Here is a 114957-nt window from a genome sequence, read left to right on the forward strand (position 1 = left end):
GCGGCGGCGCCCGAACGCGACCCTGCGGAATCACGCATGCGGGTCGCCGCCGTGCACTCGATGATCTATTTCGTCGCCCACTCCAGGGCGGGGAAGCCGCCGTGGCCCGGACTCGACGACTGGCTGACCCGGCTCGGCGTGTCCGCACTCCTGGACAGCTGAATCCTCGACTCCGTCCTGCGCGCTGGTCCGCGCGCCACGAGGTGTGACGTCACTCGGCTCGGGAACCCGCGGCCGGCCTCGTATCGCGCCCACACCTGGATCGTGACAATGCGCACATTAAGCAAGTCGACATTTACATACTTTGCTATAGTCGCAGTTGGCCGCCGTAAGACGGCTGCGGAAGAAGTATTCGAACTTTTCGCTCTGTGCGGCCCGTCGTCGCTGTCTCCGCGGGATAGATCCGGTATAGCCGTCTCGGCGTGAACCGGATCGCCGCGGTGCTCGCAGCAGGTCCTCCAGTCAGGAGCAACGCTCATGAACAATGCAGCCGCCATCGGTGATGGCATCTTCCGGATCGCGGTCCCCATCACAGGCAGCCCCCTCGGTCACACCCTGGTGTACGCGATGGAGTCCCCGAACGGTGTCGTGCTGGTGGACGCCGGCTGGGATGACGACGCCGCCTGGGATGCACTGTCCGCGGGCCTCGAGGACATCGGCCACGGCGTGGCGGACGTAGAGGGTGTCGTCCTCACCCACTTCCATCCCGACCATGTCGGACTCTGCGGCCGGGTGCGCGAGGCATCCGGGGCGTGGATCGCCATGCACGAATCCGATCGGGTGCATTTCGACGAGATGGTCGTGCCCCGGGACACGGGCTGGGTCGCCTCGGAGAAGAAGACGCTGCGACTGGCGGGTGCCGCCGCCGCGGATCTCGCGGAGTTCGAGCGCGACGTCCGGCGCACGCCGCCGGCCCGCCCCCAGGCCGCACCGGACCGGACGCTGATGGACGGCGAAATCATCGCGCTCGCCGGGCGTGGGCTCCGAACCGTGCACACACCGGGGCACACACCCGGGCACGTGTGCTTCTACCTCGAGGACATCGACGTCATGTTCACCGGCGACCACGTGCTGCAGAAGACGAGTCCGCACGTCGGCACCGCCACCGTGCCGTTGGCGGAGCGCGACGCTCTGGCCGAGTTCATGGACTCGCTGCGCCGGGTCGCATCGTTGGGGGTGACCCGCGGTTTGGGTGCGCATGGCGCCGTGATCGACGATGTCGCCGGCCGGGCGAAAGCGCTGATCGGCCATCACGACGAACAGCTCGATCACCTGTATGCGGCCTTCGGCGACGACCCGATCACGCTGTGGCAGACCGCGAATCTGATGCGGTGGTACAAGCCGTGGGCCGAGTTGCCGTGGACCGGCAAGAGCCTTGCGCTGTCGGAGGCGGCCGCGCACCTGCGCCACCTGGTCGCGCGTGGGCTGATCGTGCCGGAGCCGGGGGAGGGTCCCGCCCTGTTCCGGCGTGCCGATCCGGCGGTTCCGTCATCGGATTCCATTGCCCAGCCACGGGAATGCGTCGCGGATCCGCTCCGGGCATGACCCGCCGGCGGTGGCCGCCGGCGCCTGAGTTTCCCAGTTCCACTGTGAACATTTCACCGAAGGGATGTGTTGTGACGATTTCGACGAAACGTGGCGCCGAGCGTGTTGGCGTGGAGGGCGCCCCGGTGCTGACTTCGTGCGCCGACGGCGTGCTCACGATCACACTCAACCGGCCTCATCGACGCAATGCCCTGCCGCGCGCAGGCTTCGACGCGCTTGGTGCGGCTCTGCGGTCCGCCGAACGTGATCCCGCCGTTCGGGTGATCGTGCTCCGGGGCGCTGAGGGCCATTTCTGCAGCGGGGCCGATCTCGAGTCGGCGGGTGGTTCCGGGCATCCGCTCGACGGGATGCGCCTGGTCAACTCGACCGCCCGGGCGCTCGCCGAGATGCCCAAGCCGGTCATCGCGTGCGTAGAGGGCTATGCGGTGGGTGCGGGCTGTAACCTCGCGTTGCTCTGTGATCTGGTGATCGCCACTCCGACAGCGAAGTTCAGTCAGATCTTTGCCAACCGAGGGGTGTCCGTCGATTTCGGCGGATCCTGGATACTGCCGCGGCTGGTCGGGCTCCAGCAGGCCAAGCGCCTGGTCATGCTCGCCGAGACGATCGAGGCCGGCGAGGCGCTCGAGCTGGGTCTGGTCACATGGGTCAAGGAGTCCGAGGAGATCGATGCCTTTGTCGGCGACGTTGCGCGGCGCCTCGCGGATGGTCCGCCGGTGGCACTCGCCCTGTCGAAGTCGCTGCTCGATCAGGGTTCGGGCCGGACGTTGGGGGAGGCGCTCGAGGGTGAGGCACACGCGTTCACGATCAACTTCGCCACCGACGCACCCAACGCGATCCGTGCATTCGTCGAGCGGCGGCCCGCCGTCTTCGACGGCGAGTGGAAGGTGCGGTAGCCGGACGCCGGCAATCCGTCGTGGTGGCGGCTCCGGCGCCCACCGACTCCATCAGGCGCCGTCCACCACGCTCACAGATGTCCTGGGTACCGCAACAGTGGGGTGGTGAGCTCGATCAGGCGTTCGCGCAAATCTGTTCGTGCCCGTGCCGCCCGCATCCGCACCAGGCTATTCACCACCATGAACACCGTGTCGATGACGATCTTCGCGGCTTCGGGTCCTAGATCCGGCCGGTACTCGCGCAGCAGGCGCTTCCAGACGTTGAGGTAGTCCCGCTGGGAGCGGTGCGAGTGCTTGCGTTCCTTCTCAGGGAGCTCATCGCGCTCGCTGGTCAGGATCCCGATCAGGCGGCTGTGGTCGAGCGCGAAGTCAATGTGTGAACGCAGCAGCAGGCCCAGTGTCTCCTCGGGTGCGCCGCCCTGCTGCAGGGCGGCCGCCATCCCGGAGTGCATCCGCTCGTCCCCCCGGATGAGGGCGATCGAGAGGATGTCCTCCTTGGTGGGAAAGTGCTTGTACACACTGGATCCGGTGATGCCGGCCGCGGCGCCGATGTCGTCCATCCGGACCGATTGGAACCCGCGCTCGTCGAACAGCCGGGTGGCGTGCTTGATCAGCTGTTCCCGTCGGGGCAGCTCGACTCCGGCGTAGGCTTCCGCGGCGGAGGACTGCTCGGCGGTGGCCGAGCCCTCGCTCAGCTCGCAGTGCACCAGGGTCGACAGCAGTTCGTAGCGGATCCGGAGAAACTCGCCCTTGGGCAGCGTGATGCGGTGCAGGCCGAAGGAACCGAAAGCCGCGATGAGTGCCCAGGTGAGCAGCTCGCTGTTGGCCTCGTCCAGATCAGGTCGTTCGCCGGCGACGAGCACGCGCACCAGGGCGGCGTTCTCAATCAGGCGTTGCCTCAGTACTGCCCGCTGCTCGTCCGGAAGGTGGCGTGACTCACGCTGCCACAGCGCGGGCAGGCCCCGGCGCTCGAGCGCGACGATCCCCGTCGCGTGCAGGTACGCGTCGATGTCCTCGGCGGCTCGGACGGTCGAATCCATCACCTCGAGTCCGTCGAGGACCGCCTGTAGCAGCAGGTCCTCCTTGCTGCGGAAGTGCCGGTACAACGCCCCGGCCGTGATGTCCACCTCCGCCGCGACATCCGCCATCGACACGTTGTGGTAGCCGCGATCGCGGAAGAGCCGCGAGGCGGCGACCACGATCAACTGCTTGCGGTCACGAGGCCGACGGGCGCGCGGCTTGGCCACCACCGACTGAGTCACGGAATCCCTCCCTTGTCGAAGCATCCGCCCGGCCTCCAGACAAAACCACTGAGGCCGGAAGTGAATCTTCACCGGCCCATTGGAGTCAGTGGCTGGGCATGTTCATCATGTTATACGACACTCCATGTGAACGATCACCTGCAATCAGCGGATACTCGGGAAGTCGGGGCGGGTGGGTGGCCCGTCGCTCGCCAGTGCCAGACCGGGCGTCAGGCCGTCCGTCCGATGACGATAGGCCGGTTGGCGGGCCGACCGGTTCGACCCGGTGCGCGGGGATCAATACCGGCCCGCGGTCGGTGCGGCTATCCTCGGATCGCTCCGTCGATCCGGATGGTCTCGCCGTTGATCATGGGGTTGTCGACTACGGATAGGGCCAACCGGGCGAATTCCGGGTCTGCCGAGCCGCGCGGGGTGCGGGATCCGGTCGGGCACGCGCCCGACCCGATCCTCGGAGAGCAGCCCGAGGATCGGGGTGTCGAAGACGCCCGGCGCGATCGTAACGGCGCAGACGAGCCGGCTCGCCAGGTTGCGGGCAGCGACGAGCGTCAGCCCCACCACGCCCGCCTTGGCAGCGGTGTAGGACGCCTGCCCGATCCGTCCCTCGAACGCGGCGATCGACGAGGTCATCACGACGCCGCCGCGTTCGCTGTCGACGGACTCATTCCGGGCCATCCGGGCCGCGGCCAGGCGCTGCACTTGAAGGTGCCGACTAGGTTGCGCTCGACATCGTCGGTGAACAGGTCCAGGTCGCCGGGGGCACCGTCCTTGTCGACCACTCGCACTCCGTGGCCGCCGCTGGCGCAGTTGGATCCCAGTTCCTTGGCGACGATCTCGCCGTCGGAGCGAGGGCGATCGAGGATGACGGTGGGCGCGCGACGAGCGCCTGCGCGCTCGCGCGGCCGAGGCCGGAGGCGCCGCCGGTCACCAGCGCGGAGCAATCGGTCAGGGTCATGCTCGAGTCTCCCACATATTGTTGTGCCGCAGCATTACTGGTCCCTAGCCTCGCGCCGGACGATCGCCTCACCGCGCGGGTCGATTAGGCGGTCGAACTGTTTGAGGTTGTGCGCGTGTCCGAGGTTGTGCAGGGCGAGTGCGGAATCGAGGGCGACCGACTGGCCCTGGGCGTCGAGGCTGCGATTGACCGCCTCCTTGGCCAGGTGCAGGGGGAACGCCGGTCGGATGGCGATTCGCTGGGCGAGTTCCAGGCCCGTGGCGTCGAGCTCGGAACGCGGCGCGACCCTGTTGACCATGCCCGCCGGGTAGGCCTCGTGGGCGTCGACGTCGCCTCCGGTGAAGAGCAGTTCCTTGGCGCGTCGGGCGTCGAGTTCCCAGGCGTGGGTGAAGTATTCGCCTCCGTTCACGCCGAAGATGGTGACCGGGTCCGAGAAGGTGGCGTCGCCCGCGGCGGGGATGATGTCCATCGGCCACAGCAGCATCAGCGCGCCTCCGATGGCGCTGCGCCCGTGCGCGAGGGCGATGGTCGGCTTGGGGATATCGCGCCAGCGCTTGCACAGCCCGAGGTAGGCCTTCTACCCGAAGGCGTAGTGACCGGCGGCGCCGGGTTCGTCGAGGCCGGACTGAATGGTGGCGGTAGGCCGGCAGGGGAGCGCGGTGCCGGCGCCGATCTCGTGGCCAGAGGAGAAGTTGGGGCCGTCCGCGGCGAGGATGATCACCTTCACCGCGGGATCAAGCGCGGCCTGGGCCAACGCATCGTCCAGTTCGTAGAGCATCGTCGGGGTTTTGTGCGTTGTGTTTCTCGGGTCGGGACAGAACGATTCGTGCCACACCCTCGGCGGGGTTCTCGCGGCGAATGGTCGGCGCAGCGACCGCGGTGACTTCTGAACTCGTCATGACATTCCTGATCTTCCATGCTAGCTCGGGGGACGACACGACGCCGTGGGCTTTTGGGGTGCCGATCCTGCCGTGGCGCCCGTGAGGGCGGTGCGGGTGTGACGAGCCGGGTCTGGAATGGACGGTGGCGCCAGTGGCGGACTACCACTGGCGCCACTTCGAAGGTGTGCCGGCCGCGCCGGACGTCAGACCGCCATGTCCTTGGCGATGATCGTCTTGAGCACCTCGCTGGTCCCGCCGTAGATGCGGTTGACGCGAGTGTCTGCGTACAGACGGGCGATCGGGTACTCGCGGATGTAGCCGTAACCACCGTGCAGCTGCAGGCACTTGTCGATCACCCGGCCGGCGACCTCGGTGCAAAACAGCTTTATCCGTGCCGCGTCCGCCGCGGTGAGTTCGCCGGTGTCCTCGAGCTCGAGGCCCTTGTCCACCATCGCCTGCGCGGCCGACACCTCGGTCTTGCATTCGGCCAGAACGAACTTCGTGTTCTGGAACGACGCGACCGGCTTGCCGAACACCGTGCGCTCCTTGGTGTACGCGAGCGCGAACTCGATCGCGGCTGTCGCCCGGGAGACACCCTCAACCCCCATCGAGAGCCGCTCGCGCGGCAGGTTCTGGCCGAGATAGGAGAATCCGGCCCCCTCCTGCCCGAGCAGATTCTCCACCGGGACCCGGATATCGGTGAACGTGAGTTCGTTCGTGTCGCTCGCCAGGTGGCCGATCTTGTCCAGCTTGCGCCCATACGTGAATCCCGCACTGCCGGTGGGGACCACCAAGAGGCTCAGGCCCGCGCGGCGGTCCTCGGCGGTGGCCGCCGAAGTGCGAGCCGCGACGACGCACAGCTCGGAGTTGCGGGCCCCGGAGATGAAGGTCTTGGAGCCGTTGAGCACATAGTGCGTGCCGTCGTCGGACAGCCTTGCCGTGGTGCGGATTCCGGCCAGGTCCGATCCGGTGCCGGGCTCGGTCATCGCGATGCACAGCAGGATGTCGCCGACGGCGATCCCGGGGAACCATCGCGCGCGCTGCTCGGCGTTCGCGAGGTTGAGCAGGTACGGGAGCACCACGCCCTGGCTGATGCCGTAGTTGTACATCGCGACGGCGGACAACGCCGACTCCTCGGCGATGATGGCCTGGTACTTGAAGCTGACGTCGCCGGCCCCGCCGAACTCCTCGGGGATGTCGAAGCCGGTCACGCCGAGGCCGGCCAGCTTGCGGAACAGCTCGCGCGGCGGGTGACCCACCTCCTCCCACTCCGCGAAGTAGGGGGTTACCTCCTTCGCGAGGAAGTCGCGGATGGTGGTCCGGAAGGCGTCGTGGTCGTCGTTGTAGATGGTGCGCTTCATTCGGTTCTCATTCCGGTCGGGAGACCTGCGTGGGGGCCGTGGCCGTGCGAGCGGTGCGCAGATCGCGCTTGAGGATCTTGCCCGCCGCCGACATCGGGAGGGTCTCGACGAATTCGATGCTGCGGGGGATCTTGTACCCCGAGATGAACTTCCTTGTGTGTGCCTGAACTTCCTCGGCGGTGGCGTGAGCCCCGGGCTGGAGGACGATCAAAGCGTGGACGCGTTCGCCCCACTTCTCGTCGGGCACTCCGATGACCGCGCAGGAAGAGACGCCGGGATAAGTGGCGATGGTGTTCTCCACCTCGGCGGAGTAGACGTTCTCGCCGCCGGTGATGATCATGTCCTTGATCCGATCGACGACGTAGAGGTAGCCGTCCTTGTCGAGATACCCGAGATCGCCGGTGTGCATCCAACCGCCGCGCAGCGCCTCGGCGGTTGCCTCGGGCTTGTTCCAGTACCCCATCATGACGTGGTCGCCGCGGGTGACGACCTCGCCGACCTCGCCGATGGGCACGACGTTATCGTCCGGGTCGTGGATCTCCAGTTCCACGTGGGCGACGGTGCGCCCGGTTGCCTTCTGTTGGGGGCCCTCGCGGGGGTCGAGGATGGTCAGCACTGCCGTTTCGGTCATGCCGTAGCCCTGTCCGAATCCGGCCGCGGGGAACGCCTTCATGGCTCGTTGGCGGAGCCCGTCGGAAAAGGCGGACCCGCCGCAGGTGATGCGACGGAGGCTGGTGAGGTCGTAGGAGTGGATGTCCGGGTGGTCGCAGATCATCTGCATCATCGAGGGGATCAGGATGCACGTGGTCACCTGGTACCGCTGGACGGCGTCGAGGAAGGCCTTGGCGGTGAACGAGGGTAGGAACACGTGTGTGCCGCCCAGGATGTTCTGGGTGTGCCAGCTGCTGATCGCGGCGATGTGGAACAGCGGGGCGGTGTGCACGGAGACGCCGCCGGCCAGGGCCGCGAGGTTGACGGCGTGCGTCCCCAGCAGGGACGTGAACAGCCCCTGGTGGCTGATCATGACGCCCTTGGGCTGTCCGGTGGTGCCGCCGGTGTAGAGCAGCAGTGCCAGGGTGTCGCCTCCCCGTCGGACATCCGGCACCGGTGCCGCGCCCGCGATCAGGTCCTCGTAGTCGAGCATGCCGGCCGGGGTGGACTCGTCGCCGCAGTGCACCACCGCACGCAGCTGCGGACAGTGCTCGCGTAGCTGCACGGCCGCGGACACGTGCGCGTCGTCGACGAGCAGCACCTCGGTGCCGGAATCGTTGATCGCGTAAGCGATCTCGGGGACGCTCCACCGGGTGTTGATCGGAAGCGCTGCGGCTCCCGTCCACCAGGAGCCCAGGAAGCATTCTTGGTGCCGGTCGGAGTTGAGCGCGAGCAGCCCGACGCGGTCACCCTCGCGCACCCCGATGCCGCGCAGGGCGCCGGCCAGACGGGCGACGCGGTCGGCCACCTCGGTCGTGGTCCGGACGCGGTCGCCGCAGATCGTCATGATCCCGTTGGGCCGCTGCTGGAGGGCGCGGTGCAGGGGGAGTGTGAGGTACACGAAGTGCTCCTGATGTGAAGGTGTGCGGGTGCTGATGCCTCGGATTGATGGGCTGGGACTCCCGCCCGCCCGGCCGATCACCGCGTCACCGGGCGGGCGGGTGCCGGGATCAGTGTGTACCGGCGTCGACGACCAGGCACTGGCCGCTGACGTAGTTCGCATCCTGGGTGCACAGCAGGTAGGCGGCGCCGGCCGCCTCGGACGGGGTGCCCGGCCGGCCCAGCGGGATGCGGGTCGCGGCGCTGTCGGCGATCTTCTGGTTGATGCCGACGGGGAGCTTGCGCCCCTCCACCTCGATGAACGCGTCGCCGCCGGCCACAGCCTCGGTCATCCGGGTGAGGATCCAGCCGTACGCGACGGCGTTCACGTTGACCTTGTACCGGCCCCACTCGCGCGCCAGGGACTTGGTCAGACCGATCACGCCCGCCTTCGCCGAGGAGTAGTTGGCCTGACCCGCGCCGCCCTTCGTACCGGACACGGAGGACACGTTGACGACCTTGCGGTGGTGTTCCACCGGGGTGGTCTTCAGGTACGGCTGCGCCGCGCGCAGGATCTGGAACGGCGCCTTGAGGTGGACCTCCAGGATGGCGTCCCACTGCTCGTCGCTCATCTTCTGGATGACGCTGTCCCAGGTGTATCCGGCGTTGTTGACGATGATGTCGAGGCCACCGAAGGTGTCGATCGAGGTCTGCACGAACCGGTCGGCGAAGCCTTCCTCGACGACGGAGCCGGCGCACACGACCGCGTTGCCGCCCGCGGCACGGATCTCGGCCGCGGTCTCCTCGGCCGGTGTCGGGTCGAGGTCGTTGATGACGATGCTCGCGCCCTCGGACGCCAGCTTCAGGGCGATTTCCCGCCCGATTCCGCGCCCGGATCCGGACACGATTGCAGACCTACCGTCCAGAGTTCCCATTGATTTCTCCTTGTTGCTAGTTGATGGTGACGACGGCGGTGCCCCGCAGGGTCACGGTGCCGTCGGGAAGGGTTGTCGTCAGATCCAGGTGGGCCTGCGAGCCATCGACGCGCACCACGGTGCCGTGGCAGGTCGGTTCGGCGTTGACCGGGGTCACTGCGGCGAAACGCACTGAGTACGAAAGGATCTTGTCCTGCGGCACCCAGTCGGTGAGCAGGCGGCCGAGGTACGCCATCGACAGCATGCCGTGCACGAACACGTCGTCGATGCCGACCTCTCGGCAGGCGTCGATGTCGATGTGCGCGGGATTGTGATCGCCGGAGGCGCCTGCGTAGAGCGCGAGGGTGGTCCGGCTGACCCGGGGTAGCTCGAGGGTGCGGGTGTCTCCGATGTTCATGCCGACTCGCTCCCCACTACCTCGCGCAGTACAACGGTACTGCGCAGCGTCGCGACGAGGTCGCCGTCGCGGGTCGCGTCGGTGGTGCGCACCAGGAACTCGAGCGCACCACCCTTCTTGTCGTAGACATCGGTGATCGCGGTGGAGAAGGTTATCGAGTCGCCCGCGTACACCGGCTGGTGGTACTCGAAGGCCTGCTCGGCGTGCAGGATGGTCACCGGGTCGATCCCGAGTTCCTCGAGGAATGCGAACGGGTTAGGCACCTCGGAGTTCAGGCAGAGCAGGAACGTCGGCGGCACCGGCAGGTCGCGATGGCCCGCCGCGTTCGCGGCCGCGAGGTCGGAGTAGGCGGGGTCCAGCTGGCCCGTGGCCTTGGCGAAGAAGCGCAGCCGGCCGCGTTCGACGAACACGGTGTGCTCGGGCGAGCGCCTGCCGATGATCGATCGATCCAGTCTCATCTCACGACACCTTCTCGTAGAGGGTGACGACGCCGGCGCCGCCGAGGCCGAGGTTGTGCTGCAGGGCCAGGGTGGCCCCCTCGACCTGCCGGGCCGCGGCCTCGCCGCGCAGCTGCCAGACCAGCTCGGCGCACTGCGCGAGTCCGGTGGCGCCGAGCGGGTGGCCCTTCGACATCAGGCCGCCCGACGGGTTGACGACCACCCGGCCGCCGTAGGTGTTGTCGCCGGCGAGTACGAATTTCTCCGCCTCACCCTCGCCCACCAGGCCGAGGGCCTCGTAGCAGAGCACCTCGTTGACGGTGAAGCAGTCGTGCAGCTCGACCACCGCGATGTCGCGGGGGTCGACGCCCGCCGCCTCGTACACCTGGTGCGCGGCCGTCGAGGTCAGGCCCGCGCCGACGGCCTGGATCATGCTCTTCTCGAACGAGGACGGCTTGTCCGTGACCATTGCCTGAGCGCTGATTACCACGTCCGCGCGCAGCGAGTGCTTGCGTGCGAATTCCTCGCTGCACACGACGGCCGCGGCGGCTCCGCAGGTCGGGGGGCAGGCCTGCAGGCGCGTGACCGGGCCGAACAGGTGCGGCGAATCGAGTACCTGCTGTTCGGTGATTGGGTCACGGAACACCGAATAGGGGTTGTTCGCGGCGTGTGTGCGGGACTTGACGGCGACCTTGGCGAACACGGACGGGTCGGCGGAGTACCTGTCGAGGTATTCCATGCCGGCGCCGCCGAACAGCCGGGCGGTCATCGGGACGGTGCTGTCCTGCCCGTGCATCTCGTCGAGCAACGCCGTCACGCGGCCCATCGGGCTGGGACGATCGGTCCACTGCGAGGACAGGGCGCCGGGGCGCATCTGCTCGAAGCCGATCGCGAGCACGCACTCGGCCGCGCCCGAGGCGACCGCCTGCCGGGCCAGCCACAGCGCGGTCGACCCGGTGGCGCAGTTGTTGTTGACGTTGACCACCGGCACGCCCGTCAGTCCCACGCGGTAGAGCGCGCGCTGCCCGCTGCACGAGTCGCCGTACACGTACCCGGTGTACGCCTGCTGGACAAGCTCGTACGCGATCCCGGCGTCCTCGAGGGCCGCGCGCGCCGCGCGCTCACCCATGACGTCGTAGTCGTCGCTCTTGCCTGGTTTGGTGAATGGCACCATCCCAACGCCGACGACGTGAACCCTGTCTCCCATCGCTCTCCTCTCCGAGACTATGTGAATTGGTTTTGAGTTTTTAGGTCATTTCCCCACTTGTCAAGTGTCAATGTTTGCGGGTATCCAGGACAGCGCGATATACATGATGCGATCGGGGAGGGGCGGGCTCCCAACATGTACGCACCTCGACAAGCGGCGGCTGACCGTGATCGTGAGCGCGCGTTGTGGCCCGGTCTGGAGCCGGACGTGCGATCGGAGGTCCGTCCGGATCTCGTTCTCGAGGAGATTCCATGCGTGAGGCGGTCATCGTTGACGAGGTGCGGGCACCGGCCGCAAGGGCAACGGCGTCGTTGTCCGCGCACATGCTCGATGCGCTCGTCGAGGACCGGTCTGGACGCCGTGGACCGTGAGGCGGCGCGCGGAGACCTCGGGACGCAGTCGCCGCCGTAGGGTGATGGCGAGTCAGATCCCGGCTGCCGCCCGACATGATCAGGGTTTCCCGGCGAGGCTTTCCGGCCATGACGTGTCCGTTCCTGGGAAGAATGTCAGTCAACGGTGATCGCACCCGCGGTCATGACGGGTTTCCACCCGCCGCGATCGATAGGAATCACCTATCCGCCGGACTGGAATTTGGTCATGGTGGGCGGTCCGGATTCGCTGCATCGTTGTCGGGGAACCGAACCGAGGCGAGGACGGCACGTGAGCGCACTGCTACCGGCGTGGCAAGGCAAGGGCGAGACCCCCGACTACCGGCTCTCCCTCGCCCCGAGCTTCTCCCTCGCCCCGAGCGCACCTTCCTCGCGTGGGTGCACACCTCACTTGCCCCTGCTGGCGGGCGCGGGCGGAGTCACCCCTCGACCGCTGACCTCCGCCGCACTGCCGTGTTGGTCGGCCGTGGACGAAGTCGCGCTGACGCCGTGTGCGCGAGTAGCCGCACGCACGCCGACCTGGGTGGGCGGTCCGGGACGGTTCGGAAGGTGGATTTGTGAGGTGAGCATCGAGTGACGATCCTGATCGCGGGCGTGGGATGCCTCGCGCTGGCCTCGGTCATCGGTGGGGCGACCGGATTCGGCAGCGCCCTGGTTGCGACACCGTTGATGCTGCTGATCGGCATGGACGTCACCGTGGTGGTGGTGGTCAACCTTGCCGCCGGGTTCATCACCCGGATTGCCGTGGCGATCCGCATGCGGGAGTACATGAACCGGCCTCGGGTGTGCCTGCTGTGCGCGGGCAGCATCCCGGGGGCGTGGGCGGGGACGATGCTGATCGCTCATCTGCCCGAGCACTGGCTGACACCGGCCGCCGGGGTGACGGTGATGCTGTGCGGGATCTGGCTGGCGGTTCCGGGTCGTGCCGAATCGGGCGAACCGACACGCGCGGCGCAGGCGGTGACCGGGGTTGTGGGCGGCTTCATGACGGCCACGACCTCGCTCGGCGGGCCGCCGCCGGTACTGCTGATGCAGCGAGCCCGGGTGCCCCACTGACCTTCATTGCCGATCTTGCCGGGTATTTCGTTGTGACCAACGCCGTTACGCTGGTGCTGCTCTCCGTCAAGGGGGATGTGCCGCAAGACATGGTATGGGGGCTCGTACCGGTGTTCGTTCTGGCCGCCCTCCTCGGCAATGCCGTCGGGCTGGGAGTGGCACGGCGCATGTCGACGACCGCCTTTCGGTCTGTGGTCATCGCCCTGGTGATCGTTGCTGGCGCCGCAACCCTGATCCCATCCTGACTGTCCTTGGGTCTCCACACCGGTGACGGTCGCATCCCGACCATTCGGCCGCCCGGACGGCGACCGAGGACGTACCACGTCCACTGTGGCGCCAGCACGGTGATGACAACCATCGCAGCGAATTCTCCAGCCGGCAGAAGAATGCACATGGCCGATGCTGTGCAGCTCGATCACGTAGTCGAACTCTGTCTCGAATCGTCATCGCTTTGCCATTGCGTGAACGAATTTTAAGTTGCTAGTGCATTGTGCCTACTAAATAGGGTCGATGGTAGGTAGCATCAAGGGCGAAGTTATGTACATAATGCGAACAGGGTCTGGCTCGAACACGTGCGCGCCTCGACGAGACGTAGGGCGGCGGCCGACCCCTCGCGACACCGATCCGGATGTCCGTCCGGATCTCGTTACCTTCGAGGAGATTCCATGCGTGATGCTGTCATCGTCGACGCGGTCCGGGCACCGGTCGGCAAGCGCAACGGCGCCCTGTCGCGGACACACGCGGCGTCGCTGTCCGCGCACGTGCTCAATGCACTCGTCGAGAGAACCGGTCTGGATCCCTCGGTCGTGGACGATGTGATCTGGGGTTGCGTGGAGACCCTCGGCATGCAGTCCCAGTGCATCGCCCGTTCGGCGGTGCTGTCGGCAGGCTGGCCCGAGCACGTCCCTGGCGTCACGGTCGACAGGCAGTGCGGTTCGTCCCAGCAGGCCGTCCACCAGGCCGCGGCCGGGGTGATCGCCGGTCAGTACGACATCGCCGTCGCCGGCGGCGTCGAGTTGATGAGCGCCGTTCCGCTCGGCACGGCGGCGACTGTCGGCGACTTCGGAGATCCGTACGCGCCGCTGGCCAGGGAGCGCTACCACGGCACCAACTACGCGAAGGGCCTCGGCCCGCAGTCGATCGCCGACGAGTACGGCATCAGCCGGACCGAGATGGACCAGCACGCGCTCGACTCGCACGCCCGCGCCGCTGATGCGATCGACGAGGGTCGTTTCAAGGGTCAGATCGCGCCCATTCGGGTGGTCGACGAGTCGGGCGCGCAACGGTTGTTCGACACGGACGAGGGTGTCCGGCGCGGCGGAACCCTCGAGTCGCTGGCCGGGCTGCGGCCGGCTTTCGCCGCGGACGGCACCATCACCGCGGCCACCTCCTCGCAGATCTCCGACGGTTCGGCCGCTGTCCTGGTCACCACCAGCGAGATCGCCCGTGCGAACGGCTGGGTTCCGATGGCGCGCATCCACACCGCGGTGGTGACGGGAACCGATCCCGTCACCAACCTCAAGGGAGCGATCCCCGCCACCGCCAAGGCGCTGGCGAAGTCGGGGTTGTCGCTGTCCGACATCGGGACATTCGAGATCAACGAGGCCTTTGCCTCGGTGACACTGTCGTGGCTGCGCGAGACCGGGACCGACCGCGCACTGCTCAATCCCTACGGCGGCGCGATGGCGATCGGGCACCCGGTCGGCGGGTCCGGCGCGCGCCTGATGACCACGCTGGTGCACCGGATGCGGGACGAGGGCATCCGGTACGGCCTGCAGTCGATGTGCGAGGGTGGCGGCATGGCAAACGCCACCATCCTCGAGCTGCTCTGACGATTCTGGGCCGCTTCGACCACCGTGTCGGTCGACGGACACGGTCGTCGGTGGCGCGGTCGTCACGCATCTCTGTCGTTCCGGTATGCCGAGTCCATGTCTAGGACCGGACGAGTTTCACCGTCACCGAACAGGGTTCCGCCCCGGAGTGGATCTCCCCCGGCGTAAACGGTGAGCCCGATTTCGTCAAGGTGCCCTGGCGCATCCACTCCCCGCTGTCCGCGCCAGTGACGAACACCTGACCCGTCACCCCTCGAGACAGGCCGCTGGCCAGATAACCCACCATCGGCGAATTGTTCTCGAGGCCGCCGACGCTTTCGATGACTTGGCCGATCAGGGCGGCAGAGTCGGCTTCGTCCGCGACGCCTCCTCCGGCACGTGTGGATATGGCACCCCAGCATTCGCCGGGAACCACGAGGAGCGGGAGGCCCCGCCCTTTTCATCGGCTCAGGTCTCACAAAGTGGGTCTTGGCGAAAACCAACGAACCGACACGTTGTCGACCGAACCACATCGATCACCACCGCTCGGCCTCAACAGCGATATCCTGAGTGCACGCTGGCCGTGAGTTGCACGTATGAACACACGTCGCGGCTGGTCTCCGGATGAAGTGAGTTGTGCAGCCGATGGACCGAGATGATCCGCTCGACACGCAGCGTTCCGGGCTCCTTTCGGTCGCCGCGGAACTCGAGGCGGCCGGATTCGAGAAGGCCCAACAGATCGGGCGTGGCGGATTCGGGGTGGTGTACCGCTGCACGCAGCCGGATCTGGACCGCACGGTGGCCGTGAAAGTTCTCGGCACGGAACTGGACGAGGAGAACCGGGAGCGGTTCTACCGGGAACAACGGGCGATGGGTCAACTCACCGAGCACCCGAACGTCGGCACCGTCCTGCAGGTCGGCACCACATCCAGCGGCCTGCCCTACATCGTCATGCCCTACTACCCGCAGGGCACGCTCGACATGCGGATCCGGCGGCAGGGACGACTCCCGCTGGACGAACTGCTGCGGCTCGGGGTGAAGACGGCCGGCGCCGTCGAAGCCGCGCACCAGCTCGGCATTTTGCACAGGGACATCAAACCTGCGAACATCCTGTTCACCGAGTACGACGAGCCGGTACTGACGGACTTCGGCATCGCACACATCTCCGGCGGCTACGAAACCGCCGCCGGCACCATTATCGGCTCACCTGCGTACACCGCGCCGGAGGGGCTCAGCGGACACGCGCCGACGCCGGCATCCGATATTTATGGTCTCGGCGCGACACTGTTCAGTGCCCTGACCGGTCACGCCGCCTTCGAACGCCGCAGCGGCGAGCAAATTGTGGCTCAGTTCGTGCGCATCACCACCGACCCGGTTCCGGATCTGCGTGAGCACGGCATCCCCGCGGATGTATCCGCCATCGTCGAACAAGCAATGGCGGCCCGCCCACAGGACCGCCCACCGACCGCGGCCGCGCTCGGCGACCAACTCCGCGGTGCTCAGCTCGGCCACGGTTTCCCTGTCGACCAGATGGCCCTGCATCGCAAGTCAGGTGCCACGCGGGTCCCGGTGCTGCGAGTTTCGGGCGGCTCGGGGCACACGTTGCTCGGTCAGCGCCCGTCCCCCCTGCACGTGATCCCCGGATCTAAGGGAAATCTTCCCGTGGAGCTGACCAGCTTCGTCGGGCGGCGCGCCGAGCTCGGCGACGCGAAGACGCTCTTGACGGCCTCCCATCTGGTGACGTTGACCGGGTTCGGGGGTGTCGGGAAAACGCGTCTCGCGCTGCGGGTGGCGGACAGCCTGAAACGCGCGTTCGCCGACGGAGTGTGGCTGGTCGAACTCGGCGAACTGTCCGACGGATCGATGGTGGTTAACGTGGCGGCTGCCGCGCTCGGGTTGCGGGATCAGCCGGCGCGACCACTATTCGACGTTCTGCTCGAATTCCTGGCAGCGCGGCAACTGCTGCTGGTTCTGGACAATTGCGAACAACTCGTCGGGGCGGCCGCCGAGTTCGTCGAGACACTCCTACGAGGATGCCCTCGTTTGCGGGTTCTCGCGACAAGTCGTGAGCCACTTGGGGTCGGGGGAGAATCGGTTCTCCGTGTGCCCCCTCTGACCGCGCCCGACCCCGACCGCCAGCCATCAGTGCAGGCGATGCCCCGCTACGATGCAGTGACCTTGTTCGTTGAGCGTGCCGCCACCGCAGTACCCACCTTCGCGCTCACCGACCGCAACAAGAACGCGGTCACTCGGATCTGCCACCGGCTCGATGGATTGCCGCTACCGATCGAGTTGGCCGCCGCCCGGCTGCCGGTGTTGTCACCGGAGCAGATCCTGCAGCGGCTCACCGACCGTTACACCCTCCTGACCCGCGGCACCCGACGCGCGCCGTCGCGGCAGCAAACTCTCCGGCTGTGTATCGACTGGAGCCACGAGTTATGCACGGAACAAGAGCAATTGGTGTGGAGCCGGTTGTCGGTATTTGCGGGCAGTGTGGACCTCGCCGCCGCCGAGCCTGTCTGTGGTGGGGGTCTCGCTCCGGAAGAGTTGCTCGATGCGGTCGCCTCGTTGGTGGACAAGTCCATCCTGAACCGAGAGGAATCCGGTTCGGCAGTGCGCTTTCGCATGCTCGATACACTGCGCGACTACGGCCGCGAAAGACTTCAGCAGGGAGGCGAAGACCTACTAGTGCGACGCAAGCACCGGGACTATTACCGGCAGTTGGTGCTCGACGCAGAGGCCGAATGGATCAGCTCCCGCCAACTCGACTGGCTCGCCCGCCTCGAGCGAGAACAACCCAATCTGCGGGAGGCGTTGGAATTCTGTGTTTCCGATGGCGCCGCTATCGGACTGGAGATCGCGGCGGCGCTCTATCCGTATTGGAGCGCGCGGGGCCTTTTCAGCGAGGGGCGACACTGGCTGGATCGGCTCCTGGCTTGCCAGACCGCACCATCCACGGCCGAGCAGGTAAAGGCGCTTTATGCCGGTAGCGCGTTGGCCGAGATACAGGGCGACCTCGAGGCCGAGACCGCCCTGGTGGCCAGGGCTCGCGCACTGGCCACAACCCACGACTCCAACGCCCAGGCGCTGATCGCGCGTGCTGATGGGTTCCTCGCTTTGACCAAGGGTGATTTCCCCCGCGCGACCGCATCGCTCGAGCGTGCACTACACCTGATCGGAACCCAGGAGGACTTCCAGGCGATCAGTGCAACGGTGTTACTCGGTATGGCGTATGACCAACTCGGCGACACGAAGCGGGCGATCGACTGCTTCGAGCGGGTGCTCGCAGTTACCGAGGCGCGTGGCGAAACGATCTATCGGTCGTATGCGCTGCGGGCCGCAGCTGTCGCGATGTGGAGGCAGGGTGAGCGGAGCGGCGCGGCACCGCTGCTCGAACAGGCACTGCGATTGGCCCACCGTGTGGGGGACCCCCGCACCGCCGCCTCCTGCCTAGAGTTACTGGCCTGGATAGCCGACAGCAAGCAGGGCGCACGCCGAGCCGTCGTGCTGATGGCAGCCGCGCAGGAGTTGGCGCTGTCCATCGGTAGCTTTACAGTCTGGTTTCCTGACATGCGCGTCCACCACGAGGAATGCATGCACAGTACCCGTCGGGTGCTGGGAGACCGCCGGTTCGACGAAGCCTGGTGCGAAGGGCAGGCCTTGGATCTAAATGCTGCCGTCGCCTACGCCCTGAACGAACCCCTCGCCGCGAAATCTGCTTCGCCTCAATCAATTACGCAGCCAGCGCTGACCAAGCGAGAGTTGCAGGTCGCCGAACTAGTCGCCACAGGGCTAACCAACAGGGCAATCGCCGAGCGCCTGGTCATTTCGCCCCGCACCGCGCAAGGACACGTCGAACACGTACTCGCCAAGCTCGGCTTCACATCCCGCGCGCAAGTCGCTGCATGGATCGCCGACCGGGACTCGCCGGGGTAGCGTCCCGGATCCTCCGAGGACAGTGTTGATGTTCACTTCCGGCTCCCAGGTGACCCCGATTTCCTCTGGCACATCACCGACTGCCAACCCAGCCCCGCGGAGGAACATGAGCGCGCGGCCCATACCAGCCGCCGCACCACGTCCGTCGGGCCGACCGCGAAGTACCAGCTCGACTGGTTCCGCCTCGACAGTGGCAGGGCAGTCGGGTTCGACGTGCTTGTGGCCGTTGATCCCTGGTATGGGTACGGTCCGGCCGATCTGCCGATGGCGGTGGCGTTGTCGAGGAACGCCTGGTCGACCGCGGTGACTTCGTCGATGCCGTCGTTGAACTTCCGGCGGCGGTGTGATGACCGGGGCCTCGTCGGCGATGGTCGAGCTATGAGGGTGTTCGCGGAGCCGATGACCGCTCGCCGGTTGGTGGCGATGACGCCTGTGTGCAGGTTCGGAGACGACAGCACCCGGCCACCGGCGTCCACGCAGCGGGCGAGCGCGGCCGGTGAGGTCGCGTGGATGCGGAAGGCGGCCCTGGAGGCGTCGACGACGAGGATGTCACCGGCACGCAGTGGCAGCAGTGTGGGGCGTCTTCGCCGAGGTGGGCGATGGCTGCGTGCCGAGGTCCCCGCGTCCGGATGGCGCGGGTGACGTGCGGCCAGGGGTTCGCCCTGGAATGTGGTCCCATATCTCGGACGGAGCGGGAAGTGTGGACCGCTCGTCGATCTTGAGGGGACATTGATCCATGGGTTCCGAGTTGGTGGTGCGCTGATGGCGGTTGTTGCGTTCTCTACGGCTCTCTACTGCGGCGCGGCGCGGAGGTACCTGCCCCGTCCAACACTTGACGACGATGCCGGGATGACGGTCGCAGAGGGTGCTCACGAGCTGGGCAACGGGTCGACGGCGAGTGACAAGAGTGCCGCGACATCGAGGCGTCCGAAGATACGGTCGCGGACCGAACTGCCCTTCGCCACTTCGACGTCGGCGAGAATTTGTCGCGCCGGACGGCGACGGCCACGCCGCACGGCGTCAAGGTGAACTGGCGGTCCGACCGGTCGACGAGTTGGACGCCGAGCCGACGCTCCAGGTTGCGGATAGCCATGCGGCTTGGAGGGTTGGGAGATGTACAGTGCATGCGCCGCTTTGGTTCATACCGCCATGATCGATCACGCCACTAAGAACTCCTCGCAGGTCCACAGCCGCGCCCCACGGCATCGCCGGTCGAACAAACCTTGCTCGTGGCCTGCTGTCATAGGTTTTCGTGATACAACCGAACACTTCTCGATCTTGGTGTGGGTCCCGTTGGTGATGGTGGACTAGAGGTCACCGATTCTCAGCCCGAGCGGAGCGGAGTGGACGATGGACCTTGGATTGCGCGAGCGGGTCTTGTGGTGACCGCTTCGGGCGGGCTCGGGTACGCAGCAGCCACGTCGTTGCTGGGCGAGGCGCGCGCGGCGGTCAGAGGGCGCGACACAACGCGCCTCGACGCCGTGACCCGTGTACTCGCGGAGTCCGGCGGCGAGGTGCTGCCGGTGCCCACCGATTTGCCGCGGAACGAGGACCTCGAATCCCTCATCGCAGCGACGGCGGATCGCTCGGGGCGCATTGAAAGAATAGTCAACGCCGCCGGCGTGGACACCGGGAACCGGTTCGAGAAGATCACCGACGAAGAATGGATAGCGGACTACGAGCGCGAGTTCCTTGCAGCGTCCGTGCCCTCCGTTATGCCCCGCCACACCTTCGAGAGACCGGGATGCAGTGGTCAATGTGCTTAGCACCGCGGCGCGCGCGCCCGGCAAGAAGCCACTTCGCCGCTACGGACAGCGGAACTCAACATGACCAAGTCGGCAGCGAACGAGGTTGCGCGCGAAGACATCCGCCATGCTCTGGGAAATCATCCGCAGCGGGCAGATCATGCCGGCCGTCGCTGCGCGCCGTGACGTCGCGGACTATCTGAACGAAAAGGCGGCTCCGCTGGGGATTCCGCTGGGGAGGGTAAGTGAACCCGAGGAGTCGGCGACACCGCCGCCGCCTCAGTCCCGCAATCTGACCCGAGCAACGACACGACAGGAACGTAATGAAGACTTTCGAGGTAGCGGCGCAAACTCTGTCCAAGCAGGGAATTCAGACGATCTTCGGGCTGATGGGGGACGCGAACCTCGCGTATCTCGGTGCGTATGTCGAGAACGAGGGCGGCGAGTTCGTCGCAGCGGTCGCGGAGGGCAGCGCAGTATCAATGGCCGACGGGTTCCATCGGATGACCGGTAAGGTCGGGGTCGCGTCGGTAACGCACGGCCCGGCCGTGACGAACTGCCTGACCGCGATCACCGAGGCCGTGCGAGCACGTAGCCAGGTTCTCCTGATCGTGGGGGACACCCCGAACGTCCACCACCACTTTCAGAACCTGGACATCGAAGGATTCGCGCGGGCCGCGGGCGCACAGTACTTGAGGGTGCGCACCCCTGACGTCGTGTCGGCAGATATCGCGCAGGCACTCACGCGGATCAGATCCGAGCACCGTCCGCTGCTGCTCGACATTCCGTACGACTTATTGGAGAAGCCCGCGCAATACGCGGCGGCACCGCAACCAAGCGCGGCGCGGCCGACGAGCCATCCCGACCCGGACGTGATCGACGATGTGCTCGGGATTCTACTGAGCACCCAGCGTCCGCTGATCGTGGCGGGGCGCGGGGCGGTCTCCGCCGGCGCACGCGAGAATCTGCTACGGCTCGCACGTCTGCTCGACGCCCCGGTGATGACGACGCTGCTCGCGAAGGATCTGTTCGCCGGTGTGCCGGAGAACCTGGGGGTTCACGGGAACCTGTCCCACGAAGTGGGTGCGGCGGAGATCGCACGGGCAGACTGCGTCATCACGTTCGGGGCGAGCCTGAACACCTTCACCACCGACAGCAATACCCTGGCCAAGGGCAAGACCGTGATTCAGTGCGACGACCGGCTCGAGGCGATTGCGCGGTTCGGCCCGGTGTCGGTGGGGGTGATCGCCGATGCCGCGCTGGCGGCGGGCGCGATGTGCGAGCGACTCGAGGACGCGGGACACACTCCGGCCACCGGCAGGGTCACTGCCCTCGCGCAGGAAGTAGCTGCGGCACAACGTCACCCGTATCGCAGCATCACCGGAAACGGGACGGTCGACATGCGCGACGCGATGGCGTGGCTCAGCGAGGCCGTCCCGGCCGGTGCGCAGGTGGTCACCGACATCGGGCGCTTCTGCCTCGCGGCATGGAAGCATCTGGAGGTGACGCCGGGTAGGTTCACGGTGCCGGGCACTTTCGGGTCGATCGGGCTCGGGATCGCCACAGCGGTGGGCGCGGCAACGGCCCGCCGGGACGTGCCCACGGTCTGCGTGGCCGGGGACGGCGGCGCGATGATGGGATTGATGGAACTGTCCACCGCGGTGCGGTATCAGCTGCCCTTGGTGCTCGTCGTCCTCAATGACAACTGTTACGGCGCGGAGTATCGGAAGCTGGCCGAGGTCGGCCTGGATCCGTGCCATTCGCAGGTGCGGTGGCCCGAACTCGCGGATATGGGCCGATCCCTAGGCGCTCACTCGGTCGTCGTCCGGGAGCGTGACGACTTCACGGGGGTGGCGGCGGCGATCTCCGCGGGCCGGTACCCGCTACTGGTGGAGGTGAAGGCCGACCCGGCCCGGCGCAGACCGGCGAGCGGAGACGTCGACCCGCACTCGTAGGTTTCGTGAATAACCCAGGCGGGTCTACATCGTTGTGGTGTTCGTCACCTCGGTAATGGACTGCATGCCAGGCACGATGAAGGGGCAGGCTCATGGAGGTGACTGGAGTACGACAATCGGACGCGTGGCGCCGGAGCGTCATGCCACCGATGGAGGCGGTGCGTCCCGGGCTGTGGTCGATTCCCGTGCCCATTCCCGACAGTCCCCTGCGGTTGCACGGTCATCGAACTGTATCTGGGGCGGGAAACCCCTCTGCGCGAGGGACGCTCGGCGCCCTGCAAAGTTGGCACCCGGAGCTACCCGGTGAGTGCGTCCATCAGTTCGGTGGCCAGCAGTGAGGTGCGAATCGAAAACCCGTCTCGGGCGGCGACGCTCCCGCGCTGACTCGCCCCAGGCGCCCGCCTGGGCCTCGACGAGCAACGGCGACTCCGACTCCATCGCCTGCATCGCCGGCGGAATCATCGGCTCTGCGCACCCTGAGCCCGACTACTGGGCGGCGAACGGACTCAATCCGACTTTCGAGCCCCGCTACAGGAGCTCGCCGCTGCGGCACGTCAGGGGACGTGTCGTCTGCACTGGTAAACGCGATATCGACGATCCGCCACCAGCTCGTTGATCGGGATTCGCTCCAGCGCTTTGCCCGTCGGCACGACCTGTGCCGGCGGGTATTTCGCTATCTAGGCGCCACCCCGGCCGCCCTGCCGGTGTGATCTGTTGAACTTCTCGCGCCGCCAGGAGGCACTTCCCTAGGTTTGACATAACAGCGTGACGCTGTCAGGTGATTCTTGAATGAACCACGAAGACAACGGGGGAGCCGCCATCTATGACCTGCCTATGACCAACCTGCACGAGGCCTTGGCGCAGATCGACAAAGCGAATGCACGCCTGGCACGCAACAACATCGCCGAGCGGTTCACCTACGACCTCGACCCCTACACCCGCGAGGAGACCAACGCCTCGGCATCACCACCGCACAGGAACGCGTGCGTCTGATCCTGTCCGCCCCGCGGATCGGATTCGACGGCTGGGTATTCGTCGCCCGCCTGGTCGAGGAGGAAGCCGGTTACGTGACCTTCTGCGCACCAGGGCAGAACCTCGTCGGCTGGGCCCGACCGGACACCCCGCACTGCGACTACTGCGGCAAGTCCGCCGCCGCGCCAAGCTGTACGTGCTGCGCCACACCGACACCGGCGAGATCAGGCAGGTCGGCGCCAGCTGCATCACCGAAGTTCCTCGGCGTGAAGGTCGCCGGGCTGTGGACCCTCGAATACGACCTTCGGCGAGCACCTGCCCGCACTGGGCGGCGAGGAATGGGGCGACCCGGTAACCCGTGGAGATCGGTCGCTGCACAAGCGCGACACCATCGCCCTCGCACTGGCCTTTTCCGAGGGCGGGCGCGGCTACATCTCCCGCGCCCGGGCCCGCGACCGCGAGATCCCCGCGACCGCAGACACCATCGCGACCGCGGTGTGGGGACTGCAGTTCATCCGCAACCAGGAGGTGCGCCGCGAACTCGCAGAAGGGGTGACCGAGGCCCGCCGGATCCGGACCGAGCAGCCCGAGCTGATCGACGCAGTCCTGGCCTCCGTCGAGACCGTCGACCAGGCCAGCGATTACGGGATGAACCTGCGGACCCTCCTCGCCGGAGAGTACGTTTCGGCGAAGTCGGTGGGTATCGCCGCGTCGCTGGTGGCGGTCTACGCCCGGCAGCAGCAGCACGAGGCTGAACGCGCCACCATCGCTCCGGGTTTCGTCGCCCCGACGGGTGCCAAGGTCACCGACCTCGATGCCACCGTCACCGTCTCCCGCATCATTCCCGGCCACTACGGCGCGAAGACCCTGCTGGTGCTGCGGACCGAGGGAAACCAGCTGGTCAAGTGGTTCGCCACCGGCCTGCGTGACTTCTCGCCCGGCCAGCGGGTGCGGATCCTGCGCGCCACCGTCAAGGACCACGAAACGTTCCGCGGCCAGGACCAGACAGTGGTCACCCGCGCCAAGCTCGAGGACCTCGAACCCGCCGTGTAGTGGGCACTCCAGAGCAGACCCCAGGCACGGCGCGGAAACCGGAACATCCAGGGCCTCCCGCCGTCGCCGCCCCCGGAAGGACTCCGCCATGCCTCCAATGATTCGCCCGCACTTCAGTTACAACGACCCCACTCTCACCCCGCCGGAACCGGGCAAGGACCTGGTTCTCGAAGTAGGCCTGATCTTCTCCCGTCCCGGCATCGGCCCCAAAGGTGGTGGCCAGTACGCCGGCATCCCTCTGTCTGTCGGCCCAACCACAACCCTGTTCCGTCGTCACGACGGTATTGAGATGCGCCTGCCGAATACCGATTTGTTGCTGTGGCACACGCCGTTCCTCACACAAGCCCACTACCGCGGCGTCACAGGCCTGCACCGACGACCTGGGTGGGAATGGCTGACATGGACCCTCGCCGACCATGTCGCCTACGACACGGCCGTCGCAGCGGTCCCCGCGCATGGCGTCGTCCCCGTCACCGACCGGGCGGAGGCTTCGCCTCTGGTGATCGTGCCGTGCGGTGGACGCAAACGCGGCGAGCCAGCCCCCGCTGGAGCTCTCTATACTGGCTCCTACCACCGACTTTGCCAAGAGGCTGCCCGCCGACTGGCACCCCTCGAGGACATCCGCATACTCTCCGGACTGCACGGCTTACTCGACCTCGACACAGTCGTCGCCCCGTATGAGATGCGCCTCGGCCGCCCGGGTTCCGTCACCGCCGACACCGTCCTCGCTCAGGCCTCTGACCGAGGACTCCTCGGCGCGCCGGACGTCGTCGTGCTGGCTGGGCGGGACTACACCCGGATCGTCACCGCCGTATGGCCACACTCCCGCACTCCGCTGGCCGGCAGCCGCAGCATGGGTGAGCAGCTGCAGCGCCTTGCAGCAATCGCTGCTGGTGGGAGTCTCGACCGCATTGGCCTGCATCAGAAGTCGGCATGAGCGAGAAATGTGGGTATGCCGCGCTACATTTCCCACTGGGCAACTCATGCCCGGTCTTGGTAGGGAGGAGACAAGAATGCTGATCGTTGCAATGCTCGCTCTGGGGGTGGCATTTCTGGGCGGGGCGCTGTATCCGCTGCTGGGGGTCGTTCGGAGCTGGAGTGATGGGGATCGATCCAAGAACCAGTCGATGGTCGCAGCCATGTCGCTCGTCGCCCTCTACGGCCTGCTGTTCCTCTACTCCGGGGTAGCAGGGCTTTTCGGCGCGCGGCTGTCCGCCACAACCATCCTCACCTTCTTCGCGGTAACTGTGTTGGTCGGTACGGTCTTCGCGGCCGCGAGCGTGTATACGAAACGCCGCGCATGGTCGTTGGACAACGAATTACGGGCCGCGTCCGGCCGCCCCGACCGACGTCACTGGATGCCGCCGCTGTTGGTTGGACTCGTGTGGCTCATGGGCGGATTCATTGCCCAGTTCGGCGTGCTGCTGCTGGTGGCCAGCCTGAGTGTTGGGGAAAGCTCGGCTGAGTCATCGCCGGACGACCTCGGCGTGATCGTTGCGCTTGTGTGCATGGCTGCCGTCATGGTGATAGCGGCTGGTGCTGCAGGCATCCAGAAGTGGCGGTTGGACCGAGAAGAGAGCCGACTGCGGGTATCTGACCGCGTGATGGCGCAGCGAGGACACGGAGGCGGAAGAGGATGAATGAAGACGACAGCATCGCGGCAACCGGCCACCCTGACGACGCCGGCCACGGCGATCACCGACCTCAGCGAGACGATCACCACCCGGACTGTTGCATACAGGGAACTGCGTAAGGCCTGACCTGGAATAACGAAACCCCAGCCCCTCCCAGGGCTGGGGTTTCGTCATGTGGTGGGCGAGGATCGCGTCAGCTGAGTCGTCTGGACCCCAGATGTGCGGGGGACGTGTCATCACGGCAGGTCAACCGATGTTGTTGGCGCAAACTGAGCTTCCCGGTGAACTACGTCGCAGGGGTGCGGGCGTCGACGAATCGGCGGATGACCTTGTCCCATCCCAATGACTCGAGGAGTTCCGCGGCGGCGGCACGTGAGGTGAGTGACCTCATTACGTCGATGTCGAGGTCGCCGGTGGTGCCCAGGACGTCGTCGAGGCGTAGGCAATCGACGTACCCGTAGTCCGTCCAGGGTTCGACGTGGCTGTCCCAGTCTGCGGTGTCGGCGTACGGCCCACCGAGACGCAGCTTTCCGCTGCGGTGGATCATCACGTACCGGGGAACGACCTGCATCGTCTCGTCGGCATTGGCCAGGGTCACCTCGGGGTCGGCGGCGGGATCTGCGCTCGCGAGTCGGCGGTCGTAGGACGCCGTCTTGACCGTTGCGACCTCGACCAGCGCCCGCACGTAGACCCAGCGGGCCCGCTCGACCGAGTCCGCCCACGCCGATTCCTCGTCCGCGCAGGAGAACATGTTCTCGGCTGGAGTGTGTATCAGCAGCCGCGTCCCCACCCGCTCGTGATCGACAACCAGATCCGCGTCGACGATCAATTTGTCGTCGTGCTCGCGGGCCCCGGTGATCGTCGCCACCGCGAGCACCTCGCCATCAGGGGCGGTGATGAACAGTTCACGCTCGGAGCGGACGCTGTCGGCATCACCGGGAAACGGGCCGCGACCTCTGGCGAACGCTTCGTGCTGGGTCAATCCGGCCCGAAACCCCGCTTCGGTCACCCCCAACGGATGATCGCGCACCTCTCGCAGGTCACCGAGCCGGACCCTCGACGTCACAGGTCGATCCTCCCCAATTCATCGCCGGCACACCGCCGGAGCACCGTTGGATGGTAGCTATTGACCTGCGGCGATGCCCGATAAGTGTGGCCTAACCGGTGTGAAAAGATGTGGGCCGAGCTCAGCCCCTCGAACTCGGCCACGCCGATGATCGTGTCCCACCTCAACCACTTCTGGGGCGCTCCGTTCGTGTCGACGACACCGCCGAACCATTGTTTCCCAGTAGGGTCGCAGGCAATGTACGACCGACCGAGGGGGACCGGTGACAGGTTCTGCATCCGAAAAGGCCATCTCGTCCGCATCACGCGTGTTCTGGGATCGCAGTTTTGCGGGCCGTCGCGCGATGTTCGAGGAGCTTCGTCAGCGGTCGCCGATCGAGTTCCACACGGAAACAGCCGGTCCGGGCTTCTGGTCGGTCGTCGGATACGACGACGTGGTGGCGGTGAGCCGGAACCCGGAGGTCTTCTCCTCGGCCAAGGGCTTCACCATCGACGACATCCCAATCGAGATCCTCGAGTTCGCCATGTCGATGATCGCCATGGACGACCCCCGTCACCGGCGTCTGCGGGGCATCGTGCAATCGGCGTTCACCGCGGCCTCGGTGCGGGGCATCGCCGACCGGGTGCGCGGCTATGCTGCGCAGATCGCCGCGGACCTGCCCCGAGATGCCGAGTTCGACTTCATCCCCGACGTCGCGACCCGGTTACCGGTGCAGGTGATCTGCGAGTTGATCGGGATCCCGGAGAGCGACCGGCCGATGATCGTCGCCGCGGCGGCCGACGTCATTGCCGGAGGCGGTGATCAGGAGTTCGTCACCGCACCCGGCGGCGCGGCCGGCCTCGGCCAGATCTACGGCTACGCCCTCGAACTGGGCGAGAAACGCAAGGCGGATCCCGGCGAGGATCTGACGTCCCGGCTGGTGTCGACGGTGGTGGACGGCGAGGCCCTCACCCCGGCCGAGTTCGGTTCGTTCGTCATCCTGTTGATCACCGCGGGTTTCGAGACCACCCGGCAAGCGTTGGCCTGGGCGTTGCATCTGCTCAGCGAGCACCCCGGCCAGAAAGAATTGCTGCTCGCCGATTTCGCCGGCCACATCGACAACACGATCGACGAGGTGATCCGCTTCGCTTCCCCGGTGCCCTACATGCGGCGCACCGCGACCGTCGACACCGAGCTCGGCGGCGCCCATATCGCGGCGGGGGACAAGGTCGTCATGTGGTACCTGTCCGCGAACCACGACGAACGCATCTTCGACGGTCCGGGCCGGTTCGACATCACCCGGGCGAACGCCGGCAAGCATCTGGGTTTCGGCGCGAAAGACATCCACCACTGCCTGGGTATGAACCTCGCACGGCTGGAGCTGCGTGTCATGCTCGGAGAACTTTTCACCGCCCACCCCGCACTCCACGCGGTGGGCGAACCGGAACTGCTGCTCTCCGCGTTCGTCAGCGGCATCGATTCACTTCCAGTCCGGACACGTGCCTGACGGTGCCCGAGGCGTCACCTCGACCACAGGATGAAAGAAGCCTGACCTGCGAAGATGACATGTCCCCTCCGCTCTGACTCCCAACGGGACATCGAAGAGTCACCGGGGTCACTCGCGCACTCCGGTATCCGACTTCGGAGAATCGTCTAGCGGCAGAGTCTCCGAACGCCGAAACGCCCCGTCCTCGCAGTGAGGACGGGGGCGTTCTGGGTCGGAAGAGATAGCCGGCGGGGCAGGGACATGTCATCTGTGCAGCTCAGGGCAAAATTCTGACTCCAGTGTCATCGAATGCGGGCGAACGCCAATCACTCTGAGCGTCGGCGCCGAGGCTTCTGTACATCGGTGCGCGCGCCCTGTCCGGGTCTGTTGTTGGCCCACTCGATGACTTCGCCGCGCTTCCACAGCGGCGTTCGCCCGATCTTTTCGACCGGGGCCGGTGCCTGCCCCCGGGTGACATACGAGCGCCACGTCGAGGCGGAGATCTCGGTGCCGGACTCGGCCTTGATCAGGTCGATGCACTCCTGCGAGGTGAGCCTGTTCGGGTTGGCCATCTCAGATCTCCGGATGGGTAGTGGCCTGCACCGCGGAGTCGCAGACATACGGCCGAGTGAACGATGACGACTTACGGGTGCAGGGCGGCCTGCAGCCGGGCGTAGTCCGGTGACGCGGGGGTTCCATGCGTTAGACCCTACAGCTCGAGGATGTAACGCCAGCGTGCCCGCCTGGGGCATGTGGTATCTCTTCATACTTGCAACAATACAGCGTCACAATGTAAGGTAGTGCTCGAAGGTGAACCTCGCCAAGGGAAGACGGTGCGAAATTACGCAGGCAGCAGATGTGAATACGCGTCCGATCGAGTTCGCGAAGGGAGACCTGGTCGCGTGGGCCGTGCGCCCAGGCGTCTACACCGTGGTCACGCGGTCGCGGGCATCGGTGGTCCTGCTGCCAGTGGTGCCCGAGCCGTACGCCACGCCTGACGGCGGATGGATCACCCATCCGTCCACATTGCGCCCCGTCGACTTCGTCGAGGTCGGACGCGCCGCACACGCGGAGGGGGAGACCCTTTCTCCCGCCCTGAGTGCGGTAGTGCGCCGCGCACTCGAAGGCCTGACCCTCGGCGACGGACTCGGCCGCAAGATCATGTCCGACTTCGTCGACGGATGGACGGCCGCGAGCCTCGCCGAGCGCTGAACAGCAATGCCAGCAATCGAGGGGGAACCATGACCGATCAACTCGTCCAGGACCGCAATGTGTTGGACCTGCGCCCCGGCGACGTCGTGCGCGAACGCAATGTCGACTGGCCAGAGCCGTTCACCGTGGGGGAGTTCTACGACTACACCGTCGCCGAAATCGACCGCGTCAACACCACCACTGTGCACGTCGCCATCGTCACCGACGGATTCCCCGGCGCCGTGCCCTACAGCCCCGACCAGTGGGTGACCGTCGTCGAGGAGGCGAAGGCATCCCGATGACCCGAACTGCATGTCGGAGGGTGCCGTCACGATGGCCACCGAGGAGAAGACGATGACCGCAGCAGAGAATGGTCCCCGGGAATGGGCGAGGCGCATGCTCGCCCCGGGCCGTGCGGTCATCCTCGATACCGAGACCAGCGACCTCGACGGATCGATCCTCGAGGTGGCCGTCATCGACGCGGCCACCGGCGCCGTCCTCCTCGACACCCTCGTTGATCCCGGCGACGTGCAGATTCACCCCGCGGCGGCGGCCGTGCACGGCATCAGTGCCGCCCAGCTCATCGGGGCTCCGGACTGGCCCACCGTGTTCTCCGCCCTCGCGGCGGTCACCGCGGGCCGGGTCGTACTCGCCTACAACGCATTCACTAGGCAAGTCGTTTGTCGGACGGCGGTTTGTCGGCTCGCGGAAGCTACTGACGGCCGATGAGTCTGTTCGTTGGCCTCGGGCGTCAGGTCCCCCGGATCAATCGTGTCCGTGGGTGCGCAGTCTGGCGACGTTGCCGAGATCAGTGAGTTCCTCGCGTGCTTGCTGCAGCTCGAGGGACAGTTCGGCGATGATCTTTCGGAGAATTTCGATCGTGGCTCTTTCGTCCGCCAGTTGCTGTTTCGCATCGGTCAGGGCCTCTTTCAGGGCGTCGTGCTGCTCGGAGAGTTGCTGGTGAGAGACGGGTGTGCAGTTCTGAGCTCTGAGTCGGGCCTTGTACTCGTCGACGAGATCGCGGTGGTCGTAGACGACGTCCCGCCGTAACCCGGACTCGGTGATCAATTCTGTGGCGGTGAGTTTGCCGGAGGTGGAACGCAGTGGGATTCCTTCCAATAACCGGGTCGCGGCTGCACCAATCGCTGCCCGTTCTTCGTCACGATCGCGGAACTTGCGGTTCGTCACTGGTTTTCCTCTCGCGACTGCTCGTGTTTTTCGATGGTCGTTCTGAGCGCGGCGGCTTGGGCTGCGGCGCGATCGCGTAGTGGCCGTGGCGCGAGTGGGTCGTCGGCGTGGGTAGTCAGCGTCGGGAGCCGCTCGCGCAGGTGCTGGATATCGCGATCGGTGTAGGCAAGGTTGACGCAGTTCGTCCGGCACTCGCTGTCGTCGGGTGCGTCGCTGTCGGGAAGTCCCATCGCCAGCTTTGCCTTTCGGCAGGCCGCTGTTTCCTTTGTCCACACGCAGGTCATGCCGTCGCCGTGGTGGACATTCGGGTCGGCGTGGGCGAGCAGCCGCTCGGAATTGCGGACGCCGGTGACCACTTGGCCCGCGAAGGCAGCCGCCCGTGCGACACGCGTCTTGTATTCCTCGGCTGCGGGGCCGCTGACGTGCTCGCCGTCGTCCAGGAACGCCCGGTCCTGACCGATCTGCTCGAGCACGAGTTCGAGTCGTTCGATGGCCAGGCTGTCCATCCAGCCGGTGTCGGCGTCTCCGGCGTACGAGAGGGTGATCTTGGTGGCGAGATGGCCGTACTGCAGGGCGGCGGCGATCAATCCACGCGGTCGACGCACGATGAAATGGGCCAACGTCCGTCTGAAACGAGAGACGTGTAGGTGCCTTGTCGGGTCGGACGGGATCGGAACACTGCCGTCGGAGGTGGTGACGTTATGGTTGATCCAGTCGATGAACGCGCCAATGTCTTGTGCAATGTAGTGCCCGGTCCGGGTATGCGTCTCGGCGGCGCGTAAGGGAGTGCGTCCATAGGTAGGTGGGAAGATCAGTGGGTGCGGGGTGAGTTGTTCGAGGAGCGCGATCGCATCGTGCACCGGTTGGACGACCACCCATGGGCGCGCCCACGGGTCGTCTATGTCTCTGTCTCCGACGTCGACGAGCGGTGTGCGGCCTTGGCCTTTGCCGCGCCTGCCGAGCAAGAGGAGTTCGCCGGTGTCCGGATCGGTGGCGCGGCAGCCGCGGCGTAGATTCAGCGCCTCGCCCGGACGCAGGCCGCTGAGGTAGCACACGATCACGAACCCGGCGGCAGTCAGAAACCGCACCAGATGTGGCAGTTCCTTCGTGGTGATCGGTCGGTTGCGCCACGGGCGACCGTTGATTGTGCCGGTGATTGTCGTGCCGTGCACGGGGTACTCGGTGAGTGGTAGCCCGGACTCAGCGACCATCCTGCGTTGGCGGTCGGAACTCAAGCGTTCGTAGGACGGATTCAGGCCCAGCAGCCGGCACAGGTGGCTCTCGTCGAGTTTTAGTTCACCGTCTGAACGGTGTTTGCCGGGTAGTGCGGTGCCCTCTCGCACGCCGTCGGAGAGGAACACCGCGAGTCGTTGCCGGATCGGCAGTCCAACGAAGCGGGCTTGGGAGGGGTGGCTGCCCTGCAGGATCTGCTGATGGTTCCGCCATGCGTCGACGATGTCCGGGCCGATGTTTTCGACCATCCGCAGCGACCAGGCCAGTAGCGCCTCCATGGTCTCTGCCGCGATTCGCGGGGTTTTGTTCACCCGCGGAGCCCGCGGCAGTTTGACCAAGTTGTCGCCCGAGGCCCCGCCCCAGGGTGCCGAGGTGGCCAGCTGGCACGGCTCGGGCAGCAGATCGCGGTACGCGTGGACGAGCACAATAGTGTTGAGCAACTGACGTTTTCGAATCGCGGGAAAGTCCGCGGAAAGGACGTGAGTGCGGTAGGCGTCCAGCTGCCGATCGGTCAGTTCGCTGAGCCGGGTCAGGCCGCGACCAGCCATCCACACGGCCAACACCCGTAGTTGGTATGTGGTCTGCGAGATGGTTTGCACTGCGAGCAGATTCGCGCCGGTAAGTATCGCGCGCTGCGCCGGCACCGGATGGTCCAGCAGCGCCAGACACACTGTCTTGAGTGGCAGCACCAGCGCGTCCGGGAACTTCGCCCAGTGGACAGCCCAGACGCCCTGGTGGTCGTCCGGCTGGGCCGGTTGCAGAGCCCAGATGGGATCACCGAAGCGCGACAGCTGCTCGGCAGGAGTGCCGGGCCGGATCACTCGACCCCGCAGGACCGGCACATCTGGTGCGGGCCACGGCGAGTGAGGATCGCTTGCGGCCCGGTGTGGTCGGGGCGTGACGGTCATCGCAGATCCCATCGTCCATCGAGTACTTGATCGACCAATTTGCGTTGCACAGCGGTTACTTCGGCCCGTGCCCGTTCCTGCTCGGCCGGAGTGTAGTGTCCGAGGATCTCGTCGAGCTGAGCCAGTACCGGGGCATACTTCATCGCCCAAAACTGGGGATCCAGATGCGGCTGCAGCGCCGCGATCCGGTCGGCTGTGGCGATCTGTACCGGAAGGTGGTGAGGCAGGGCGCGAGCATTGCTGCAGTCCAGGCATTCCAGAAACGAGGCCGGGCATGGCATCCCTGCCTCGGCGATCGGACTGTTGGTGTGGTCGGTGCAGCCGGCGAGCAGTGTGTCGTGGACTCCGGACACCAACGCGGACAGGGCCGGGGCCGGGAGTGCGGCTTCCCGGGACGCCGCCGGCAGATCGGCCTGGGCGAGGGCGACGAATTCGGCGGTGAACACTGGCACCGCGTGATGGCGGCGGGCCTTGTCCACCTCCTGCCGCAGGGCAGACGCGACAACGGTTCGGGCGTCGCCGATCACGGCGTCGCTGCCCATCAGATATCGGTCGTTCATCGTCGACCGGATGTGCGCGACCGGTCGGCGGGTGCGTGCGATCGCGGTGTTGCGCAGCCAGCGGGTGTTGATCGGCGGCGGACCCTCGGCGGTTGCGGATGTGGCGGCCGGGAAGCCGTTCGTCTTCGCCCAGGCGACGACGTGGAACGGTTGCGGGCTGGACCGCCAGTACTCGCCTCTCTTGCTCGGCGATACGGTGTATGCGCTGAACGCTCGCTGGTGACCGCCGTGGCGGCGGGACAGTTCCGTCAGATCTAGGAGCAGCTCGTAGACCCGCAGCGGCGACCGGAACAGCCGACGATCGCCGTCATCGCCCTCCAGGATCCCAGCCAGGCTCGGCGGCAGATCTTCGAGCGCGGTCACCATGTGTTCACGGTCGGGCCCACGGCGGGGTTTGGTTGCCTCCAGCAGCGCGATGCCCGCGCTTTCCAGCGCTCGTCCATCGGGCCGATACGATGCGGCGGGCCACATGCTGACTGTGCTGAAGTTCTCGCCGGTCATCGCGGTCATCAGCAGCGCGAAGGCGGTCATCTCGTGCGGCGTCAAACACAGCAACGCCGCGATGTGTCGTACCCCGCCCAGCCCGTAGAGTGCATGCGCCGGCGCGCCCCGGCGCGTGCGAAGAACCTCGCCTCTCCGGTCGAACAGATCCAACTGCCGGGCGAGCGGATAGTCATCGTCATTCTGGGCGATCTTCTCGTCCCGGTATCGGCTCAGCAAGCTCCGGCCGCCGCGGATGCGGTCCCTCGCCCGCCTGATGTCGCGGCGCAGGGCGCTCGTAATCTGGTGCCACTGCGCATCGGTGTACTCGGTCGGCCGCGCCGGCACCGATCGGTCACGGTTACCTGCGGGTCGAGTGGTGATCAAGGCGGCCCGCACGTCCGCAGGTAGGTCGGGATCGTCGCGGAAAATGCCGCGCAGCGTATCGATGTAGTACAACTGCGACTGTAGACCGTGGTATCTGTCGTGAAATGCAATGAGATGCTGCGTGGTCACGGCGGAGGCGTCCCGAACCGGGGAAGCGCTCGCGGCGAGCACAGCGGCGAACTTGCACACCATTCCGTAGCTCTGGTCGGCGGATTTGATGCGTCTTACCGCGGCAGGCGGCCGGATACGTCGAGCGAATGCGCGTGCCAGCCACTGCTGCACCGAGGGCTGCACGGGAAGCTTGCTGAAGTCGTAAATCTTCTCCGCCCCGCCCTGTTCCTCGATGAACCTGACCGCGGTTCCGCCTTCGAGCACGAGCTCCGGTGCTCTCCAACCCTTCTCGGGAAGTGACGCGGATCGGCCCCCATGTCCCCTCAACGTGTCGGCGCGATCGGGGCGGCGGCAGCCAGAACACGTTCGCTGTCGCTGGCGATCGCTCGGACGAGGGTGTCGACCGCACTCGTCTCCTCCTCGTCCAGGAGCGACATCAGGTAGTCGACCTGCAGAGCGTTGAAGGGTTCGAGGTACGTGTCTTTCGTGGTCAACGGGTCCCGATGACCAAGCAGAGCGGCCATCTGGTACCAGATGTCGCCGAACTGATCCCGAAGGTCGGCAACCTCCGCGTCGGTGAACCCTTCGATGCGGTGCTGCCACACCGTCGACAGTATCGAGAACCACTTCAGCGCAAACGAGTGCCGCAACATGTGCGGACGACACCACAACGGACACTGAGCTTTCCGTTCGGTCCGCTGCTCGACGCGCAATCTCGGCCACGTCGCCGCGACCCACGCCTCAGCGACACGGGCGTTAGCATCCTGGAAGGTGTCCTCCCACCCGTGCGCCTTCTTCGGTAGCCCGTCGACCCGCAACCACAATGCCACCGGTTCCAGACCACCGGGGGAGCGGCGGAACAATCGTCGGCGCTCGTCCGGCCCGAGGACGTCGACCGGCAGTTGGTAGGTGCCATGCTCGCCCTCGATCGACAGCATCCTGCTGCGCGGGTTATAGGCGGTCACGATCCGCGCGCCGGGGATCCGGTCGTAGCGCCCTGCACGCTGCGCCCGTTCGACGATCTCGGCGCGCGAGCCCGACGTCGGGTCGGTGTAGGAGGCGATCGAACGCAGTGCGCTGCGTGGAATCCGGTACTCCCGTCCCTCCTTCTTGCCCTTGATGCACGCCGCGGACAGCCACGCTTTGGGAAACCGTGTCATGCCCGGAGCGGGTAGTTCGATGTCCAGCACGCTCGCCCACTCGGTGACCCGCAGCCCCGTGCCGTAGAGGCCGTCGACGAACGCCCCGTCCCGGTCCTCGTTGGCGCCGCGCCATCCCTGACGCCGCAACCCGTCGAATCCGTAGCCGCGCAGTCCCACGTCGCGCCATTGCTCGAATGCCGGCCGCAGCATCCACTTCACCTGCCGCCGATTGGCACCGGCAGGCCGCAGCGGATCGCGCTGCCCCCGAACGCTATCGGGCAATGAGTCGACGCCGAAATCGCGCCGACGTGCGGTGGTCGTGGTGGCGGGCATTGGATTGGTCACGCCATAGCGCGCCGCCGCCCACGCATAGAACGACTTCAGCGCGGCTCGGTCGGTATCGAAGCTGGTCGGCGCGACCCGGCCGTCATTGGTGAGATCGGTGAGCCTCCAGTGCTTGAAGGCCTCGATGTCGCGGAAGGTTGCGTGATCCCACCGCTGGTCGCACAGGCGCAGGAAGTTCAGCCACACCACCAACGCGAAGGCGTACCGGCGCCACGTCGAGGGAGTCGCATCGGCCATCCTGCCCGTGCGGAAGAACAGGTTGATCCGGGGATCAACCTCACCTGACGCCATGATGATGACCGGGGTCCCATGACGGGCACCGTTCCGCGACGCCCGTTCGTGCAGGTCGCCGAATCCAGCCAACTCCTCGACTTCAACGCCAGGTGGACCCGATACGAAGTCGTAGAACTCGACCGCCCAGCGCCCTGCATCACTCGTCACACGTCCTCCAGTATCCTGCCTCGACCGACAACTCTGAAGAGCCTAGAGAAAACGCATCATTTGATCAGAGCCGCATCCTGCACGACTGCCACCGCCACAGTCTCGACCCCCTGCACCTGGCGGACACTGAGCGGTGGGGGTGCGTCATGATGAAGCGCTCCCAGGCCGAAGGCGTCGAGAAGAACATCCGACTCGACGGTGCGCACCGCGCCTGCGGCGACGCAGAAGCGGCCCGCACAGTCCTCCAGGGCATCGCAGACGCCCCTACCGGCACTCCTGCACCCTCTTGCGGCCGAGACGCCGCTCACCGCCGTGACGCGGTCGCTACCACCCCTTCCGGCGAACTGCCCGCAGACGCGTCCTGCCCGGCTGACGCAGCCTCGTCGACACCGTCGGTGCCGGGCTCTTACCTGCATAGATGACACGTCCCCTTCGTTGGAAAGAAGATGACATGCCCAAACCTTCCGGCCACGACACTCCGCGCCGCACCGTTCATGTGATCGACCGCAGCGGGTGGGGAACCAGCGGCCTACCCTGCGATCCGTGCTCTCACGCTGATCTGGACGTGCCCCACTTGCCAAGGCCCGCGGGAATCCCGCAGAAACACCGCTTCCACGAGGACGGCGAATGGTTTACCTGTGACCGATGGGACAACCCGTGCGGCCACGTCGACATGTATGTGTCGGTCCTGAACGAATCCCGAAAAGGATAAAGGGCGTAGACCGGGTTTCTTTGCAGGACTTGATTCAAGGGTTGCAACATCGCATTGTCGCGCTGTAATGTAATGCTCGTGGGTCCGACACGGAAGGTCGCCGTCATCACCGCAGACATCGTCACCGCAGCTCGCCAGCTCGACTGGGGATCGATCGTGATCCGAGACGGACGGATCGCCGCGGTCGCCCTCGACGACGAGGTAGAAGGAGACGAAATTCTGGCGGACCACTTCGACCTGTGCGAACTGGCGGAGTCCGCGTGCGACGCCGCCATTGCGGTAGAGCTGAACGCGACTTCGCGCGACTGACCCGCAGACCCCCAGTAATCCCACTGACAAGGAGTTCTCATGTCCCATGCTCTCGCCGAAGCCATTACCCCGGACCACCCCCGCGACCGCATCGTCGGCGTGCACGGATACCACCGCGACGAGGCGGGTTCGCGGTTCGCGACCGTCCGCCTCGCCGACGGCTCCAAGGCCGAGATCGACCTCCTCGACATCTTCATCTCGCACCCGATCCGAGAGGTCGCCGCAGCGGCCTGACACATCCGAAAGCCTCACCTACCCAGTTGAAAGGACCCCGCAATGCACGTCGAAGCGAACACCGAAGCGGGGGAGGCGGAACGGTGAACGAGTATTTCCCGCCCGACTGGGACAACCGCCCCCGCGTCGAACCCTGGAACGGCCACATCACCCGTCAGATGTGGCTGGCCAGGGACAAAGAGGACCTGGTCGGCATCATCGAACTGCTCGGCCACCAGATCACCACGGCGACGCAAGATGCCCGCGACGCCGGCTATCTGGCCGACTGGCGAATCTTCCGGATGCTCGGCCAGGTGCGACTCGGCGCCCGCGTGTACAACAACCTCGCCCGCGCACACCGCCGCGGCCGCAAGAGCGTCCGGATCGATCAACTTCTCGCGGAGGCCACCGATGCCTGACCGCAACGACACACGCACCCCTCGCCGCGACTACCGCGCCCTGATCGACGGCCGAGAAGTTCAGGTCGTCGGCCACCTGCATACCTCCCCGCACCACCCCGACCGCGGAGCCACGATCACTCCGTTCGAGGATCTGGCCGAACCGGGTACCGGTGCACACCTGTTCGCGCTGGTCTCGGTCCGCTGCGCTACCGACGACACCACCGTCGACCTGAACACCGGTGCCAGCCACAGCAAGTACTTCGTAGGGCCTGTTCGGGATGCCCAACGGCACCAGTTGGTACCTCAGACCGGCGGTCTACGACCCGCGGCCGCGTACGTACTCCCTCGCCCCGCAGGCGCTCGCCGCCGGACTGAGCATCGGTGCACTGCACGACGACGTTCTCGAAATGGTCAGTGACGCTGGGTACGCTGCCCCCGCGGGTGTGCGGGTGCATGACTTTCCAGTGGGGGCCCCTGCACCCCGACAGCCGCGGGTTACCGCCCTGACCACCCGCAGTCTCACGAGAGGAAAACAGTGAACGGTCTTTTCTGCAGCGGCGAGTCGATGGACACCGACCGATGAAACGCGCCGCCTTCTGGGGGTGGGCCACGGCCACAACAATCCCGGAAGCCCTGACGAACGCGCTCGACGCCGCGGTGTCGACGATGCACCAGGAACTCGGTGCCGATGCGCACCCGGTCAACACCTCGCACACCACAACCATCCTCACCGATCAGGTCCACCAAGACCCAGGACTGCTCAAGAGCCTTCTCGGGAACTCGACGGCAACCGTGAACCGCGAAGACCACGCCCTGGTCACGGTCCTACTGATCGGCGAAGTCTGGTAGCCGCTGTCATCCGGAGATGACTGCAACGGGTGGCCGAACTCGCCGCACCTGCATAGCTCGTCGACCCCGACCACCCGTGCACTACCCAGGGAGCAGAGATGACCCCCAACGATCGCAACGCCCCGATTCCCGCCAACCGTCGTCATCGACGAACCAAGGCGCACCGCGGTCACCGATGCCCTCTTCGCCGAGCGCTACCCTTCCGCCACGATCGCCGCGATCGACGTCCGTCCGGTCGCCGACGCGATGAACTGACTAACGCAGAAATGCTAGTGAACTGCGCAGATGGCACGTCCCCGCTTCGGCAAATTCATCCACGAGGGAGACAAAAGGCCATGACTGCGGCCGAGATCGAGCTGGCGCTCGTAACGGCGGGATCGCCGCGGACGACCGGAGACCGCTACTGATCGGGCGTCCTCCGACGTGGGGCACCTCGTTGCCAGGCGAGGTGCTGCCCACGGTGACACGCGAAATCGAGTCCCTGCGCACGGAACTCGCGGTGCATGACGGTGACACCTCTCCGGTCGTGGGGATGTTCCGCCGGTACCTGGATCTGCTCGAACGCGACGGATTCATGCTTGCAGACCGCGATCGGTTCGAGATCCGGCGCCTGCTCCAGCGTGCGCGGCGCCGGGTGACGTCCACCGCGGTGTTCCTGACCGGTGTGGTGGCGACGATCCTCGGGGTCGGTGGCGCCTGCATCCTGATGGACTACACCGCCGCCGGGCTCGGCCCGGCCAGTTTTCTCCTCGGGGCCCTGGTGGGAGCCGTGATCGCCGGTACCGTGATGCGAGTGGGCACACGTGAGCTGGAGTCGTGGACAGCGCACCTCGCCGACACCGTGATGGCACGTCTGGACGAACGCCTGCCCTGACCCCCTTCGCGGTCCCTCGAGACCGGGAGCGTCCGATGAGCGGAGCTGGGAATCGGCTGATCGCGCCGATGCTGGCCACCCCAGGGCCGCCGCCGGAGGACACCGAGCACCCCTGGGCCGCGGAGATGAAGTACGACGGCTGCCGCATCCTGGCCTCGATCGGCGGCCACGATCGGCCGGTGCTGTGGACCCGCAACCTCAACACGGTCACCTCCTCGTACCCGGAGGTCGCCGACGCCCTGACGAGCGTGTTCGGCGGTCGCGGCCGCATCGTCCTCGACGGCGAGGTGGTCGCCCTGTCGTCCGGTGGCCAGCCGAGCTTCGCGCGCCTGCAGAAGCGGATGAACACGCTGCGCCCGACCACCGCCCTGCGCCGGCAGGTTCCGGTCACTTTCCTGCCGTTCGATGTGCTCCGGCTCGACGGGGAGGACCTGATGGGTGCCCCGTACCTCGATCGCCGCGCCGCCCTCACCGACCTCGGCCACCAACTCCAGGGCGCCGGCCTCCCGATCCAGATCCCGCCACATTGGGAAGGCATCCAGGGTGCGGTCATGCTCGAAGCGGTTCGCGGTTCGGGTATGGAAGGTGCTGTGTTCAAACGTGTTTCGTCGTTGTACCTTCCCGGTCAGCGTACCCGGGCCTGGCGGAAGGTATTGATCCGTACGCGGGTGAGCTGCGTGGTGCTCGGGTGGATTCCTGCTGGCGGGATGCAGCGCAACATCGTTGGCGCCCTCGTGCTCGGTGCCTACGACGACCAGGGCGCACTCCGGCATCTAGGGCACGTCGGGACGGGCTTCACTCAGGCTGGGCGCCGGCAGCTCGGTGAGCAACTGGCTGCCCTCGAACGTCCCACCAGCCCGATCGTCGCTGAGTCCGCGGCCGCGGAACAGCACGGTGTAGTGCGGTGGGTCGACCCGATTGTGGTGGTCGACATAGATATCCGCGAATACGGGCCCGGAGGGCTCCGGCATCCCTCGTACAAGGGGCAACGTCCCGATCTCGACCCGGAAGGGGTCTTCGTGCCCGAATCGTAGAAGACGCCGTCAGCTGAGGAGGAGGAGTAATGATGTCGCTGCAGGAGTTCGTGTGGTGGTTGCTCGGGGACTCGGTGTGGTACGTCCCCATTCCGGGCTTTCGGGAATGGATGGGCTTCGGATAGCGCGTGGTGCGAGCGAAGGGAAGCCGCTGTCGCCTTCCCCGGTGACAGCGGCTTCGTTTCCTTCCCAGGAACGCTACGCAATGTAGGTCTTACCTGGTCAGGAAGACGGTGCCGGTCATATCGCCTCTCGGCAAGTGGTCGCTCGCAGCGACTTTTCTGGTGTGGTACCCGGGGTATGTCCCGCCACCGTCACCCCTCTTCAACGACCGGGTGCCGGGTGATATTCCGGCCCGTGCGGGCGCCGGGTCAGAACGGCGGCCACCTCCCGGGGTTGGCGGGAGATGGGTCATGATCCGAACAATGCTGGGATGCCCCAATACCACCATCCGAATTCGCCTCCATACATCAACATCCACTCCGAGATCTTCATGACTAGCCTCCCGTCGGATCAAGGCGAAGGTCCTTGAGTGCGATCATCGGTGCGTCGGCAGGAATGTAGAGGTACCCCGTCGCACCGGAAACAGGACACCCCAGAACCGCACAACCAGGGCATATGGACGGGGGAGAAGCACCCCGGACCGCAGACCATGGCACGTTCCTTCGACAGGTTGGCCCCGACCCACCCATGAGGCTATGGCCTCCATCGCCGCGCTCGCGTCGGTTGGCGTGTTAGATCGGGACAGAAGATGCGACCAGGGAGGGTGAACGTGTGCGGCCGCTACGCCAGTACCACCACGGACAAGGAACTGCGCTCGATCTTCCACGTCGACGAGGTCGTCGGTGACGAGCTGCGCCCGTCCTACAACATCGCCCCGACCCAGCAGATCCGGGCGGTCCTCGAACGGGCACCCCGGGACGAGCCGGACGCGGCACCGGTCACGCAGCTCAGGACGCTGACCTGGGGATTGGTGCCCTCGTGGTCGAAAGAAGCCAAGCTCGGCCGCCTGATCAACGCACGCTCGGAGTCGGTGACCGAACGCCCCTCGTTTCGGGCCGCGGCCTCGAAACGGCGGTGCTTATTGCCCGCCGATGGGTACTTCGAGTGGGAGAAACGCGACGGCAAGAAAATCCCACATTATTTGCACGGCGACGGGGTGCTCGCGATGGCCGGCCTGTACGAGCTGTGGCGCGACCGTGAGCTGCCCGAGGACGAGCCCGAACGCCTGGTTGTGGACGGCGACCATCTTGACCCGGCCGGCCACCGATGCGCTTGGACGCATCCATGACCGCTGCCCGGTGGTGTTGCCGGCGACGTTCCAGGAGCATTGGCTCGACCCGACTCTTACCGACAAGGACGACGTCCAGGCGCTACTCGCGTCGGTGCCCGATCCGGTCCTGCAGAGCTACGAGGTCAGCACCGCGGTGAACTCCCCGCGCAACAACGGACCGGACTTACTGACGCCCGTGGCCTGACTTCGCGGCCGGATCGCGTTTCCCCGATCCGACGGGAGCCCCGGCGACTTGCAACCTAACAATGTGACGTTGTAAAGTGTGGGGCATGACGGGGGCGCGCAGAGCAGCATCGACAACCAGGCCGAGCCCGCAGACACCGTGGTGCCGCAGCACACCGAGAACGGCTTCGGCACATATGAATGGGACCCCGAGCACGGCGTCGTGTTCCGCATGGGCCTCGACCAGTTCGGCACCATCGGCGGCGTCCCGGTCAGCCAGTACACTCCGCCGCCTCCGGCCCCGTACACACCGCTCAACCTCTCCTGAGTGTCAGTCATACCCCCGCGACCGCTAGCACCCGCCCCCGGATGCTGGTGCGCAAGGTATTTCGCAGCGACCGGCTCGCCGGGACGCACTGCCCGAGTGTGGCGGCGGCGGGTGCCATGGGGTGCGAATCGCGGTCCCCGGCCCTACCGGAACAATGGCCGGTGATGAGCGAGACAAACATGGGCCGCGTACCGGTGGGTGATCCGATCCCGCTCCGGTTCGATCCCAAGACCAAGCAACGGCTCGAGGAGTACGCGGCCGGCATCGGCCCGCGCCGCTTCGGGGGGGCTGGTGCGGGTGGCCGCCAGGCGACTTCTCGCCGACCCCGACCGGGTGCCCGAAGCCCTGGCCCAGGCGAGGCGCGCCTCCGTTGACGCCCGCCGCATCACCTGGGCGGAGAGACCGCTCGACCTCGACCCCGAAACCAGCACTCGCCTCAACCAACTCGCCCACGAGTTCCACACCGACCGCAGCGCGATCGTCCGCGTCGCACTGCACCGCTTCCTGACCGGGGCAGGACGATTCCGCCACCCGGTGCTCCGCGAAGACGCCCGCACCGATCTGACCTACCGCACCCGCGTGTACCTCAACCGCTCCACCCTGGCCCGGCTCGAGAAGCTGATCAGCCGCAACGGCGACGCCCTCACCGCCGCAGCGATCCGGGTCGCGGTCCGCCGACTCCTCGACGACCCGGGAGACCTCGCCGCCGACCTGGCCACGATCGGCGCCACCCGCGACCTGACCCCGGAAACCCTCGGCCCGCGCACCAACGTGCACTTCGACGACGACCTGCGCGACCAGCTCGACATCCTCGCAGAACAGCTCGACTCGAACCGCGCCGAACTCATGCGCCTGGCCGCGCGCCAACTCCTGGCGAACCCCCGGGACCTCGAGAAGGCGGTGACCGAGGAGATCTACCGCGGGGACGCCAACCGGGACCTGCTCCTCGCCCGGAACACCCGCCGGCAGACCGCTGACCAGGCCACCCACCCGCCCGCCGTCCGCAAGGCGCCCAGCCCGCAAGGCAACCCGTTCGGGAAACGGCACGTCTTCCGGTTCGACGAGGACACCAGACGCCGCCTGGAAGAGCTGGCGGACGACTACGGTCCCCGCCGCATGTCCGCGCTGCTCCGCGTCGGGATTCGCAGACTCATCGAGAACCCGGCGACCGATGAGGCCCTGGCACAGGCACGCCCCGTCGCCGCCCCGCCGCGCACAGCCCGGGTCGACGTCGCCCTCGACGACGAACTCCTCGCGCACCTCGACGCCCACGCCGAACGCCTCGGCTCGAACCGCCAGGAACTGGTGCATCTGGCGGCCACACGCATCCTCCGCTTCCATCACAACATCGAGAACCGGATGCTCGACGAGATGTTCCGCGCCCCGAACAACCGGAAACACCTGCTCGCCAAACACGCCCGCCGCGAGCAGATTCGTCGGAGCGACCGCGGCAGCGGCACCTGACCTGCGAGAATGGACGGTGGGTCGGGCCACCGGAGGATGCCATGTCTCGGTTTCTGCGCCTCGCTGTCGTCGCATCCACGGCAGCCGCCGCCCTGTCCCTGACCGCGGCGCCCGCACACGCGGCACCACCGCCACCTCCGAGTGGGTGCGACATACAGTTCTTCGCGGTCGGTGCCATGTCGACCTGTGCACCCGGATCGGTGAACACCCACCAATTGGAACTGGTGTGCGTCCCGTTTACCAATTTGATTTACCCCATCAACACCATCACCGTGTGGGGGCCGGAGGTCCCCACCTTCCTGCCCTCCATCGCACTGTGTCCGCCGCCCATCTACTTCGCGCTCGGCCCCCTGAGGGACACCCGGGTGCACACCCGATAGGACCAGCCCCCGGCTGCTCCTGCGCCGTACAACCGGCAGTTGACCTGCGGAGATGACACGTCTCCGGGGTCGGTGCCCCTGATCGGCCGCCGCCGCCAGTAGGGTTCTGCCTGCTGTATCGAGACGTGAGAGATCGGGGAACTGTGGCGCGCAAGGTAGTTGTCGAACTCGTCGACGACATCGACGGAACCGTCTTCGGCGAGGACGGGGAGAACATCACCTTTTCCGTCAACGGGGTGGACTACGAAATTGATCTGAAAGACAAGCACGCCAGCAAGTTTCACAATCAGATCGGATTCTTCATCGAGCACGCCACCCGGGTCGGTGGCCGCAAACGACGTTCGGATCGTTTCGCGGTCTCGGACGCCCCGGTGCGGCGACGCGGGAACGGCAAGGAGATCCGCGCCTGGGCGGCCGAACAGGGCTACGAAATCTCCTCGCGCGGGCGCATTCCCGCCGAGGTCGAGCAGGCGTTCCAGGACGCCCACTGAACGCGAAGGAGCGTTGATGCGATCGCTGCGTAATCCCTGGTACCGTGCGCCGTGCGCCGAGCGGCGGGCGAGCACTGGCTGACCACCGGCAGCCGGGGGTTACGTGGCATGACCGGTGAGCCGGTGGAACTCAACGACACCGAGGCGGCTACCGTCCTCGCTGCCCTGGTCGAAACCACCGGTGGTCGGTGGCCGACGCACCCCGCGCGTATCGCCCGCATGCTTCGCCGGCTCGGCATCGACGGCAACACCGAGCAGATGGCCACTGCCATCACCGCTCTGGTCAGCGACCCGGACTGGTCCCACCGCGCCCGCGAGATCACGTCCAGCCATCGGACTGGTAAGCCGGATTGGCTCATTCACCTGGGGAGATGACATGTCCCCATCGACCGCAATCCGGGCCCGGCTATTGGCACAGGGAAGCTCTCTGGTCAGGCGTTCTCGCTCTGCTTGTTCGCCACTTCGCCGACTGCACTCTTGAGCCACCACCGGAGATTCCGCCTTCCGACCAATCGCGCGCCATCTCCGAACCGGCTTCGTTCCTGCGAAATGAACGGAACCGGATTGCCCTCGACCACAGGCTCTTGTGTCCAACGGTGCGGCGACCCGTAGATCGCCTTGAGGGCGTCGCGGTCATGTCCCAGCTCTACCAGCTCATCTTCGGAGATTTCATGGTGATGGAGCGGATCGGGTGCACCATCATTTCCTGCTCGACGATTGAGCTCCTCGTAGAGCCTGACCAGCTCGCCAGCAGCGTCTCCCACCTCGGAATGTCCGCGCAGACGTTCGATAAGGAAGGGCAGTACAGGGGTGAGGGCCCTTCCTTCTGCGCGGTCGATCCAGTCATCTTCCCAACCGAGGGTTCCGTCGGGGCTTGTCTTTGGCTCCCCGAAGAGCTGACGTGATCCATCGACCGTATATCCCTGGTCGTACAGATCTTGGGCAGTGATCCACGACTGCTCAGGCATTTCATCCACTCCTGTTCACTCTTGTTACGAGCTTCTCAGTCGGACAGTTGCGCGGTGCTTGGCGCGAAGACAGTGAATCCGCTAGGTGACGGTTTCTCCAAGGACCCCCGCACGCGCTCGGGCGTGTCGCTCAGCCGGCCCACACCAGCGTGACCGGAAACCCTTCCCAACGCGTTCAGCCCGGGCCGGCATAGCAAGCAGATCAGCGCAGCTGGAAGTCCGGTCCTCAATGGTCCGATCCGTCGCTGGGGCAGCGGATCCAGGTCAGAGGTTCCAGAGTCGGAGTAGCGCGGCACGCAGGCTGGCAGAGATGATCCGGTGATCTGTGGTCAGCCGGGGATTGGGGTGCCCGAGATTAGCGAGCTGCTGTTCGGCGTCCGCAACCGAGACCGGCTGCAGATCCGCTCGGACGAGCAGGAGATGGCCGAACGCTTTGTGGGTATGCGGGATTGCGATGGCGTCTGAGTCCACGACCGCCGGAGGGTAAATCCATTCGTTGTCGTCGCTGACGAAGACGAGGACATCGCCACGCTCGAGGCGGGCACGTCGGTCGTCGAGGCGGAACCATTCGAGCTGATATGTCGCTGCCGGCCCCGCGGTGGTGGTGTGATGCCGGCGCGCCTGGGTGGCCCAGGTCTGTGCTCGGTGACGCTGGGTTCGTAATCGACGATGTGCCGCAGGAACATTCGGGTCACCCGCGCGGGAAGCAAATCCAGTTCGGCGCGCACCCGGCCACCGATCCCGGGGATCGGCACCGACCGACCGATCTGCCATTCGGTGCTGGCGTTGTCGAGAAACACCTGATCGACCTCGGTGATCTCCTCAATACCGTCGATGAACGTGCGGGCGGCGGCGATGACCTCCGGATCGTCGGTGATGACTACGGCATCATCGGCGATTGTCGAGCTGTGGGAGGCACTCGCGGAGCCGATGACCGCCCGCCGACTGGTGGCGATGACGTTGGCGTGCAGGTTCGGTGACGACAGGACCCGGACCCCGGCCTCGACGTAGTACGCAAGCGCAATCGGCGAGGTCACATGCGCGCGCACCGCCGCCCGGGAAGCGTTCACGACGAGGAGGTCACCGGCACGCAGCGGCAGCAGCGTCGGCGCGTCCTCGCCCAGGTACGCGATCGCGGCATGCCGCGGCCCCCTCACTCGAATGGCGCGGGTGATGTGCGGCCAGGGACTCGGCCCGTGAAATGTCGTCCCCATACGTCGAACGGTAGCGCGGGCGTGATGCGCTGTACCCCGTTTGGCTCGGGCCCGGATCGTACGGTGCAGCCCGCGAGGCCAAGTGCACCGCCGTACTCTGCGAAAAGCTGTGATGAACTACGGATATGACACGTCCCCATCGTTTCTGGTCGACGCCGCCGCGTCCCGCCTTACAGCGGCGGCGGCGGCTCGTCCCCGTGGACGAGCCTCCACCACAGGGTCGCGCGCCGACGAGGGATCGGGTCGGGCGATGATCACATCGGCCCGATCTGCGGCGGCGAGCATGTAGGGCCGGCGGCGCTCGCGCCATTGCGCGGCGACATCCCCGGGGACCGTCGATGCTCATCGGACTTCTCGAGGGTCTCGCACGCCAGTTTCAACCACGGGACGAGATGGCGTTCGGCTTCCCGGCTGATTCCGTTGCCCGCTAGGACGTTCTCGACGAAAAGGCTTGTCAGATCTCGGCGGATCCGCCACCGCAGTTCAGCTTGATCAACAATGCAGGACCGCTCGGTGGCCCGATCGTGGCCTGAGTCGGCCGAGTCGCCGGGGGCGGTGCGAAGCCGTCGGGTGGCCCTGCGGGGTACTGCCCCGAATATCTCGGGCCGTTGGTGCTGATCGAGGGCGCGGGCATGGGTACAGGCGTCGCCCAGTTCGGTGAGCGCGGGCACAGCTGGCCGCCGGTGGGTGGCGAGTTGGGAGAGCATATCGGCGCCGAGGTCTTCGGCGCGCGCAAAGACTTCCAGCCCGTGCCGGTAGCGCAGGACCGCGGCGTTCTCCCAGTGCCGGGCGAGTCTGCGTTCGCGGCGGGGGAGGCCAGCGACAGCTGCGAAAAATCGTTCCTGGGCTTGGCGTGCTCTATCCCGTAACTCGGTGTCCGCGGCATCGCGGCGGTCGGAGGTGATGCCGTGCAGCGGGATCAGCGCTTCCCGCAACTCCTGCGCAGCGTAAGCGAGGTTTGAGGGGCTCGACGGGGTGGGCGCGCGTGCGTCGCGTGGGTCCAAGCGCCATGCCGGGAAGTTTAACCGGACGGGTAGGACGGCGATTGTGATGCCGGCCGGCCGGCCGCGACCGAGCTTGCCGGCCGGGTGAGAACTAGCACCGGCTCGACCAGTGCTGGTGGTGTCGTATCCACCCCTGGATTGTTCTTTGACCAGCAGAAATGACACGTCCCCTGCCCTGTGGTTCCGTGCGCTGGTAGTCTTGTCGCCGCGCTCCCACCCGGGAGATTCCTGAAGTCTGTCGTGGTCGGCTTCAGAAGTGGCAATGAGCTTGTGGCACAAGTGTATCCAAGTGCCGCAGCCCTCCCCGGGTGGATCAACCGTCTCGATTCCGCCCCCGGGCGTCGTCCTCGATTTTGTGGGGCAACGGCGACCAGCTGCCCCTGGCAGGGGATCGGATCGAGACGGATGGAGGAAACCGCATGAGCAGGCAACAGCGACGTGACTTCAAGGTCGCACCCTTCGGAGGGCGTGCAGACCGGACACCGGAGGAAGTAGCGCCCGCAGACTGTGGTCCGGCTCCCGGCCAGCCTGCCGGGTCAGGCCGTCGTGGGAATGGTGATCTCGGCTCTGCCGTCGATGGCCGATAGCAGGTAGTGCGGGCAGGTGACCACCTGTCGAGGCACGGGAATCGCCCGGCGGTCGGTGTCGAGATAGAGGCGGTATACGAGCTGCCCGCGTCGATGGCCGCCGGTCCCTGGGTCGACGGCGCCGAGGAAGTACCCGTGCGCCGAGTCAACGGTCGAGAAGATCGCCCGCGCCCACTCGGCGGACTCCACCGGCGGCAGATACCGCGGCACCACGCCACAGGCGACCTCACGCTTTGCGTTCCGCCACCCACGCTGCGATCTGGGTACGTGAGGTGAAGCCTAGTTTGGTGAGGACGTGTTCCACGTGTCCCTGTGCCATGCGGTTGGCGATGACCAGCCTGGTGGCGATTGCTCTGTTGGTCAGGCCTTCCGCTACCAGCTCGGCGACTTGTTGCTCGCGGTTGGTCAGGTGACAGTTGTCCGAGTCGGCGAGCCCCGTGGGTACCGGTGTGTCTTCGTCAAGTGCGAAGGCCACGGCCTCCGCCAGCGTCATGTGTCGGCCGGCTTGAAAGGCGTCGTCGAAGCGCTTGCTGCTCAGCGTGTTATGCGCCTGGCGTGCACATTCGTCGTGATGAATGTGGAGGCCGGGAATGTGAATGGTGTGCTGCCGACGCTCTCCCAGAGTCCTTCGGCAGCGCCCATCAGCTGTGCGGCTTGTTCGGCTCGGTCGGTCTTTGCAGCGATCCATGCCAGAGCCTCCAAGCACCAGGCAGCGCTGAGCGGGTCGTCGACCACCCGCGCCATCCGAAGTCCCTGACCGAGGAGCCCGGTCGCTCGGTCACGGTTGCCGAGTTGCCACACCTGTAGGCCGAGTTCCCAGAAGGATCGGGACCTGTAGACCGATTCTCCGAGGTCGGTGCTGAGAGCGAGGGCCTCTTCGTTGCGGGCGATTGCCTGTTCGGTGTCACCGAGGAGTCCGAGTCCGAGTCCGAGTCCTTGGAGTGTGGAGATACGCAGGAACGGTGTGGGGTGGTTGTGGAGGACGGTGAGAGCTGCGGCAAAAGATGTGGCAGCTGTTTGTATGGTGCCGGAGTACAGCGCATGCATTCCTTCGGCGTGGTGCAGGTGTGCCTGTGCGATTTCGTCGTCGACGCAGTAAGTCGTCAGCTGTCGGTGTTACCCCAGTTCAGCGACATGAGTCCCCGGACCGTTTCGAGGATTCTGACAAATTAGTGAGAATCATTGTAACAAGACTTTGCAACGTCGCAGGTCAGCGCGGCGTACAACTGACAAGATCGGCGGAAACCTACAGGACGTCTGTAGGTTCCACGGTTCCGTGTCGGTTTCCAGATTTCGCGTCGGTGGCGCGTCACTTTCCCAAATTTCATGTCACTCGCGTGTCACTTTCCAGGTTTCGTGTCACTCAGGAGACAGGCTGCATGCGTGCCCAGGACCAGCGGGGTCGTGGTCAGGTACGTGCAGGACGATGGCGGTCCAGTCGCGACAACGGTCGCTGCCGTGGATTGGCTTGCTCCATTCGGTTCGGCCAGTCGTGTCCGTTGGTAGCCAGGAGCTTTGCAGCATTTGGTCATCGCACGCACGCCGCTGCGGATCACGTGCGTTCAACGCCGAGAAGCGGCGAAGGCCCGACCAACTCAGTGAAGCAGCTCTGCGTAGTTCTCTCGCTCGCTGGGATCGAGGATTGCCCCTAGGATCAGGGCGAACTGGCGGTGGACGTAGGTATCCAGGGAGAGCGTGCGCTCGAAGTACCAGTGTTTGAGGGCCCACGCGTGCGCCAGGAGAAGAAGGTCGTATGCCGTCAGTTCGACGTCGGTGACTGAGAACAGCCCCGCCTCGACTCCCTCTCGGATCACCACCCGCAACGGCTCGCTCGTCTGGACCTCGAGGTCCTTGATGCGTGCACGCCCGATCTCATCGAGGCTCTTCGTCTCGCGATAGGTCAGGACTGCCGCGTGTCGACGCTCATCGATGACCTCGCAGAATGACCGGAAAGCTGCGGCCAGGCGCAAGACAGGGTCCTCACCAGCAGCCTCGATGGCTGCCGGGACGTGGCTGGCGAAAGTGTCGAGCACGCCCACGATAACGGCAAGCAACAAGTCGTCTTTGCCGCCGAAATATCGGTAGATCAACCCGACGCTCACACCGGCCTCCGCGGCGACGGCCTGCATAGACACGGCGTTCGTGCCATCCCGTTCCATCAGTCTCGCGGCGGCGTCCAGCAGTTGCGCGGTCCGTTGCTCTGCGCGTGCTCGCTGTGCTGCTTCAGCTGGATCAAACAGTTTGCTGGTCGCCATGTCTCTCTCCTGAACTGGGTCAGTCAGTGGTGAATCGTAATTCATCACAGTTACCTCATCTTGACAGGAACTCCGAACTGAACCAATATTCATGAGCAGTGAAGAAGTGTTCATGTAGGAAGGTGGAAGATGACTGAGTTCGAGGATGTCCTGTACGTCGTTGAAGATTCTGCGGCGATCATCACTATTAACCGGCCCGAGCGCTATAACGCGTTCAGGGCGAGGACTGTGGACGAGCTCATCCGGGCTTTCCGTCAGGCCTGGGCGGACCGGCGGGTGCAGTCGGTGATCCTTACGGGTACGGGCGAAAAGGCGTTCTGCACCGGCGGTGACGTCAAACAGCGTGCTGAGACAGGCGACTACGGCCCGAGCGAGTCGGGCATGTTCGAAATTGGGTACCTGCACAAGCTGATTCGTGACATCCCCAAGCCGGTCATCGCCGCGGTCAACGGCGTCGCGGTCGGGGGTGGCCATGTGCTCCACGTCCTATGCGACGTATCTCTGGCCAGCGACACCGCCCGATTCGGCCAAGCCGGTCCGAAGGTCGGCTCCTTCGACGCCGGCTTCGGGTCGGCCTACCTTGCTCGCGTGGTGGGGGAGAAGAAGGCGCGTGAGATCTGGTTCTGGTGTCGGATGTACGACGCGAACGAGGCTCTCGCGATGGGTCTCGTCAACAAGGTGGTCCCCGCTGACCAGCTCCTCGAAGAGGCCAAGAAGTGGGCTGCCGAGGTGGCAGAGAAAAGCCCGACCGCGATCCGCTTCCTCAAGCAGTCCTTCAACGCCGACACCGACCACCAGGCCGGCTACAGCAACATGGCAATGACGGCACTAGACCTCTTCACTGCGTCCCCCGAAGGTCTCGAGGGCGCTTCGGCATTCGCCGAGAAGCGCAAGCCCGACTTCAACCAACACGTCAACTGGCATTGAGCCCGGCGAGATACGGGAACTAGTGCTGTCTCTCGGGCCGTCATCGCACGCTGCCTTCTCGGCCACCCACGGACGGTGACCACACCCTCCCCTCCCACGAAAGGCATGTCATGGGAAAGCTCGACAACAAGATCGCGATCGTCACCGGAGCCGGCCAGGGCATCGGAAAGGCCATCGCCCAGCGACTGGCGTTCGACGGTGCCACCGTCGTCGTCACAGATATCGACGAGGTCTCGGCCAAGGAGGCCGCCAGCGCGCTTGGCGGTGACTCCATCGGCCTGCGCACCGACGTTACCGACCGCCGCTCGGTCAACGAGATGGTCGACTCGGTGAAGACACAGTTTGGTCGCATCGACGTGCTGGTCAACAACGCGGGCTGGGACAAGGCGGAACCCTTCCTCGACTCCGAGCCCGAGACCTGGGACCGCGTCATCGCCATCAACCTCTACGGTGTGCTCAACACCTCTAAGGCGGTTCTGCCGATCATGGCCGAGCAGGGCAGCGGCCGCGTCGTCAACCTCGGCTCCGACGCCGGACGCGCCGGCTCCTCCGGCGAGGCGGTCTATTCCGCGGCCAAGGGCGGCGTCATCGCCTTCACCAAGGCCACCGCTCGCGAAATGGCCCGCAGCCAGGTCAGTATCAATTGCGTGTGCCCCGGTCCGACCGACACCGCGCTGTTCGCCAGCATGGGCGGCGAGAAGCTCCGTGAGGCGCTCACACGAGCGATCCCCTTCCGGCGACTCGGCCAGCCCGAGGACATCGCGAACGCGGTCGCCTTCCTCGCTTCCGCCGAGGCCGCCTTCATCACCGGCCAGACCCTCAGTGTGAGCGGCGGCCTCTCGATGGCCTGATCGGCCTCGCCTACGCCCACCCACGCGACGACCCGGAGCCGCCGTCATGTTCGATTCCACCCTCACTCACTCAGAGTTCACCTCGACCGGAAAGGTGCAGAAGTACACGTTGCGCAGCGAGATGGTCGCCTCATGAGCACCGCCTACCTCGTGACCGGCGTCAGAACCCCATTCGGGCGGTACGCCGGTGCGCTGGCCGCTGTCCGTCCCGACGACCTAGCGGCTAACACCCTGCGTGGTCTTGTCGAGCGCCTGCCCGGCGTCGACTGGTCGGCCGTCGACGATGTCCTGCTCGGCTGCGCGAACCAAGCGGGCGAGGACAATCGCAACATCGCCCGGATGGCGACCTTGCTCGCCGGACTGCCCGTCGACGTGCCCGGGGGCACGCTCAACCGCCTCTGCGGCTCCGGGCTCGACGCCGTCGCGACCGCCGCCCGCGCTGTGCGTTCCGGTGACGTCGACCTGGTGATCGCGGGTGGCGTGGAGAGCATGACCCGAGCTCCATTCGTAATGCCCAAGGCCGCCAAGCCGTGGGCGCGCGTCAACGAGATTCACGACACGACCATCGGCTGGCGCTTCGTCAACCCGCGGATGGCCGAGAAGTATGGCACCGACGCAATGCCACAAACCGCGCAGCACCTGGCCACCGAACGCAACATTTCGCGCGCCGATCAGGACGCCTTCGCTCTCCGGTCTCAAGAGCGCACGGCCAAGGCGATCACCAACGGTCGATTGGCCCGGGAGATTCTGCCCATTGAAGTGGAATCGGGCAAGGCCACAACCACGGTGGCCGAGGATGAACATCCGCGTGCCACCTCGCTCGAGGAGCTAGCTGCGCTGCCGTCGATTGTCACCGATGGCAGCATTACCGCCGGAAACTCCTCAGGGGTCAACGATGGTGCGGCCGCTGTGCTGGTCGCTTCCGAGGCGGCTGTCGCGAAGTACCACCTGCAGCCGCTGGCCCGTATCACCGCTGCCGCCACGGCCGGCGTGCCGCCGCGGATCATGGGGGTCGGCCCGGTCCCGGCCACCCGTAAGTTGCTGGCCCGCAACGGGCTCGACATCCGCGGGCTCGACGTGATCGAGCTGAACGAGGCCTTCGCGGCGCAGGCACTGGCGGTGCTCCGCGAGCTGGGTCTTCCCGACGACGCCGAGCACGTGAACCCCAACGGCGGCGCGATTGCGCTCGGCCACCCGCTCGGCGCCAGTGGCGCCCGGCTTGCCCTGACCGTGGCGCTCGAGCTCCACGACCGTGGCGCCCAACGCGCCTTGGCATCGATGTGCGTAGGCGTCGGTCAAGGCATCTCCGTATTGTTCGAGGCAGTGTGAGGACGAGATTGAACACCTACGAGACCCTTCTGGTCGACGTCACCGAAGGCGTCGCCGTCGTCACCATCAACCGGCCCGAGGTCCGCAACGCCGTCAGCCGTCAGGTGCTCGCCGACCTGCGCGCTGCGCTGGCCGACCTCCGCGAGGACGACACCGCGGGAGTGGTGGTGTTCACCGGCGCGGGGGAGAAGGCTTTCATCGCCGGCGCTGACATCAGTCAACTCCAGCACTACACGCCGCACACGGCGCTCGCCTCGGAGATGCAGTGCGTCTACAACGAGATCGAGGCGTTCGAGAAGCCGACGATCGCGGCTGTCAACGGTTTTGCGCTCGGCGGAGGCTGCGAGCTCGCGATGTCGTGCGACATCCGGATCGCCGCGGACACGGCCCGCTTCGGCCTCCCCGAGACGACCCTGTCGGTGCTTCCGGGCGCCGGCGGCACCCAGCGGCTGGCCCGCCTGGTCGGCACCGGCCGCGCCATCGAGATGATCCTGACTGGTCGGATGGTTCGGGCGGACGAGGCGTTGGCCCACGGCCTGGTCACTTCGGTGGTGCCGGCAGCCAAGTTGCTCGACGCGGCCCGTGAGACTGCCCGCCAGATCCTGTCGAAGGGGCCCCTCGCGGTCCGGCTCGCCAAGCTCGTGGTGCGCAGCGGGATGGACACCGACCAGCGGACCGGACTCGTTGTCGAGCGGTTGGCTCAAGCCCTGCTCTACACCACCGAGGACAAGCGCGAAGGCGCCGATGCGTTCCTCGGCAAGCGCCCGCCCGTCTTCCAGGGGCGCTGACATGGCCGAATCCACCAACGAATGGACGGTGCTCGTCGTCGGCGCTGGTGCGATGGGGTCGCAGATCGCCCTCGTCGCCGCCTTCGCGGGGCACCGGGTGCGACTCGTCGATCTCGACGCAGAGGGGCTGACGCGGGCCGAACGACAGCTGAGGGACCGGATGACTGCACAGATCGCCAAGGGCAGGCGGACGGTGGAGGAGGTCAGCGGAGCCTTCGCACGGCTCGACCTGCACACCGATCTCGCCGTCGCGGCCGACCGCGTCGACCTCGTCATCGAGGCTGTGGTCGAGGACCTCGAGATCAAACGCCACCTGTTCGCGACGCTCGGCGAGCTCGTTGCGCCGCACACAATCCTCGCGTCCAACACGTCGAGCTTCGTGCCTTCGAGGCTGGCAGACGCTGCGGAGCACCCGCAACGCTTCGTCAACCTGCACTTCTTCAACCCCGCCCTGGTCATGAAATGTGTCGAGGTGGTCCGCGGACCGGAGACATCGGTCGACGTCTTGACGCGGTCGGTGGCCTTCGTCGAGAGCCTGGGCAAGCAGCCGGTCGTCCTCGAGAAGGAGATCAACGGGTTCGTCGCCAACCGGATCCTCAACGCGGTCCGCGACGAAGCGATCCGCCTCTACGAGGGCGGCTACGCCTCGGTCGAGTCGATCGACCTCGCCTGCCGCACCGCCCTCGGCTATCCCATGGGCCCTTTCGAGCTGATGGACCTGACCGGCATCGACATCGGCTACCGGACGAAGAAGGCGAGGTACGCCGAAACCGGCGACCCGGGCGACCTACCCAGCCGCACCGTCACCGAGTTGGTCGAAGCGGGCCACCTCGGTCGAAAGAGTGGCCGTGGTTTCTACACCTACGACACCGCAGGAGCCTGACATGGACCTCTCCCTGACCGACGAGCAGCGAAGTTTCCAACAGCTCGCGCGCGACTTTCTCGACAAGGAGGTCGTGCCCTACCGCGCCCAATGGGACCGCGACGAGTCCGTCGACACGAGGATCATCCCGATGCTGGGTGAGATCGGGTTCTTCGGCCTCACCATCCCCGAAGAATACGGCGGCCTCGGTGGCGATTACATCACCTACTGCATCGGCATGGAGGAACTCGGTCGCGCCGACTCGTCGGTTCGCGGCATCGTGTCGGTCTCGATGGGACTGGTCGGCAAGGTGGTGCTCTCGCACGGCACCGAGGAGCAGAAGCAGCAGTGGCTGCCCGGCATTGCCAACGGCACGATTCTGGCGTGCTTCGGCCTGACCGAACCCGACAACGGTTCCGACCCCGGCAACCTCAAGACGCGCGCCACCCGTGAAGGCGACGACTACGTCATCAACGGCGCCAAGATTTTCATCACCAACGGCACCTGGGCCGACGTCTGCCTGGTATTCGCTCGAACGGGTGGATCCGGCCCCAAAGGCATCTCGGCCTTTCTTGTGCCGACCGACACACCCGGCTTCGGTCGGACCGAGATCCACGGCAAGCTCGGTCTGCGCGGTCAGGCCACCGCGGAGCTCGCCTTCGACGACGTGCGAGTCCCCGCGTCGGCGATGCTCGGCGAGGAGGGTCAGGGTTTCACAATTGCCATGAACTCCCTCGACAAAGGGCGGGTCTCAGTCGCCGCCGGCTGCACCGGCATCGTGCAGGGCTGCCTCGACGCAGTCGTCTCCTACTCACAGGAGCGCAAGCAGTTCGGCCGACCGCTCGCGTCGTTCCAGATGATTCAGGACATGATCGCCCAGATCTCGGTCGACGCAGACGCGTCGCGACTGCTCACCTGGCGGGCCGCCGACCTGATCGAACGCAAACAACCGTTCGGCACCGAGGCATCCAAGGCGAAGTACTTCGCGTCAGAGGCAGCTGTCAAGGCAGCCAACCTCGCCATCTCCGCCTTCGGCGGCTACGGGTACGTCGATGAGTACCCCGTCCAAAAGTACATGCGAGACGCGCGCGTCATGACGTTGTACGAGGGCACCTCCCAGATCCAAAAGCTACTCATCGGGCGCGCCGAAACCGGCATCAGCGCTTTTCTCTGAAAGGACTAGACATGGCCACCGATCCGCAGTCCCCTCTGGGCTTCTTCAACACTGGCGCGCTCCTCGAGGAAGACGACATCGCGATCCGCGACACCGTCCGCAAGTTCGTCGAGGTCAAAATCAAGCCGCAGCTGGCCGACTGGTACGAATCGGCATCGATACCCGTCCGCGAACTCGCCAAGGAGCTCGGTGGACTGGGCGTCCTCGGGATGCACCTCGAGGGTTACGGCTGTGCGGGCACCACGGCGACGGCCTACGGCCTGGCCTGCATGGAGCTCGAAGCCGGTGATTCGGGACTTCGGTCCCTGGTGTCCGTGCAGGGCTCGCTGGCCATGTTCGCGATCTGGAAGCACGGGTCGGAGGAACAGAAGCAGGAATGGTTGCCCCGGATGGCCGCAGGCGAGGCGATCGGCTGCTTTGGCCTGACCGAGCCGGACTTCGGCTCCAACCCGGCTGGTATGCGCACCCGCGCCAAGCGGGACGGTACCGACTGGTTGCTGTCGGGCACCAAGATGTGGATCACCAACGGCTCGGTGGCCGACGTCGCCGTCGTGTGGGCCCAAACCGACGAGGGCATCCGCGGGTTCGTGGTGCCGACGGACACGCCCGGATTCTCGGCGCCGGAAATCAAGAAGAAGATGTCGCTGCGTGCGTCGGTGACCTCCGAGCTGGTGCTCGACAACGTCCGTCTCCCTGAATCGGCCGTGCTGCCGGGTGTCACCGGGCTCTCCGGACCGCTGTCATGCCTGAACGAGGCACGCTTCGGCATCATTTTCGGTGCTCTCGGTGCGGCTCGGGACTGCTTGGAGACGGCGATCGCCTACGCGAACGATCGGGAGATTTTCGACAAGCCTCTCTCGAGCTTCCAGCTCACCCAGGCCAAGATCGCCGACATGTCTTTGGAGCTCGGCAAGGGCATGCTGCTAGCGCTGCACCTCGGACGGCTCAAGGACGCCGGGACCCTCGACCACCGCCAGGTCAGCCTCGGCAAGCTCAACAGCACCCGCGAGGCCATCGCGATCGCGCGCGAGTGCCGGACCATTCTTGGAGCGGCCGGGATCACCTTGGAATTCCCGATCATGCGCCATGCCAACAATCTGGAGTCGGTGCTGACCTACGAGGGGACCTCCGAGGTCCATCAGCTCGTCATCGGTCAAGCGCTCACCGGTCAGGCTGCCTACCGATGAGCCGTGCCTACGTCTTGCGGGAGACCGGCAGCGGTGTCCGAGGATCCCTCACCACAGTGCCCGTCGACGAACTTGGGGGTGGTGAGCTGTTCATCAGAGCCACCTACTCGAGCGTCAACTACAAAGACGTGCTGGCCGCCACCGGGCGTGCAAAGATCGCGCGACGTGTGCCGCTCGTGGGCGGCATCGACGTGTCCGGCGTCGTGGAGACCTCCGAAGACCCCCGCTTCCGACAAGGCGATCGCGTGCTCGTCACGGGCTTCGGCATGAGCGAGGACCACGATGGTGGCTACGCCGAATGGGCACGCGTCCCCGCTGACTGGGCGGTGCCACTCCCCGAGGGCATGAGCGAATGGGATGCCATGGCTCTGGGTACAGCGGGCATCACGTCCGCCCTGGCCCTGCACGAGCTGGAGTCGAGCGGAGTTCGTCCTGGCGACGGACCCGTGGTGGTGACCGGAGCAACTGGTGGTGCTGGGAGCCTGGCTGTCGCCATGCTCGCCCGATTGGGGTACGAAGTCACCGCTGTCACCGGCAAGCTCGACCAGGTCGACTACCTGCGAGGGCTGGGTGCCGCCCAGGTCCTGCCGCGCACGGACATCCCCCAACAGGTGCGGCCGCTCGAATCCGCCAAATGGGCCGGGGCGATCGACTGCGTCGGCGGCCCGAGTCTCACCTGGCTACTCAGCACGGCCCAACGACACGCGGCGGTCGCGACCTTCGGAAACGCCGGCGGGAACGATCTGCCCACCTCGGTCCTGCCCTTCATCCTCCGCGGAATCCGTCTGATCGGCATCAACACCGGCTACTTCTCCCATGAACTGCGCCACGCACTGTGGCGCCGGATGGGTGACGAACTGCGGCCCAAGGCCCTCGACTCGATCGCTCGGACGATCTCACTGAGCGAGCTGCCCACGTGCTTGGACTCGTTTGTCGGCTCCGGGACGATCGGACGAATCGTGGTCGACCTGAGCCGCTGAGCCGCTGAGGTGCTGGGTCGTGCGACGCGGTTTAGGTACCTGAGATCAGGAGACCCGCCAGTGTTTCGGGTAGTCGGGGTTATCTGATCGTGCCGGGGACAGCCGGTAGCTGGCGCCGTTGTTGAGGACGTCGGCGTGGTGAGGGTTTGCAGGTTGCCGGCGTTACGGCGACCGGGAACTGCAGAAGGTCACGCTCCGCGAGCCCTACTGGGATGGACTAGGCAATGAGGTAAAATGACCGGTTGACCTGGTCGCCGCGAACCGGCAGCGCGAATTTGGCCATGCGACCCCCAACGATGCCGGTGGACGATTGCGAGGCGACTCTCCCGCTGCCCTCACAACGGAAGGCTGCTTGACATGGAGACAGGCATCCACGAGCCGTCGGCGACCCCATCCGCCAACGGCGCGTCTGTCAACGGCACGTCTGGTCGGCAGACTCGTCGGCGTCTCGAGATTGCCACCAAGGCAGCTCAGGTGTTCGCCACAAGCGGCTACCACACAGTGGGTATGCGTGATGTCGCAGCGGCTGTGGGTATCAAGGGCGCTAGTCTCTACAACCACTTCTCATCCAAAGAGGAGATCCTCTACGAGATCGCATTGTCGGTCACGCGCGACACCGTCGAGGGTTACATCTCGATTCTCGATGCGCCAGGTCGAGCCGTCGACCGACTGGCTGCTCTGATCCGGGCCCAAATATCTTACGTCGCAGTCAGGCGAACGGAACATCTCGTGACGTTGGCTGAGTTGAAGGCGCTCACGGACGAGCACCGTCGGAACGTGCTGGACTACCGCACCTACTATCAGCGTCGGGTACGCGACATGATCATCGCTGGCCACCGCGCGGGAGATTTCCACACGCTGAATCCTGGTCTGGCGACGACCGCCTTGATGGACATGCTGAACGGCATCAGCGGCTGGTACCGCCCTGACATGGACGTCGATCTGCTCGCCGATGACTACATCAGGCTGGGGATCGGGGGCCTCCTGGGCTATCAAGGCGACGTCGAAGAGGTCTGTCGTATCGCGGTCGAGCTGATCCAGAAATCTGGTGTCCAGGTTCTCAAGGTTGAACCTGCGACGGGGTGACGGCCTAGCCGAACACCTCCGAGGAGAGGTCTCCGACAAAGCAATTGGTTTGGTCGAGGCTGCGGTGCAAAAGGCCGATGTCGAGTTGGACTGCGACAGGCACCACGCGTGACGCGGCCGCGATCTCGCGCAGGAGGTAAGCTCGACCGTCCCCTAGCGAGCTTGTTGGTGGTCAGCTCGTTCTCCCTGTGCTCACACACGGACCCGCGTTTGCCATGGTGGCGTTCCTCGATGACACGGACGGCTCGCGTCGCTGATAGGTCAGCTGTTGCCCGCACCGCGAGATCAGAATCGGCTCGAACAGTATTGCGCAACTGTTCACCAATGCAGACGATCCCGAACGCACCAAACAGGTGTCGTCGACTCCGTCCCGGTTCGGCGCATCTTGCAACCGGACGACATCGCCCACACCGCGGGGTTCTTCCTCGACCCCTGGGCCGGATTCGTCAATTGCCGCTGCCTGAGCACCTTCTCGATGCCGAGGAACGGAAAGGGCCCGGCCGCGCCGGTCGCGGTCAGAAGCCGTTCGAGCACCCGTTCCCAGGTACCGTCACCGGCAAGCCGCCCCGATGCCAGGACCAGATCGTCCGCCATGGGCTGAACACCTGCGGAACGTCGCGCCAAGCGAGCCATGCGTCGGTACCGGCAAATGATGCTTTCGACGATCGGCCGGGTATCGGCGAACGGATGAGCACGCCTGGCCCGTAGGGGCCGGCAACGTTTCCGCGATCACTTTCCTCTACGCATCCGACAACACCTGAAACCGAGTCACCCGAAGGTCGTCGTGCATAACGCTTTACGCGTTTACACTCTAGGTCACGTCGGGCGTCGACGGCCGGTAACAGGTGGGAAGTTATCGCCCCGGTCGGCCGAGCCGGGGACGATCACACTCGCGCGTGAGGGTCAGTGGACTCGGCGCACTAGTGCGGCGAGGGCTTGGCCGCCGCCGATGCACATGGTGACGATGCCGAGTTCGAGGTCGCGGCGGATGAGGTCTTTTGCGACCCGGAGGGTGAGGATGGCTCCGGTGGCGCCGACGGGGTGACCGAGTGCGATGGCGCCGCCGTAGGGGTTGGTCTTGTCCGGGTCGAGTTTGGCGTCGCGGATGACGGCGACGGCCTGTGCGGCGAAGGCTTCGTTGAGTTCGATGGTGTCGATGTCGCTGGGGGTGGTTCCGGTTTGTTCGAAGAGCTTTTTCAGGGCGAGGACCGGGGCGTAGCCCATCACGTCGGGTTCGAGGGCCGAGGTGGTGACGGCCTCGAGGGTGACCAGGCCGGTCAGGCCGCGGTCGTGTGCGGTCGATTCGCGGGCCAGGACGAGGGCGGCGCCGCCGTCGTTGATGCCGGAGGAGTTGCCTGCGGTGACGGTGCCGCCCTTCTCGAAGGCGGCGCGCAGGGTGCCGAGGGTGTCGAGGGTGGTCTCGGGTTTGGGGTGCTCGTCGGTGGTGATGGTGGCCGGTCTGCGGCCGCCGACGTCGACGGGGGTGATCTCCTCGGCGAACGCGGCTTTCGCGGCATCGGTGGCGGCGCGTCGTTGCGATTGCAGGGCGAACTCGTCCTGCTCTTGACGGCTGACGTTGTACTTGCGGGCGACGTTCTCGGCGGTGACGCCCATGTGGATGCCGTGGAAGGGGTCGGTGAGCATTCCGACGGTGCCGTCGACGAGTTGGCGGTCACCGAGCTTGTAACCGGCTCGGGCATTGAAGTCGTAGAACGGCATCCGGGACATGTTCTCGTTGCCGCCGGCCAGCGCGAGGTCGAGCCCGCCCCAGCGGATTTGCATGGCTGCGGACCATACTGCTTGCAGACCGGAGCCGCACAGTCGGTTGACGGTGTACGCGGGGGTGCTTGTCGGGAGGCCCGCGGCGAGTGCGACCCGCCGGGCGTTGTAGGCGTCGGGGCCGACCTGACCGATGCAGCCCATCACGACCTCACCGATATCGTCGGGAGCCACACCGGCCCGGTCGAGGGCTGCCTTCGCGGCGGTCGCGCCGAGTTCGTGGGCGGGTACGTCCTTGAAGACGCCGCCGAAGCTGCCGACGGGTGTGCGGGCGCCATCGACGATCAGGATGCGGTCAGGGGCGGTCATGAAGGTCCAATCTGTAGAGGATTGTGCGGCGGGGCAATTGAATGGAGGCGACGCAGTTGATCGTGCGCGGGCGGATCGCCTGGGACGACCGGGCGTCAGGCGCCGGGGGCTTGCCGATGGCACAATCTGTGAGCGTTTGTGTCCGGGGTGCGAGGTTCCACATCAGGTGACTAGCGGAGTCCTCGGACAGGACGGTGACCACCTAGCATCTAACCGGCAACAGGGCTCCGCCCGGCTGGGCTAGCCGCGACCGCTCCGCGCCGCGAACCTACCTTCGGGGGAATTGAATAGGTCGCCTTGAGGTTCTCCCGAACGTGATCAGCGATGGATCTCGCAGCGACGAAGGTCAAGATCCGGTGGATGCGCATATTGAACTGCGCAGGGGTCATCCCGAAGTTCACCAGTATGTCCTCGCGCCGGGCTCCTCCGTAGGGCAACCATTGGCTCGCGAAATCAAGCAGGTCTTGGTCTTGACGGGTCATTGTTCCTCCGTTCGCAAGCGCGGATGCGCCCCCACTCGCACCGGTGCGCGTTCTCCGTCTGATTGGCGCTCATCAGGAGTTGTGGCACGATCGGCTGGGTACGAAGTTCCAGGACCTACCGCGGGCGGGCAGGCTGATTCGAGGCCAGCCATCGAGATCCGGATCGATTCGGGGAGGCAGCATCGGAGCGTGACCGCCGCGACGGCGGTCAGAGCGTCGAGCATCAGGTGTGGGCATCTTCAATCCTGTTCAGCGTCTACCCGGGAACTCGGTATGGAGTTGCCTCGCCTCACGACAGGTCGTGAGGCAACTCCATACCGTCGAGCAGCCAGTGCTGCTGGATTCGTTCACGTGACTAGCGCCACGTGTAGTCCTCGACGTTCAGATGACGCGTCATCGCGTAATAGTCGACGATGCGCCAGGGCATGACGGCGACTACTCGTCCCGATTCGTTGCGGTACCAGTTGGTCATTCTGGTATCGGTCCACACGAGTTCGTCGTGGGCGCGGTCGACCGCCTTTCCGTAGGAGGTGTACACCTCCGGTCGGCACTCCACAGTGGTGGCTCCCGTGGCCGCAGCGTGCGTCAGCGCCTGCATGATGTAGCGCACATACCACTCAGCGATCGGAATGATGCTTCCGCCGTGGCCCAAACCGGTATTCGGTCCGAAAGCGAGGAACAGGTTGGGCATTCCCGGGACCGTCATCCCCAGGTAGGCACGAGCGTCCGTGTCCTTCCACATCTCGGTGAGGGACATCCCGTTTCGGCCCGTGATTTCCATGGGAAAGAGATACCGCGTGGATTCGAATCCGGTGGCGAGAATGACCACGTCGAACTCGCGACGAGTGCCGGCACTGTCGGTCAAACCGGTCGCGTCCAGGGAGACCACCCCCTCGGTCACCAGCTCGACGTTGTCGCGTCGAAGCATCCGAAACCACCCGTTGTCGAGGAGCATCCGCTTGCCGAAGGGAGGATAATTGGGAGTCGACTTCTCGATGAGGTCCTGCCGGTCCCCCAACTCCTCGGCCATATAGCGCTCGAAGAACCGGCGGTGAGCGTCATTGACCACGTTGATGGACGCCCCATCTTTCGGCCACTCGGGATCGACCTTCAAGGTCGGGTGCACCCGGTCGTTGACGATCCAGCTCAACTTCGCCCGGTACCACCGGGCGTAAAACGGTACGTTCCTGTGCAGCCAGTGCAGACTCTCGCCGACCGGCGCGAAGTAGTCGGCATTCGGTGCGATCCACTGGGGTGATCGCTGGAAGACCGTCAGGCTGCCGACCTGATCCGCGATCGCGGGCCCCACCTGCATGGCGCTCGCGCCGGCCCCGACAAGCGCCACCCGTTTGCCGGTCAGGTCCAGCCCCTCGGGCCAGCGGGCCGTATGGAAGATGTCTCCAGTGAAGACGTCCAACCCCTCGATGTTCGGCAGCTTCGGTCGGTTGAGCACTCCCACCGCGGTGATGACGAAGTTGGTGACGATCTCGTCGACCTCACCGGAGCGCCGCCGTACCCGGGCCGTCCAGGTGCTGGTTTTCTCGTCGAACGTGAGGCTCTCCACTTCACTGTCGAACTGGATGTGGCGCCGCAGGTCGAAGTGGTCGGCGAAGTCAGCCAGATAGGTTTGGACCTCGTCGCGCTTGCCGAAGAACGTCGACCAGTCCCGGTCGAAAAAGGAGTACGAGTAGAGATGGCTAGGGGTGTCGACCCCGGCCCCGGGATAGGTGTTCTCCCACCAGCCGCCACCGACTTCGCTGTTCTTCTCGACAACGACGTGCTGGATCCCGGCCTCGCTCAGGCGCAGGGACGCCAGCATGCCGGACACCCCTGCACCGATGACCAGCACGGAGAGAGCGCCGGTGTCCACGGGATCTGCCTCGGCCTGGTCCGGGGCGAAGCCGAGCATTTCCGACATCATGTCCTCGTACTCCGGCGGCACCTCCTCCCCGTTCATGAAGCTGAGGATCTCGATCAGCTCGTCACCCACCAACTGCGGCACGGCGATCTCGGCGCCGTCCGCCCACGCCACGATCGCGTCATAGGCACCACGCCGAACCTCCGCCTGCGCCGCCTCCGACAGCCCACCGCTCCGATTCTCATCCATACCCTTGGCGCGCGTGGGGCGGAAGGCGTCCGAGATCCAACGACGGTCGCCGGTGAGTTGATACGTCACCACACTGAGAGCGGGGATGTTCGCGTTCTCCAGGGCATCAACCAGATGGTCGAGGTCCATCGGCGCCCGATGGTGTGTCTCACTCAAAGTCATATCGAAAACACTAACAGTGGTTAGTCTCTTCGTCTAGGCCCGGCCAGCAGGTCGCGCAGAGTATTTATGTTGGGTGGAGACCAAAACTCGTGTGTCGCGGCATCAGACGTGGTGCCAGTGCCTAACAGTAGTTAGCCTTCGCTAGGTCGCTAGGTCGCTAGGTCGCTAGGTGGCTAGGTCGGTCGCGCACCATGTCGTCGTACGCGTAACGGTTCGGCAGCGGTGATCCGATGCACTCCGTGATCATTCGAACGGTGCGCGCGTCTGGGTCAAGGTTAGGAAGATCCCCACTTCGTCGGTGCGGCGGCGGATCTCCTTGTTGAGTCACTCAACTAGGTGAAAAGGTCCACCGTGCCTGGAAGAGTCCCGCGAATGAGCGATGGGTGGACGTATTTCGCGTCGGAGATCGACCCGACCCGGAGAAGGTCATGAATTTCATTGATGACCATGGCTTCTCGGTCGGTCTCGTACTGCGGGTATTGAAGTGGCGGCCTCGACCTACTACGACTGGCGGTCCCGGCGCACCACGCCGTCGCCGCGCCGGCGCGGCGACGCGAACTGCTGGCGTTGATCGACTAGATCCGCGGCTCACACGAGTTCGCCGCCACCTACGGCTTCCCCTCGGGTCTCGCCAGTTGCCGCATGAAATCCGGTGTCCACCCTCAAGGGGCAACCTCACCTGCCCGGTCTTTCCGACAGTGGTGTGGTGGCAGAGCCCCGGTATACCGAGCGTACGGGAATCTCATCGAGTCCCGTCCGCAGCACGACTCCCGGGGCGTCATGTGCGGGAGCCAGACGTCCGCATACCGAGCCGCGCGACGGATCGCACCCGGCCTACGGGCCCCGAGTCCCACCGGTGGTCCACCCGTTTGCACCGGCTTCGGATATAGGGTCAGCCCGTCCACGGACACGAACTCACCCTGAAATGTCGTCGGTGCGCCCGTAAACAGGCTCCTTATGAGAAGCAAGGACTCCTCCAAGCGGCGGAACCTGGCCGCTCGATGCGGTTGATGCGGTCGAGGCACGAGGCACGAGGCACGAGGCACGAGGCACGAGGCCCGAGGCAGACGGCACGGCGGCAGCCGTATACGACGGTGCCTTCATCAAACGGCCGAACGTCCAACTTAGCGCGGAGCGCAGTTGGGCTACGAGCTAGCCACCTCACTGCTCGAGTACGTGTGAGGTTCTTGTCGGCAGCGCTGTAAGTCGAACACTGATCGAACGCATCAGAGGTGGTTAGCACGCTTATCGATCTCCGGGGGGACGAACGGCCTGGCGCACACCACCGAAGAGCGTGGCGGGGATTGACAGGGCAGGAATATAAATTCATTATTGGTGAACAGAAATTCAGCATCAAGATATCGGCAAGTTACTCGAGGCTGAACGCGGGGCTGTGCCCGGCGAGAGGAAGGCAGAAAAATGGTGTACTCAATCGGGACCGACACGGGTGGCACGTTCACCGACACGGTGGTGGTCGACGAGGCTGGCGCGGTCACGGTAGGCAAGCGCCCATCGACTCCGCCGGAGTTTGTGGAGGGCGTCCTCGACAGTGTTGGGGATGCTGCCGGGAAACTCGGAGTCTCGGATTTGCTGTCGCAAACCTCGACGTTCCTGTATGGGACGACCATTGTGGTGAACGCGGTCACGACTGGTCACGTCGGCCGGATCGGATTGCTCACGACACAGGGTTTCGGAAGCACGCTGGACATCGCCCGCGCGGGAAGCCGCACGAACGGCTTCACCAGCGACGAGATGCACTGGTTCGCCCAGCGGCGCAAGCCCACAGCCCTCGTTCCGCCAAGTCGGCGGTTCGTTCGTGAGATCCCCGAACGAGTGGACTGGAGCGGAACGATCGTCGCCCCTCTCGACGAGGAGGCTGTGAAGCATGCCGTCCAGTCCCTGCTCGATCTGGAAGTCGACTCGATCGCCGTGTGCTTGTTGTGGTCGTTCCGCAACGACACCCACGAGCAGCGCATCAAAGAGCTCTGCGCCGATGTTGCGCCCCACCTCCCGGTGACCTTGTCCAGCGAACTCGTGCCGAAGCTGGGCGAGTACGAACGAATGGCGACGGTCGCCTACAACGCAGCGCTCGCACCGATTGCTGCCGAACACCTCAAGAGGCTCAATTCTCGCCTCACAGCGGGGGGGCTGGGGACCAACGGCGCGTTGGTGATGCAGGGCAACGGTGGCCTGGACACAAGTGAGCGCGCGGCGCAGCGCCCGGTGAACCTGATCGGCTCAGGTCCGGCAGGCGGAGTACTGGGATCCAAGCTGATCGGTGATGCACTGGGTCTGGACAACATCATCTGCACGGACGTCGGTGGCACCACGTTCGACCTCGGCCTCATCGTGTCGGGCCAGCCTTCACTCACTCCCGCCGCGGTGGTGCGCCAGCACCGGCTCTACCTGCCGATCGTCGATGTCGTCTCGATCGGCGCTGGTGGCGGCAGCATTGCTCAGGTCGACACATCCAGCGGACACCTGACAGTGGGCCCCCAGAGCGCCGGCGCACGCCCCGGCCCTGTGTGTTACGGAGCAGGCGGCACGCGCCCCACGGTCACCGACGCTGATCTGGTGCTCGGGCTGATCGACCCCGAGTTCTTCCTCGGCGGGACGATGAAGTTGGACAGGCAAGCCTCGTACGACGCCATCCGTACCCAGATCGCCGAGCCGCTCGGACTCGACGTCGACTCGGCAGCAGCAGCAATCGTCGAGATCGCGGACAACCACATGGCCGACTGCATTCGGCAGCACACCGTGGAACGGGGCCACGACCCCCGAGACTTCACCACTTTCCTCTACGGCGGCGGCGGACCGCTGCACGGCACGTCGTACGCCGCAAAGCTCCAGACCAAGGGAATGATCGTCCCCGGCGGTGCACTCGCCTCGGTGTTTTCCGCATGGGGTATTGCCGGCGCGGACATCCACCACACACATCAGATGTCCCGCCCGCAGCTGGCGCCCTTTGAGGCGGCGCAGATCAGTGAAGCCTTCGAGCTTCTCGAGAAGCAGGCCGAAGACCGGTTCGGTGTCGACGGGATCGAACCGGACAAGCGCGTGATGAAGCGTGTCGGCGAGCTGCGCTACGCGAGTCAGACCCACGAGGTCGACATCCCCGTCCCCGACGGAGCGGTCACCGAGGAGAGTCTCGCTCGGGTCGTCGCCGCGTTCGAGGAACGTTACGAGCACCTCTACGGGAAGGGCAGCGGCGTCCGGGAAGCCGGCATCGAGTGGGTCAACTTCCGAGTCCAGGCTTACGGAGTTCGCGCGAAGCCCCAGTTGCCTAAGTTGCCGCCGGGAGATCCGCGGCCGACACCGTTCGGACATCGAGACGTGTATTGGTTCGAGGCCGGTAAGAGGCTCAGCACCGCCGTGTATCGCGCCGAAGACCTGTCTGCCGGCAGCCGCCTGCAGGGACCCGCTGTCGTCGAACTTCCGACCACCACAGTCGCGCTTCACCCTGGTCAAGACCTGGCAGTGGACGAGTACGGCAATTACCTGATCACCAGCGCCTAGGAGAGTAGACATGACCATCCCAGGATCCGATCGTTACGAGTCACGGGCCAAGCTGCGCGAAGACCTCGAGATCGACCCAAGTCTGCCGATATTCACCGTTCCCGACGACCACTCGAACGACCCGGTGACCTATGCCGTGGTCTCGAACAAACTTGCCCAGATCAACGACGAGGCCGGCGCGACGACGAGGAAGGTCTCGGGATCCATCATCGTCACCGAGGCCTACGACTTCAACACGGCCCTCACCGATGCGCGGGGCGACGTTTTCGGTCTCGGGCCGTACATGAGCATTCACGGCACGGCGGTCCAACGTCTCATCCAGTGGACGCTGGAGAACCGCAGTGCCAATCCGGGGATCCGGGATGGCGACGCCTTCCTCGTCAACGATCCCTGGGTCGGATCCGCACACCAGAACGACACCGCGCTGCTGCGACCCATCTTCGTCGAGGGACAGTTGTTCGCTTGGACGGTGACCACCCTTCACTTCGTCGATCTCGGCGGCCGCTACCCGTCGAGCTTCGTCCCCGACGCCGAGGACGTCTTCAGCGAAAGCCTGCCGATCCCGCCGATGAAGTACCTCGAGGGCGGCGTCGTCAGGAGCGATGTCGAGGACATGTTCCTTCGCCGATCGCGTATGCCCTTGTCCGGAGCGCTGGATCTTCGTGCACTCGTCGCATCCACGGCGGTGGCAGACCAGCGGATCAGGGAACTGGCTGCAACGTACGGGAGCGTGACTGTCGCCGCTGTCATCCAGGAGATCCTCGATTCGACGGAGAAGAAGTTACGAGAGCGGCTAGCCGCACTTCCGGACGGCACGTGGCGGCACCTGCACTTGTGGGAAAGTTCCGGTGCCGGAGATCGTGGGCTGTACCGCCTGCCCATGACAATGACGAAGATCGGTGATCGACTCAGTTTCGATCTCACGGGCACGGATCCCCAGAAAGGCTTTTTCAACTGCACACGGACGCTGAGTGAAGCGTCCATCGTCGCCTCCGTGCTTCCGCTCCTGTGCTTCGATCTGCCCTGGGCGACCGGGGCGATCCTGCGCGTGTTGGATTTCTCGTTCACGCCGGGGTCCATCATCGCGGCCCAGTTCCCCGCAGCCGTCGGAGGTGGGGGCAGCCAGAGCGGGTGGACGTGCATCAACTCGTCGACCGTCCTGATTTCGAAGATGCTGGCGGCTGGACCGGCAGAGATGAAGGAGCAACTGTTCGGCGTCTCGAACGGCGGATGGGTGGCGCAGTGTCTCGGTGGTCTGGACCGAAACGGCAACGGGACGTTGGCGTTGTCGCTCGACCAAGCGGCAGGCGGAACCGGTGCCAGGTCGTGGGCGGACGGCGATGACGCGGCAGGCATGACGCTCAGCCCGGGGTGTCAGATCGCCAACGTCGAGGCTCAGGAGTGGTATCAGCCGTTGCTGTGGCTGTACCGCAAAGAACTGCCAGACAGCGGTGGCCCGGGTCGGTTCCGCGGAGGCACCGGGGCGGCGTCCGCCGTGGTTCCGCACGGAACCCCGGCCCCGATGTTCGCAATGTGCTTCAGCTCCGGTTTGGCGACTCCGAACGGTGCCGGATTGAATGGCGGGTGGCCCGCCAAGTCCTCCTACTACCAGCTTGTTCGAGACTCGGATATCCATGACCGCTTGACCGCTGGTCGAGTCCCGGCTGATTTGGACGACCTGTCCGGATCGCATGAATGGCCGCACCCTAAATCGGTCATGCTTCCCGTCGGCCTCGACGACGTCTATGGCATCGGTTGGTCTGGAGGTGGTGGTTACGGCGATCCGCTCGAGCGTGATCTCGCGGCGGTCGCCGACGATGTCGATGCTGGCCTCGTCACTCTCGACCACGCGCGCGACGTCTACGGAGTTGTCTTCTTGCAGCCGTCGAACCCGACATCTGCGTCGAGTGTGGACGAGGACGCCACAGCCCGGCTGCGCGCGAGTATCCGACGGGACCGCCTGGGTCACGAGCCGATGTCCGCTGGCGATCGAGTGCTCCCCGACGGTCATCGGTGGCTCGACGAGAACATAACGGTGTCACCCGAGGGGGCGGCCGCGTGTGGACGGTGCCAGACACACTTGGCCGATCCGGGCGAGTCTTACAAGACGGGAATGCGCATCTTCGAGCGACCTCTCGGTGATACCGACAGAGTCTGGCAAGATCCCGCAACATACTGCGACGACGTCGACCTGGTTTTCCGACAGTTCTTGTGCCCCGGATGCGGCACGCTGCTCGAGGTGGAGGTCACCTTCGCCGACGAACCGCCCCTGGAGGACAAGCGCTTGGTTTCGGCAGGAGCGAAGTGATGACCGAGCGACGAGAGCCGGGTCTGGACCTTCCCGTATACGTCGGGGACGACCTGCAGGGCCGCACCGCGATCGTGACCGGTGCGGGCGCTCAGGCCTCCGGTATCGGTAACGGGCGAGCAGCCGCGGTGCTGCTCGCCCGGGCGGGTGCCCGAGTGGTCCTGGTGGACGCGGTGGCCGACCGACTTGACGAGACCATCGACCTGGTCGCGCAGGTGGGCGGTGAATCACTGCCCGTGGTCGCCGACGTCACCGATGAGACGGCGTGCCGCAACATCGTCGAGGCAACGCTGGAGCGTTTCGGCGGCGTCGACGTGCTGGTGAACAACGTTGGTGTCGGTGGCCCGCCCGACGACGTCGTCGATCTCGATATCGAAGCCTGGCGGCGCCTCGTCGACCTCAACCTGACATCGATGATATTGATGTCGAAGTTCACTATTCCGCACATGCGGGCCGCGGGCCGCGGTTCGATCGTCCATCTGTCGTCACTGGGCGGGACCATCAGCCACCCCCGTCCCGCATACGCCGCGACCAAGGGTGCGGTCCTGTCGCTGACGAGGTCGATGGCAGTGACCCATGGCCCGGAGGGCATCCGGGTCAACGCAGTGGCCCCCGGCATCGTCTACACCCCGATGGTCGCGGCCGAAGGCCTGTCCGACGAGGCCCGCCGCCAGCGGGCCGCGATGGTCCCCTTACGGACCGAGGGCACCGGCTGGGATGTCGGCGAAGCTGTGTTGTACCTGGCCGGGGAGCGAGCCCGATGGGTCACCGGCACCACCCTCACGGTCGACGGCGGATTCACGGCGGACCTGCGCATGAGCGTTTCCACCACGATGCACAACCCCTCACGCTGATCCTCCCGTCCTCTCGGTTCCGAGGCGGTGGCGGGCGCAGTGACGTGCGAATGGGGCTGCGCCCGCACCGCCGGGGACGCGTGCGACGGGTGCCCGCAGCTCTTCGCGACATGAACGAACGAACTCGACCAGGAGGCAGCATGAGAGACATGGAGTGCCGGACTGCAGGTGCAGACGCCGGCATCGCGGACGTGACCTCCCGAGGATCCCGCGTAGCAGCGGGACGACGTGAGCTCGTGGGGACGTACCCGTGACCGGGCCACTCGACGGCATCCGCGTCCTCGAGCTCGCCGGCATCGGGCCCGGGCCGCACGCCGCGATGATCCTTGCCGACCTCGGGGCGGAAGTCGTCAGGGTGAGCCGACCTGGTCAGCCGCCCACGTCGGACGAGGCAGTCCTGAGGGGACGTCGGCACGTGGTCGCGGACCTGCGGGACGTACAGGACCGAGACGCCGTCCTCGACCTCGTCGAGCGGGCCGATGTCCTGGTGGAGGGATTCCGCCCGGGGGTGACCGAGCGCCTGGGTCTGGGCCCGGAGGCCTGCCTGGAGAGAAATCCCCGGCTCGTGTACGCGCGGATGACAGGCTGGGGCCAGACCGGACCACTGTCGAAGACCGCGGGCCACGACATCAACTACCTCTCGATCACCGGCCTCCTGCATGCGATCGGGACGGCCGACCGACCGATTCCGCCGCTCAACGTCGTCGGCGACTACGGCGGGGGCTCGATGTTCCTCGTCCTGGGTGTCACCGCAGCGCTGCTGCAGCGCGAACGAACCGGGCGTGGCGACGTGGTCGACGCGGCGATGGTCGATGGCGTCTCGGTCCTCAGCCAGCTGATCCTCGATCTGCGCGCAGAGCCGAGCTGGGGCTGGACGAACCGGCGCGAGAGCAATCTCATCGACGGTGGTGCGCCCTTCTATCGGACCTACCGCTGCGCCGACGGACGCTTCATCGCCGTCGGCGCCATGGAGAGACAGTTCTTCGAGATGCTCGCCGAGGGCGTCGGGTTGAACCCTGAGGAGTTCCCCGACCACATGGACGCGTCCTGCTGGCCCGTTCTCGAGCAGCGCCTGACCGCTTTGATCGCGGAGCATTCCCGGGACCACTGGCAGCAGACCTTCGAGGGGACGGATGCCTGCGTGACGCCGGTACTCACGTTCGACGAGGCGGCCCAGCACCCGCACGTGGTCGCTCGTCGCTCCTTGTCCATGGTCGATGGTCGCCTGCAGGCGGGCCCAGCCCCGCGCTTCTCGATGCCGGCTGAGCCGGCTCGCTCAGCCGATGTGTCGGATCTCGTCGCGTGCCTGGAGCGATGGACACCGCGATGAGCACGCCACCACCGCGAATAACCCAGTTTTTGAGATCAAGAGGAGTGATCAGTGTGAACATGAGTCAGGTTGCGGATGTCCCCAGCTATCCACTCGGGACCGTCGCCGATCTTTGGAACGAACGAGTCCAACGCTCCCGCGACTCGCTCTTCATCCAGTTCCTCGACGGCAACCACCTGCCGGGACGCGAGGGGCACTTCGGTCAGGTGCAGATCGTCACCTACGGAGACGTCGACGCCCATGCGCAGGCGGTCAGGGCAGAGCTGGACCAGGTGGGTGCCACCACCCACACCCGCGTGCTCCTGCACATGGGCAACGGACTTCCGTTCGTCGCCGGCTTCCTCGGTGCCACCATGACGGGAGCAACGGTCGTCCCGACGATCGTGCAGAACACCCCGCACGAGCTCGAGTTCACGATTCAGGACAGTGGTTGCAAGGTCGTCGTCGTCGACAAGGCACACCAGGAGAAGGCGGAGGAGATCTGCCGGCGACTGGAGGTGCCGCTTCTGCTGGTGGAGGACGACGGATCGATGACGTGGGTCCTGGGCAAGGATCCGGGGACGTCGAGCTCACCGAGCGAAGCGACTGCGGCGCGGTGGGACGACGTCGCTGTCATCATGTACACGTCGGGCACGACGAGTCGCCCCAAGGGCGTCATGCTCTCCCATCGCTCACTCGTCTCCGCAGGCGAGATGAACGCCCAGCAGATGAGGTTGGCCAGAGGCGACCGCATGCTCTGCGTCCTTCCCCTCTTCCATGCCAATGCGCTGTTCATCCACCTGCTCGCCACCGTTGCGACCGGGTCCGACCTGGTGGTGCTGCGGCGCTTCAGCGTTCGCGCCTACTGGACCATCGCGAGGGCCTATCGAGCCACGGTCGGGAACCTCTCTGCCGAGACGCTGCGGCTGCTCCTGCGCGAGCCCCGCAAGGACACTGATCGCGACCACAACATCGATCGGATGCTGTTCGGCATGCCCCTGGCTAGGGACGAGGTGCTGGCCATCGAGGAACGGTTCGGCGTCACTCTCGCTCACCACTGGGGACTCACGGAGTCGACGGGGGCTGCCACCAGGTCGATGTTCTACCGAGGTGAGCTGCCCGCCGACAACAGCATCGGTCAGGTGTGCCCCGGATATCGAGTTCGGATCGTCCGCGAGGACGGAAGTCTCGCCGACTTCGACGAGACGGGGGAGCTGCAGATCGCAGGGTCTGGCGTCTTCCTCGGGTACTGGAGCCAGCCGGAGGAGACCGAGGCCGCGCTGGAGGGTGAGTGGCTGCGCACCGGCGACCTCGGTTCCATCGACGAGCGAGGCAACGTCCGCTTCCAGGGCCGCCGGAAGGACATGATCAAGGTCAAGGGCGAGAACGTCGCCGCACTGGAGGTCGAGCGAGTCATCGGAGACATTCCTTCGGTCGCGAGCGTCGCAGTGGTGGGTCGCCGCGATGACATCTATGGCGAGGTGCCCGTTGCGTACGTGGTCCTGACGGAGGACTCGGACCTGACGGAGCACGACATTCGCGCCTACTGCGAGAAGAGCATGAGCTCGTTCAAGGTTCCGCACGACATCCACCTGATCGACGAGATGCCCATGACGCCTGTCGGGAAGATCCGGAAGGTTGACCTGCGCAACTGGGCGGCGGGCAGCCAATGACCCTCCATACCGCCTCGCCGTTCAACCTGGCCTCGTTGCTCGAGCGCAGTTCGGCTAGGCATCCTGGTCGCACAGCTGTCGTGCTGGGGGACCAGCGCACCAGCTTCGCCGACCTGGACCAGGCCGCGAACCGCGTCGCCAACCTGCTGGTGGGCAAGGGGGTCGAGCCCGGCGACAAGGTGGCGCTGATGTGCCCGAACGTGCCGTGGTTCTCCGTCGTCTACTGGGGGATCCTGAAGGCGGGGGCGACCGTCGTGCCGCTCAACGTGCTGCTCAAGGCGCCCGAAGTTGCCTACCACCTGACGGACTCCGACGCCGTGGCGTTGTTCGTTTTCGAGGGGACCGCCGATCTGCCGATGGCCCAGGAGGCGCAGGACGGCTTCGCTGCAGCGGCTGGTTGTCGCGATCTTGTGGTGATCACCGCGGATGCGGACGCAACGTCTCCCCTGGAGGGAGTGGCGACCTTGGCGCAGGCATGGGTCGATCAGCCCGGCTCCTTCGACACGGTCGAGACCAGTGGGGACGACACGGCCGTCATCCTTTACACGTCCGGGACGACCGGTCACCCGAAGGGCGCGGAGCTGCGTCATCGCAATATGCGGGACAACGCTCTCGCCTGCCAGGAGCTGTTCGGTCTCTCGGAGGACGACCCTGACCGCTACCTGTGCGTGCTGCCCCTGTTCCATTCCTTCGGTCAGACCGCCGTCCAGAATGCCGCGGCAGCCTTTGGTGGCACGCTGGTCATGCTGCCCCGGTTCGAGGCGAATGCGGCTCTGGAGTTGCTGCAGAAGGAGGACATCACCTTCTTCGCCGGTGTGCCGACGATGTATTGGGGTCTGTTGGGGGCGCTTCGGCCTGGCGGAGGCCGAAGTTCGGTCGACGTGGAGCGCATTGCCCGCAACCTGCGCGTGGCCGCGTCGGGCGGATCGCCACTTCCAGTCGAGGTGCACCGTGAGTTCGAGGAGAAGTTCGGTGTCGTCATCGCCGAGGGTTACGGGCTTTCGGAGACGTCACCTTTGGCCAGCTTCACGCCGTTCGGCACGCCGGCGCGTCCGGGTTCGATTGGTCCCGCCATTCCCGGTGTGGACATGGAGTTGATCGCCCCGAGGAGTTGGGAGCCGATCGAGTGGACTCCCGACGCGATCGGGGAGATTGCGATTCGGGGCCACAACGTGATGAAAGGCTATTACAAGCGTGGCGAGGCCACTGCCGAGGTGATCGGCCCGGACGGTTGGTTCCGGTCGGGTGATCTGGCCCGGCGCGATGCTGACGGTTGGTACTACATCGTCGACCGGGCCAAGGACATGATCATCCGAGGTGGGTTCAACGTGTATCCGCGCGAGATCGAAGAAGTTCTTTTGACGCACCCTGCCGTCTCGCTGGCCGCTGTGGTGGGAGCGCCGCACCCTTCGCATGGCGAGGAGATTCACGCCTTCGTCATACCCAGGCCGGGTGAGGTCGCGGATCCGGACGAGATCATCGCGTGGTGCAAGGAGAGGGTGGCTGCCTACAAGTATCCGCGGGTGGTCGAGGTGGTCGACTCGCTTCCGATGACCGCAACCGGAAAGCTCCTCAAACGTGAGTTGAAGGGCGGCCTTCCGAGCCGGAGCGCTGCCGTGAGCGGTTGATCGTCAGGGCGGTCGTGCCCGGCAGCAGGTCGTCGCTTGGCCGCACCTGCGCGCGTAGTCCTGATCGGCAAGAAAGTTTCCGACACGATATCGAAGGAGAATGATGAATTCCACGGTTATCGTCACGGGTGCAGCCAGGGGCATGGGCGAAGCCCACGCCAAGAAGCTGGCGGCGGATGGATACTTCGTCGTGACGGCGGACGTCCTGTCCACCGAATCGGTGGTTTCGGACATCGTTTCGAGCGGAGGGTCGGCGTGCTCGTGGACGCTGGACGTCAGCTCGGTGGAAGGGTGGGAGACGCTCGTTTCCCACATCGACTCGAATCTGCCACCACTGCGCGGGTTGGTGAACAACGCGGCCGTCGGAAACCGAGACGGACTGATGGCGACGACGGACGACGAATGGCGAAAGGTCATCTCCGTCAACCTGGACGGAACTTTCTACGGCATGCGTGCAGTGGCGGAGTCCATGCGTGTCGCTGGCGGCGGGTCCATCGTCAACATCTCATCGCTGGCAGGAATGGTCGCCCACAACTCGGTTGCCTACACGGCAAGCAAATGGGCAGTGCGGGGCCTGACCAAGAGTGCGGCGAACGATCTCGGCCCCTCGAACATTCGCGTCAACTGCGTACTCCCGGGTCTGTTCGACACTCCGATGCAGACCGAACCGAAATGGGCTGCGATGGCCGCGGCCTGGCAGGAATCCCTGATGAAGTCAATGGTGATTCGCCGCAAGGGCGCCGGCGAGGAGATCGCGAAACTGGTGGCATTCCTGCTGTCAGACGATTCCAGCTTCGTGACGGGCAGCGAGTTCGTCATCGACGGGGGGATGCTCTCGTACGGCGTGTTCGGACGTGCACGCGACGAAGCGCAAGCCCTTTTCTCGGCAAACGATTGATGGCCCCAGTCGATGCCTGAGCACCTGCAAAGCCGTCCGACGCGATGACGCTAGATCGACGCCGGCATCACCCGTCTTGCATAAGGTCAGTTTCCCGCCTCCTGATGAGAGACGGGTAAAGAGAATGGACCAGAAATGAATGTTTTGAGCAAGAGATGCTCACATGTGTTGGCGGTCACAACACGACCGACCGCCGCCCGGCGGCTCGAGAGCAGGCTGGTCGTATCGAGCAGGAAGGCTGGGGCATGACCCTTGACAACGAACGCGCCTGGGTCATATGTCGGCGAGCGAAATACTAGGAAGGAATATTCATGCGGGTCGGACTGACGTCTCCCTCGACGGAACGGATCGTCGAGCAAGCGGAAGCCGCCGAGGCTGGCGGCTTTGACTACTTCGGATGTGGGGAGCATCTGTTCTTCCATGGGCCCACGCCGAACTCGTTCATCCATCTCGCCGCTGCGGCCGGTGCGACCAAAAGCATTCGACTCATAAGTTCGATAGCGCTCCTCCCGCTTTATCCGCCCGCCATCGCCGCGAAACTCGTGGCTACGCTCGACAAGGTGTCGAACGGCCGGTTCGACTTCGGCGTCGGAGCCGGTGGCGAGTTTCCCCCTGAGTTCCATGCCGTTGGAATTGACCCTGCCACCAGATTCCGTCGTTTGGAAGAGTCATTGCTCTTGATGGAGAGTCTGTTCACAGAGGGACCCACGACATTCCAGGGTGAATTCGTCTCCGTTGACGGGCTGACGCTCTACCCGCGGCCGGTTCAAGTAGGTGGACCACCGGTCTGGCTCGGTGGACGCAAGCCCGGTGCTCTTCGTCGCGCCGCTCGATATGCGGACGTCTGGCTCCCATACATGTCGACCCCGGAGTCGCTGCAGACTGGACTCGATGAGGTAAAGAACAAGGCCGAGGAGTTTGGCCGGTCTCGAGACGAGGTGACGGGATCACTTCTGATCTGGACGTGTGTCGACGAAGACGGTGACTGGGCTCGGGAGCACGGTATCCGCGTGGTGAGTGAGGGCTACGAGCAGGACTTCGCGCCACTCGCAGATAAGTACCTCGCTGTAGGTACGCCTGAGGAAATAGTCGCACGGCTCAGGGAATTCGAGGACGCGGGTGCTGAGAGCGTCCTGATTCAACTCGCTGCCGACGATGCGAATCGCGACCGCGTCGTCACCACGCTCATTGAGCAGGTTCTTCCCAAGCTGCAACAGCCCAGCCGGCGGCGCTGAGAGCGTCTCTCTGCGAATCGGCGGTCTGCTCGGCGGTCGAGACCCTTACATAGCCCTGTCAGTTCTGTTGTTCGCGCGTGTGGACAGACACCGCAAGCGGGTCGACAACATCACGCCCCCAGCTCAACAACATGCTCTCCCACCTGCGCGAAGGTGACACGGTCGTCGTGTGGCGGCTCGACCGTCTCGGCCGGTCACTCCCCCACCTGCTGCAGACCGTTGAGGATCTCGACGAGCGCGGCATCGGATTCCGCTCACTCACCGAGTCGATCGACACCACCACCTCCGGGGGGAAACTGATCTTCTCGACCTTCGGCGCCCTCGCCGAGTTCGAACGCAATCTCATCCGAGAACGCACCGAGGTCGGTCTCGCGGCCGCCCTAGCACGCGGACGCATCGGCGGCCGGCCACCGAAGATGACCGCCAACAAGATCCGGCAAGCGCACAAGATGCGCGAGAACGGAATGCCCCTCGTCGACATCGCCGAGATCCTCGGCGTCGGTCGTACGACGCTGTACCGGCATCTGAAGTGAAACCCGCTGACACGGGCCTGGCCAGTGGATCGCTGGTGAGTGCTGTGATGCGATGAATGAAGAACCTGTAATCGCCTGTTACGCAACCTATGTCGACCACCCGTCACCATGCACCAACATCGAGTATGTCCCCGGGTGGACCTGTCCGTCGGGATCGGTGTAGGTTCCGGACTCACTTGTCCGCTCGACCTGGGAATTTCAAGATCTTCCACGACACTTGTCTCGGAGATTCCGCGGGAAGATGTCCCATTTCTGCGACGCCGCTCAGTGCCAGCTCCACCGGTTACGTCCACGCAAGGCGCAACCGCCGTCCGCGGCTCCTCGCAACTCAATCTCCATCCAAGCAATCATCGACGGGCCCTCGGTGCCGGAAAATGTCAACGTCGGGAACCATACGAACGATGAGCTTTCAGCGGCGAGGCCCACCGAATACGCGACGACGCCCGGGAGAGCAGCCACTGCTCGGCCCGGGCGTCGCGAACCTACGGTGCCGCCGGTCAGCCCACGGACATCGCATCCGCGGCGTCGACCGCGGGGTAGATGGGGTACTCCACACCGGACAGGTACTGGACAGTGCGCACCACCTGGCACGAGTATCCGAACTCGTTGTCATACCAGACGTAGAGGATGGCGGTGTCGCCGTCGACGATCGTCGCGTTCGCGTCGACGATGCACGCGGCGCGCGAACCGATGAAGTCACTGGACACGGCATCGGTTGCAGCGGTGTAGTCGAGGTTCCGGCTCAGCGCTCCGGTGAGCGACTCCTGGCTGAGATGCTCGAGTACCTCCTCCCTGGTGGTCTCCCGACCCAGCTGAAGGTGGAGGATGGCGACGGATACGTCCGGAGTGGGAACGCGGATCGAGTTGCCGGTGATCTTGGCCTTCAGCTCGGGGAGCGCCTTGGCGACCGCCGATGCGGCGCCGGTCTCGGTGAGCACGAGGTTGAACGGCGCCGAACGACCACGACGGTCGGCCTTGTGATAGTTGTCCAAGAGATTCTGGTCGTTGGTGAACGAGTGCACGGTCTCGACGTGGCCTCGAGACACACCGAATTCGTCGTCCATGGTCTTCAGCGGCGGGACGATGGCGTTGGTGGTGCAGGACGCGCACGACACGATCTGCTCGTTCGGGTCGAGGTCGCGGTGATTGACGCCGTGCACGATGTTGGGGACGTCGCCCTTGCCGGGCGCGGTGAGCACCACCTTCGCGACACCGGGGCGGAGGTGCTTCGACAGTCCGTCGCGGTCGCGCCAGATTCCGGTGTTGTCGATCAGGATGGCGTTGTCGATGCCATGCTCGGTGTAGTCGAGGCTCTCCGGGTCGTTGCTGTAAATGAACTTGATGACGTTGCCGTTGGCGATCAGTGTGTTGTTGTCGGTGTCGACCTTGATCGTGCCGTTGAACTGCCCGTGGACGGAGTCACGGCGCAGCAACGATGCGCGCTTGGTCAGATCGTCGCTGCCACCCTTGCGGACCACCACGGCACGCAGGTTCAGCCCATTGCCCGAGCCGGCCTTCTCGATGAGCAGTCGAGCGACGAGGCGACCGATACGCCCGAATCCGTACAGGATCACGTCCTGCGGCTGTGCGGGACTCGTCTGGGCGCCGCCGACCAGGTCGGCGAGGCTCCGTGCAACGAACTTTGGGACCGACGCTCCGTCACCGTTGGCGCGATAGGCCATCACCAGCAGTCCGAGGTCGATCTTCGAGGGCCGAAGATTGAGGTGAGTCAGCGCTTCGAGGAAGGGGAACGTCTCCTCGACCGACAGTTCGTCGCCGCTGATCTGCCGGGCGAAACGATGGGTCCGCAGGATACTGATGACCGACTTGTTCACCAGGGAGCGACTGTGAAGCAGAATGGTCACCGAGCTTCTGCGGTGCAGGCCGCCGATGATCGGGATCATCGCCTCCGCGAGAGCTTCCTCGGAGTTCCACTGGGCCAGTTCCACTGTGCTCACTGCGCTTGTCTGCCTTTCCGGCTCATGTGGCGTGTCCTTAGGTGGGATGTCGGCGAGCGCACACCGTTCCACCAAGCGGTGACCTGGATTACCGGACCCGGTTTCGCGACTCGCGGACACCGGCGCGCCCGACGCACTCATCATATGGAAGCGTTTCGTCGGGCCGACAAGCCGGTCGCCGAAACGTCCGGTGGGACGAGAATCCGGCCACCTCGCAGGTCTGACGACCGACGAGTTGCCCGCCACCTGCCAGCACGCAACCGGTAGCCGTCAGGCAACAGGCCGAGTGTGCACAAATCATGAGTGACACGGGACCTGAGCTCTGGACGGCCATGATCCGCATTGGCGCTTACCGACGCCGGTTACAAACCATGAGTGACGTGATCCGACTCTCGGTAGGGGCTCGGAATCGCTTGTTTTCTTGGCGGCAGCCCCACCCGTTCTGCCGGAACCACATCCGGTGCGGTGAGAACCAGGCACTGACACGACGTTGAGAAACCGTCGGAAGCGCTGGGAGTGACACCAATCCGTGGAACCTACAGCTGCGCGGAGGGAACGCCTCACCAATTGGCCAGACCGGACAGTTTGGCTATGCGCAGTCCGGTGTGCAGGTCCCGCCGCAACCTGCCGTCCCGTAGGTCGCCCCCGATGGCATCGCGTATCTTGTCGAGGCGGTAATAGAGGGTTGATCGGTGGATGCGCAAGGCGCGTGCCGTGTGCTGGGCATCGCCGCCATGGTCGAGGTAGCAGTCGAGTGTCCGGAGCATGTCGTGCGCGAAGCCGGCGGTGATCACGCGGTGCGCGGCCGGTGGAAGATCCGCTGCTGTGAAGTTCTCCAGCGGTAGCCGCGAGAGGACGGCGTCGAGGCCGGCCTGTTCTACCTCTAGGACTATCGGATGGTGATCAGGGTCGAAGCAGGAGGCGCGCCACGCCAGCCGTGCCTGCTCGAAGGAGCGGTAGACCTGGTTGAGGTCGGTTAACGGCCCTATACCGGCGCGCACGCCCACCACTTGGAGACGCTCGAGGATCCGCGTCAAGCGTGGTACGACGACGGGCCGGGGAAATACCAGAACACCGACGCCGTCCGGCAATGCGGTGCCGACGACGGACGCGGTCGAGGTCTGCGCGACGAAGTTGAGGGTCGTGGACACTGCCAGCGCGGCCGTGTCGGCTTCGGGCGACTCCTGCCGTCGAGGGTCGACGCCGAGTGCAACCGCGCAGTAGCGGCCAGAGGCACTCAGGAAGCGCTCGGCCAACAAGGCCTCGGCAGCGGCAGTTCGCTGGTCGGGACCACCGAGGATGAGGTCATGCGTGAGGCCTCGCGCACGGGCGATGTCGCGCTCAGCATAGAAGGCCCGCAGAGTTAACAGGACGCCGAGACTCGTTCTGGCCGAATCCAAGAGGCGATCTAGGTCGCCAGAGTTGGGCGGACCGGCGTCACCGAGGACGGCTAAAAGGTGCCCTACGATGCGCCGGTCACGGTCGGTCAATCGGATGAAGAGACAGTCTCCGAGTTCTTGACGATGCTCGATGACGTGCTCATGTGTAGCCGTGCTCGGCGTCGGCCAGGAGTCGCTGTGCGCCAGGATATGGGAGATGCGAGCGCGGTCGCTTTCGCTCTCGTGGATTGAGTAGCCGGCAACCCTCATTCCGTCGTCGAGTAGCACCAGTCGCCGCCCGACCGACTCCGAGAGGTCCTGAAGTGCGTCATCGAGATCCGGAATCCGCTGCACACTCATTCCAATCGTGTGAGAACCCTCCGGCGCGATTGCTCGCGCCGGAGGACGGAATGCGGTTCGAATGGCGTTGCGCACCCGTGCATCGCTTCCCCGCTGACGTACAGGTACATCGGCAATTGTCGGTCAGCTCTCGACGGGAACCAGTTTGAAGGAGTCACCGTCACGGCGAATGTAGTTTCCCGTCGGCGTACCGAAATGGGTACCCAGCACCAGTGTGGAGGTGTCGGCGAACCGGTCGAGGAAGGTGCGCCGGGTCTCAGCGGCTTCATCGGGGGCGCTGTCCATCTGAACAGACCAGTCCAATCGTCCTACCTGCGCCTGTGTGTGAAACACATCGCCTGAGATGACCGCGCTCTGGTCACCGGACTGCAACAGAACGGACACGTGGCCGGGCGTGTGCCCGGGTGTGCTGAGCAGGGTCACACCAGGTACCACCTCGCGGTCGGGCTCGACCCAGTCCACCAGTCCCGCCTCGACGATGGGCGCGATGGAATCTCGGTAGACCTCCTGACCGTCGATGGCCACCTGTGCAAACTCGGTGTACGAATCCACCGTCGCCGGATCGTTGACGTACTTCGTCCAGTAGTCGTATTCGCTGCGGACGAAGCAGTATCGAGCATCGGGATAGGTCGGAACCCATCGGCCGTCGACGAACTGGGTGTTCCACCCCACGTGGTCGTTATGCAGGTGCGTACAGATCACCATGTCGACTTCGCTGCGAGGACAGACCTCGTCGAGTCTTGCCAGGAAGTCGGTGTCCAACTCGTTGAACAGTTCCCAATTGCGCCGCTTGGCGTTTCCGACGCCGGTGTCGATGACGATCTTATGGGTGGGTGTCTCAACCAGAAGTGCGTGAATCGACAGATTGATCTCGTCTCCACGCCGGTAGCTCGGCGTGAGCCACTGCAACTGCTCGACTGCCTCGCGGGTGCATTCCGGCATTATCGAGAACCACAAATCGATCGGGAACCACCCCGCGATTTCCGGGATCTTCGTGACGACAATGTCTCCGATTTTCCATTGCTCCATGACTTCATTGCTCCTTGGCTGACGATGCATGACGTGTCCGGTATCACACCGCTCAGTGAGTGGAGAGTCAACAGTCCGACGACTTAGGTCACACGCCACTCGCTGCTGCCTCTCGCACTGTCTCGGGATGAGGCCCCACCCTGCGTGACCTGGGTAGTCCCGTGCCGTGACCCGAGTCATCCAGAGGCGGGCGCATCCTTGACCCTGCGTAACTCACACGGAAGGGTGGTGTGCGGCGCTCATTTGGGCGTCCGTTGAACAGCATTGGCGCGCACGAGCACAGCGAACGAGCGGCCCGGCATCGGCTCTGGCACGGTCCCTCGGGCGGCACCGCAGGTAGTAAGGCGTTTCCGGGACGCTTCACATGTTGCGAACTCGCGGCGACGCGGCGAGGGTGCGTCTGCTGGCGGCCGCAGAAAATTCTTCTCCATCGCAGACCTGGAGAATCGCGGTTGCGAGCGACCTTGTGCGCCGTACAGGAATTTGCTTGACACTCACCCCCGGAACGGATGGCACTCCCTTCCTTGTCCCAGCAAGGACGACCACATTCCGAAGGCCACCAAGGGCCCCGAGCAGATAGTTCAATCTGATGAATTCTCGCGAGAATCCCAGGTGGTGCCAGCGGCGACACGACGCATGGGCCGAGGTCAACCGCACGCGCAAGCATCGCGACACTGAAGCGGAGTGCCTCATCGAGTTCGCCAGTACGTGGGCACCATATGGCGGTCCGAGCGAGGAAGAGATCCTCGTTCACTTCGGAATGTCACGGCGCCGGTTCATCGAGCGTTTGTGGCAGGTCATACCTGAATCCAATTGCACTCGAGAGGAAATACTCAGCTTAGTGAGCGCATACCCCGCGCTCCCGGCGAACGGACGACCCCCATCCCGTTCCGGCTCGGGGGGTCACGTCGATGGAGCGGACGGCCGGTGGCCCGCCAGATTCCCAGGAAATTACGGAACAAGAAGCGCTTCGGCCGTCCGGTGACAACCCGGCGCGGGTGTAAGCCACCGGTGAACCTGCCAGTGTCCGCTGCGCCCACCACATCAACAGCAATGGGAAACCCAACGCCTGGGCAGCAGTCCCCGGAGTGGCGAGAAAACCGCTGCCTTCTCGACCAGAGCGGGCACCCAAATTCGGCCGCGCGGAACCCAACAGGTCGAAGATCGAGTTACCTGGTTGAGCCGCCAGTCTGGCCGGAGGATAGCCGTGGCGTCGGGCGCAGCGAAGTCCGTGGCCAGGTGTGATTATGTTGTGGCACTACGCTATCGGGCGTGGAGAATGCGTTGAGGAGTAGGTTCAGGTTGGCTCGCCGAAAACCCCAGGTATCGGTAGCGTCGCCGGAGATCTCGGTACCGTGCAGCGCGTCTGCGGTGGTGAAGGACAGCCCCGGTGCGGGCCCGCCGGCGTAGTCGCCCCAGTCCGCTGAACTGCTCGATGGTGAGGGTGGATCTCGCCCACTTCCCGGTCCGGGTGGTAGTGCTGGAGGAGTAGAGGTGCAGCGGCTCGCCGGGGCCCGTGCGCTCGCCGCCGTCGAGCCTGAACCGCGTCTCGCTGATGCTGTCTCGTCGAGTGCGCTCGACGCACAAACGAGGTGGAGCTCTGGGCAGGATTGCGAGCTCGGGGATACAACGGGCTCGGGTCGACGTCGAAGTCCGCGACCTTCCTCAAGCGATCGGGTGATCGTCCTGGCCGAGGGGCGGTCGTGGCGACCGGGCACTCGAACGCCCTGTGACCGGCGTGGGGAACCTCGTCGGGGGGTGATCAGTAGTAGACCGGGCCAGGCACACCGCCGCCCGCGGCTATCGCGTCCCCGGTGATCGCGATGCTGCGAGGCGAGGCGAGGAAGGCGACGACGTCGGCCACCTCCGCGGCATCGACGATGCGGCGGATCGAGTTGGTGGCCAGATCCCGCTCGAGATCGGCGACCGGGGTGCCCTGCTCGGCGGATTGTGCGGCCAGCCGGGTGTCGAGCTGCTCGGTGCGGGTGAGACCGGGATGAACCACGGTGACATTGATGCCCCGGGGTCCGAGCTCATCGGCGAGGTTTTTGGTCAGCGCGGAGACGCTGACGTTGCGGATGGTATGGGCGATCGAAGTGGCTTGTCGGGCGCCGAGACCGCTGATGTTGATGATCCGGCCCCAGCCTTGCGCAATCAGGTGCGGCGACACGGCCCGCGCGGTCCGGAGGTAGCCCAGCACTTTGATCTCGACCTCCGCGCGCACCACGTCGTCGGAGATCGCTTCGAAGCCGCTGGGTTGACCCGCGTCCCACGGTGTCGCGGCCGCGTTGACCAGGATGTCCACCCCACCGATCGCGGCGACCGCTCGCTCGACGAGATGGTCGACCGAGCCCTGATCGCCGGTGTCGGCGGGCACGGCGACGACCTGTCCACCGGTCTCCCGCGACAACTCGGCCGCGGCGGCGACCAGCGCCTGTTCGTCGCGGGCCGCGATCACCACCGCCGTGCCCTCGGCGGCGAGCGTCCGGGCGATGGCCCGGCCGATCCCCCGACTTCCGCCGGTCACGATCGCGCGTTTCCCGCTGAGCTGCAGATCCATCTGATGTCCCTTCGTCGTCGGAGGTGTGGGGACTTTGTCATGGCCACGAACACCTGACAATTGACGGTGACCTCGGGCGGCTCGGTGTCCGCACGCTCACACACTGGTTGCGCACCCACCGGTTCTTGAACCGCATCAAGGATGGTGGTGCCGATCGGCACCCGCCCACCCGGGACACTACGACGAGCCCACCGACTCGGACTACTGGGCTTGCTGTCAGGCGGTGCTCAGCCCCACGGTGAGCCCACGTACGTAGAGCGTCTGCTTTGGTGCCGAACCAGGCGGCCTCTCCGAGGAAGGACGTCGCGGCATGGGCTCCATGGGCTGACCGAGCCGCCCCACCGGGCGATTCCTGGACGCCTCGGTCCGGAGGTGAGGCCTTGGGGATTGGTTTATAGGAAGTGGTCGGTCGCGATCGGCCGGACCTATCGCGTTCACACGGCCGGGCCTATCGCGTTCACGGTGATCCCATCACCCTGTCCGAGTTCGAGCGCCGACACGCCGGTGACGCGATCAGGCCCGGCCGGCACGAGCAAACCGCGTTGACGTCGCAGAGTCGCGATCGGCCACGAACTCGTGGATCCACGCCAGATGGCGCTCCCAGAAATCGGGCGCGCCGAGTCGGGCGTTCCGCGCCTCGGCCAGCGGCCCATCGGGGAGGTGCAAGACGTCCGCGGTCGTGATGGAAGCGACCTGGACACGACGGGTCCTGTCGATCCGCAGATCTTGGTACCGGCGCCGGGCGATCTCCCAATTGCGATCGTCCGCAGGGGCATTGACCAGGCAGTCGGCCAGCACCATTGCGTCCTCGATCGACTGGTTCGCGCCCTGGCCATGATGCGGCACGAGAGCATGGGCCGCATCACCGAGGAGCGTGACCCGTCCCTTGCTCCATTTGTGCAGCGGCGGCCGGTGAAACAGACCCCATCGTTCGCTGGCCGGTGCCGCGCTGATCATCTCTACGACGGCCGGGTGCCAGCCGTCGAAGGCGGCGACGTGTTCACCGGCCTCGCTGGCACCGACCCAGGCCGCCTCCGTCCAAGGCCCGTAATGCCGCTTCACCAGCAGGAAGTTCTGGTCACCGTTGCCAATCGGGTAATGCAGCAGGTGCCCGCCCGGACCCATCCAGAACTGGAGGGCCTCAGGATCTGGCAGCAGACCGAGTTGCTCGGGGCCTACGATGCCGCGCCAGCCGTAACAGCCGGAGAAACGGGCGTCGTCGTACCCGACGACATGGCGTCGCAGGAATGACTTAGCTCCGTCGGCGCCGATCACCAGGTCGGCCTCGGCACGGTCCCCATCGGCGAAGTGCAAGACCGCCGCGGACCCGGAGTCGTCGATGTCCACAAGCCGCTTGCCCAGATGCAAGCCTTCCCCACCCAATGCCCCGGAAAGCAACTGCTGGAGAACGGCGCGGTGCACGCCGTAGTAGGGCGCGCCGCATCGATCGTGGTAGGCCTGACGCGAAAGGACCCGCCCAACTTCTCGTCCGTCACGGCCGTCCCGGAAGATCAGGCCGTCGACGTGGGCGGCCTGATCTGCCAGGCCGGTGCCGATGCCGATGCGATCACGCAGGAACCGGGTGGCGTTGGCCGACAATGCCACAGCAGCGCCGGCTTCGCGCAGTTCCGCGGTTTGCTCGTAGACCTGCGGGTCCAACCCTTGTCGGCGCAGCTCGATGGCAAGGGTGAGACCTCCGATACCTGCCCCCACAATGGCGATCCTCTGCGGTCCTGATCGGTTGACCGTTCCAGTCATCGTTGACTCCTCTCTCGATTGAACGACGACGCTATGTGACACGAGCCGCCTTCCGCACCGGTGCGTTGCGGCAACTATCACCCGCACTTTCCGACACTGTGTCGGAAGAGAAGTACGCGTCCACTCCGGACATCGGACGGGGAGAGGTGCATGCGTCTCGTATCGCCCCCACCGCCCATTGCCACTTCGATGCGAAGACGCCACCGCGTGGAAGGGCGCTGACCGGCCCCGGGTCGACGTCGGACACCCGACTCTGATCCGGTGTGGCGAGGTAACTGAGGCCAGATCTTTTCGGGTGTGCGGTCTTTCGTGCGCGCACCGGTCGAGCTCCGCCACTGCCTTTACCGGGGGTGATTCACAGCACTTCTGACTGGCGTCGTCGCCGGCGAACAGCAAGCACCACGCGAGACGGTCGCAGGACCCGCCCACGCGAGTGTCCTAGGTCACTCGGAGCGTGCATTCAGGTCACCGACACAACGTGACCTGACCGACAGTATTGGGCGAAAGGAAAGGAGGCGCGATGACCATCCACGCCACATCGGGTGTGTTAGACAATGCGCTTGGAGCCTTGCGCCACGGCCGTCCGATAATCGTGATCGATGACGAAGACCGCGAGAATGAAGGCGATCTCGTCGTTGCCGCCGAATTCATCGACGCAACCCTGCTCAACTTGATGATCACCGAAGGGCGGGGCTTGGTATGTGTGGCCGCCGCGCCGCACATCATCGACCGGCTCGATCTCGCCCCCATGGTCGAGACGAACTCCGACTCCCATGGCACTGCCTTCACCGTCTCGGTCGACGCGATCGGTACAGGCACCGGCATCTCGGCCGCAGACCGGGCACGAACCATCCGGGCGATAGCGGACCCAGCCACGAAGCCTGAGCACCTGCAGCGGCCCGGCCATGTTTTCCCCCTGCGCGCTGCCGCGAATGGTGTCCTCGAGCGACGCGGACACACCGAATCGGCCGTCGAGCTAGCCACCATGGCTGGTCTGACACCAGCCGCCGCGATCTGCGAAATCTTGGACCTGGACGGAGAGCCGGCAGATCGTGCCTTCCTCTACGCGATGGCTGATCGCCTGTCGCTGCCGGTTCTGCACGTGAGGGACATCGTGCGCGCAGTCACGCAGAAGGATCAGCGGCACCAATCCGCGACAGCGGAGACCGCTATCCCCACCCGTCACGGCACGTGGACTGCGGTCGCCCACCGCACCCCTGACGGGACCGAGCACCTCGCGCTGACCCTCGGCGATCCCACCTCGGCAGAAACGCCGAAGGTGCGAATCCATTCCGAATGCCTGACCGGAGATGTCTTCGGGTCCTGGCGATGCGACTGTGGTGAACAGCTCGACCAAGCAATGGCGGCTATCGCTGCCGCCGGAGCGGGCGCCGTCATCTACCTGCGAAACCAGGAAGGTCGAGGCATCGGGCTACTGAATAAGATCCGCGCCTATTCACTCCAAGACGCCGGGCTCGACACCGTCGACGCGAATCTCGAATTGGGACTCCCCGTTGACGCGCGGGACTACCAACCTGCCGCCACTCTCTTACGGCAACTGAACTTTACGACGATCAACCTCCTCACCAACAATCCCGCGAAGGCGCGAGCGTTGGCCGAAGCCGGCATCACCGTCGAACGAGTGACGCCGTTGCAGGCGCAGCCGCGAGATGCAAACCGTCGATATCTGGAAACCAAACGCACACGACTCGGCCACAAGCTGCCAATGCTGACCGACGAGGTGCACCTACTTACGCGCAAGCCACAATCTCAAACGAAAGGAACGCGAGCATGTTGACGCTGGTCGACCAGGACAACGGAACTGTCGTCGCACGAGTCTCAGGAGAGGACGTCACCCTCGACGTACACAGCTCCGGCACCGGCCCCACCCTCCTACTACTGCACGGCGTGGAAGGACGGGAGGCGAACGCGTCCTTCATCTCCGCCCTGTCCGAGCGCTTCCACGTTCTCGCTCCGAGCCACCCCGGGTTCGGGCTCTCACCCCGCCCCGACTGGTGCGACTCCGTCGAGGACCTGGCCTACCTGTACCTCGAATGGCTCAAGAAGCTCGATCTACGTGATGTGATCGTGGTCGGGCTGCAATTCGGGGGCTGGGTGGCCGCCGAGATGGCAGTGCGGGATTCGTCTCGCCTGCTGCGGCTGGCCCTCGTCGACCCGCTCGGGATCAAGGTGGGTGGCAGGGAGGATCGAGACATCGCAGACGTGTTCGCGATGTCTCGCACCGAGCTCAACGACCGGCTCTTCGCTGATCCCGAGTGCGGTCCCGGGGACCTCACCCAAGCCCCGCGCGAGGACGTGTTGCACATCGCCAGGAACGAGGAAGCCCTCGCTCTGTACGCGTGGGAGCCGTACCTTCACAACCCCCGGCTCCGCCGTTGGCTCACGCGCATTGACGTCCCGACGCTCGTCACCTGGGGAGACCAAGACGGTATCGCCAGCGTCGATTACGGCCGCGCCTACGCCGAATCGATTCCAGGTGCCCGTTTCGAGGTCATCGACCACGCAGGCCACCGACCGCAGGTCGAGCAGCCCACCATCCTGGCGAAGCTCATCGCCGAGCACGCCGTCTAACGGCCCGCCGAGTTCGAAGGAGCATGACAAATGCAGTTCTGGCACTTTAGTGAAACCGCGTACCCGTACCTGCCCGAAGACGACAGTTTCGACTCCGTCCGGGTCACACTCCCGAACAGCATCATCGACCCCGAGCGGGCCGCCGCTCTGTGGGACCGCTACCTGAAAGAGTGGCAGGTCGCAGACGAGTGCGGCATCAACATCATGATCAACGAGCACCACGCCACCGCCACGTGCATGGACCCGGCAGCTCCTGTGGTGGCCGGCATCCTCGGCCGCATCACCAACGATGCTCGAATTCTCATTCTCGGTAACCCCGTCGCCAACCGAAAAGATCCGGTTCGCGTGGCCGAAGAGATGGCAATGGTGGATCTTCTGAGCCACGGCCGACTCGAGGTCGGGTTCGTCCGTGGCGTCCCCTACGAAATCTCTGCCGTCAACAGCCAGCCGGTCAGGATGAACGAGCGCATGTGGGAAGCGATCGAGCTCATCCAGAAGGCCTGGACGACCCACGATGGGCCGTTCAACTGGGAAGGCCGCTACTTCCACCAGCGGCACGTCAACATCTGGCCGCGTCCCTACCAGCAGCCCGCCCCTCCGGTGTGGGTCACCGCCATGAGCCCCGGAAGCGCCGCCCGCATCGCTGACAACGACTTCGTCCTCGCGTCCTTCCTTACTGGCTACGAGGGAACCCGGAAAGTCTTCCAGGCCTACCGAGACAGGAAAATCGAGACGGGCAATCCGGCACCTGCCGACGATCGTCTCGCGTACGCCGCACTTGTCTACACCGGCAAGACCGATGAGGAAGGTCTCGAGGGCGCACGCAAGCTCCTGTGGTACGTCAAGGCCAACAAGGTGCCGCTCGAGTTCGTGATGCCGCCCGGCTACTCGCCCTACTTCGCGCGGGCCGCGGCTCTCGCAGGCGAGAGGGCGGCCTACGACTTCAAGTCGCTCACCCTCGAAGATCTCATTGACGAAGGCATCGTCTTCGCCGGTTCACCGGCAACGGTTCGTGGTCAGGTCGAGAAGTTCTATGAGCGGGTTGGTGGCTTCGGCCATCTTCTCCTGATGGGGCAGGCCGGCTTCCTCGAACACGACGAGACCGTCCGCGGCATCCGTAACTTCGCGGAAGAGGTCAAGCCAGCTCTCAACGACATGTTCGCGCCCAACCTGTCGCACGCCTGAGTGCGCCGGACACCAGTAAGAAGGAGATGACATCCCTGTGAGCACCTACACCAGCCGCACACTGATCGTCGACGGCATGAAAACCAACATCATCGAGCAGGGTTCCGGACCCAGCGTCGTCCTGCTCCATTCCGGCGAATACGGTGCCTGCGCCGAAGGCTCGTGGGCGGGCATCATCCCTGAGCTCGCGGAGGCCGGCTACCACGTGGTCGCCCCCGACTGGCTCGGTTTCGGTCAGACGGACAAGGTTATCGACTTCGCTGATCCCACCGGGCGCCGCATGCGTCACATGGCCGCCACCATCAAGGCCCTCGACCTGGGACCGGCTGCGTTCGTCGGCAACTCGATGGGCGGCACCTACCTCGCGAAAGCCATCGCCTCGCCCACGCCACTCTTCGACGCTGCCGCCGCGGTCCTCGTCAGCGGAGGTGGCTTCGTACCCGCAAACGATGCACGCGACCAGATTCAAGAATACGACCTCACCGAAGAAGGTATGGCCCGCATCCTCCGGGCCGTCACCTATCACTCCACTCTCGCTGACGACACGGAATACATTCGGTGGCGTCACGAGCTCAGCCTGACCCCTGGAGCATGGCAGTGTGCCGCATCGGCTCGGCTGCGCCCGCCTGGAGTCACAGGAACGGTGGATATCGGGAAGAAGGACGACACGAACTACGAGCAGATCGCAGCACCCACTCTCATCATCGCGGGAGCCAACGACCCTCTTCGGGAGGAGCACTACTACGACGAGCTTGCCGAGCGGATCCCGGACAACGAGCTGCTCGTGTATCCCGAATGTGGGCACCTGCCACAGCTCGAGTACCCGGCCCGATTCCGCGAAGACCTCGTGTCGTTCCTGGATCGGAAGTTTCGAAAGGGGCTGGAATGAACGCGCCGCCCACCACCGCAATAGCTCCTGACGCCCTCCGTCGTGTGTGCAGTTACTGGACCACGGGCATCGCTGTGATCACCGGGAACGCGTCCGACGGTTCGCCCAGGGGCCTTGCCGTCAACTCATTCACCTCCCTTTCGCTGGATCCGCCCCTCATCCTGTTCGCCCCCGCCGCAAGTTCCACTACGTGGCCAGACATCAAAGCCACGGGCCGCTTCGCCGTGAACATCCTCTCCGCCGAGCAGGCCGCGCTGGCCCAATCGTTCGCTCGTTCAGGCGGTGACAAGTTCTCCAACGTCTCCCTTCTGGATTCTGACGACGGCATGCCCCACCTGGCGGGGGCCATGGCTCGGCTGGTGTGCGACGTGGAGATGGTTTACGCCGGTGGGGACCACGACATCGTGGTTGGGCGGGTGTTGCAGGCGGAGCAGGTCGAGGAGGCAACACCTCTGCTCTTCTACCGAGGTAGAACCGTCAGCACCGTGGAAAACCTTTCCCCGACTCCCACACCGGGATAGCCTAGGGATGAAATCGTTGGAGGTGACAGTGCGCGGCGGGCTACACGCGGCCTCTTACGAGGCGTGGGAGAGCAGCTACTTCGCCGCGCTGTCCACCGATGTGCGCAACGCCATGTTGCGTGACGCCTTCGTGGTCAACGTGAAGGCCGGCGGTGCGATCAACGGAGCTTCCGGTCCGCCGAGAATGTTCCTGATTCACAGCGGACAGGCGCGGGTCACCGTTGTCTCGCGAGAAGGACGCGCTGCAACCGTCCGCTACGCCGGCCCCGGGCAGGTCCTAGGCCTGCCCGCGGCGATCGCCGGCACTTCGCCTATCCCGGCACACGCAATCACAGATTGCGAGATGTCGATGCTCAATGTGGACACCCTTCGACGATTGGCTTCGACCGATCCCACGGTCGCGTGGCTGCTGCTGCAGCAGACATGTGCGATCGTCTACGAGGTCGTCGAGATTCTTGGCGACAACATCTTCGGAACGGTCGAACAACGCCTCTGTCGTCACCTGCTCGACCTCGCGGACAACTCGGATGCCGGCCTCATCGTCAAAGTCGAACAACAAGAGCTTGCGGACGCGATCGGGTCAGTACGCGAAGTCGTCGCCCGCGCGATCCGCAAGCTACGCGAGGCGGGCTTGGTGGAACGTCATTCGCGTGGCCTCAGGATCGTCAACCCCAGCGAGCTGCACCGAATTGCTTCCGGCACAACAACAGACGTCGATACCTGAGCGCCGCCCCTGTCAGACACGGGTTGCCACGGGCGAACCCGCACCGAAACCCAGAACCCGGCAAACTGGTCCGATTCATCAACGCCCTGCCGCCACGAACCATCGCCAACAGCGGCCAAAACCAGTCAGCGGCCGTCTTGCCGGGCCCACCAACAGCGCTGGCCCCGGCAAGACGCCCGCATGCAGGGCCCACCCCGACCACTACGGAGTCACCATGAGCGAACCGCCCAGACTACGCAATGTTCTCCATCCCGTCACCGATGTCTCCGCGGCCATCGCCTACTACTCCGACGCCCTCGAACTGAACAGCAAATTCATCGATGGCGACCGCTACGCGGCCCTCGACGCGGGTGGGGTCACCTTGGCCCTGGTAGGCCCGGACGAGGACGTCACCGGCGGAGTAGCAGCGGCCTCTCTGAAGGTTTCCTCTCTCACCGAAACCCTCGACAAGATCCGACAACACGGAGGCGTGATCCTGAGCCCTGCGCACGACGGGCCACACGAGACCCGCGCCGTGGTTCAGGACCCCTGGGGGAACGTCGTAGTCATCTACGAATCGAAGAAAACTCCGTCCTGACTTTCTGATGCCCACCTCGGCTTTCGCTCGGGCGGACCCCCTGATGAGAGCCAGCACCCAATGATTGCCCTACGGAGGTGCCCGGCGCGAGGACATTCTCGTGAACTTCGGTATGGCCCCAGCGCAGTTCTTCACGATGCGCATCCACCAGATCTTGGCCTCCGTAACGGCGAGATCCATCGCTGCGCATGATCGGGAGAACCTCGAGGACCAATCGATTCCCCACCAGGGAGATTCGCAGCGCAGCGCGGTCATCGACGGTCCAGCAGAGCGGCGCCGTGTTGCCGGTTAGACGCTGAACAGGATTGAAGATGCGCACACTGATGCTCGACGCTCTGATCGCCGTCGCGGCGGTCACGCTCCGATGCTGCCTGCCCGAATCGATTCGGGTCTCGATGACCGGCCTCGAATCATCCTGTCCGCCCGCGGTAGGTCCTGGGACTTCGTACCCAGCCGAACGTCTGCGGATTGTGCAACCAGCGAGCAACCGCACCTGACGGCCGGTCGTCCGGCCAGTCCCGCCTCCGGCACGATCGACCACACCGCGTTCGCACAAGCTCAACTACTTTGCCGCACCGTCGTCTACAGATCGGATCTTCATGCCCTCCCCTGACCGCATCCTGATCGTCGACGGCGCCCGCACCCCCGTCGGCAGCTTCGGCGGCGTCCTCAAAGACGTACCTGCCCACGAACTCGGCGCCACCGCCGCGAAGGCGGCCCTCGACCGGGCCGGTGTGTCCCCCGACGCCATCGGTGAGGTCGTGATGGGCTGCATCGGTCAGGTCGGCCCCGACGCCTACAACGCCCGGCGGATCGCACTCGCCGCGGGCCTACCCAAATCCACCCCCGCGTACACCGTCAACCGACTCTGCGGCTCCGGCCTGCAAGCAGTATGGTCCGCAGCCATGCAACTCCAGTGGGGCGGGCTCGACATCGCGCTGGCGGGCGGCAACGACAGCATGTCCCGGATGCCGTTCTACGACTTCAATGCCCGAGCCGGCTACAAACTCGGTGACCGCCAACTCGTCGACGGTACCGTCGGCATGCTCACCGACCCCTTCCACGGCATCCACATGGGCGTCACCGCTGAGAACGTCGCCCGCAAATACCACGTCAGCCGTCAAGAGCAGGACGAGTTCGCCCTGCAATCGCAACGACGCGCCGCCACCGACGCCGCGAAAGCCGCCTTCGCCGAGGAGATCACCCCCGTCGATCTCGGCGGCCGCCGACCGGCCACCATCACCACCGACGAGCACCCCAAACCCGAGACCACCCTCGAGACACTCCGAACGCTCCGCGCCGCCTTCGAAAAGGGTGGCACCGTCACCGCCGGAAATTCCTCCGGCATCAACGATGGCGGCGCCGCCCTCGTCCTGGCCCGCGAATCGACCGCACACGACCGCGGTCTGACCGGCCTGGTCACCCTCGAGGCCGTCACCACCTCCGCTCTCGAACCCGACGTCATGGGCTACGCCCCGGTCCTCGCCCTGAAGAAGCTGTTCGAACAGACCGGAACCACCCCCAGCGACATCGACACCATCGAACTCAACGAAGCCTTCGCCGCACAGGCCGTCGCCGTCATCCGGGACGCCAAACTCGACCCGGACAAGACCAACCCCTACGGCGGCGCCATCGCACTCGGTCACCCCGTCGGCGCCACCGGAGCCATCCTCACCCTCCGGGTCGCAAAAGACCTCATCCGCCGCGACCTCGAACTCGGCATCGTCACCATGTGCATCGGCGGCGGCCAAGCCCTCGCCGCACTGCTGCGCCGAGTCCACTGAACCTCTCGCACGAGTGTGATCGTCCCCGGCTCGGCCGACCGGGGCGAAAAGTCCTCACCTGTTACCGACGGTCGACGCCCGACGTGACCTAGAGTGCAAACGCGTAAAGCGTTATGCACGAGGATGTTCGGGTGACTCGGTTTCAGGTGTTGTCGGATGCGCAATGGGAAGTGATCGCGGAACTGTTGCCGGCGCCTTGCCCTCGACGATCGACGGGCATCGGCGAACGGACGACCACGCCGCCCCGTAATTAAGTTAAGGCGCGCGTGTCGGGTCCGGTCGGGTTCCGCTGGTTCCGCCACGCTGGTGGCGTACACCTACGCTTGCCGGCCGAGTGCCCGACCGCTACCTGTCTTTCCCGAGCGCGAGGACATCGCGATTCGGCACGCCCAGAACGTCCACGCTCGCGAGGTACCCAGGGGCAGGGACGTTCGCCGTCTCGAATCATCTTCGGGCCGCGTCTTGACGATGACTGTCATGGTGCCCTTTCCGTTCCTCGACGGTGAGAAGGTGCTCAGGCAGCGGCAATTCCGGCCGTCAGTCCACCGCAGACGTAGAGGATCTGTCCGTTGACGAATCCGGCCCGGGCGTCGAGGAAGAACCCCGCGGAGTGGGCGATGTCGTCCGGCTGTCCGATGCGCCGAACCGGAACGGAGTCGACGATCTGTTTGGTGCGTTCGGGGTCGTTGGCCTGGGTGAACAGTTCGGTCGCGATCGGCCCGGGCCCGATCGCATTCGCGGTGATACCCAGCGGGCCGAGCTCGAGCGCCCACACCCGGGTCAGGCCGATGAGTCCGGCCTTCGACGCGGCGTAGGCGGTGCGCAGTTCCTTGCCGAGTGCTGCCCGGGACGTCATGTTCACGATTCGCCCGAAGCCGGCGTCGGTCATCCCCGGCAGCAGGGCCTGGGCGCACTGGACCGCGCAGCGCAGGTTGAGAGCGAAGGCCGCGTCCATTTCCGCGAGGGTCTGCTCGCGGAGCGGGCCGGGGAACACGGCACCGACGTTGTTAACCAGCCGCGTGACGGGACCGTCGGCGAGAACCCCTTCGAGTGCTGTGGCGGTGGATGCGGTGTCGGCGAGGTCGGCGAGCACACTCTTGCCGACCGTCGAAGGGACGCGGTCGATGACGACGACGTCCCAGCCGCGGGCCACGCCTTCCTCGGCGATGGCGCGGCCGATGCCGGAGGCGCCGCCGGTCACGAGAAGACGTTCGGGAGAAGTAGACACGTTCATACCGTCGCAATCGGAGTCAGAGGCGACCCGGTTGCGCCGGGTAGCCGAAGTGGGGGAGCGGTGAGCAGAAAACGCGAGCGCCGTTGCGCCCGCATATGTTTCGCGAGTTCGGAGAGCCACCACAGCTCACCGAGATGCACGCCGAGCCGGAACAGGCACAGCTCGTGCAGTGGGAGAGCGGGGGAATCGCAGAGTTCGGTGGTCGGGGGAAACGCCTCGACCGCGTAGTTGTCGGCGGCGATCGCGGCGACTCCGCTGTCGCGGATCCAGTCCTGCAGGTCGCGGTCGGCGCCGTCGAGGACCGCGCACACCCGTAGCGATTCCGGGGTGGGGTTGCCCTGCTGGGCGAGCACGTGCCGGGCGAAGCCGGTGTGCAGCACCAGCAGGTCACCGGGTTCGACGACGACGTCGTCGGCGGTGAGCACCCGAGCGAGGTCCGCGTACCCGACGACGGTCCGTTCGGCGCCGAAGTGGGCCTCGAGGTCGACGAGGACGGCGCGGCCCTGCACGCCGTGCCGTGCCATGTGACTGATGTCGACCGGGCCGGCGTGCGACGTCGACGCGAGGCCGTCATCGGCGCCATCGAGGCGGCCGAGGCTACCGATCCCGGCCCGGTGAGGTTCGTCCGGTCCCACGACGTCGACACCGGCACGCCAGCCGTTGTAGTACACCCGCTCGGGTGCACCGTCGCCGTCCGCGTCGAACAGTGCACCGGCGTGACCGAAGGCATCCCACTGGGTCGAGTACTGGGTATGCAGGACCACGAGATCGTCACTCATCACGTCGGTTGCGCCGGAATGGGCGACAGCCATGTCACAGTTGAAATTGACCGCTCCCGCCCGCAGTGTGGGGCGCACGACGGGCGGGTAGCGGTTGGCGTTGAGCGCCGTGCCGCCGGGCAGGTCGAGCGGTAGGGACAGGCTGAACACGAGGCCGTCGCGGACCTCGGCGACACCCTTGCGGACCTGGTCGGGTCCGAGCAGGTTGAGCCGTCCCAGCACATCCTCCGCGCCGAAGTCCCCCCAGGTCGAACCTTCGGGTCGGTTCCGCCAGCGTGTCATCCTCTACCTCTCCTGCTGCAGTCCAGATCCTGCGGTGTCCTAGTCCGGAAGCGAGCACGTGCCGGTCGGACGGTGGCTCATGACTCGTCGTCGGGCTCCATGACCTGATGGATCTCGATCATGTTTCCTGCCGGGTCGGTCAGGAAGATCTGGTACCAGCCCTCGACTGACCAGATGCCCCAGTCGTCGAACGGAATGTTGTTGTTGCGCAGGCGCTCCATCACGGCTTGGATATCGTCGGTGCGGAAGGCGACATGTCCGCCGATGAGGGGATTCACCGTATGACCCTCTGTCAGAGCGAGATACGGCTGGCGGCGTGTGGCATGCAGCTGAAGCTCGTCCTTGTCGCCGGCATCGTAGAAGCGCGCGCGCGTCGCCCACTCCTCGTCACCCGAATCGCCGCTGTCCGCCGACCGAGACGTCGCAATCATCGGGGGGCTGGCGATCTCGCTGAGTCCGAGGGCGTCGGAGTAGAACTTGCCCAACTCCCCCATATCGTCCGAGGTCACGTTCACGTGGTGCAGGCGCAGATACATCGTGTTTCCTTCCTTCGTGCACGGTGCGCGACGGCTCCGTGCGGTGTTGGCCCCTGTGCCGGGTGTGCCAGGACGCTCGGACCAGGCCCTCTCGGGAGTGACCGGTGGCGAGTACCGCGCCAGGTGGCGTTACTCACATGATTACCCACCTGAACCGGCAAATCCAATACGAATCTGGTGGCAACTAATATCGTCAGAGTATTAGTGTGAGGATTCATGGACCTGCGTGATTTCGAAGCATTCATCGCGGTGGCCGAAGAACTGCACTTCGGTCGTGCCGCCGCCCGCCTGCACATGGCCCAGCCGCCGCTGAGTAACCGCATCACCCAACTGGAAACCGAGCTCCGGCTCCAGCTGTTCCAGCGGACCACCCGCAGCGTGCGGTTGACCGACGCGGGGGAGCGGCTGCTCGGACCGGCACGGCGGGCACTGAACCAGGCCGCGGCCGTGCGGGAGCTGGCGGCCGCAATCGCCTCGGGCGAGGAAGGGCGCGTCCGAATCGGGTTCGCCGGAGCGTCGAGTCAGCGGATACTTCCTCTTCTGACCAGTGCGGTCCGCAAGGCATATCCTGGAATCGATTTGGTCCTGCAGTCGCAGACCTACGTCTACAAGGCATTCGACGCGCTCGTCGCCGGCGATCTGGATCTCGCGTTCGTGCGCATACCGATCGCCCGTCCCGAGCTCAGCTATCGGATCGTCGAGGCGGAGCGGGTGATGTGTGCACTGCCGGCGGGACATCGGTTCGCGGACCGCGACAGTGTGCACCTCGAGGATCTCGTCGATGACGACTTCGTCAGCCTTCCCGAGGACAGCGGTTCGATGCTGCAGTTGACGATGTACAGCATGTGCATGTCGGCGGGATTTCGCCCGAAGATCTCCCAGGTGGCACCGGACTCGAGCACCGTACTGGCCTTGGTCGCCGCAGGTGCCGGAGTGACCATCACGCTGAGTTCGGTCTGTCAGGTCCAGACCGTCGGAATCGTGTACAAGCCGATCGAGGGAACAGAACCGAGCCACCTCTTCCCGGCCCTGGCCTGGCGAACCGACAACACCTCACCCGCGCTGTTGCGTGTGCTCGCGGTCGGGGAAGCCGCCCTGCCGACACCGGACCTCGATTCATATGGGTTGGATATCAACAAATGAGAAATGAATCTTGGACAAAGATAGATCGGGGCCGATAACTTCCCTACGAACGTCTGTGGCGAGCGTCATCCCTCGCCGTATCAGCCGGGCGACGAGGCCCGCACAGTAGTTCCCCACGATTGCCGGTCCCGTCCCGACGACAGGGCTCGCATCCCGATGCCCGAAACAGGACGAGAATCATGAAAATCACTCGAGTGCGGGCGATCCCGTTCGCCATTCCCTACCGCAAACCGCTGCACTTCGCCAGCGGCCACATCGACGTCGCGGACCACGTCCTGGTCGAGGTCGTCACCGAAGACGGCATCGTCGGTATCGCCGAGGCGCCCCCGCGCCCCTACACCTACGGCGAAACCCAGGCCTCCATCGTCGCGGTCATCGAGACCGTCTTCGCCCCCGCCATCGTGGGGATGTCACTGCTCGGACGTGAACAGGTGCGGGAGAAACTGAACCGCACGGTCGGCAATCCCACCGCCAAGGCAGCCATCGACATGGCCATCTGGGACGCCTGGGGCAAAACCGTGGACCGGCCGCTGCACGAACTGCTCGGCGGCTACACCGACCACCTGAACGTGAGCCACATGCTGGGATTCGCCGACCCCGCAGTCATGGCCGACGAAGCCCTCCGGATCACCGGCGAATACGGAATCACCTCGTTCAAGATCAAGGTCGGACGGCGCCCGATCGACCTCGACATCGCGGTGTGCAAGGCCATCCGCGAGGCCGTCGGCGATGGAGCCGAACTCTATCTCGACGGCAACCGCGGCTGGACCGCATCGGAAGCCGCGACCGCGCTGCGACGGATGGAGGATCTCGATCTGTCCCGGGTCGAGGAGCTCTGCCCCGCCGACGACGTCCTCGGACGCCGCTGGCTGGTGCGACAGTCCCCGATCCCCTTCGTGGCAGACGAAAGCGCCCCCACCCCAGCCGATGTCACCCGCGAAATCCTCGCCGGCGCGGCAACGGCTGTCAGCATCAAGACCGCCCGCACCGGGTTCTCGGACTCGCTGCGCGTCGCACACCTCGCCGAAGGCCTCGGGGTGGAGGTCGTCATCGGCAACCAGATCGACGGCCAGATCGGAACCGCCTGCTCGCTCGCCTTTGGTGCCTCCCAACGCACGACCGCACACCACGCCGCCGAACTGTCGAACTACCTCGACATGAGCGACGACCTGCTCACCGAAAGCCTGCACATCACCGACGGAAAGATGAGCGTGCGGCCCGGTCCGGGGCTGGGCATCGCGATCGACCCGGCCAAGCTCGACCACTACCGCACCGACAACTGAACGAACCGTTCCCGCTATGGATGTCGGGTCACCGCGGCGACCCCGCCCAAATCGCCCCATCTCGACGTCGACATGCGCTTTCCGGAGACCAGTTGACTACCGGTATCTAGAATGAGATAGGCGCATTGCGAGGAGGCCCTCATGGGCACGTGTTGGTCGGCCGGGGCGCGGCGCATCGACGAACCGGGCAAAGTGCGCTGAGGCTTGCCATGCCGGACGATGCCACCGAGAGCACGCAACGACAGGTCGACGTAAACGTCGTCGCGGAGTTGGCGGCTGACGGTTTCGAAGATGGGTGTATCGCCGGCCGCGGCGGGTTCGGCATCGTGTACCGGTGCCGGCAACCCACGCTCGACCGGGTGGTCGCCGTCAAAGTGTTGAGCCCGGATCCGGACCACATGGATCGGGCGCGTTTTTTGCGTGAGCAGCAGGCGATGGGGCGGTTGTCCGGGCACCCGAACATCGTCCATGTGCTGCAAGCGGGAATCACCTACACCGGTCGTCCCTACATCGTGATGCCGTTTCATCGCCGTGATTCCCTCGACTCCTGGATCACCAAGCACGGTGCCTTGACGGCCGCCGAGGCACTGGCCGTCGGTGTCAAACTCGCCGGTGCTCTGGAGACCGCGCACCGCGCGGGAGTGCTGCATCGCGACATCAAACCGGGAAACATCCTGTTGACCGAGTACGGCGAGCCGCAGTTGACCGACTTCGGCATCGCCCGCATCACCGGCGGCGAGGAGACCACCCGGGGTCTGGTGGCCGGGTCCCCCGCCTACACCGCCCCGGAACTGCTCAGCGGCGCCGACGCATCGGTTGCCACGGATGTCTATGGGCTCGGCGCGACACTGTTCACGGCACTGGCCGGCCGCCCGGCGTTTGCCCGGCGCCGGGGGGAGCAGGTCTTCGCCCAGTTGCTGCGCATCGGCACGGATCCGTTGCCCGATCTGCGAGAGGCGGGAGTCCCCGAGGCGGTGCGCACGGTGATCGAGTCGGCCATGGCCCGGGACCCAGCAGAGCGCCCCACCACTGCTGCAGGCCTGGGCGGCGCGCTGCGACGGGCGGGCGAACACATCGGTCTCGCGTTGGCGGATATCCCGCTTCCGATCGTCGGTGACGACGACCGCCCCTTCCGGCCCGCGGATGAGGTCGAGGTCGACGAGTCGGAATATCTTCGGTACCGACGCAGCCACGGGACGCGTCGAGATCACCCCCCGCCACCGAGTGCGTCCACCAAGTACCGCCCACCGGTCACACCGGGTGCGGCGGTGGCGCGCACGCAGCTGCTCGAGCGGCTGCGCCGGAGTGGACGTCCGCGTCTGGTGCTCATTCATGCACCCGCGGGGTTCGGGAAGAGCACACTGGCCGCTCAACGCCTCGCGGCCCTGCGCGAGGAAGAGGTGGCGACCGCGTGGCTGACAATCGACAACGACGACAACACGCTCATCTGGTTCCTCACCCACCTGATCGAGTCCATTGCGGTGGCGCAACCAGCCTTCGGCCGAGACCTGGTTCGTGAACTCGAAGTCCACGGCGCCGGCCGCGAAAGGTATGTGCTCACCTCGTTGATCGACCAGCTTCATTCCTCCGACCACCACGTCGCCCTGGTCATCGACGACTGGCACCGCGTGAGCAGCGAGGACACGCGGACGGCACTGGCATTCCTCCTCGAGCACGGCTGCCACCATCTGCATCTGATCGTCACCAGCCGCACCCGGCTCGGCCTCCCGCTGAGCAGGATGAGCGTGCACAATGAGTTGATTGAAATCGATTCTGCAGCATTGCGTTTCGATATTCGCGAGTCGACCCAGCTGCTGGTCGACCGCACCGGTCTCGACCTGGACGCACCTGACATCGTCGAGCTGGAACAGTCGACCGACGGATGGGCGGCGGCATTGCAACTGGTCTCGCTGGCACTGCGCGATCACCCGCACCCCCGCGAGCTGATCGAGCATTTGTCCGGAGGGAACCGGGCCATCGGCGAGTATCTGGCCGAGAATGTCCTCGGCAGTCTCGATCGAGGCACCCTCGATTTCCTCCTCGCCACGTCGATCACCGAGAAGATCTGCGGCAGCTTGGCACGCGCACTCACCGACAACCGGGAAGGCCAAGCGGCGCTCGAGGACATCGAGTCACGTGATCTGTTCCTGCGACGGCTCGACGAGGAGGGGGAGTGGTTCCGCTACCACCATCTGTTCGCCGAGTTCCTCCAGCACCGCCTCGAGCGTGACGGACCCGACCGAATTGTCGAGCTTCATCGGAAAGCAGGTCAGTGGTTCGCGGACCGGCACCTTTTCAGCCAGGCGGTCGATCACCACCTACTCGCCGGTGCCGAGGACGACGCTGTCACGCTCGTCGAGGACGCCGCGATGGATTTGCTCGAGCAGTCGCAGATGGGGACGCTTCTCGGCCTCGCCGCGAAACTGCCGGTGAAGGGAACTTTCGACCGGCCCCGCCTCCAGGTTGCCCTCGCGTGGGCGCACGCACTACTGCATCACCTTCACGACGCCGAGGAGTTCCTATCTGTTGCGGAGGCAGCATTAGGCAGAGGAGATGACGACCGAGCCACCGCGGATTTGCGTGTCGAGGCGGCATTCATCCACGCCACGATCACCGCGTTCAACGACGAGATCGACGGGCTCGACGAGGCCGTCGAGCGATGTATGGTCCGAGCGGACACACTACGACCATGGGTCATGTGCGGAGCCGCCGATGTCGCGTCCTTCCGTGCGATCTACCGGTTCGATTTCGACGAAGCTCTGCGATGGCAGAAATGGGCTCTTCCCTTCCACCAACGTTCCACCGGGCCGTTCACCGGCATCTACGGATATTGCATGGCCGGGATCGCGGCACGGGAACAACTCGATCTCCCGGCGGCCGAGGCCAGCTTCCGGCACGCCATGGAACTGGCAACAGAAGCCGAAAAGGGTCTCGGCTACGGCACCCGACTCACCGCGGCTCTGCTCGGCGACCTGCTCTACGACCAGGGACACCTCACCGAGGCGGATCAACTCCTCGACCGTAGCCACACCTTGGGCGCCGAGGGTGGCACCGTCGACTTCATGGTCGCCACCTACGGAACGGGGTCCCGGCTGAAACTTCTGCTCGGGCAGACGGATGCGGCGAAGGCGCGTCTCGATGAGGGTGCCCGGCTGGCGCACCAACTGGGCTTGCCCCGGTTGGCAGCGCGAATCACCAACGAACGAGTTCGAGCCGGAATCGGACACGCGGCTTTCGGGGCCCCAGTTCTGGACGTCGAGAGCCGACAACTGCCCAACCGGAACAACGGAATCGCCGTCACCATCTTCGAAATGGAAGAGGACTCGAAAATCCGGGCAGCACTGACCGCACACGATCAGGACCTCGAACCCGTATACGAAAAGGCACACGCCCTCGTCGAGTCAATCGACCGGCAGGCCCGCCCGCGGGCATTCCTCAATGCCGTCTTGCTGCAGGTGGAAGTGCTCGCCACCATGGGACAGGAGGATTCCGCGCTGACGGAACTGTTGCCCCTCGCCGAGCAGTGCGCTCGACTCGGGCTAGTACGACCGATCCTCGACGCCGGACCTGCGGTGACCCAGCTAGCGAGAAATCTGCGAACGCATCTACGGGAGCGCGCCGACACTACCGTCTCCGTCGGATTGGACGACTATCTCGCCGACCTGGAGAAGCAGCCGACTTGATCGACGAGTGTCGTGGCCGGCGTCCGCGACTACGTCCGGCTGTTGCGTAAGGCCGGAGTGCCCCGATCCGAAGGTCGGTGCCGAAGGTTCGACGGATCACGTCCTGGATGCTGCGCCGCCCGACCTGACCGAGGAGGAGCAGATCGGTCTCAAACAAGTCCTCGCCAGCTGCCGACATCTCAAGGCCGCCGCCGCCCACGTCGCCGCATTTACGGAGATGCTCCCCGAACCCCGCGGCGAGAATCTCAACTTCTGGATGGCCGTGGGTCAGGTTTCGTACTGCGCGCTGCTATTACGGGATCGCCGTCATTTTCCCTGCTCTTATCGTCGACCACGAGGACTGGGCTCCGGCACGTAGGGACTCCAGTGCCGCACCGTTACTCCGGGATCGCGGAGTACGTCATAAACCCTCCTCGTCGATGTTTCGGTTCACATGGTTGGTGGAATTGGTCGCTCAGTCTGCAACCTGAATCCGGCGACCGCGTGACTTGAGGCACACCCCCGAGATACCGAAGGTTCCGGACTGGCAGCACGCCACGCGACCGAAGTCACCCAGGCGCGTGACCTAGGTTGCATGAGGCTTCAAACACGTTGACGCCGAGGTGTGACGTTCTGCACATTCATGGTCTTCAGATCTCAAACCCGGAGGTAATCCATGTCTGACCAAGCTCTCGGCACCGTGACAGCGCCTCCCAGCCACGAAGCATTACGGCGGCGGGCCCTACTGGGCATCGGAGCCGGTAATCTGCTCGAGTGGTACGACTTTGCCGTCTACGCTGCCCTTGCAACTCTTCTCGGCAAGTTGTTTTTCGCCTCGACCGATGCGCTGACCGGCCTACTTGCGACCTTCTCGATTTTCGCTGTGGGCTATCTCGCTCGCCCGCTCGGTGCCCTGATATTCGGCCAACTCGCCGACCGTAAGGGCCGAAAAGCAACCTTGTTTGTTGTCATCACAATCATGGGCACGGCAACGGTGCTGATCGGAGTCATTCCGACATACGCATCGATCGGTGTACTGGCACCGATCCTGCTCACCGCCGCACGAATCGCTCAAGGAATTTCGGTGGGCGGCGAATTCAGCACTTCCACTTCCTACTTGGTGGAAATTGCTCCCGAAGGGCGCCGCGGACTGTATGGATCGGTGTCCTACTTAACCGCCAACTTGGGCTTCGCGCTCGGGCTCGGGCTCGTATACCTGCTGAATTCCGCACTCGATTCCGCAGCAATGGACAGCTGGGGATGGCGCGTCCCGTTTCTACTGAGCTTTCCGCTGCTACTCGTCGGCATGTACCTGCGGACCAACATCACCGAAACGCCGGCTTTTGCTGCACTGCTCGCCGAAGGGCGGACTGCCGAGTCGCCGCTCAAGTCCACTCTGCGGAACCAGTGGCGTCCGATGGCACGCCTTCTCGGAATGGGCTTCGTGTTCGCCACCAGCACCTACACCGTGCTGGCTTTCGCGCTGTCGTACCTGCTGGTTGTCCGGGAGGAGCCCGCGTCAGTTGCCTATCCGTCGGTTCTGCTCGTCACCGTGATCGGCGCCTTGTTGGTTCCGGTTTTCGGTGCACTGTCCGACCACTACGGTCGTCGACCGATCCTGCTTGCCGGTGTTGCAGGAGTCCTTGTGCTGTCCTTCCCCGGATTTCTCTTGATGTCCAGCGGAGGGTTCGCCGCCATTACTGTGGGTCAGCTGCTTCTCTGGTTGCCTGCTGCCCTGTTCTGTGGTGTCTTCCCTGCCACATTCTGCGAGTTGTTCCCCACCAGGACTCGGACGACATCGGTCGGGCTGCCGATGTCGGTAGCCACCGCAATCTTCAGCGGCACCACACCGGTGGTGGCGACGCTGCTGATCGAGTGGACGGGTAGCAATATCGCTCCTGCTGGCTACCTCGTCGCTAGTGCGCTCATCAGTACTGCCTTCGTCTGGACCCTGACCGAATCGGCCAAGCGGGAGCTTGCCGACTGACGGGCACTGCCGAGTAGCAAGCCCTGTTCCAGCTCCAGTCGGGACTACCCGACGTGCCACGGTGCAGCAGGACAAGGTCGGCCCGCAGGATGTTCATGTGTTCCGTGCAGCGCACGCTGCAGCGGCGCTGCACTCCTGCGGGCACATAGCTCCCGGTGCCAGATGGAGATGTCCCGGTCGAATCATCCTCATACCGAGCGCGCTGTTTTGCTTCGCATACAGGCAATCGGGAAGACTAGAGATCTGTTGGTGTTGGCCTTGTGCGTCTCGGCTGCGCCGCGATCGACCAGGCGCTCGGCGAGCATCTGCTCGAGACTCTTCGTCCTCGTGGTCACTTCCCTATCCTATTCGTCGAGATGGGCCGCCGGCGTGCAACCAGTCGGCTCGTGTGGAACTGGCCTCTTCGCGTGCTACAACCGTTGTCGGCCGGATACTCTCCACCATTTCTGATTCGGCGGTGCCTGTGTGGCCCAACAGGTTCGGGCGCGGTGTGCCATGCTGTCACGCTGCCGGCTTCGCGGTGATGGTCTGTCGACGGGGGACGCGGCGATGTGATCTGTGCGAACGCGGTTGTCGCCGACCGGCTCAAGGTCGGGAGGTGCCACGGTGCCGAATCTGCGCGGCCACCCGACCATTGCCGCACACCGCGAACCGCCGAATCGCAGCCGCAACGGGTGGGCAGCTTCCGGTTCCTGCTGGATGGGCAGCGGTGGGAGTGGTCCGACGCCGTCGCTCGGATGCACGGCTACCAGCCCGGCGAGCCGAGCTGCTGCTGTCCCACAAGCATCCCGACGACCACCCACGCGTCGCCCGCGTTCTGAACCGGATGATCAACGACGCCGAACCGTTCAGCAGCAAACATCGCATCATCGACACCACCGGCACGATGCACGAGGTCGTGGTCGTCGGCGACCGTCTGCACGACGACACCGGTCAGGTGATCGGCACCAGCGGGTTCTACATCGACATCACCGACTCCTACCGCAGCGACGTCAAAGAGTCCGCCGACGAGGCGGTCTCCGGCCCGGCCGGCTCGTTTCCGGCGTCGGATCGGCTTCGAGGTCAGACCTTGACAATGTTTATGAGCACACTCATAATTGAGTCTGCTCGGCTATGGTGTGGAGTGAAGCTCAGGAGATGGACATGGCCAGTGCTCATCGTTCACGGTGACCGTGATCGGATGGTGCCGGTCGCGAATGCCATCGAGGTGGCGCGCCGTCTGGCGGGCGCACACATGGTTGTGCCCAGATTCCGGTCATTGGGTCGACTTTCACACTCACCGCGAGTTCGGCGCCGCGCAAGGGACTTCCATTGTCGTTGGCAGCGCACCCTGCGTCAGCCCTGGTCCATCACCGAAGAAGGAGTATCACGCTATGAGAGCGTTCGTCGTCGACAAGTACAAGGGTCCACTGCAGGAGCGGGACGTACCCGAGCCTGCAGTCGGGGAGGGTGATGTGCTCGTCCAAGTGCAGGCCGCCGGACTCAATCAACTCGACGAAAAGATCCGGGCGGGCGAATTCAAGCAGATCCTGCCGTACACGCTGCCGCTGATCCTCGGCAACGACGTGGCCGGCACCGTCATCGGGGTCGGCTCGCGGGTACGGGGATTCAAGCCCGGTGACGAGGTATTTGCCCGGCCGGACAAGGACCGCATCGGCACGTTCGCCGAACGTATTGCCGTCGCCGAGACCGATCTGGCGTTGAAACCGGCATCGATCAGCATGGAGGAGGCGGGTTCGCTTCCATTGGTGGCGTTGACCGCGTGGCAGGCGCTCGTCGAGCGCGGCAACGTACAGCCCGGGCAGAAGATCCTCATCCACGCCGGTGCCGGCGGAGTCGGGACGATCGCGATCCAGCTCGCCAAGCACCTGGGTGCGATTGTCGCGACCACGGCCAGCGCCACCAACGCCGACTTTGTCCGCGAGCTCGGTGCCGACACCGTCATCGACTACCGCAACCAAGACTTCGAACAGATCCTGCAGGGGTACGACCTGGTTCTGGACAGCCTGGGCGGGAAGAACCTCGAGAAGTCGCTGCGTGTGTTGAAGCCGGGTGGCACGGCGATCGGAATCGCCGGACCCCCGGACCCGGCCTTTGCCCGTGAGGCCGGCCTGAACCCGATACTGCGCCTGGCGATCACCGCCCTCAGCAACCACATTCGCCGCCAAGCGCGAAAGCTGGGCGTGAACTACGAGTTCCTCTTCATGCGCGCCGACGGCGATCAGCTACGCCGCATCGCGCACCTGGTCGACACAGGGGCGCTACGTCCAGTCGTCGGACGTGTCTCCCCATTCGATCAGACCATCCAGGCTCTTGGGCGACTCGAGCAAGGCGGCATCCGCGGGAAATCCGTGATCAGCAACACCTGACCGTACGCACCGACCGGAACAACCATCCCCGTCTTTACACCAATCTCACAGCACGAATAGCACCTCACAACACGAACGACAATCGACAGCGCAAGGGAACATCATGAACACGAACAACCCCACACCAGAAAACATCACCACCACGTACAAAGACGCTCCGGCACGCACCGTCACTGCCGGCGGTGTCACCTACGCGTATCGTGAGCTGGGACCGAAGGGCGGGATCCCCGTCGTCTTCTTCGTCCACCTCGCCGCGACCCTGGACAACTGGGATCCCCGCATCATCGATCCCGTTGCCAAGAATCACCACGTCATCGCTTTCGACAACCGTGGCGTCGGTGCCTCCACCGGCACCGTTCCCGACAGCATCGAGGCAATGGCCGACGATGCCGTGAAGTTCATCAACGCCCTCGGCTTCGACAAGGTCGACATCTTCTCGTTCTCCCTCGGCGGCATGATCGCCCAGGACCTCGTCGTCAAACACCCTGAACTGGTGCGCAAGCTGATTCTTACCGGCACCGGCCCTGCCGGTGGGAAGAACATCGACAAGGTCGCAGGCACCACCTATTACGACACGCTGCGGGCGACCCTGACTCGGTCGGACCCGAAGGAGTTCCTGTTCTTCAACCGCAACGCCACCGGCAAACGCGCCGCGAAAGCGTTCGTGAAGCGCCTCGAAGAGCGCACTGCCGACCGCGACGCACCCATCAAAGTGAAAGCATTTCAGACACAGCTGAAAGCGATCAAGAAGTGGGGCCGGGCAACGCCGGTCGATCTGTCCACGATCACACAGCCCACCCTGATCGCCAACGGCGATAACGACCGAATGGTGCCCTCGGTACTCTCCGACGACCTCCACCACCGAATCAAGGGCTCCGAGCTCATCATTTACCCCGACTCGGGTCACGGCGGCATCTTCCAGAACCACGACAAGTTCGTCCCCGCAGTGCTCGAGTTCCTCGCCCACTGACCGGGCGCGTGCATCGTGTTCGCGCGCACGAGAAACTACGAAGCAGCACGGTTGGCCATACATCGCGGAACGAGCGGAGCAGTTGGTCGTCGCCGATGTGGTGAATGTGTAGGTAGGCTAGGTTCAGCGTGGCGAGCTCACCGACCAGGTGCCATGACTGGGCTCGCACGTTCCACGCGGCCGAGTGTGAACGGCTGCCAGAGTGGGGAACTGGTCACGTGAGGGTTGATCCTTTACGTCGATCGGTCAAGGAAGGTCGCCGCAGACTGGAGTCGAGCAGTGCTACGCCATCCACGTCGGCGAGGAATGGTGCGCGAGGGCGATGCATCTCCAGACTCGGGTGACTATACTCAGAACCGAGCGTAGTCAGAATCTATTCCGAAGGATTCCCCGTCATGTCAGTCACACCCCAGGCAGTCGGTCGTCGCGAGCGGAACAAGCAGCAAAAGCTCGACCGCATCACCGCGGCCGCTCGCGAGCTCTTCACCGAGCACGGTGTCGACGAGGTCACCACTCAGCAGATCGCGGACAAAGCCGACATCGGTACCGGGACGCTGTTCCTCTATGCGAAGACCAAGAGTGAGCTTCTTCTGCTCGTGCAGAACTCCAGCTATGCCGACGCGCTCACCAGAGGCAGGGCGGCCGCTGAGAGCACGACCGACGTGCTCGAGGCGGTGATCGCGATCGTCCGTCCGGTCGTGGAATGTAACCGAACCCAGATCGATAATGGGCGAACCTATTTGCGGGAAATCGTGTTCGGTGACCCTGAGGAACCTCATCACCGTGACGCGCTTGTCCTGACCGTGCAGACCGAGGAAGCAATCGCTGCCGTATTGCAGCGCGACGAGAGTGTCAGCGCACGCGATGCAGCCACGTTGGCACACATCGTATCCGCGATCATGCTCCTCAGCATGGCGGCCACGACCAACATCGCCAGCACCGTCGACGACATAGTGCAGGACATCGAACACCAGGTTCGTGTCCTCCTCCAGCACTGAAACCTCGTACAGAATTGAACTTCCGTAACCGCCTTGCACGTTCCGGGGTCACGATCGCCGACCGCAACAGCAGTGCAGGATCTGCTGGTCCGCAACTCCACTCCGGATAGGCAGGGGTTCGGGCTCAGTTCGAGCGCATGTCCGAACCCTCATTCACAAGCGGGATTGTCGTGTCGATTATCGTACGAACATAAGATAATGTGGATCGACAGTTCAGAAGGCCACCTCATGACCAAGGACGCGCCCACCAGCACCGTCTGCCGGCGGAGTCACCTTCGTCTACCGCGAGCACGGATCGCGCGGCGGCGTACCTCTCGTCTTCCTGCACCACCTGGGAGCCGACTGGAAAATCACGTCCGTACCGAATTGAGGACGGCGAAATCTGGGCGCGTTTCGATCGGCTACGGGAGATCTCCCGACAGCGTTCCGTACCGGATGTGCTGCAGCGGAACGGAAAACAGCACGCACGGGGCTCCACCGCGACGGAATCTGTTCAGAGAAGCGGTGGCGGCTTGCCAGGTGTGTGAACGTCTGTACGACTGCGTCAACGCCGTGCAGGATCTCCGTCGCGGCACAGGCTTGCCGGCCACGCGAACTGCGGCGATGGTGTTGGCACCACGGACGTCACCACCGCTGGCGGAGGTGCAAACGAACGTGGCCGGGGCGCCCGATCAGGATGGGCGCCCCGGCCACGTTCTGCGATCCTGTCACCGCAGTTCGCGCTTGAGGATCTTTCCTGTCGCGGTCATGGGAAGTGAGTTCGCGATCTCGATGATGCGTGGGTACTTGTAGGCGGCCATCTGATCCTTGGCCCAGGCGAGCAGGTCGTCGCTGGTCGTATCGACACCGGTGTCGAGGATGACGAATGCCTTGATTTCCTCGCCATGACTCTCGTGCGGGACGCCGATCACGGTGGCGAGGCTGATGTCAGGGTGGCCCATGAGGACTTCCTCGATCTCACGGGGATACACGTTGAAGCCTCCGCGCAGGATCATGTCCTTGGAGCGGTCGACGACGTAGTAGAAGCCGTCCTCGTCCTTGCGAGCCAGGTCACCGGTACGGAACCAACCGTCACGCAACACTTCAGCAGTCGCGTCGGTGCGCTTGTAGTAGCCCTTCATGACGTTGTGTCCCCGGATCGCGATCTCACCGATCTCGGACACCTCGTTCCAGTCCTGGTCGATCAGCTTGCACTCGACGCCCCAGATGGGAACACCAATCGACCCGGGTCGGGGAGCCTGGCCGGGGTCGCTGAAGGTGACGACCGGCGAAGTCTCCGACAAGCCGTAGCCCTCGAGAATCTGCACTCCGAGCTTCTGTTGTGCTCGGGTGATGATGTCGACCGGCAAACTCGAACCGCCGGATACACCGATGCGGAGGTTCTGCGCGATCCGCTCGACGTCCACGTCGTCGGTCAACGCTTCCAGTAGCCCCCACCACATGGTCGGGACGCCAGCGAAGAACGTGATGGCCTCGCGCTGCATGAGGTCAATGACCTGTCCTGCATCGAAGCGGGGCACCAGGTGCAACGTTGCGGCCATCGAGAAGCCGGCGTGCATCTGCACGGTCGCGCCGAAGGTGTGGAACAAGGGCAGCGCCAGGACATGCGTGTCCGTCGCAGGCTCGCTGGAGAAGAGGCGGTTGCATGTGAGGGAGTTGAAGGAGATGTTCGCGTGCGAGAGTTCGGCGCCCTTCGGCTGTCCGGTGGTTCCGCTGGTGTAGAGGATGGCGGCCGTGTCGGTCGACTCGGTGGCGACGGACTCGAACGACGCAGACATGGTGGCCAATGCCTGTCCGAGAGTCTCCATTCCATCGATGGGGCTGGGTGCGGCTGGGTCCGCCGTGATGAGGAGGAAGTGCTTGGCGTTGGAGGCCTGGAATCCGTTGTGGCCTTCGGTGCCCATCGGTAGTTCCGGGGTGCCTTCGAAGCAGAAGTACGCCACGGCGTCGGAATCGGCGAGGTGGTAGGCGATCTCGCGGGACTTCAGGAGAACGTTGAGGGGGACGACGACGGCGCCTGCTTTGAGAGCCCCGTAGTACACGATGGGGAACCAGGGGATGTTGGGGCTGCTGAGGGCAATCTTGTCGCCGGGTTCGATGCCTCTTTCGACCAGCAGGTTCGCCACCTGGTTGGCGGCCGCGTTGACCTGCGCGTACGTCAGGCGGGTATCACCCAGCACCAGTGCCTCACGTCCTGGGTACTTGCGGGCGGAGTCCTCCAGGAGGACGGAAATGTTGAACATCGAGCTCGGCTCCTTGGTTCGTTGTGGACAGCGTGGATCTTCGGCGAGCTGAGCTGGGGGGTGGGAGTCGTGTCAGTCGGCGAGGAACTTCAGGACTTCGGGGACGAAGGTCTCGTGGTGCTGGAAGACGCCGCCGTGGCCCGAGTTGGGGTAGATCGTGATCGTGGAGTTGGGCAGGCGTTTGGCCAGGTCCTCGGAGTGTTCGCTGGCGACCATGAGGTCGTTGTCGCCGTTGGCGACGAAGGTCGGTGCCGTGATCTTCGAGAGGTCGTCTGGTGCGTGGAGTCCGCCGGTGGTGATGGCGCGGAGTTGCGCGAGGCGGGCCTGGTTCGAGATCGGCTTGTCGCGGTCGGTGGTGCGCTCGGCGAGGCGGTCGAAGTAGGCGTTGGCGGCCTTCTTGCCCTCGGGGGTGCGGGGGAAGAAGAGGAAGTGGCGCGCGTCCTTGCGGGCCAGTGCCGCCTTGGCGTAGGCGCCGCCGACGATGAACGGCATCTTCCAGATTCCGCCGCCGCCGCGTGGTCCGGATCCGGCTATGACCATGCGACGTACGAGGTGGGGTGCCTGGAGGGCGATCATCTGTGCCACGGCGCCGCCCACGGAGAAGCCGAAGAGGTCGACCTTCTCGTGGCCGAGTGCCCGGATGAAGGCGATGGCGTCGGCGCCCATCTGTTCGAGGTCGGTGGGCACCGTGGAGCCGGTGCCGCCGATCCCCTTGTTGTCGAAGGCGATGACGCGGTGCTGGGCGGCGATGCCGTCGATGACGCGGGGGTCCCAGTCGTCGAGGGTCGCGGTGAAGTGGTGCAGGAAGATCACCGGGACATCGGTGTCGGCGCCGAGTTCGCGGTAGACGAAGCGCACGCCGTCCACGTCGATGTTGCTGTTCGGGACGTCTTTCCAGGTGGTCATGAAATCTTCTTTCGCGCAGTGGTGGGTGTGGAGGTCTGGGGTTGTGGGCCGCGTTGATCCAAGTGGGCGAGGATGTCGAGCACGGTGCGGTCGGAGGTCAGCTTCTTGTCGAGAATTGGTCCGATCACGCCGCGTGCAGCTGAGATAATGGCCCACCGTGAGGGGTGGACGACGCGGGGTGCGCGGCGTTCGAGCCCGTCGGCGATGGCGATGGCTGCCGACTTCGGTGTGACTCGTTTCATCATCTGCCGCGGGAGTGCTCCGA

Annotated in this window: 101 protein-coding genes and 11 pseudogenes (2 of these 112 cut by a window edge); 68 read left to right on the plus strand and 44 right to left on the minus strand. The window is 65.2% G+C overall.

The features are described 5' to 3' along the window. The 3 genes from ACFVJ3_RS15275 to ACFVJ3_RS15285 form a co-directional block, all read left to right on the plus strand. Positions 1 to 162: the 3' portion of a TetR/AcrR family transcriptional regulator gene (locus tag ACFVJ3_RS15275; protein ID WP_378452815.1), read on the plus strand. 1005 nt of this gene lie to the left of the window's left edge; 162 of the gene's 1167 nt are visible here — the last part of the coding sequence; its start codon lies off the left edge, out of view; the stop codon is at positions 160 to 162. 315 nt (positions 163 to 477) lie between these two features. Further along, positions 478 to 1545: an MBL fold metallo-hydrolase gene (locus ACFVJ3_RS15280; protein WP_378452816.1), complete on the plus strand. Its 1068-nt coding sequence runs from the start codon at positions 478 to 480 to the stop codon at positions 1543 to 1545. Between the two features lie 77 nt (positions 1546 to 1622). Beyond that, complete coding sequence (locus ACFVJ3_RS15285) at positions 1623 to 2438, plus strand: enoyl-CoA hydratase/isomerase family protein (protein ID WP_378452925.1); 816 nt, start codon at positions 1623 to 1625, stop codon at positions 2436 to 2438. Between the two features lie 71 nt (positions 2439 to 2509). Here the strand turns inward: ACFVJ3_RS15285 and ACFVJ3_RS15290 are convergent, their stop codons facing one another. From ACFVJ3_RS15290 to ACFVJ3_RS15335, 10 genes and pseudogenes are all read right to left on the minus strand, one after another. Further along, positions 2510 to 3700 (minus strand): TetR/AcrR family transcriptional regulator, encoded by a 1191-nt coding sequence (locus tag ACFVJ3_RS15290; protein ID WP_378452817.1) that lies wholly within the window; start codon positions 3698 to 3700, stop codon positions 2510 to 2512. 302 nt (positions 3701 to 4002) lie between these two features. After that, positions 4003 to 4652, minus strand: a pseudogene (locus tag ACFVJ3_RS15295) (SDR family NAD(P)-dependent oxidoreductase). Positions 4653 to 4686: 34 nt separating this feature from the next. Continuing rightward, complete coding sequence (locus ACFVJ3_RS15300) at positions 4687 to 5214, minus strand: enoyl-CoA hydratase-related protein (protein ID WP_378452926.1); 528 nt, start codon at positions 5212 to 5214, stop codon at positions 4687 to 4689. Positions 5215 to 5229: 15 nt separating this feature from the next. Further along, entirely contained in the window at positions 5230 to 5430 is a 201-nt protein-coding gene (locus ACFVJ3_RS15305) for a hypothetical protein (RefSeq protein WP_378452818.1), read from the minus strand. 306 nt (positions 5431 to 5736) lie between these two features. Beyond that, on the minus strand, positions 5737 to 6894 hold the full coding sequence (locus ACFVJ3_RS15310) for an acyl-CoA dehydrogenase family protein (protein WP_378452819.1): 1158 nt from the start codon (positions 6892 to 6894) through the stop codon (positions 5737 to 5739). A gap of 7 nt (positions 6895 to 6901) precedes the next feature. Beyond that, positions 6902 to 8446 carry a long-chain-fatty-acid--CoA ligase gene (locus tag ACFVJ3_RS15315; RefSeq protein ID WP_378452820.1) on the minus strand — a complete coding sequence of 515 codons (1545 nt, stop codon included), beginning with the start codon at positions 8444 to 8446 and terminating at the stop codon, positions 6902 to 6904. 109 nt (positions 8447 to 8555) lie between these two features. Further along, entirely contained in the window at positions 8556 to 9359 is an 804-nt protein-coding gene (locus ACFVJ3_RS15320; RefSeq protein ID WP_378452821.1) for an SDR family NAD(P)-dependent oxidoreductase, read from the minus strand. A 16-nt stretch (positions 9360 to 9375) separates the two neighbouring features. Beyond that, entirely contained in the window at positions 9376 to 9756 is a 381-nt protein-coding gene (locus tag ACFVJ3_RS15325) for a MaoC/PaaZ C-terminal domain-containing protein (protein WP_378452822.1), read from the minus strand. Continuing rightward, a complete protein-coding gene (locus tag ACFVJ3_RS15330) occupies positions 9753 to 10214 on the minus strand; it encodes a MaoC family dehydratase N-terminal domain-containing protein (protein WP_378452823.1) in 462 nt (153 codons plus the stop codon). Before ACFVJ3_RS15330 ends, ACFVJ3_RS15325 begins: the two co-directional genes overlap by 4 nt. A gap of 1 nt (position 10215) precedes the next feature. Next, a complete protein-coding gene (locus tag ACFVJ3_RS15335; protein WP_378452824.1) occupies positions 10216 to 11400 on the minus strand; it encodes a lipid-transfer protein in 1185 nt (394 codons plus the stop codon). A 660-nt stretch (positions 11401 to 12060) separates the two neighbouring features. On the opposite strand from ACFVJ3_RS15335, the gene ACFVJ3_RS15340 reads away from it, so the two are divergent. The 4 genes from ACFVJ3_RS15340 (at position 12061) to ACFVJ3_RS15355 (ending at position 14677) form a co-directional block, all read left to right on the plus strand. Further along, on the plus strand, positions 12061 to 12366 hold the full coding sequence (locus ACFVJ3_RS15340) for a hypothetical protein (RefSeq protein WP_378452825.1): 306 nt from the start codon (positions 12061 to 12063) through the stop codon (positions 12364 to 12366). Then, a complete protein-coding gene (locus tag ACFVJ3_RS15345; protein ID WP_378452826.1) occupies positions 12363 to 12845 on the plus strand; it encodes a sulfite exporter TauE/SafE family protein in 483 nt (160 codons plus the stop codon). Before ACFVJ3_RS15340 ends, ACFVJ3_RS15345 begins: the two co-directional genes overlap by 4 nt. Before the next feature lie 32 nt (positions 12846 to 12877). Next, complete coding sequence (locus tag ACFVJ3_RS15350; protein ID WP_378452827.1) at positions 12878 to 13090, plus strand: hypothetical protein; 213 nt, start codon at positions 12878 to 12880, stop codon at positions 13088 to 13090. Positions 13091 to 13510: 420 nt separating this feature from the next. Continuing rightward, positions 13511 to 14677: a thiolase family protein gene (locus ACFVJ3_RS15355; protein ID WP_378452828.1), complete on the plus strand. Its 1167-nt coding sequence runs from the start codon at positions 13511 to 13513 to the stop codon at positions 14675 to 14677. Positions 14678 to 14777: 100 nt separating this feature from the next. Here ACFVJ3_RS15355 and ACFVJ3_RS15360 read toward each other — a convergent pair whose 3' ends face one another. After that, entirely contained in the window at positions 14778 to 15092 is a 315-nt protein-coding gene (locus ACFVJ3_RS15360; RefSeq protein WP_378452829.1) for a hypothetical protein, read from the minus strand. 209 nt (positions 15093 to 15301) lie between these two features. Between ACFVJ3_RS15360 and ACFVJ3_RS15365 the strand changes: the two genes are divergently transcribed. Then, on the plus strand, positions 15302 to 18592 hold the full coding sequence (locus ACFVJ3_RS15365) for a protein kinase (protein ID WP_378452830.1): 3291 nt from the start codon (positions 15302 to 15304) through the stop codon (positions 18590 to 18592). A 201-nt stretch (positions 18593 to 18793) separates the two neighbouring features. Here the strand turns inward: ACFVJ3_RS15365 and ACFVJ3_RS15370 are convergent. Both ACFVJ3_RS15370 and ACFVJ3_RS15375 read right to left on the minus strand, forming a co-directional pair. Next, positions 18794 to 19326, minus strand: a pseudogene (locus ACFVJ3_RS15370) (phosphatidylserine/phosphatidylglycerophosphate/cardiolipin synthase family protein); the annotation flags it as partial. Between the two features lie 47 nt (positions 19327 to 19373). Further along, positions 19374 to 19718 carry a LysR family transcriptional regulator gene (locus ACFVJ3_RS15375; protein WP_378452831.1) on the minus strand — a complete coding sequence of 115 codons (345 nt, stop codon included), beginning with the start codon at positions 19716 to 19718 and terminating at the stop codon, positions 19374 to 19376. Positions 19719 to 19974: 256 nt separating this feature from the next. On the opposite strand from ACFVJ3_RS15375, the gene ACFVJ3_RS15380 reads away from it, so the two are divergent. From ACFVJ3_RS15380 to ACFVJ3_RS15415, 8 genes and pseudogenes are all read left to right on the plus strand, one after another. Next, positions 19975 to 20358: an SDR family NAD(P)-dependent oxidoreductase gene (locus ACFVJ3_RS15380; RefSeq protein WP_378452832.1), complete on the plus strand. Its 384-nt coding sequence runs from the start codon at positions 19975 to 19977 to the stop codon at positions 20356 to 20358. Between the two features lie 302 nt (positions 20359 to 20660). Then, positions 20661 to 22292 (plus strand): thiamine pyrophosphate-binding protein, encoded by a 1632-nt coding sequence (locus ACFVJ3_RS15385; RefSeq protein WP_378452833.1) that lies wholly within the window; start codon positions 20661 to 20663, stop codon positions 22290 to 22292. A 92-nt stretch (positions 22293 to 22384) separates the two neighbouring features. Beyond that, a pseudogene (locus ACFVJ3_RS15390) lies at positions 22385 to 22504 on the plus strand (MBL fold metallo-hydrolase); the annotation flags it as partial. A 176-nt stretch (positions 22505 to 22680) separates the two neighbouring features. Then, positions 22681 to 22874, plus strand: a pseudogene (locus ACFVJ3_RS15395) (glycohydrolase); the annotation flags it as partial. A gap of 207 nt (positions 22875 to 23081) precedes the next feature. Beyond that, the gene (locus ACFVJ3_RS15400) at positions 23082 to 23285 is read left to right on the plus strand and encodes a hypothetical protein (RefSeq protein WP_378452834.1); all 204 of its coding nucleotides are present in this window, start codon (positions 23082 to 23084) and stop codon (positions 23283 to 23285) included. A gap of 474 nt (positions 23286 to 23759) precedes the next feature. Further along, complete coding sequence (locus tag ACFVJ3_RS15405) at positions 23760 to 24317, plus strand: hypothetical protein (RefSeq protein ID WP_378452835.1); 558 nt, start codon at positions 23760 to 23762, stop codon at positions 24315 to 24317. 88 nt (positions 24318 to 24405) lie between these two features. Beyond that, complete coding sequence (locus ACFVJ3_RS15410) at positions 24406 to 25254, plus strand: DUF6884 domain-containing protein (protein ID WP_378452836.1); 849 nt, start codon at positions 24406 to 24408, stop codon at positions 25252 to 25254. 76 nt (positions 25255 to 25330) lie between these two features. Next, positions 25331 to 25957: a hypothetical protein gene (locus ACFVJ3_RS15415; RefSeq protein WP_378452837.1), complete on the plus strand. Its 627-nt coding sequence runs from the start codon at positions 25331 to 25333 to the stop codon at positions 25955 to 25957. Positions 25958 to 26237: 280 nt separating this feature from the next. On the opposite strand, the gene ACFVJ3_RS15420 is transcribed toward ACFVJ3_RS15415, so the two are convergent. After that, positions 26238 to 27017, minus strand: a complete 780-nt coding sequence (locus ACFVJ3_RS15420) for a hypothetical protein (protein WP_378452838.1) — start codon at positions 27015 to 27017, stop codon at positions 26238 to 26240. Positions 27018 to 27279: 262 nt separating this feature from the next. Here ACFVJ3_RS15420 and ACFVJ3_RS15425 point away from each other — a divergent pair, with 262 nt between their 5' ends. Beyond that, on the plus strand, positions 27280 to 28503 hold the full coding sequence (locus ACFVJ3_RS15425) for a cytochrome P450 (protein WP_378452839.1): 1224 nt from the start codon (positions 27280 to 27282) through the stop codon (positions 28501 to 28503). 305 nt (positions 28504 to 28808) lie between these two features. On the opposite strand, the gene ACFVJ3_RS15430 is transcribed toward ACFVJ3_RS15425, so the two are convergent. Beyond that, positions 28809 to 29054 carry a helix-turn-helix transcriptional regulator gene (locus ACFVJ3_RS15430; protein ID WP_378452840.1) on the minus strand — a complete coding sequence of 82 codons (246 nt, stop codon included), beginning with the start codon at positions 29052 to 29054 and terminating at the stop codon, positions 28809 to 28811. A 286-nt stretch (positions 29055 to 29340) separates the two neighbouring features. Here ACFVJ3_RS15430 and ACFVJ3_RS15435 point away from each other — a divergent pair, with 286 nt between their 5' ends. The 3 genes and pseudogenes from ACFVJ3_RS15435 to ACFVJ3_RS15445 all read left to right on the plus strand — a co-directional run. Then, positions 29341 to 29694, plus strand: a complete 354-nt coding sequence (locus ACFVJ3_RS15435) for a hypothetical protein (protein ID WP_378452841.1) — start codon at positions 29341 to 29343, stop codon at positions 29692 to 29694. 29 nt (positions 29695 to 29723) lie between these two features. After that, complete coding sequence (locus ACFVJ3_RS15440) at positions 29724 to 29975, plus strand: hypothetical protein (protein ID WP_378452842.1); 252 nt, start codon at positions 29724 to 29726, stop codon at positions 29973 to 29975. Between the two features lie 52 nt (positions 29976 to 30027). Then, positions 30028 to 30336 (plus strand): annotated as a pseudogene (locus ACFVJ3_RS15445) (3'-5' exonuclease); the annotation flags it as partial. A 102-nt stretch (positions 30337 to 30438) separates the two neighbouring features. Here the strand turns inward: ACFVJ3_RS15445 and ACFVJ3_RS15450 are convergent. The 4 genes from ACFVJ3_RS15450 to ACFVJ3_RS15465 are packed head-to-tail and all read right to left on the minus strand — an operon-like array spanning position 30439 to position 36468. Next, entirely contained in the window at positions 30439 to 30861 is a 423-nt protein-coding gene (locus tag ACFVJ3_RS15450; protein WP_378452843.1) for a hypothetical protein, read from the minus strand. Beyond that, on the minus strand, positions 30858 to 33002 hold the full coding sequence (locus ACFVJ3_RS15455; protein ID WP_378452844.1) for a hypothetical protein: 2145 nt from the start codon (positions 33000 to 33002) through the stop codon (positions 30858 to 30860). Before ACFVJ3_RS15455 ends, ACFVJ3_RS15450 begins: the two co-directional genes overlap by 4 nt. After that, positions 32999 to 34804 (minus strand): hypothetical protein, encoded by a 1806-nt coding sequence (locus ACFVJ3_RS15460; protein WP_378452845.1) that lies wholly within the window; start codon positions 34802 to 34804, stop codon positions 32999 to 33001. The genes ACFVJ3_RS15455 and ACFVJ3_RS15460 overlap by 4 nt, the downstream gene beginning before the upstream one ends. A gap of 59 nt (positions 34805 to 34863) precedes the next feature. Beyond that, positions 34864 to 36468, minus strand: a complete 1605-nt coding sequence (locus ACFVJ3_RS15465) for an integrase (protein WP_378452929.1) — start codon at positions 36466 to 36468, stop codon at positions 34864 to 34866. A gap of 50 nt (positions 36469 to 36518) precedes the next feature. On the opposite strand from ACFVJ3_RS15465, the pseudogene ACFVJ3_RS15470 reads away from it, so the two are divergent. From ACFVJ3_RS15470 to ACFVJ3_RS15535, 14 genes and pseudogenes are all read left to right on the plus strand, one after another. Further along, positions 36519 to 36890, plus strand: a pseudogene (locus ACFVJ3_RS15470) (3'-5' exonuclease); the annotation flags it as partial. 368 nt (positions 36891 to 37258) lie between these two features. Further along, positions 37259 to 37489 carry a hypothetical protein gene (locus ACFVJ3_RS15475; protein WP_378452846.1) on the plus strand — a complete coding sequence of 77 codons (231 nt, stop codon included), beginning with the start codon at positions 37259 to 37261 and terminating at the stop codon, positions 37487 to 37489. 39 nt (positions 37490 to 37528) lie between these two features. Continuing rightward, positions 37529 to 37723 (plus strand): hypothetical protein, encoded by a 195-nt coding sequence (locus ACFVJ3_RS15480; protein WP_054248534.1) that lies wholly within the window; start codon positions 37529 to 37531, stop codon positions 37721 to 37723. An 83-nt stretch (positions 37724 to 37806) separates the two neighbouring features. After that, on the plus strand, positions 37807 to 38121 hold the full coding sequence (locus tag ACFVJ3_RS15485; protein ID WP_378452847.1) for a hypothetical protein: 315 nt from the start codon (positions 37807 to 37809) through the stop codon (positions 38119 to 38121). After that, positions 38114 to 38521 (plus strand): hypothetical protein, encoded by a 408-nt coding sequence (locus ACFVJ3_RS15490; protein ID WP_378452848.1) that lies wholly within the window; start codon positions 38114 to 38116, stop codon positions 38519 to 38521. The genes ACFVJ3_RS15485 and ACFVJ3_RS15490 overlap by 8 nt, the downstream gene beginning before the upstream one ends. A 161-nt stretch (positions 38522 to 38682) precedes the next feature. Beyond that, positions 38683 to 38952 carry a hypothetical protein gene (locus ACFVJ3_RS15495; protein WP_378452849.1) on the plus strand — a complete coding sequence of 90 codons (270 nt, stop codon included), beginning with the start codon at positions 38683 to 38685 and terminating at the stop codon, positions 38950 to 38952. A gap of 460 nt (positions 38953 to 39412) precedes the next feature. After that, positions 39413 to 39826, plus strand: a complete 414-nt coding sequence (locus ACFVJ3_RS15500; RefSeq protein WP_378452850.1) for a hypothetical protein — start codon at positions 39413 to 39415, stop codon at positions 39824 to 39826. Positions 39827 to 39861: 35 nt separating this feature from the next. After that, positions 39862 to 40860, plus strand: a complete 999-nt coding sequence (locus tag ACFVJ3_RS15505) for an ATP-dependent DNA ligase (RefSeq protein ID WP_378452851.1) — start codon at positions 39862 to 39864, stop codon at positions 40858 to 40860. Positions 40861 to 41632: 772 nt separating this feature from the next. After that, positions 41633 to 42338: pseudogene (locus tag ACFVJ3_RS15510) on the plus strand (SOS response-associated peptidase). A gap of 78 nt (positions 42339 to 42416) precedes the next feature. After that, positions 42417 to 42644: a hypothetical protein gene (locus ACFVJ3_RS15515; RefSeq protein WP_378452852.1), complete on the plus strand. Its 228-nt coding sequence runs from the start codon at positions 42417 to 42419 to the stop codon at positions 42642 to 42644. A gap of 297 nt (positions 42645 to 42941) precedes the next feature. Further along, positions 42942 to 44108, plus strand: a complete 1167-nt coding sequence (locus ACFVJ3_RS15520; RefSeq protein WP_378452853.1) for a ribbon-helix-helix protein, CopG family — start codon at positions 42942 to 42944, stop codon at positions 44106 to 44108. Positions 44109 to 44149: 41 nt separating this feature from the next. Beyond that, positions 44150 to 44488, plus strand: coding sequence for a hypothetical protein (locus ACFVJ3_RS15525; RefSeq protein ID WP_378452854.1), 339 nt, complete (start codon positions 44150 to 44152; stop codon positions 44486 to 44488). A 143-nt stretch (positions 44489 to 44631) separates the two neighbouring features. Beyond that, positions 44632 to 44979, plus strand: a complete 348-nt coding sequence (locus ACFVJ3_RS15530) for an Lsr2 family protein (protein ID WP_378452855.1) — start codon at positions 44632 to 44634, stop codon at positions 44977 to 44979. A 51-nt stretch (positions 44980 to 45030) separates the two neighbouring features. Beyond that, positions 45031 to 45354 carry a hypothetical protein gene (locus tag ACFVJ3_RS15535; RefSeq protein ID WP_378452856.1) on the plus strand — a complete coding sequence of 108 codons (324 nt, stop codon included), beginning with the start codon at positions 45031 to 45033 and terminating at the stop codon, positions 45352 to 45354. Between the two features lie 56 nt (positions 45355 to 45410). Here ACFVJ3_RS15535 and ACFVJ3_RS15540 read toward each other — a convergent pair whose 3' ends face one another. From ACFVJ3_RS15540 to ACFVJ3_RS15570, 7 genes and pseudogenes are all read right to left on the minus strand, one after another. Then, positions 45411 to 45947 carry a hypothetical protein gene (locus tag ACFVJ3_RS15540; RefSeq protein WP_378452857.1) on the minus strand — a complete coding sequence of 179 codons (537 nt, stop codon included), beginning with the start codon at positions 45945 to 45947 and terminating at the stop codon, positions 45411 to 45413. 264 nt (positions 45948 to 46211) lie between these two features. After that, positions 46212 to 47161 (minus strand): annotated as a pseudogene (locus ACFVJ3_RS15545) (phosphatidylserine/phosphatidylglycerophosphate/cardiolipin synthase family protein). A gap of 254 nt (positions 47162 to 47415) precedes the next feature. Further along, entirely contained in the window at positions 47416 to 48165 is a 750-nt protein-coding gene (locus ACFVJ3_RS15550) for a hypothetical protein (protein ID WP_378452858.1), read from the minus strand. 536 nt (positions 48166 to 48701) lie between these two features. Further along, positions 48702 to 48959: pseudogene (locus ACFVJ3_RS15555) on the minus strand (N-formylglutamate amidohydrolase); the annotation flags it as partial. 19 nt (positions 48960 to 48978) lie between these two features. Then, on the minus strand, positions 48979 to 49245 hold the full coding sequence (locus tag ACFVJ3_RS15560; RefSeq protein ID WP_378452859.1) for a response regulator transcription factor: 267 nt from the start codon (positions 49243 to 49245) through the stop codon (positions 48979 to 48981). Positions 49246 to 49286: 41 nt separating this feature from the next. Further along, a complete protein-coding gene (locus ACFVJ3_RS15565) occupies positions 49287 to 49799 on the minus strand; it encodes a hypothetical protein (RefSeq protein ID WP_378452860.1) in 513 nt (170 codons plus the stop codon). A gap of 548 nt (positions 49800 to 50347) precedes the next feature. Beyond that, the gene (locus ACFVJ3_RS15570; protein ID WP_378452861.1) at positions 50348 to 51007 is read right to left on the minus strand and encodes a TetR/AcrR family transcriptional regulator; all 660 of its coding nucleotides are present in this window, start codon (positions 51005 to 51007) and stop codon (positions 50348 to 50350) included. A 129-nt stretch (positions 51008 to 51136) separates the two neighbouring features. Between ACFVJ3_RS15570 and ACFVJ3_RS15575 the strand changes: the two genes are divergently transcribed. The 9 genes from ACFVJ3_RS15575 (at position 51137) to ACFVJ3_RS15615 (ending at position 60191) form a co-directional block, all read left to right on the plus strand. Then, positions 51137 to 51934, plus strand: a complete 798-nt coding sequence (locus ACFVJ3_RS15575; RefSeq protein ID WP_378452862.1) for an enoyl-CoA hydratase-related protein — start codon at positions 51137 to 51139, stop codon at positions 51932 to 51934. A gap of 110 nt (positions 51935 to 52044) precedes the next feature. Beyond that, entirely contained in the window at positions 52045 to 52785 is a 741-nt protein-coding gene (locus tag ACFVJ3_RS15580) for an SDR family NAD(P)-dependent oxidoreductase (protein ID WP_378452863.1), read from the plus strand. Positions 52786 to 52917: 132 nt separating this feature from the next. Further along, on the plus strand, positions 52918 to 54114 hold the full coding sequence (pcaF, locus tag ACFVJ3_RS15585; protein WP_378452864.1) for a 3-oxoadipyl-CoA thiolase: 1197 nt from the start codon (positions 52918 to 52920) through the stop codon (positions 54112 to 54114). An 8-nt stretch (positions 54115 to 54122) separates the two neighbouring features. Next, complete coding sequence (locus tag ACFVJ3_RS15590; protein WP_378452865.1) at positions 54123 to 54902, plus strand: enoyl-CoA hydratase/isomerase family protein; 780 nt, start codon at positions 54123 to 54125, stop codon at positions 54900 to 54902. Position 54903: 1 nt separating this feature from the next. Next, entirely contained in the window at positions 54904 to 55785 is an 882-nt protein-coding gene (locus ACFVJ3_RS15595) for a 3-hydroxyacyl-CoA dehydrogenase family protein (RefSeq protein WP_378452866.1), read from the plus strand. A gap of 1 nt (position 55786) precedes the next feature. Continuing rightward, entirely contained in the window at positions 55787 to 56938 is a 1152-nt protein-coding gene (locus ACFVJ3_RS15600) for an acyl-CoA dehydrogenase family protein (RefSeq protein ID WP_378452867.1), read from the plus strand. Positions 56939 to 56949: 11 nt separating this feature from the next. Then, positions 56950 to 58125, plus strand: a complete 1176-nt coding sequence (locus ACFVJ3_RS15605) for an acyl-CoA dehydrogenase family protein (protein WP_378452868.1) — start codon at positions 56950 to 56952, stop codon at positions 58123 to 58125. Then, positions 58122 to 59105, plus strand: coding sequence for an acryloyl-CoA reductase (locus tag ACFVJ3_RS15610; RefSeq protein WP_378452869.1), 984 nt, complete (start codon positions 58122 to 58124; stop codon positions 59103 to 59105). The genes ACFVJ3_RS15605 and ACFVJ3_RS15610 overlap by 4 nt, the downstream gene beginning before the upstream one ends. Positions 59106 to 59462: 357 nt before the next feature. Beyond that, entirely contained in the window at positions 59463 to 60191 is a 729-nt protein-coding gene (locus tag ACFVJ3_RS15615; protein WP_378452870.1) for a TetR/AcrR family transcriptional regulator, read from the plus strand. Between the two features lie 318 nt (positions 60192 to 60509). Here the strand turns inward: ACFVJ3_RS15615 and ACFVJ3_RS15620 are convergent, their stop codons facing one another. The 5 genes from ACFVJ3_RS15620 to ACFVJ3_RS15640 all read right to left on the minus strand — a co-directional run bounded on the left by ACFVJ3_RS15620 (position 60510) and on the right by ACFVJ3_RS15640 (position 66076). Continuing rightward, entirely contained in the window at positions 60510 to 60785 is a 276-nt protein-coding gene (locus ACFVJ3_RS15620) for a hypothetical protein (RefSeq protein ID WP_378452871.1), read from the minus strand. Between the two features lie 309 nt (positions 60786 to 61094). Next, entirely contained in the window at positions 61095 to 62279 is a 1185-nt protein-coding gene (locus ACFVJ3_RS15625; RefSeq protein ID WP_378452872.1) for a thiolase family protein, read from the minus strand. A gap of 209 nt (positions 62280 to 62488) precedes the next feature. Further along, positions 62489 to 62761 carry a DUF3263 domain-containing protein gene (locus ACFVJ3_RS15630; RefSeq protein ID WP_378452873.1) on the minus strand — a complete coding sequence of 91 codons (273 nt, stop codon included), beginning with the start codon at positions 62759 to 62761 and terminating at the stop codon, positions 62489 to 62491. A gap of 355 nt (positions 62762 to 63116) precedes the next feature. Continuing rightward, positions 63117 to 65030, minus strand: coding sequence for a flavin-containing monooxygenase (locus tag ACFVJ3_RS15635; protein WP_378452874.1), 1914 nt, complete (start codon positions 65028 to 65030; stop codon positions 63117 to 63119). Positions 65031 to 65692: 662 nt separating this feature from the next. Further along, positions 65693 to 66076 carry an LLM class flavin-dependent oxidoreductase gene (locus ACFVJ3_RS15640; RefSeq protein ID WP_378452875.1) on the minus strand — a complete coding sequence of 128 codons (384 nt, stop codon included), beginning with the start codon at positions 66074 to 66076 and terminating at the stop codon, positions 65693 to 65695. A gap of 373 nt (positions 66077 to 66449) precedes the next feature. Here ACFVJ3_RS15640 and ACFVJ3_RS15645 point away from each other — a divergent pair, with 373 nt between their 5' ends. The 9 genes from ACFVJ3_RS15645 (at position 66450) to ACFVJ3_RS15685 (ending at position 78984) form a co-directional block, all read left to right on the plus strand. Next, positions 66450 to 68546, plus strand: a complete 2097-nt coding sequence (locus tag ACFVJ3_RS15645) for a hydantoinase/oxoprolinase family protein (RefSeq protein ID WP_378452876.1) — start codon at positions 66450 to 66452, stop codon at positions 68544 to 68546. A gap of 10 nt (positions 68547 to 68556) precedes the next feature. Next, complete coding sequence (locus ACFVJ3_RS15650) at positions 68557 to 70854, plus strand: hydantoinase B/oxoprolinase family protein (RefSeq protein ID WP_378452877.1); 2298 nt, start codon at positions 68557 to 68559, stop codon at positions 70852 to 70854. Beyond that, the gene (locus tag ACFVJ3_RS15655) at positions 70854 to 71708 is read left to right on the plus strand and encodes an SDR family NAD(P)-dependent oxidoreductase (RefSeq protein ID WP_378452878.1); all 855 of its coding nucleotides are present in this window, start codon (positions 70854 to 70856) and stop codon (positions 71706 to 71708) included. Before ACFVJ3_RS15650 ends, ACFVJ3_RS15655 begins: the two co-directional genes overlap by 1 nt. Before the next feature lie 250 nt (positions 71709 to 71958). After that, positions 71959 to 73038 (plus strand): CaiB/BaiF CoA transferase family protein, encoded by a 1080-nt coding sequence (locus ACFVJ3_RS15660; RefSeq protein WP_378452879.1) that lies wholly within the window; start codon positions 71959 to 71961, stop codon positions 73036 to 73038. Between the two features lie 59 nt (positions 73039 to 73097). After that, a complete protein-coding gene (locus ACFVJ3_RS15665; RefSeq protein WP_378452880.1) occupies positions 73098 to 74690 on the plus strand; it encodes a class I adenylate-forming enzyme family protein in 1593 nt (530 codons plus the stop codon). After that, the gene (locus tag ACFVJ3_RS15670) at positions 74687 to 76318 is read left to right on the plus strand and encodes a long-chain fatty acid--CoA ligase (protein WP_378452881.1); all 1632 of its coding nucleotides are present in this window, start codon (positions 74687 to 74689) and stop codon (positions 76316 to 76318) included. The genes ACFVJ3_RS15665 and ACFVJ3_RS15670 overlap by 4 nt, the downstream gene beginning before the upstream one ends. Positions 76319 to 76421: 103 nt before the next feature. Further along, a complete protein-coding gene (locus tag ACFVJ3_RS15675; protein WP_378452882.1) occupies positions 76422 to 77216 on the plus strand; it encodes an SDR family NAD(P)-dependent oxidoreductase in 795 nt (264 codons plus the stop codon). Positions 77217 to 77527: 311 nt separating this feature from the next. Further along, positions 77528 to 78451, plus strand: coding sequence for an LLM class flavin-dependent oxidoreductase (locus ACFVJ3_RS15680; RefSeq protein ID WP_378452883.1), 924 nt, complete (start codon positions 77528 to 77530; stop codon positions 78449 to 78451). Between the two features lie 77 nt (positions 78452 to 78528). Then, positions 78529 to 78984, plus strand: coding sequence for a recombinase family protein (locus tag ACFVJ3_RS15685; RefSeq protein WP_378452884.1), 456 nt, complete (start codon positions 78529 to 78531; stop codon positions 78982 to 78984). A gap of 497 nt (positions 78985 to 79481) precedes the next feature. Here ACFVJ3_RS15685 and ACFVJ3_RS15690 read toward each other — a convergent pair whose 3' ends face one another. The 6 genes and pseudogenes from ACFVJ3_RS15690 to ACFVJ3_RS15715 all read right to left on the minus strand — a co-directional run bounded on the left by ACFVJ3_RS15690 (position 79482) and on the right by ACFVJ3_RS15715 (position 88028). Beyond that, a complete protein-coding gene (locus ACFVJ3_RS15690) occupies positions 79482 to 80942 on the minus strand; it encodes a glyceraldehyde-3-phosphate dehydrogenase (RefSeq protein WP_378452885.1) in 1461 nt (486 codons plus the stop codon). A 560-nt stretch (positions 80943 to 81502) separates the two neighbouring features. Continuing rightward, on the minus strand, positions 81503 to 82681 hold the full coding sequence (locus tag ACFVJ3_RS15695; protein ID WP_378452886.1) for a PucR family transcriptional regulator: 1179 nt from the start codon (positions 82679 to 82681) through the stop codon (positions 81503 to 81505). A 123-nt stretch (positions 82682 to 82804) separates the two neighbouring features. Further along, the gene (locus tag ACFVJ3_RS15700) at positions 82805 to 83710 is read right to left on the minus strand and encodes an MBL fold metallo-hydrolase (RefSeq protein ID WP_378452887.1); all 906 of its coding nucleotides are present in this window, start codon (positions 83708 to 83710) and stop codon (positions 82805 to 82807) included. A gap of 1316 nt (positions 83711 to 85026) precedes the next feature. After that, positions 85027 to 85131 (minus strand): annotated as a pseudogene (locus ACFVJ3_RS15705) (cyclase family protein); the annotation flags it as partial. Positions 85132 to 85472: 341 nt separating this feature from the next. Beyond that, positions 85473 to 86270 (minus strand): SDR family NAD(P)-dependent oxidoreductase, encoded by a 798-nt coding sequence (locus tag ACFVJ3_RS15710; protein ID WP_378452888.1) that lies wholly within the window; start codon positions 86268 to 86270, stop codon positions 85473 to 85475. A 513-nt stretch (positions 86271 to 86783) separates the two neighbouring features. Further along, positions 86784 to 88028 (minus strand): FAD-dependent monooxygenase, encoded by a 1245-nt coding sequence (locus tag ACFVJ3_RS15715; protein WP_378452889.1) that lies wholly within the window; start codon positions 88026 to 88028, stop codon positions 86784 to 86786. A gap of 520 nt (positions 88029 to 88548) precedes the next feature. Here ACFVJ3_RS15715 and ribB point away from each other — a divergent pair. From ribB to ACFVJ3_RS15750, 7 genes are all read left to right on the plus strand, one after another. Next, positions 88549 to 89826, plus strand: coding sequence for a 3,4-dihydroxy-2-butanone-4-phosphate synthase (gene ribB / locus ACFVJ3_RS15720; RefSeq protein ID WP_378452890.1), 1278 nt, complete (start codon positions 88549 to 88551; stop codon positions 89824 to 89826). Beyond that, complete coding sequence (locus ACFVJ3_RS15725) at positions 89820 to 90620, plus strand: alpha/beta fold hydrolase (RefSeq protein WP_378452891.1); 801 nt, start codon at positions 89820 to 89822, stop codon at positions 90618 to 90620. The genes ribB and ACFVJ3_RS15725 overlap by 7 nt, the downstream gene beginning before the upstream one ends. Before the next feature lie 30 nt (positions 90621 to 90650). Then, positions 90651 to 91805: an LLM class flavin-dependent oxidoreductase gene (locus ACFVJ3_RS15730; RefSeq protein WP_378452892.1), complete on the plus strand. Its 1155-nt coding sequence runs from the start codon at positions 90651 to 90653 to the stop codon at positions 91803 to 91805. 37 nt (positions 91806 to 91842) lie between these two features. Next, entirely contained in the window at positions 91843 to 92694 is an 852-nt protein-coding gene (locus tag ACFVJ3_RS15735; RefSeq protein ID WP_378452893.1) for an alpha/beta fold hydrolase, read from the plus strand. Next, positions 92691 to 93215, plus strand: coding sequence for a flavin reductase family protein (locus ACFVJ3_RS15740; protein WP_378452894.1), 525 nt, complete (start codon positions 92691 to 92693; stop codon positions 93213 to 93215). The genes ACFVJ3_RS15735 and ACFVJ3_RS15740 overlap by 4 nt, the downstream gene beginning before the upstream one ends. 7 nt (positions 93216 to 93222) lie before the next feature. Continuing rightward, positions 93223 to 93939 (plus strand): Crp/Fnr family transcriptional regulator, encoded by a 717-nt coding sequence (locus ACFVJ3_RS15745; protein WP_378452895.1) that lies wholly within the window; start codon positions 93223 to 93225, stop codon positions 93937 to 93939. A gap of 214 nt (positions 93940 to 94153) precedes the next feature. Further along, on the plus strand, positions 94154 to 94516 hold the full coding sequence (locus ACFVJ3_RS15750) for a VOC family protein (protein ID WP_378452896.1): 363 nt from the start codon (positions 94154 to 94156) through the stop codon (positions 94514 to 94516). On the opposite strand, the gene ACFVJ3_RS15755 is transcribed toward ACFVJ3_RS15750, so the two are convergent. Then, positions 94485 to 94874, minus strand: a complete 390-nt coding sequence (locus tag ACFVJ3_RS15755; RefSeq protein ID WP_378452897.1) for a hypothetical protein — start codon at positions 94872 to 94874, stop codon at positions 94485 to 94487. The genes ACFVJ3_RS15750 and ACFVJ3_RS15755 overlap by 32 nt on opposite strands. Before the next feature lie 241 nt (positions 94875 to 95115). On the opposite strand from ACFVJ3_RS15755, the gene ACFVJ3_RS15760 reads away from it, so the two are divergent. Then, positions 95116 to 96300 (plus strand): thiolase family protein, encoded by a 1185-nt coding sequence (locus ACFVJ3_RS15760; protein ID WP_378452898.1) that lies wholly within the window; start codon positions 95116 to 95118, stop codon positions 96298 to 96300. Between the two features lie 514 nt (positions 96301 to 96814). Here ACFVJ3_RS15760 and ACFVJ3_RS15765 read toward each other — a convergent pair. From ACFVJ3_RS15765 to ACFVJ3_RS15775, 3 genes are all read right to left on the minus strand, one after another. Then, positions 96815 to 97534 carry an SDR family oxidoreductase gene (locus ACFVJ3_RS15765; protein ID WP_378452899.1) on the minus strand — a complete coding sequence of 240 codons (720 nt, stop codon included), beginning with the start codon at positions 97532 to 97534 and terminating at the stop codon, positions 96815 to 96817. Further along, positions 97531 to 98595, minus strand: coding sequence for a cyclase family protein (locus tag ACFVJ3_RS15770; protein WP_378452900.1), 1065 nt, complete (start codon positions 98593 to 98595; stop codon positions 97531 to 97533). The genes ACFVJ3_RS15765 and ACFVJ3_RS15770 overlap by 4 nt, the downstream gene beginning before the upstream one ends. 77 nt (positions 98596 to 98672) lie before the next feature. Further along, complete coding sequence (locus ACFVJ3_RS15775; RefSeq protein WP_268788894.1) at positions 98673 to 99131, minus strand: VOC family protein; 459 nt, start codon at positions 99129 to 99131, stop codon at positions 98673 to 98675. A gap of 216 nt (positions 99132 to 99347) precedes the next feature. On the opposite strand from ACFVJ3_RS15775, the gene ACFVJ3_RS15780 reads away from it, so the two are divergent. The 8 genes and pseudogenes from ACFVJ3_RS15780 to ACFVJ3_RS15815 all read left to right on the plus strand — a co-directional run bounded on the left by ACFVJ3_RS15780 (position 99348) and on the right by ACFVJ3_RS15815 (position 111543). Beyond that, the gene (locus tag ACFVJ3_RS15780) at positions 99348 to 100274 is read left to right on the plus strand and encodes a LysR substrate-binding domain-containing protein (protein ID WP_378452901.1); all 927 of its coding nucleotides are present in this window, start codon (positions 99348 to 99350) and stop codon (positions 100272 to 100274) included. Positions 100275 to 100453: 179 nt separating this feature from the next. Next, complete coding sequence (locus ACFVJ3_RS15785; protein WP_378452902.1) at positions 100454 to 101557, plus strand: mandelate racemase/muconate lactonizing enzyme family protein; 1104 nt, start codon at positions 100454 to 100456, stop codon at positions 101555 to 101557. A gap of 209 nt (positions 101558 to 101766) precedes the next feature. After that, positions 101767 to 105240: a protein kinase gene (locus ACFVJ3_RS15790; RefSeq protein WP_378452903.1), complete on the plus strand. Its 3474-nt coding sequence runs from the start codon at positions 101767 to 101769 to the stop codon at positions 105238 to 105240. A gap of 655 nt (positions 105241 to 105895) precedes the next feature. Beyond that, on the plus strand, positions 105896 to 107206 hold the full coding sequence (locus ACFVJ3_RS15795) for an MFS transporter (protein WP_378452904.1): 1311 nt from the start codon (positions 105896 to 105898) through the stop codon (positions 107204 to 107206). A gap of 674 nt (positions 107207 to 107880) precedes the next feature. Next, a pseudogene (locus ACFVJ3_RS15800) lies at positions 107881 to 108287 on the plus strand (PAS domain-containing protein); the annotation flags it as partial. 292 nt (positions 108288 to 108579) lie between these two features. After that, positions 108580 to 109575 (plus strand): NADP-dependent oxidoreductase, encoded by a 996-nt coding sequence (locus tag ACFVJ3_RS15805; RefSeq protein WP_378452905.1) that lies wholly within the window; start codon positions 108580 to 108582, stop codon positions 109573 to 109575. Positions 109576 to 109678: 103 nt separating this feature from the next. Then, complete coding sequence (locus tag ACFVJ3_RS15810) at positions 109679 to 110545, plus strand: alpha/beta fold hydrolase (RefSeq protein ID WP_378452906.1); 867 nt, start codon at positions 109679 to 109681, stop codon at positions 110543 to 110545. Positions 110546 to 110940: 395 nt separating this feature from the next. Beyond that, positions 110941 to 111543 carry a TetR/AcrR family transcriptional regulator gene (locus ACFVJ3_RS15815; RefSeq protein ID WP_378452907.1) on the plus strand — a complete coding sequence of 201 codons (603 nt, stop codon included), beginning with the start codon at positions 110941 to 110943 and terminating at the stop codon, positions 111541 to 111543. A 707-nt stretch (positions 111544 to 112250) separates the two neighbouring features. Here ACFVJ3_RS15815 and ACFVJ3_RS15820 read toward each other — a convergent pair. From ACFVJ3_RS15820 to ACFVJ3_RS15830, 3 genes are all read right to left on the minus strand, one after another. After that, positions 112251 to 113786 (minus strand): long-chain fatty acid--CoA ligase, encoded by a 1536-nt coding sequence (locus ACFVJ3_RS15820; RefSeq protein ID WP_378452908.1) that lies wholly within the window; start codon positions 113784 to 113786, stop codon positions 112251 to 112253. Positions 113787 to 113858: 72 nt separating this feature from the next. Next, positions 113859 to 114692 carry an alpha/beta fold hydrolase gene (locus ACFVJ3_RS15825; protein WP_378452909.1) on the minus strand — a complete coding sequence of 278 codons (834 nt, stop codon included), beginning with the start codon at positions 114690 to 114692 and terminating at the stop codon, positions 113859 to 113861. Then, a protein-coding gene (locus ACFVJ3_RS15830) for an SDR family NAD(P)-dependent oxidoreductase (protein ID WP_378452910.1) crosses the window boundary here: on the minus strand, positions 114689 to 114957 show its end. Its footprint extends 634 nt past the window's final position; 269 of the gene's 903 nt are visible here — the last part of the coding sequence; the start codon falls outside the window, past its right edge — the gene reads right to left on this strand; its stop codon occupies positions 114689 to 114691. Before ACFVJ3_RS15830 ends, ACFVJ3_RS15825 begins: the two co-directional genes overlap by 4 nt.

The organism is Rhodococcus sp. NPDC127593, assembly GCF_042671975.1.
Taxonomy (GTDB): domain Bacteria; phylum Actinomycetota; class Actinomycetes; order Mycobacteriales; family Mycobacteriaceae; genus Rhodococcus_F.

Bases quoted from the DNA above. Each gene is read 5' to 3' on its own strand.
- ACFVJ3_RS15280 (WP_378452816.1), top strand. From the start codon at position 478: ATGAACAATGCAGCCGCCATCGGTGATGGCATCTTCCGGATCGCGGTC.
- ACFVJ3_RS15305 (WP_378452818.1), bottom strand. From the start codon at position 5,430: ATGCTCTACGAACTGGACGATGCGTTGGCCCAGGCCGCGCTTGATCCC.
- ACFVJ3_RS15310 (WP_378452819.1), bottom strand. From the start codon at position 6,894: ATGAAGCGCACCATCTACAACGACGACCACGACGCCTTCCGGACCACC.
- ACFVJ3_RS15320 (WP_378452821.1), bottom strand. From the start codon at position 9,359: ATGGGAACTCTGGACGGTAGGTCTGCAATCGTGTCCGGATCCGGGCGC.
- ACFVJ3_RS15325 (WP_378452822.1), bottom strand. From the start codon at position 9,756: ATGAACATCGGAGACACCCGCACCCTCGAGCTACCCCGGGTCAGCCGG.
- ACFVJ3_RS15330 (WP_378452823.1), bottom strand. From the start codon at position 10,214: ATGAGACTGGATCGATCGATCATCGGCAGGCGCTCGCCCGAGCACACC.
- ACFVJ3_RS15335 (WP_378452824.1), bottom strand. From the start codon at position 11,400: ATGGGAGACAGGGTTCACGTCGTCGGCGTTGGGATGGTGCCATTCACC.
- ACFVJ3_RS15355 (WP_378452828.1), top strand. From the start codon at position 13,511: ATGCGTGATGCTGTCATCGTCGACGCGGTCCGGGCACCGGTCGGCAAG.
- ACFVJ3_RS15365 (WP_378452830.1), top strand. From the start codon at position 15,302: ATGGACCGAGATGATCCGCTCGACACGCAGCGTTCCGGGCTCCTTTCG.
- ACFVJ3_RS15375 (WP_378452831.1), bottom strand. From the start codon at position 19,718: ATGCACTGTACATCTCCCAACCCTCCAAGCCGCATGGCTATCCGCAAC.
- ACFVJ3_RS15385 (WP_378452833.1), top strand. From the start codon at position 20,661: ATGAAGACTTTCGAGGTAGCGGCGCAAACTCTGTCCAAGCAGGGAATT.
- ACFVJ3_RS15400 (WP_378452834.1), top strand. From the start codon at position 23,082: ATGAACCACGAAGACAACGGGGGAGCCGCCATCTATGACCTGCCTATG.
- ACFVJ3_RS15410 (WP_378452836.1), top strand. From the start codon at position 24,406: ATGCCTCCAATGATTCGCCCGCACTTCAGTTACAACGACCCCACTCTC.
- ACFVJ3_RS15415 (WP_378452837.1), top strand. From the start codon at position 25,331: ATGCTGATCGTTGCAATGCTCGCTCTGGGGGTGGCATTTCTGGGCGGG.
- ACFVJ3_RS15430 (WP_378452840.1), bottom strand. From the start codon at position 29,054: ATGGCCAACCCGAACAGGCTCACCTCGCAGGAGTGCATCGACCTGATC.
- ACFVJ3_RS15440 (WP_378452842.1), top strand. From the start codon at position 29,724: ATGACCGATCAACTCGTCCAGGACCGCAATGTGTTGGACCTGCGCCCC.
- ACFVJ3_RS15455 (WP_378452844.1), bottom strand. From the start codon at position 33,002: ATGACCGTCACGCCCCGACCACACCGGGCCGCAAGCGATCCTCACTCG.
- ACFVJ3_RS15480 (WP_054248534.1), top strand. From the start codon at position 37,529: ATGTCCCATGCTCTCGCCGAAGCCATTACCCCGGACCACCCCCGCGAC.
- ACFVJ3_RS15490 (WP_378452848.1), top strand. From the start codon at position 38,114: ATGCCTGACCGCAACGACACACGCACCCCTCGCCGCGACTACCGCGCC.
- ACFVJ3_RS15495 (WP_378452849.1), top strand. From the start codon at position 38,683: ATGAAACGCGCCGCCTTCTGGGGGTGGGCCACGGCCACAACAATCCCG.
- ACFVJ3_RS15505 (WP_378452851.1), top strand. From the start codon at position 39,862: ATGAGCGGAGCTGGGAATCGGCTGATCGCGCCGATGCTGGCCACCCCA.
- ACFVJ3_RS15525 (WP_378452854.1), top strand. From the start codon at position 44,150: ATGTCTCGGTTTCTGCGCCTCGCTGTCGTCGCATCCACGGCAGCCGCC.
- ACFVJ3_RS15540 (WP_378452857.1), bottom strand. From the start codon at position 45,947: ATGCCTGAGCAGTCGTGGATCACTGCCCAAGATCTGTACGACCAGGGA.
- ACFVJ3_RS15560 (WP_378452859.1), bottom strand. From the start codon at position 49,245: ATGACGCTGGCGGAGGCCGTGGCCTTCGCACTTGACGAAGACACACCG.
- ACFVJ3_RS15565 (WP_378452860.1), bottom strand. From the start codon at position 49,799: ATGCATGCGCTGTACTCCGGCACCATACAAACAGCTGCCACATCTTTT.
- ACFVJ3_RS15570 (WP_378452861.1), bottom strand. From the start codon at position 51,007: ATGGCGACCAGCAAACTGTTTGATCCAGCTGAAGCAGCACAGCGAGCA.
- ACFVJ3_RS15575 (WP_378452862.1), top strand. From the start codon at position 51,137: ATGACTGAGTTCGAGGATGTCCTGTACGTCGTTGAAGATTCTGCGGCG.
- ACFVJ3_RS15580 (WP_378452863.1), top strand. From the start codon at position 52,045: ATGGGAAAGCTCGACAACAAGATCGCGATCGTCACCGGAGCCGGCCAG.
- pcaF (WP_378452864.1), top strand. From the start codon at position 52,918: ATGAGCACCGCCTACCTCGTGACCGGCGTCAGAACCCCATTCGGGCGG.
- ACFVJ3_RS15595 (WP_378452866.1), top strand. From the start codon at position 54,904: ATGGCCGAATCCACCAACGAATGGACGGTGCTCGTCGTCGGCGCTGGT.
- ACFVJ3_RS15600 (WP_378452867.1), top strand. From the start codon at position 55,787: ATGGACCTCTCCCTGACCGACGAGCAGCGAAGTTTCCAACAGCTCGCG.
- ACFVJ3_RS15605 (WP_378452868.1), top strand. From the start codon at position 56,950: ATGGCCACCGATCCGCAGTCCCCTCTGGGCTTCTTCAACACTGGCGCG.
- ACFVJ3_RS15610 (WP_378452869.1), top strand. From the start codon at position 58,122: ATGAGCCGTGCCTACGTCTTGCGGGAGACCGGCAGCGGTGTCCGAGGA.
- ACFVJ3_RS15615 (WP_378452870.1), top strand. From the start codon at position 59,463: ATGGAGACAGGCATCCACGAGCCGTCGGCGACCCCATCCGCCAACGGC.
- ACFVJ3_RS15620 (WP_378452871.1), bottom strand. From the start codon at position 60,785: ATGGCGGACGATCTGGTCCTGGCATCGGGGCGGCTTGCCGGTGACGGT.
- ACFVJ3_RS15625 (WP_378452872.1), bottom strand. From the start codon at position 62,279: ATGACCGCCCCTGACCGCATCCTGATCGTCGATGGCGCCCGCACACCC.
- ACFVJ3_RS15630 (WP_378452873.1), bottom strand. From the start codon at position 62,761: ATGACCCGTCAAGACCAAGACCTGCTTGATTTCGCGAGCCAATGGTTG.
- ACFVJ3_RS15635 (WP_378452874.1), bottom strand. From the start codon at position 65,030: ATGACTTTGAGTGAGACACACCATCGGGCGCCGATGGACCTCGACCAT.
- ACFVJ3_RS15645 (WP_378452876.1), top strand. From the start codon at position 66,450: ATGGTGTACTCAATCGGGACCGACACGGGTGGCACGTTCACCGACACG.
- ACFVJ3_RS15650 (WP_378452877.1), top strand. From the start codon at position 68,557: ATGACCATCCCAGGATCCGATCGTTACGAGTCACGGGCCAAGCTGCGC.
- ACFVJ3_RS15655 (WP_378452878.1), top strand. From the start codon at position 70,854: ATGACCGAGCGACGAGAGCCGGGTCTGGACCTTCCCGTATACGTCGGG.
- ACFVJ3_RS15665 (WP_378452880.1), top strand. From the start codon at position 73,098: ATGAGTCAGGTTGCGGATGTCCCCAGCTATCCACTCGGGACCGTCGCC.
- ACFVJ3_RS15670 (WP_378452881.1), top strand. From the start codon at position 74,687: ATGACCCTCCATACCGCCTCGCCGTTCAACCTGGCCTCGTTGCTCGAG.
- ACFVJ3_RS15675 (WP_378452882.1), top strand. From the start codon at position 76,422: ATGAATTCCACGGTTATCGTCACGGGTGCAGCCAGGGGCATGGGCGAA.
- ACFVJ3_RS15680 (WP_378452883.1), top strand. From the start codon at position 77,528: ATGCGGGTCGGACTGACGTCTCCCTCGACGGAACGGATCGTCGAGCAA.
- ACFVJ3_RS15695 (WP_378452886.1), bottom strand. From the start codon at position 82,681: ATGAGTGTGCAGCGGATTCCGGATCTCGATGACGCACTTCAGGACCTC.
- ACFVJ3_RS15700 (WP_378452887.1), bottom strand. From the start codon at position 83,710: ATGGAGCAATGGAAAATCGGAGACATTGTCGTCACGAAGATCCCGGAA.
- ACFVJ3_RS15710 (WP_378452888.1), bottom strand. From the start codon at position 86,270: ATGGATCTGCAGCTCAGCGGGAAACGCGCGATCGTGACCGGCGGAAGT.
- ACFVJ3_RS15715 (WP_378452889.1), bottom strand. From the start codon at position 88,028: ATGACTGGAACGGTCAACCGATCAGGACCGCAGAGGATCGCCATTGTG.
- ribB (WP_378452890.1), top strand. From the start codon at position 88,549: ATGACCATCCACGCCACATCGGGTGTGTTAGACAATGCGCTTGGAGCC.
- ACFVJ3_RS15725 (WP_378452891.1), top strand. From the start codon at position 89,820: ATGTTGACGCTGGTCGACCAGGACAACGGAACTGTCGTCGCACGAGTC.
- ACFVJ3_RS15730 (WP_378452892.1), top strand. From the start codon at position 90,651: ATGCAGTTCTGGCACTTTAGTGAAACCGCGTACCCGTACCTGCCCGAA.
- ACFVJ3_RS15740 (WP_378452894.1), top strand. From the start codon at position 92,691: ATGAACGCGCCGCCCACCACCGCAATAGCTCCTGACGCCCTCCGTCGT.
- ACFVJ3_RS15745 (WP_378452895.1), top strand. From the start codon at position 93,223: ATGAAATCGTTGGAGGTGACAGTGCGCGGCGGGCTACACGCGGCCTCT.
- ACFVJ3_RS15750 (WP_378452896.1), top strand. From the start codon at position 94,154: ATGAGCGAACCGCCCAGACTACGCAATGTTCTCCATCCCGTCACCGAT.
- ACFVJ3_RS15760 (WP_378452898.1), top strand. From the start codon at position 95,116: ATGCCCTCCCCTGACCGCATCCTGATCGTCGACGGCGCCCGCACCCCC.
- ACFVJ3_RS15765 (WP_378452899.1), bottom strand. From the start codon at position 97,534: ATGAACGTGTCTACTTCTCCCGAACGTCTTCTCGTGACCGGCGGCGCC.
- ACFVJ3_RS15770 (WP_378452900.1), bottom strand. From the start codon at position 98,595: ATGACACGCTGGCGGAACCGACCCGAAGGTTCGACCTGGGGGGACTTC.
- ACFVJ3_RS15775 (WP_268788894.1), bottom strand. From the start codon at position 99,131: ATGTATCTGCGCCTGCACCACGTGAACGTGACCTCGGACGATATGGGG.
- ACFVJ3_RS15780 (WP_378452901.1), top strand. From the start codon at position 99,348: ATGGACCTGCGTGATTTCGAAGCATTCATCGCGGTGGCCGAAGAACTG.
- ACFVJ3_RS15785 (WP_378452902.1), top strand. From the start codon at position 100,454: ATGAAAATCACTCGAGTGCGGGCGATCCCGTTCGCCATTCCCTACCGC.
- ACFVJ3_RS15790 (WP_378452903.1), top strand. From the start codon at position 101,767: ATGCCGGACGATGCCACCGAGAGCACGCAACGACAGGTCGACGTAAAC.
- ACFVJ3_RS15795 (WP_378452904.1), top strand. From the start codon at position 105,896: ATGTCTGACCAAGCTCTCGGCACCGTGACAGCGCCTCCCAGCCACGAA.
- ACFVJ3_RS15805 (WP_378452905.1), top strand. From the start codon at position 108,580: ATGAGAGCGTTCGTCGTCGACAAGTACAAGGGTCCACTGCAGGAGCGG.
- ACFVJ3_RS15810 (WP_378452906.1), top strand. From the start codon at position 109,679: ATGAACACGAACAACCCCACACCAGAAAACATCACCACCACGTACAAA.
- ACFVJ3_RS15815 (WP_378452907.1), top strand. From the start codon at position 110,941: ATGTCAGTCACACCCCAGGCAGTCGGTCGTCGCGAGCGGAACAAGCAG.
- ACFVJ3_RS15820 (WP_378452908.1), bottom strand. From the start codon at position 113,786: ATGTTCAACATTTCCGTCCTCCTGGAGGACTCCGCCCGCAAGTACCCA.
- ACFVJ3_RS15825 (WP_378452909.1), bottom strand. From the start codon at position 114,692: ATGACCACCTGGAAAGACGTCCCGAACAGCAACATCGACGTGGACGGC.